A 112,570-nucleotide genomic window follows, 5' to 3' on the forward strand; every position below is an offset into this window, starting at 1 on the left:
CGGTGGTGGAAAACGGCAAGCTGGTAGGCCAGATCAGCCGTCGCGATGTCTTGCGGGCGATCAAGGATTTCACCTCCGCCGAGGAAATCCGCAGCCACCTCAGCCAGAAAAGAGAAGGCTGATCCCGCCGGGCGAGATGCACGATTTTTGCGGTTTTATGCTATTATGGGGCGCTTTGTGAAGGCGCCCTTTTTCGTGTCCGGGCCCGGTAACCGAGATCACCCAAAACAATCAGGAAACCATTCGATATGGCAGAACTTGGCCAGGAAATCCTGCCCGTCAATATTGAAGACGAGTTGAAGCAGTCGTACCTTGACTATGCCATGAGCGTCATTGTCGGGCGTGCCTTGCCCGATGTGCGTGATGGCCTCAAGCCGGTTCACCGGCGCGTGCTCTACGCCATGTACGAGCTCAAGAACGACTGGAACAAGCCATACAAGAAATCGGCACGTGTGGTCGGTGACGTCATCGGTAAATATCACCCCCATGGTGATTCGGCGGTGTACGATACCATCGTGCGCATGGCGCAGCCCTTCTCCTTGCGCTACCCGCTCATTGACGGCCAGGGCAACTTCGGCTCCATTGACGGTGACTCCGCCGCTGCCATGCGTTACACCGAAATCCGCATGGCGAAGATCGCCCACGAGCTGCTGGCAGATCTGGACAAGGAAACGGTCGATTTCGTTCCGAACTACGATGGCTCGGAGATGATTCCGGCCGTCCTGCCGACCCGCGTGCCCAATCTGCTCGTCAACGGCTCATCGGGGATTGCCGTCGGCATGGCCACCAACATTCCGCCTCACAACCTGCGTGAGGTGGTCAATGCAGCGCTGGCCATGCTCGACAATCCGGACATCACCATCGACGAGCTGATGGAGCACATTCCCGGCCCGGATTTTCCCACGGCAGGCATCATCAACGGCCGTGCCGGTATCGTGGAGGCCTACCGCACCGGACGGGGTCGCATCTACATCCGTGCCCGCTACCACATCGAAACCGACGCCAGGAATGGCAAGGACAGCATCATCCTGACGGAGATTCCGTATCAAGTGAACAAGGCCAAGCTGGTGGAAAAGATCGCCGAGCTGGTCAAGGAAAAGAAAATCGAGGGTATTACCGAACTGCGTGACGAGTCCAGCAAGGAAGGCCTGCGTGTGGTCATCGAGTTGCGCCGGGGCGAGAATGCGGAGGTCATCGTCAATAACCTCTTTACCCTGACGCCGATGGAAACCGTCTTCGGCATCAATATCGTCGCACTGGTGAACGGCGAACCCAAGGTGCTCAACCTGCGCGAAGTGCTGGATGCCTTCCTGCTGCACCGCCGGGAAGTGGTGACCCGTCGCAGCATCTATGAACTGCGCAAGGCCCGCGAGCGCGGACACATTCTGGAAGGCCTGGCGGTTGCCCTGTCCAACATCGACCCCATCATTGCGCTGATCAAAGCGTCACCCAGTGGTGCCGAGGCCAAGGAGCGGCTGATGGCGCAAGGCTGGGAGCCGGGCACGGTCATGGCCATGCTGGAGCGTGCCGGTGCCGACGCCTGCCGTCCGGAGGGGCTGGATCCCGCACTGGGTCTGCGTGACGGCAAATACTACCTGTCCGAGGCCCAGGCCCAGGCGATTCTGGATTTGCGTCTGCAGAAGCTGACGGCGCTGGAAAGCGAGAAAATCCTGGACGAGTATCGCCAGATTCTCGACACCATTGCCGACCTGCTCGACATTCTGCGCAATCCGGACCGGCTCATGCAGGTGATTCGCGAAGAACTGGAAGCCGTGCGCGATGAATACGGCGATGAGCGCCGTACGGAAATCGTGGCGTCCAAGCGGGACTTTTCGGTTGAAGACCTGATTGCGCCGGAGGACATGGTCGTAACCCTGTCCCACCGGGGCTATGCCAAGACCCAGCCGCTGGAAGACTACCAGGCCCAGCGACGGGGCGGGCGCGGCAAGTCCGCCACGGCTACAAAGGAAGAAGACTTCATCGAGCATCTGGTGGTGGCCAATACCCACGACACACTGCTGTGCTTCAGTGACCGGGGCAAGGTGTACTGGCTCAAGACCTGGGAAATTCCCCAGGCCAGCCGGGCCTCACGTGGCAAGCCCATCGTCAACCTGCTGCCGCTGGATGAAGGCGAGCGTATCACGACCCTGCTGGTGGTGAACGAGTACAAGGCCGATCACTATGTCTTCATGGCAACGCGGCTCGGCACGGTCAAGAAGACCTCCCTGGAGAGTTTTTCGCGTCCGCGCAGTTCCGGTTTGATTGCCGTGGACCTGGATGAGGGCGATGCCCTGATCGGTGCCGCCATCACCGATGGTCAGCGTGACATCATGCTTGTGGGCTCCCACGGCAAGGCCACGCGGTTCCGGGAAGAAGAAGTCCGGCCCATGGGACGGACGGCGCGCGGCGTACGGGGTATCCGGATGCCGGAAGGGGCGCGCGTGGTGGCGCTCATCATTCCGGAAGATGACAAGTACATTCTTACCGCATCGGAAAACGGTTATGGCAAACGGACACCGGCCAGTGAGTTCCCGATTCGCGGTCGCGGCGCGCAGGGCGTCATTGCCATGCAATGCTCCGAGCGCAACGGCCAGCTGATTGCGGCGGTGCAGGTCGCAGACGGAGAAGAGATCATGCTGATCTCCGATCGCGGCACCCTGGTTCGTACCCGGGTGGACGAAGTGTCGGTCGTCGGGCGCAACACTCAGGGTGTGCGGCTGATCCGCCTCGGCGAGGATGAAAAGCTGGTGGCCGTGGAAACCATTGCCGACAGCGATGATGACGGTAATGCAGAGGAACAGGATGATGACGCGTAAATACAACTTTTGCGCAGGCCCCGCCGCGCTGCCCACGGAAGTGCTGGAGCAGGCGCAGGCGGAAATGACGGACTGGCGCGGACGCGGCCTTTCCGTCATGGAGATGAGCCATCGCAGCGATGAATTTGTGGGCATCGCCAGTGAGGCGGAGCGGGATCTGAGAGATCTGCTGGGCGTGTCGGATGACTATGCTGTCCTGTTCATGCAGGGCGGGGGGCATGCACACTTCTCCGCCGTGCCGCTGAATCTGGCAGCACCGGAAGATACCGCCGACTACATCGTGACCGGAAGCTGGTCCAGGAAGGCGCTGTCCGAGGGCCGTCAGTTTGTTCAGGTGCGCACGGCCGCCACAACCGAGGACAGCCGCTTCACCACCGTACCCGGGCAGGCCGATCTGGTACTGAGCAATCAGGCAGCCTATGTGCATTACTGCCCCAATGAATCTATTCATGGCGTCGCCTTTCCCTATATTCCGGAAACCGAAGCGCCGCTGGTGGCCGATTACTCCAGCGCCATCCTTTCCGAGCCGCTGGATGTCTCGCGCTTTGGGGTGATCTATGCCGGTGCGCAGAAGAATATCGGGCCTGCGGGGCTGACCATTGCCATCGTGCGCCGGGATCTCCTGGAACGTGCCAGCCGGCCCGTTCCCAGCATCATGGATTACACGCTGATGGACAAGCATGACTCCATGTACAACACGCCGCCGACCTACAGCTGGTATCTGGCCGGGCTGGTGTTCAAGTGGCTGAAGCGGCAGGGCGGCCTGGAGGCCATCGGAGAGGTGAACCGGCGTAAGGCTGCCAAGCTCTACGCGACCATTGACGAGAGCGATTTCTACGCCAACCCGGTGGATCCGTCCTGCCGTTCGATCATGAACGTGCCGTTCACGCTGGCCGACAGCGCCCTGGACAAGGTATTCCTGGAAGAGTCGGAGGCGGCCGGCCTGCTGAATCTCAAGGGGCACCGGTCCGTGGGCGGCATGCGCGCATCCATCTACAACGCCGTACCCGAGGTGGCTGTGGATGCCCTGATCGACTTCATGAAAGACTTCGAGAAGCGGCACGGCTGATGGCAGATATGAACGAGCAGGCGGAACTGGGACGGCTGCGGGAACGCATCGACGCCATCGACCAGCAGCTGATCGAGCTGATCAGCGAAAGGGCCCGCTGTGCTCAGGCGGTGGCCGAGGTCAAGATGCGCGCGCAGGGAGAGGGCGCGGTCTTCTACCGGCCGGAGCGGGAAGCACAGGTGATCCGCCGGGTCATGGCCCGCAATCCCGGACCGCTCAGTGACGAAGAAATGGGACGCCTGTTCCGTGAGCTCATGTCAGCCTGCCTGGCACTGGAACGCCCGCTGCACATCGCCTATCTGGGTCCCGAAGGCACCTTTACCCATGCAGCCGCGCTCAAGCATTTTGGCTACTCGGTCGTGACCGTGCCCTTTGACAGCGACAGCGAGATCTTCCGCGAGGTGGAGGCCGGAGAAGCCCATTACGGAGTGGTGCCTGTGGAAACGTCCACCGAGGGCATCATTACCCATACGCTGGATCGCTTTGTCACCTCGCCGCTGAAGATCTGTGGTGAAGTGCAGATCCGGACTCACCTCTATCTGATGGTCGCGCCGGGTACGGAAAGTGGCCAGGTTCGCCGCATCTACTCCCATCCCCAGTCCTTCGTGCACTGCCGGCACTGGCTCGAACTGCATTATCCCAAGGCCAAGTTGGTGGCGGTGTCCAGTCACGGCGAAGCAGCGCTGAAGGCGGCCAGGGAGCCCAACAGTGCTGCCATTGCCGGAGAAATCTGTACCGAACTCTTCGGGCTGAAAGTCCTGCACCGCAATATCGAGGACAGCCCCAACCAGATCACACGGTTTCTGATTGTCGGACGGGAGAAGGTCGGTCCCAGCGGTGAGGACAAGACGGTCATCATGGTCTCCCGGCGCAACCAGCCCGGCGCCCTCTACGAATTGCTGGAGCCCTTCCACCGGCATCGTATCAGCCTGACGCGGATCGAATCGCGCCCGGCATCGGCCAATACCTGGACCTATCACTTCTTTCTGGAGTTTGAGGGCCACTGGGACGACGAGGCCGTTCAGGCGGCCATGCAGGAACTGGAACCCCGTGTCAGCGATCTGAAGCATCTCGGATCGTTTCCCGTGGGTGCGTTATGAGCCAACAGGAGCGCGTGTGCCATGACGAATGAAGGCACTTTTGAATCGGTCATCGAAGCGTTGACTCAGCCGGGCGTGGCGAGGCTGTCACCCTATCAGCCCGGCAAGCCGGAAGACGAAGTCCAGCGTGAGCTGGGGCTGGAGCGCGTGATCAAGCTCGCCAGCAACGAAAGCCCCATCGGTGCAAGCCCCGAAGCCATTGCTGCCGCCCAGCGGGCTGTTGCGGGGATGCACCGTTACCCGGATGGCTCGGGTTATCGGCTAAAGGCGGCTCTGTCCGCGAAATTGGGCGTCGAAGCCCGCCAGATCACTCTGGGCAACGGTTCCAATGACGTGCTGATGCTGGTCGCCCAGGCGTTTGCCGGGCCGGGGTGTGAAATTGTCTTTTCCCGGTATGCGTTTGCCGTCTATCCCATTGCCACGCTGGCCGTCAACGCCACACCCGTCATTGTGCCGGACCGGGACTACGGCCATGATCTGAAGGCCATGCGGGAAGCCATCACACCCCACACCCGTATCCTGTTCATCGCCAATCCCAACAACCCTACCGGTACCTGGCTGCGACATGCGGAACTGCTTGCGTTCCTCGAGCAGGTGCCCCGGAATGTGCTGGTGGTTCTGGACGAAGCCTACGCAGAATATGTGGAAGAACCCGATTACCCCAATGGCGTCGCCTGGGTCGCGGATTTTCCCAATCTGATTGTCACGCGCACCTTCTCCAAAGCGTACGGTCTTGCCGGGCTTCGGGTGGGCTACAGTGTGTCCCATCCTGCCGTGGCGGACCGGCTCAACCGGGTTCGGCAGCCCTTCAACGTCAACATGGCGGCTCTGGCCGCCGCTGAAGCGGCACTGGCGGATACGACGCATCTGGAGGAGGCCGTTGCCGTCAACCGGCGCGGCAAACGACGCCTGGAGCAGGCTTTCAAGGGCATGCGCATTCCGTACATTCCATCGGTGGGCAACTTCATCACCTTCGAGTGTCCGGGTGAGGCCGCACCGGTCAACGATGCGTTGCTGAAAAGAGGGGTTATCGTGCGCCCCCTGGCACCTTACCAGATGCCAAGGCACCTCAGGGTAACCATTGGCACGGAGGAAGAGGTCGGCTTCTTCCTCGATGCGCTCAAGGCGGTACTGAATGGGGAATAAGGCACCCATCCTGGCAGAAAGGCTCTGCGTGATCGGGCTGGGCCTCATTGGCGGATCCTTTGCACTTGCGGTCCGTCAGCGCGGTCTGGCCAGACAGGTTGTGGGCTATGATCTGCGGGAGTCCGAGCGCCGCACTGCGCTGGAACTGGGCCTGGTGGAAGCGGCCCCGGATACGATTGAGGCCGCGGTGGATGGAGCGGATGTGGTCATGCTGGCCGTGCCGGTCAAGGCCATGGAGGACGTGCTCCGGCAGCTGGCACCTCATCTGCCGCCTCAGGCGCTGCTGACCGATGCGGGCAGCGTGAAGGGGGAAGTGGTGGAGGCCGCCCGACGGGTGTTTGGCAGGATACCGTCACGGTTCGTGCCGGGGCACCCCATCGCAGGTTCGGAGAAGAGCGGTGCCGCAGCGGCGAACCCGGAACTTTACGCCCGCCACAAGACCATCCTGACACCTCTGCCGGAAACCGATCCCCTGGCCGTCGAGCGCATCCGCAGGCTGTGGGAGGGGATCGGCGCCGAAGTGATCGAGATGGATGTGGCACACCACGACGAAGTGCTGGCTGCGACCAGTCACGTGCCGCATCTGATTGCCTTTTCACTGGTGGACACACTGGCCGACGCGGAGGACAACCGGGAAATTTTCCGCTACGCAGCAGGCGGATTCCGGGACTTTACGCGCATCGCCTCCAGCGATCCGGTCATGTGGCGGGACATCTTTCTGACAAACCGGGACGCGGTACTGCACGTGCTGGACACCTTTTCCCAGGATCTGGGGCAGCTGCGTGGTGCCATTGAGCGACGTGACGGGGAAGCCTTGATCAGGGTATTCACCCGCGCCAAGGCGGCCCGGGACCATTTTACTCACTTATTGGAAGGCTCAGCCTATCTGGACACTATGACATCACAACAGGTTCATTTTCGCGCTAGACCTGCCGGCCCGGTGCGCGGCGATATCCGGGTACCCGGCGACAAGAGCATTTCACATCGTTCCATCATGTTGGGGGCGCTCGCAGAGGGGGTCACCGAGGTGGAAGGTTTTCTCGAAGGCGAGGACGCACTGGCCACCCTGCAGGCCTTCCGGGACATGGGCGTGGTGATCGAAGGCCCGGACAAGGGCCGGGTGCGTGTCAACGGCGTGGGCCTGCATGGCCTCGGCGCACCGAGGGATGCGCTGTACATGGGTAACTCCGGAACCACCATGCGCCTGATGACCGGCCTGCTCTCGGCGCAGAGTTTTGACAGCGTGCTCACGGGCGATTCCTCACTCTCCAGGCGGCCGATGGAGCGCGTTGCCGTGCCTCTGCGCCTGATGGGTGCGCAGGTCGAGACCGGTGAGGGCGGCCGGCCACCGGTGCGTATCTATGGCGGACACCGATTGACCGGTATTCACTACGACCTGCCGGTGGCCAGCGCACAGATCAAGTCGGCACTCCTGCTGGCCGGCCTTTATGCAGAGGGCGAAACCTCCGTTACCGAACCGGCACCCACACGGGATCACACGGAGCGCATGTTCCGGGGGTTTGGCGTGGAGGTCAGGAAGGACGGCAACCGGATTGCAGTGCGCAGTGGCCAGACACTGAAGGCAACACATATCGATGTCCCTTCGGACATTTCCTCGGCGGCCTTCTTCATCGTGGCGGCGACCATCACGCCCGGTTCGGATCTGGTGTTGCGGCATGTGGGCAGCAACCCCACACGGACGGGCATCATCTCAATTCTCCGCCTCATGGGCGCGGACATCGAAATCTTCAACGAGCGGGAGGCCGGTGGCGAGCCGGTCGCGGATCTGCGTGTCCGTCATGCCCCGCTCAAGGGGATCCGGATCCCGGAAGAACTGGTGCCGCTGGCCATCGACGAATTCCCGGTGATTTTCATTGCCGCCACTCAGGCGGAAGGTGAAACCGTACTCAGTGGTGCCGAGGAGCTGCGCGTCAAGGAGAGCGACCGCATTCAGGCCATGGCGGACGGGCTGCGCAATCTGGGTGTGGACACCGAAGTCCGGCCGGACGGCCTCATCCTGCACAAGGCCCGGATTCGGGGAGGTCGGGTGGAAACATTCGGGGACCACCGTATTGCCATGTCCTTCGCTGTAGCCTCACTGGTGGCGGACGGAGAAATCTTCATTGAGGACTGCGCCCATGTGGCCACCTCATTCCCCGGATTCCGTGAGCTGGCCAACAGCGTCGGGTTCGATATCGGAGTGGAACAATGAACGCGATACCGGTCATCACGCTGGACGGCCCCTCGGGCGCCGGGAAGGGTACCGTGGCGCGGGCGCTGGCCGACGCGCTGGGCTGGCATATCCTCGACAGCGGCGCTCTCTACCGTATCACGGCACTCAAGGCGCTGAACGAAGGGGTGGCTTTGGATGACGAAGCCGTACTGGCGCGGCTGGCCTCGGACCTGGACGTGACCTTCGTGGCCGGGGCACCGGGCGAGCCGGTCAAGGTGCTGCTGGACGGCCGTGATGTGACGCCGGATCTGCGGCTGGAAAGTACGGGGGATGCCGCATCCCGGATCGCCCCATTGCCGGCGGTGCGTCAGGCACTGCTGGACCGGCAGCGTCGCTTTCGCCAGCCTCCGGGATTGGTGGCGGATGGTCGGGACATGGGGACGGTGGTCTTTCCGGACGCGCCGCTGAAGATATTTCTGACCGCCAGTGCAGAAGAAAGAGCCCGGCGAAGATTTGAACAGTTGAAGGCGCAGGGCGTGAGTGTTAAAATCTCGGCCCTTTTAAAAGAGATTCAGGCGCGGGACGATCGAGACATGAACCGGTCCAACGCGCCGCTGAAGCCGGCGGACGATGCCGTGGTGATCGACACCACCTCCATGCCGGCTGACGCCGTTCTGGCGCGCGTACTGGAATTGTGGCAGCAAGTCGGCCAAACCACGCGATGACAGAGGGTGTCCGGTCTGGTCCTGATCCAGTATTGGCCAAACCGGGCGTGAAGCAACTGACCGTGACGGACTGGCGTCACGGAAAGCACATACAAACTTGATTGGGACACACAATGAGCGAAAGCTTTGCCGAACTTTTTGAAGAGAGCCTGAAAGAAATCGACATGCGTCCGGGTGCCATTGTCAAAGGCACGGTTGTGGACATTGACAATGACTGGGTAACCGTAAATGCCGGTCTGAAATCCGAAGGCGTGATTCCTGTCAGCCAGTTCCTGGACGAGAACGGCGAACTGACCATCAAGGTCGGTGACGAAGTCGATGTGGCCCTCGACGCGGTTGAAGACGGTTTCGGCGAAACCCGACTGTCACGCGAGAAAGCCAAGCGCGCTGAAGCCTGGAAAGAGCTGGAAAAGGCTTTCGAGAACGACGAAGTGGTCACGGGGCAGATCAGCGGCAAGGTCAAGGGCGGCTTCACGGTCGACCTCAAGGGCATCCGTGCGTTCCTGCCGGGCTCCCTGGTTGACGTGCGTCCGCTGCGCGATACGGCTCACCTGGAAGGCAAGGACCTGGAATTCAAGGTCATCAAGCTGGACCAGAAGCGCAACAATGTTGTGGTTTCACGTCGTGCCGTGCTCGAAGCCGAGAACAGTGCCGAGCGTGAAGCGCTGCTGGAGAACCTGGCCGAGGGCGTTGAAGTCAAGGGTATCGTCAAGAACCTCACCGACTACGGCGCGTTCGTCGATCTGGGTGGCGTGGACGGCCTGCTGCACATCACGGACATGGCCTGGAAGCGCATCCGTCATCCGAGCGAAATTGTCAACGTGGGTGACGAGATCATGGTCAAGGTGCTTAAGTTCGACCGCGAGCGCAATCGTGTGTCCTTGGGTCTCAAGCAGCTGGGTGAAGATCCCTGGTCTGCCATCAAGGACCGTTATCCCGAAGGCTCACGTGTCAAGGCACGTGTCACCAATCTGACCGACTACGGTTGCTTTGCCGAGCTGGAAGAGGGTGTGGAAGGTCTGGTTCACGTTTCCGAAATGGACTGGACCAACAAGAACATCCATCCGTCCAAGGTTGTGCAGGTGGGCGACGAGATCGAGGTCATGGTGCTGGATATCGACGAAGAGCGTCGTCGTATCTCCCTGGGTATCAAGCAGTGCCAGCCGAACCCGTGGGAAGAGTTCTCTGCCAAGTACAACAAGGGTGACCGGATCAGCGGCAAGATCAAGTCCATCACCGACTTCGGTATCTTCATCGGTCTCGAAGGCGGAATCGACGGTCTGGTGCACCTGTCCGACATCTCCTGGAACGAGTCTGGCGAAGAAGCTGTTCGTCAGTTCAAGAAGGGCGAAGAGGTCGAAACCGTTATCCTGTCCATTGATCCCGAGCGCGAGCGCATCTCTCTGGGCATCAAGCAGCTCGACAGCGATCCGTTCCAGGAGTACGTGGCAGCCAATGACAAGGGCGCCATCGTGACTGGCAAGGTCGTTGCCGTCGACGCCAAGGGCGCAACCATCGAGCTGGCTGAAGGCGTGGAAGGCGAACTGAAGGCTTCCGAAATCAGCCGTGACAAGGTGGAAGACGCGCGTAACGTGCTCAACGAAGGTGACGAGGTGGAAGCCAAGATCATCAGCGTTGATCGCAAGAACCGCAAGATCAGTCTCTCCATCAAGGCCAAGGATGTGGACGAGGAGAAGCAGGCGATCCGTGAAGTCCGTGAGCGTCAGGTTGAAGCTCAGGGACCGACCACGATCGGCGACCTGATCAAGGAGCAGCTGCAGCAGAAGCAGTGATCTCTGCCGCATGCCGCACAAAAAAACGGGCCTCGTGCCCGTTTTTTTGTATTTTTTTTAGCTATTTACTACACTTTGGTCGATGACGTTCAGAAGGATCACCCGATGACCAAATCAGAACTGGTTGAACTGATCGCGTCGCGGCAGCCGCAGCTCTCGGTAAAAGATGTGGAGCTGGCCGTCAAGACGATTCTCGACCACATGTCCGAAGCCCTGTCACAAGGGCAGCGTATTGAAATTCGCGGGTTTGGCAGTTTCTCGCTGCATTATCGTGCGCCGCGGACGGGCCGCAACCCGAAGACCGGCGAGACCGTGCAGCTGCCGGCCAAATACGTACCGCACTTCAAGCCCGGAAAGGACTTGCGTGAGCAGGTCAATGACAGTCTGAAAGCGGGCTACTGAGGCTGGGCGTTGTCCTGTCCTGTGGTATGATAGGGCCACGTGAGACAGGAATGATACGATGAAGAAACTGAAATCGGGGATTCTCGCGCTGCTGGTGCTGGTCATGTTGGTGGCCGGCATCGGCTTTACGCTGCTCAATCCGCAAGCCGTTGAACTGGATCTGTTCGTATTTCGTCTGCCGCCAATCAGCGTGGCCCTCCTGCTGATCGCTGCACTGGCGGGCGGGTTTGTATTGGGGGTTCTGGCTTCAGCCCTGAGCACGGCTGGCCGGAAACTCAGACCTGCACGGAGCCGGGCTGTTGAGGGCCAGCGTTAGCGCATGAGCATGCTGACCCAATGGCTGTTGGTGGCCACGGCCGTGGCGCTGGGCTGGGCGCTGGGCTACTGGCAGAATCGGCGGCCGGCCAGTTCATCCGGGAACGGCAGCAGCACAAGCGGGACGATCCGCTATCCCAAGGCGGTGCATTATCTGTTTGATGCCTATGATGCTCCGACGCTGGACTCCTTTGTCCATTCCCTTCCCGTCAACCGGGATACCATTCCCATTCATCTCTCATTGGCACATCACTATCGTCGTCGGGGAGAGGTCGAAAAAGCCACCATCCTGCATCAGAATCTGCTCGCCCATCCTGAGGTCAGGGTGCATTGTGGCGACCAGGTACAGTTCGAACTGGCCGAGGATTATCTGGCAGCCGGTCTGTATGACCGGGCAGAGAGCATTCTGCTGGAATTGCGCCAGTCCCCCGACTGGAAAGCCCGGGCAACACTCAAGCTGCTGGATATCTACGAACATGAGAAAGACTGGGAAATTGCCCGCGATCTGGCGCTGTCTCTCGACCACCGCAAGGACAGAACCCTGCAGATCCGGCTCGCGCACTACTGCTGCGAGATTGCCGAACGTGCCAACCGGCGGGGAGACTGGAACGAGGCCCGCGAGCAACTGCGGGCAGCGCTGAACTATGACCGTGGTGCGGTCAGGGCCAGTCTGGCGCTTGCCCGACTCTGTATCAGTCGCAAGCTGTACGCCGAGGCAGTCGGAGAGCTCAAGCGTATCGAACAGCAGGATGTGGGGTATCTGGGCGAAGCCATCGGCCTGCTGGATGAGGCGCTCAGCGGCATGGGGCAGCGGGAAAAGATGCAGCACTACTTCGAGCGATACTGGCAGCTTGCTCCCAGCACCGTCATGATGGTCTCCTGGGCGCAGTACAAGGCATCCGTGGAAGGGCGGCAGGCTGCCATTGATTTTCTGCTGGAGCAACTGGATGAGCATCCGAACCTGCGCGGTGTGTCCTCCCTGGTCATGCTCCTTTACCCGATGGCTGACGAAGATCACAAGCACTGGATCCGGATACTCAACGGCGTGGTGGAATCCATCATCGAGCGCACGCCGCATTATGTCTGTGAGCAATGCGGTTTCACCGGTCGCCAGCTCCACTGGCAATGCCCGAGTTGCAAGCACTGGTCAACCGTCAAACCCAAACCCTGGATATGAGTTGTATGCCTGACACGAAAAGCCCCGTCATTCTGGCACTGGATTTTGATACCCGGGAAGCCTGCCTGGCACTATTGGATCAGCTTGACCCGGACACTTGCCGGGTCAAGGTAGGCAAGGAGATGTTCACCCGCTTCGGTCCCGGATGGGTCGAGGCGCTTCAGGCCATGGGATTTGAGGTATTTCTGGATCTCAAGTTTCATGATATTCCCAACACGGTGGCCAAAGCGGTCGCCGCGGCAGCAGATCTCGGAGTCTGGATGGTGAATGTGCATGCCTCGGGTGGGCGACGCATGCTCACCGCTGCGGCGGAAGCCCTCGCACCCTATGCCGAGAGACCGCTGCTGACTGCGGTCACCATTCTGACCAGTCTGAGTGACGCCGAGCTGGCCGAAATCGGTTATCAGGGCAGTGCGGCGGACATGGTGCCGCGTCTCGCTCGGCTGGCGCAGGATTGTGGGCTGGACGGTGTGGTCTGCTCGGCTCAGGAAGCGCCGATTCTGCGTCAGCAGGGGCTGAATTTTGCGCTGGTGACGCCCGGCATCCGTCCGCAATGGGCAACTGCCGGTGATCAGACCCGCATTGTCACACCGGCCACTGCACTCAAGAACGGCAGCGATTATCTGGTTATCGGGCGACCCGTGACACAGGCAGAGCATCCCGCCGAGGCACTGGAGAAGGTGATTGCTGAAATCGGATGGAATCAAGCAGAATGAAAAAGGCCGCTCTGTGAGCGGCCTTCAGGAATTCTGGCTCCCCGAGCTGGACTCGAACCAGCGACCCAATGATTAACAGTCATTTGCTCTACCAACTGAGCTATCGGGGAATCACGTCATCGACGTGGCGCGTATATTACTGATCACCCGGATGGGCGTCAACCCCCTGAAATGCAAAATGTTGGGAGCAAATAAACTGTCCGGACTTGTAGCACGTGATTTGTCCGGTTTCATGATCACCAAGGAGGTGAGCCATGAGACGGACAGAACTGCTACAGGAGATCCGGAAAATGCGATTCGAAGAAGCCTATACGGGATGGACCGAGAAACGGCTGACCCAGGAAGAGGCGGCGCGGCTGCTGGGGGTCTGTGAGCGGACCTTCCGGCGCTATATCGACCGCTACGAGGAGGAGGGCCTCGACGGCCTGATCGACAAGCGCCTGAGTCAGGTTTCCCACCGCAAGGCCCCGGTGGATGAGGTTCTACGCCTCGAGGCGCTCTACAAGGAGCGCTACGACGGCTGGAACATCAAACACTTCTACAGCTTCTACCGCGACCGTCACGGCGGCACACGCAGCTATACCTGGGTACGGAACACCTTGCAGAAGGCAGGCCTGGTCAAGAAGGCACCGGCTCGGGGTAAGCATCGTCGACGCCGCGAGCGGGCGCCCATGGTCGGCATGATGCTCCACCAGGATGGCTCCACCCACGAATGGGTTCCCGGCCACCACTGGGATCTGATCATCACCTTCGATGACGCCACCTCTGAGCACTACTCCATGTTCTTCGTCGAGGAGGAAGGCACGGCTTCGAGCTTCCAGGCCATGCGAGAGGTCATCACCGATCACGGCCTTCCCTCGAGCCTCTATACCGACCGGGGCAGTCACTACTGGCACACCCCCAAGGCCGGCGGCAAGGTCGACAAGTCCAACCTCACCCAGTTCGGCAGGGCCATGGCCCAGCTCGGGGTCGAGATGATCCCCGCCTATTCCCCCGAGGCCCGGGGCCGCTGTGAGCGCCAGTTCGCCACCCATCAGGGACGCCTGCCCAAGGAACTTGCAGCCCAGGGCATTACCACCATGGCGGCGGCCAACCGCTACCTTCGGGAGCACTACCTGCCGGCCTTCAACCGGGAGTTCTGCGTCAAACCCGCCGTCGAGGGCAGCGCCTTCGTGCCTTTCATCGGCCCTGGACTGGACGACATCCTGTGTGAGCAGTACGAACGCACCGTGAACAAGGACAACTGCGTCTCGTTCGAGGGACTCAAGCTGCAGATCCCTGCCGACCGCTATCGGCGCCATTACGTCAAGGCCAAGGTTCGGGTACACCGTTATCCTGATCGCTCCCTGGCGATCTTCCACGGCCCCAGAAGACTGGCCAGTTACACCCCAGAAGGCCTGCCCTTCGACCCCCTCGAACCTATTGATCAGGCACCGGCCAACGTCCGCTGCCAAGTCTGATCATCAGTGGACCCAAAGCGGACAGTTTATGTGCTACAAAACCGGACAGTTCTATTTGTTGCTAACACCCCCTGAAATGCAAAAATGCAGCCGGGGTTGCCAGACCGGCGTGTCCGGCCGGAAAAGGGGGTATACTGTCGGCCCCGGCTACGCCGCGGAAATTCCGACAAGCCCTTGAGAAAGTCTGTTCAGGAGAACACAGCCGCATGACCCAGCGTTTCAAGTTGCATGCCGATTACACCCCTGCCGGTGATCAGCCGGAGGCCATCCGGAAACTCGTGGAAGGTCTGGAAGACGGCCTCATGCACCAGACGCTGCTGGGGGTTACCGGTTCCGGCAAGACGTTCACCATTGCCAACGTGATCGAGCAGGTCCAGCGGCCGACCCTGGTCATGGCTCACAACAAGACCCTGGCGGCCCAGTTGTATGGCGAGTTCAAGGCATTCTTCCCGGAAAACGCGGTGGAGTACTTTGTTTCCTACTACGACTACTACCAGCCGGAGGCCTATGTCCCTGCCTCAGACACCTACATCGAGAAAGACGCCTCCATCAATGAGCACATCGAGCAGATGCGACTCTCGGCCACCAAGGCGCTGCTGGAAAAGCGGGATGTCATCATCGTGGCGACCGTGTCATCCATCTATGGCCTGGGTGATCCGGAGTCCTATTTCCGCATGGTGCTGCACCTGGATCGCGGCGACCGTGTGGATCAGCGTCATATCCTGCGCCGCCTGGCGGAACTTCAGTACACACGCAATGAAGTGGAACTGCACCGGGCGACCTACCGCGTGCGGGGCGACGTCATTGATGTGTTTCCGGCCGAATCCGAAAAGGAAGCCATCCGGATCGAGCTCTTTGATGATGAAATCGAAAACCTGAGCTGGTTTGATCCGCTTACCGGAGAGGTCATTCGTCGTGTGCCGCGGGTCACCATCTATCCCAAGACACATTATGCCACGCCCAGGCAGGTCATCCTAGATGCCGTGGAGCAGATCAAGGTCGAACTGAAGGAGCGACTGGAATGGCTCCGGGCCAATAACAAGCTGGTTGAAGCCCAGCGTCTGGAAGAGCGGACGCGGTTTGATCTGGAAATGATGCTGGAGCTGGGCTACTGCAACGGCGTGGAAAACTACAGCCGCTACCTGAGTGGTCGCAATCCCGGTGAGCCACCGCCGACACTGTTTGACTATCTCCCTGACGATGCCCTGCTGGTGGTGGACGAGTCTCATGTGACCATTCCCCAGATCGGTGCCATGTACAAGGGTGACCGCTCGCGCAAGGAAACGCTGGTGGAATACGGGTTTCGCCTGCCCTCAGCCCTGGACAACCGGCCCATGCGATTCGAGGAATGGGAGCGCATTGCGCCACAGACCATCTTCGTGTCGGCCACGCCCGGCAATTATGAAGCCGAGCACTCCGGGCAGGTGGTGGAGCAGGTGGTCAGGCCCACGGGCCTGGTTGATCCGGTCATTGAAGTGCGACCGGCATCCAACCAGGTGGATGACCTGCTGCATCAGATCCGCGAAACTGTCGGCCGCGGTGAGCGTGTGCTGGTGACCACGCTCACCAAGCGCATGGCCGAGGACCTGACCGAGTTTCTCGCCGAACATCAGGTACGGGTGCGGTATCTCCATTCCGACATTGATACGGTGGAGCGGGTGGAAATCATCCGGGACCTGCGCCTGGGCGAGTTTGATGTGCTGGTGGGCATCAACCTGTTGCGGGAAGGTCTGGACATGCCGGAAGTGTCACTGGTGGCCATACTGGACGCGGACAAGGAAGGCTTCCTGCGTTCGGAGCGTTCGCTGATCCAGACGATGGGGCGGGCGGCGCGTCACCCCAATGGCCGTGCCATTCTGTATGCCGACCAGATCACCGGTTCCATGAAGCGGGCGATTGACGAAACCGAGCGTCGGCGCCAGAAGCAGATCGCTTATAACGAAAAACACGGGATTACGCCTACGGCGCTGAACAAGAAGGTGGCGGACATCATGGAAGGCGCCGTGCCCGGTCGCAGTCGCAGCAAGACGCGCCAGAAAGTGGCGGAGCCGGAGGGCAGCTACGACCTTGATGTGACGCAGCTGACCCCCGAGAATCTGGCGCGTACGCTGAAAGCACTGGAGGAGGCCATGTTTGAAGCTGCGCGCAATCTGGAGTTCGAGAAAGCGGCACAGCTGCGCGATCAGCTCAACACTCTGAAGCACAAGGGGCTGGAGTCCGGGCTCTGAGGCGGCTCGCCGCCTCTGGTGTCAGGTTGTCGCCGTGGGGGCCTGATGCCACACACGCACACTGCCGAACCAGCGGAAAGCGGCCAGATGCTGACGGATAGCCTCCACATCTTCAGGTGAAAGCGTCACACCGGCACGCACCTTCAGTTCCAGGTGAACCCGCTTTTCCAGATAGTGCAGGGTTGCGGAGATGGCCCCGTCAGGCAGTGCGAGTTCCTCATACAGTGCCTCAAGGATGGGCTCGATGTCATGGCGCAGCGGCAGTTCGGGGGCATCCGTCACGTTCAGATTCTGGTCATCCTCGGCATCCACGTGAAAGGTGACGTCGCTGATCTCGGGCATGGCTGCGCGCAGATGCCTGGCGACGGTGAGACCGATCTGATGCCCCTCGGAGACACTGATGCGCGGATCCACCAGCAAATGGATATCCAGCACGATCCGTGGACCCACGTGGCGTGCGCGCAGGTCGTGAATCCCGCGGACTTCCGGCAGGTCTGCCACGGCTGCCCGCAGGCGTGCCAGATCCTCTTCCGGCAGCGAGGTTTCCAGCAATTCCTGAATGCTGTCCCAGATCAGGGAGCCGCCAACCCAGGCCACCATCAGCGCCACCACGACCGCGCCGGCAGCATCCAGCCAGGTCCAGCCAAAGAGTGCACCGATCAGCGCAATCAGCACAATGACGGATGACAGGGCATCGCTGCGATGATGCCAGGCATTGGCAATCAGCATGTCGGAACGGATGGCACGTCCCACCTTGACGGTGTAATGATAGAGCCATTCCTTGCTGGCGATGGAAAGGATGGCCATGACAATGGCTGTACTGCCGGTGACCTCGTGCGGGGCATTGATCCACAGTGTCTGGAGGCTGTCCCAGGCCAGACCGCCGGCCACCGCAATGAGCAGCACTCCGAGAATGACCGTGCCCAGGGTTTCAAACTTGCCGTGACCATAGGGATGATCCTTGTCCGGCGCTTCATGGGCCACCCGGTTGACGGCCAGCACGAGCACATCGGAAGCCAGGTCGGAGAAGGAGTGCAGGCCATCTGCAACCAGTGCATGAGAGCCGCTGGCCAGCCCCACGCCGACCTTGCCCACACCCAGCCCCAGATCCGTCCACAGGCCGACCCAGGTCACACGATCGGCTGCAGACTTGTTGTGCTCAAGGGTGGACATGGCAAACTCCGGTATGCATTGAAGGTGACGCCATTATATCGGCAGGCAGACCTGAAACAACTCTGCTAGACTGAATAAAAAGTGATCACTGCAGAGGTGGAATATGGAAAGGCGTCATTATCAGCGTTGCCCGGGCCATCTGTATCTCCGGCTGGTCTGCCGCGACGGGGACTGTATTCAGGCGGTAGCGCGGGAAGTTTCGGAAGGCGGGCTGTTTGTCGAGGGGCCGGTGCCGCCAGAGCTCGAGCCGGGCACACCGGTACGGGTGCAGGTGCAGGGCATCCTGTCGGATCAGTCGCCTTGGGTGGAAATGAATGTCATACGGGTGACCGGACAGGGGTTGGCACTGGTTTTTCCGGAAGTTTCCGCCTGACGTCAAAATCCTGACCCAAAGCCCTGTCGATCATCCGGCGGCCACTTTGATCAAAGAAAAAACACTCCGTAACCTATTGAATAATAAGAAATAAAATAAAGCGATCAAAAAATGATCAAATCGCTGAGCCCCTGATCCCTCGCGGCGTTAGGCAACATACCCTAGGGATATCCCCAAAGTTATCCACAGATCTCGTGGATAAATGACCGAATTGTCACACGCCTGTGGAAAGCCCGGGACCGGACGCATGAATACTGTCATCCGGGGGTGAAATGGCTATAATGGCCGCCGACACGCCCACAGACTGAGCCCCGGAACCATGGATTACCGTCTCATTCAACCGCTGCTGTTTCGTCTCAACCCTGAAACCGCTCACGATCTGTCTCTGAATGTCCTCGCAACGCTGGCAAGGCTGGGGGTCGCGGAATGGTTCGGTCGGCGGCCTGAGCCCCGGCCGGTCACACTGATGGGGCTGACCTTTCCCAACCCGGTGGGCCTGGCGGCGGGTCTGGACAAGGACGGACGGTGTATTGACGGGCTGGCCGCCATGGGATTCGGTTTTCTCGAAGTGGGAACGGTGACGCCGCGGCCTCAGCCCGGCAATCCCCGCCCGAGATTGTTCCGCTTGCCGGACCAGCAGGCCATCATCAACCGTATGGGATTCAACAACGATGGTGTGGACGCGCTGATCCGTCGTCTGGACAAGACCCGCTATGACGGCATTCTCGGGATCAATGTCGGCAAGAACAAGGATACGCCCCAGGAAGAGGCCAGCAAGGATTACGTGACCTGCATTGAAAAGGTCTATCACCGTGCCAGTTACATCACGGTCAACCTGTCATCCCCGAACACCCCGGGTCTGCGTGCACTGCAATTCGGTGAGGCATTGCGCGAGCTGATCGGTGAGGTACGGGAGGCACAGGAACGTCTGGCGTCTCGCCATGGCCGGCGGGTGCCTGTTGTCGTCAAGATTGCACCGGACATGTCTGACGATGAAATCCGCATGACGGGTGAAACACTGGTACAGGCGGGTGTGGATGGCATCATTGCGACCAATACCACCCTGTCGCGGGAAGGTGTGGAGCGTGCGCCGCACGGCAAGGAAACCGGCGGACTGAGTGGTGCGCCCCTGACGACGCGGGCCACGGAGGTCGTGCGCGTACTGTGCGAGACCGTGGACGGGCGTGTGCCGGTCATTGCGTCCGGTGGCGTGATGGACGGGGAGTCCGCGCTGGCAAAGGTTGAGGCTGGTGCCGCTCTGGTGCAGATCTATACGGGCTTCATCTATCGGGGGCCGGAACTGATCAGGGAGATCGCACACCGGCTGTATCAGGCAGGATGGCCGGACTTGCCCCATATCAGGACGCTGGCCGCGAAATCTGCCGGGACTGAAGGGTAGAAAGCAAATAAAAGGCCCGCTGAGCGGGCCTGAGTACGGGGCTGTATCCCCGTGCGGTGAAGAAAGTTGAAACGTAAAATCAGATAACGGGTTCTTTGTGTAAACCGGATACGCCGACGTATCCGTCCCAGTGATCCGCCCGTCCGTCTCTCCAGCCGTTCATCCATTGCTGGCGCGCGAGGGCATTGTTGGTGGGGCATAAGTCTTTGGACCGGCCTGCGATCCCGGCCCGGTAACCCTTGAGGTAAGCTCTTTCCAAAGTGTTTCGCTTCTGTCTTCTCATTCTTGTTGAACCTCATGACCTTGGGTGATTGGTAAAGATGAAGTGAAAAGTGTCGGCAGGTCGTCTTTCTCCTTGTTGGGTGTGATGATGTTTGGGTTGAACATGCTTTAACCATAAACCACACTTTCGAGCAGAGTGAACGAATAATTTCATCTATGTGACGGTGTTTTTAGATGCGAAAGCTCTTTAAACACTGAAATGGCCGCTGAAACAAGGCTCTGGCCGGGCGGCACCGGAGTGTAACGAAATGTCTGAATTTGTAATCTGGGCAGCTTGCCCGTCTGGACTGGAATACCTGCTTGCGGATGAGCTGAGCGCACTGGGCGTGAAGGACGCCAGTGCCGGACGGTTGGGGGTCCGGGGGCTGGCGGACTGGTCGGTCACCTGCCGGGCACTGCTGGAAACAAGGCTCGCAAGCCGCGTATTCCGTGTTCTGGCAGAAGAGGTGGCGCGCGATGCGGACACCCTGTCCTCGCTGGCCGGTTCGGTGGACTGGCAGGCGTGGCTGGTGCCGGACATGCCTTTCTGGATACACGCCCAGGGTCACGCCGGAGACCTGCGTCATCCGCACTTTGCGGCGCAGGTGGTCAAGGATGTGATTGTGGATCAGTTTCGTGCCGCCGGCCTGACACCCCCCGGATTGATCGGGATCGGGCGAAGGTGCAGATCCAGCTTACCCTGGGCAAGCATGCCGTGCTGGGTCTGGATCTGGCCGGACGCAGTCTGCACAAGCGCGGCTACCGGATACGGGAGGCGGAAGCGCCGATCCGGGAGAATGTGGCCGCGGCGATCCTGATGCGGGCAGGCTGGCCGGGGGCCTGGCGCAACGAGGAGTGCATGACACTGGTGGATCCCATGTGTGGCAGCGGCACCTTTCTCGCGGAAGCCTGGATGATGGCGGCGGACATGGCACCGGGAGTGTTGCGCCAGGACTATGCCATCACAAGAGCACCCTGGCACCCCCGGCATGAGTGGGATGCCGCACTTGACGCCTGCCGTACCCGGTACGAATCAGGCCGGGAGTGGGCGTTGAAGCATGTGCGGCTGTGGGGCTCTGACGTGGATGCTGCGGCCATTCAGGCTGCACGGGCCAACCTGGCGGTCCTGGATGATGCGGTGCCGGCAACACTCATCAGAGCCGATGCCTGCAAGCTCAGCCCCGATGACCTGGCGCTGACATCGCCGGGGCTGATGGTGACCAATCCACCCTATGGCGAGCGACTCGGGGACGAGCAGCGCTTGCGGCCGGTCTATCGGGCCTGGGGCCAGCAGCTGAAGGCATGCTGGGGTGGGTGGACACTGATGATGATCACGTCCAGCCAGACACTGGCGCAGGCGATGCCCCTGGCGGCTGACAAAACCTGGAAAATGAAGAATGGCGGGCTTGATTGTATCCTGGCCCGTTATGGTATCCGTGCGGCGGAAACCACCGGACAGGCTGAGCCGGGTGGCCCTGCCCCGGCACCTTCTGCATTCGCCAACCGCCTGGCCAAGAACTGGAAGAAGCGGCAACGCTGGGCAAGGCGGGAAAATATCAAGGCATTCCGGGTATATGACGCCGATATGCCGGAGTATGCGGTGGCCGTTGACTGGTACGACGGCTGGGTGCATGTGCAGGAATATGCGCCGCCCCCCACGATCCGGGAGGACAAGGCGCGCAGGCGACTCTATCAGGTGCTTGACGATGTGGCGGCGGTGCTCGATGTCCCGCCGGAGCATGTGTTTCTCAAGCAGAGAAAGCCGCAGAAAGGCACCACGCAATATACGCGGCAGGCGGAGCTGCGCTATGAAAAGGTCGTGGAGGAGGGGGCTGCCCGGCTCTGGGTCAATCTCTCCGATTTTCTGGATACCGGACTGTTTCTGGATCACCGGCCTACGCGCTTGTGGATTGCGGATCATGCCCGGGGAAAGCGCTTTCTCAACCTGTTCTGCTATACCGGCGCGGCCACGGTGCATGCGGCACTCGGCGGCGCAGCCCGGACGGTCAGTGTGGATCTGTCCAACACTTATCTGGACTGGGCGCGCAGAAACCTGACGGAGAATGGTCTCGCGGGGGGCAAGCATGCACTGGTTCGGGCAGATGTGCTGAGCTGGCTGAAGTCATGCCGGGAGACCTTTGACCTGATCTTCATGGATCCGCCCACCTTCAGCAACTCGAAGAAGATGCGCGATGTGCTCGACATCCAGCGTGATCATGCGGTTCTGGTGCATGCCGCCATGTCGTGCCTGACAACGGAGGGTTTGCTGATCTTCTCGACCAATTACCGGCGCTTTAAGCTGGATCCGGCACTGGAGGCGGACTACCTGACGGAGGAGGTCTCGGACTGGTCCGTGCCGCCGGATTTCGAACGCAACCGGCGGATTCACCGGTGCTGGCATATTCGCCACCGCTGAATCCGCGCGGATTCGGGGATCAGTAGCGGTATTTGATCCCCAGGTTGAGCTGCATCATGCGGACCTTGGTCTGGCTGTCCTTGTGGATACGACCAAACTCGAATGTTCCCCACACATCCTTGTGGATCTGGATCTCCGTTCCGAGTATGTAGCTCACGCTGAAGGAGCTGCTGTAGAACTTTTCGGGAATATCGGGAAATGCAGTCGGATCGTCGCGCTGGGTTTCGCCCTTGACGAAACTGAACCCGAACAGGCCATAGACAGTCCAGTATTCGGTCGGCGCGTAGGTGGGGCCCATGTACCAGCTCGCCAGATAGTTGGTCTTGACCTTGAGTCCGTCCTGCGGGCTGTCTTCGGTCAGGCCCATGCCGAAGCGGCCTTCCACCTTCACGTAGTCGGTAATGTGGGTGCCCAGTATGAGTGTGGCACCGTCCAGCCGGGCGGATTTTTCTCCGCGAATGGAGCGGAAGTCCCAGTCGGAGTAGGTCAGCCCCACGTAGGACACGTCTTCAAGTTTCTGGGCGGTGTCTGCCACAGCGAGGGGAGCGGCAATCAGGGCCAGCAGGCCCACGGCAGGTAAGCGTCTCATGCGGCGCATTGTCCTTTACATTCTGCAACAAAAAAACAATGTATCCGAAATCCGCCCGCCGGGGGCGGATACGGGTCACAAAACCGGGTGCTGGTTGGCCGGGCAGCAGTCAGCTACCCGCTTTTTCGCACAGCCGAAGCATGACGTACACATTGTGTTCGGCCTGAAAGGCGGTCAGTCCTTCCTCGTCCAGCAGTTCCCGCTTGCGTTCGAACAGATCGGGAATGTCCGCCAGTTCGGGGAACTGGTTCATGGGGGCGATTTCAAACGGCAGTTCACTGCGGGCAGCCTCAAAAAGGCGTTCCAGCCAGAGTTCATCCGGATCCAGACCATCCACATAAACGGTTTCCTCTGCCAGATCCTCCGCCAGCAGACGGGCCACATCCTTGCACGACAGCCCCTGATCGATGAGGTGTTCGCGGGTGAGCCCCATGCCGGACTCGAAGCCGGTGTCCCATTCTGTCCAGTCGTCGTCCGGACAGACCAGCACGTTGCGGATCACGCCATCCCGGGTTGACCAGGCGATCACCACCGGATAGCCCTCCTCATCCGGAGAACTGGCTTCAATATCGAGAAACAGTCGGGGTGTTCTCATGTGCAGGCATTACCTGTTCCGTTGGGCTTGTGATAGATTGGCATTATCGGAGAATTCAAACAGGAAAAAAAGGAAACCCCCATGCATTTCGGCCAACGCCTTTTCAGGGTGCTGTTGCTGTGTCTTGTCATGATGACCCGGGCCGTCGCCGGGCCCCCGATTCCCGATGAACTTCAGCCCTGGACGGATTGGGTGCTGAGAGATGTCCCTGACCGGGGCTGCACGCTCAAGGATGATCAGGACGGGCGCATTTGCGTCTGGCCCGGCACCCTGGAGATGGTCTGGACCGGCGACGTGATCCAGTTCCAGTGGCGTGTGAACATGCTTTCGGAAGCCTGGTTGACATTGCCCGGTGAGGCAGGGCAGTGGCCTTTCGATGTGCGTGCCAACGGACGCGAGATTCCGGTGCTCCTTCGCCACGACAAGCCCGCCGTGCGGCTGGCCGCCGGCCAGTGGACACTGACCGGGCGCCTGCGGCCGGAGACTGAGCGGGGGCAGCTCGGTCTGCCTGTGGAAGCGGCCCGGGTGGTGCTGAAAAATCATCGCGATGTGGTGACCTTTGGTACGGATCAGCGGTTGCACTGGCATCAGTCCAGGGTGGCGGGCCCGTCTGTGACACGCGTCCGGGTTCACCGCTTGCTGACCCTGGGCAGGCCACCCGTACTGGAAACGCACATTCAGGTGGAAAGTGGCACGGATGGTGAGGTGGTGACGCTGGGACCACTTGTGCCTGAAGGCTATGCATTGATGAGCTTCGAGTCTCCGCTACCCGCCAGGCTGGAGCCGGATGGTCAGGTCACCGTCCAGTTGGCATCCGGAACCTGGCAGATCAAGGCGCGATTGAGGGCGCTGGGAGTGGTTCGCAAAGTGTCTCCGGTGCGGAAAGGACCGCTTTGGCCGGAAGAGGAAGTCTGGTCAGTGAATACCGGAGTGCAGACTGGCCGGGTCAGCATCACAGGTCAGGCGCTTGACCCGGCGCTGGCCGAAGTGCCTCAGGCATGGCAGCGATGGGGTGCCTGGAAGGTGACATGGAGCCAGGGACTGGAACTGAGCTACCGTGACGGGCCACTGACCCCTGCGTCCTCGAGCCTCAATGCATCAACCAACCTCTGGTGGGTACGGGATGCCGTGCGTCCGATCTGGATGACCCGTGTAACGGGGACGTCCGGCTTTGAAGGTGGCCTCCGGGTAGCATCGCCCTGGCATGTGTTACGGGCTGAAAGTGAAGGCCGGCCCGTGGGCATTCAGATACTTGAAGACGGGCGTTTTCAGATACCTTTTGAACGCGCCAGGGTTGATCTGCAGTTGACCGGTATGCTGAATGCGCCGGCAGACAACCAACGTCTGAGTCTGCCCATGGGAGAGCTGGCGCCTCCGTTCAAGTCTCAGCAACTGACCGTTCATGCGCCGGTAGGGCAAATGGTCGTGGCCATTTTCGGAGCGGATCATGTGCAGGGGAGCTGGTTGTCCCGCTGGACGCTCTGGGATCTCTTTTTCTCTGCACTGGTGATTCTGGCCATCGGCAGGACCTGGGGGCTGCTCATGGGCGGGATTGCGCTGCCGGTGATTATGCTCTCGTACCATGAGCCATGGGCTCCGGTCTGGATCTGGCTGCTCATGATTGTGGCCTGGGCCTTGCCAGACAACGGTCACCGACCGGGAAAATGGGTGCGCCGTTTTCGATGGCTGGTTTTTGCAGTGCTTGTCATGCAGTGTGTAACCTTCGCGGTGATCCAGGGGCAGCGCATCCTGTACCCGCAACTTGCGGGATTGCAGGATGCCATGCCTGGTGAACCTGTCGGGGCGGAGGTCATGTCGCTTCGGGACACCCCTCGCCAAAGCCTGTCTGTCATGAAGCAGGAACGGGTACGCTCTGGTGACCGTGCGCCTGTACCTGTTGCGCCTGACGTGTTACCGGTTGAGGTGGGGCCGGGATTGCCCGCTGGTCACTATGTCACCGCATCAGCGCGGATTGACGGGCCATTGGGGCAGGCCGGGATGGTGGATATCTGGCGTTTGGGGGATACCGGGTTGAGGCTGGTCAGAGCAGCTGTCCTCGCGGGGCTTGTCATGCTCTTGCTGGGCCTGACTGCCCGCCTGCGCAAGCTGTTGTTGATATGGGGGCTGGTTGCCTTCGGAATGGGTATGCCAGCCGAGCCCGTTCAGGCTCAGACATTTCCCCCGGATAAAATGCTGGAGTCACTACGCGAGGTGCTGCTCAAGCCGCCTGCCTGCATGCCGGACTGTGTGCGGGCCGGGCAGGGCGAACTGGTAGCGGATGCTTACAGCTTGTCCCTCGCACTTGTGGTTTCGGCGGATGTGGATGCTGCCTGGCGGTTGCCGGTACTGCAGTCCCCGGATATGCCCGTGCGCTGGTTCATGGATGGAACTCCTGTCCGCACGTTCATGAGAGACGGCTCCGGTCAAATCTGGATCCGGGTGCCTGCGGGGGTACATGAACTGGTGCTGAATCTGGGGCTTCGGGAATTCAACGCACTGACCCTCAGCTTTCCGGAGCCCCCTCTGGATCTGGCAAGTCAGGTCAGTGACTGGACGGTTGAAGGGCTCAGCGGACGCCAGCTGGCGGCTGATCGGCTGACACTGAAGCGGATTGCATTACCCGAACGGCAGTCTGAGCCGGGCGAAGCGTTTGCGCCACCACCCATTCCGGCTTTTGTTGGGGTGCATCGTCATATCGAACTGGGGCGGGACTGGCGGCTGACAACTCAGGTCACACGCAGGGCGCCTGCCAAGGGGGCACTCTCCGTGTCCATTCCCCTGCTTGCCGGTGAATCACCGCTGGGTGGCGTTCAGGTGGTTGACCGGCATGCCGTGGTCACGTTCAGGGATGGACAGCAACATCTGACCTGGACCTCGACGTTGCCCGCAGCAAGCCGTCTCACCCTGCAGGCGCCGGGCTGGTCAGAGCGCGCCGAGAGTTGGTCGCTTTATGCGGACAGCCGCTGGCGCATCACCTGGTCGGGGCTTCAGCCTGTGCGCTGGCAGGGGCCGGATGGCCGCTGGCAGCCTCAGTGGCAACCGGAGCCGGGGGATCAGGTGGTCATCAGTGTTGAGCCCGCGACGCTGCTGACCGGGCAGAGACTGAATGTGGACCGAGTTTCGCTGACACATGTCTGGCAACCCGAACGCCACCAGTTTGAGGGTGTCTGGCAGATCCGTGCTACGGCGCAGGACAATTTTTCCGTCGGCGGGCTTGCCGGGGTGGAGGCGCTGAAGGCCTGGCTGGATGGGCAGTCACTCCCGGTCACTGTGCGCGAGGGTGTTGCCAACTGGTCAGTCCCTGCCGGCATGCATGAACTCAGGCTGACTTGGGCGTACGATGCCGGAAACAGGCAAACACAAGCTGCTCCGCTCGAATTTGTGGGTACCTGGCAAAATCTGAGCTACACCCTGAGGTTGCCGGAGTCCCGCTGGCTGCTCTGGTTGACCGGTCCCACTGACGGTCCGGCCATTCTGCTGTGGGGAGGCTTGCTTGTGCTGGCCGTGGTCGCGATTGTGCTTGGCCGGCACAAGGGTAATCCGCTGACAGTTCGCGCCTGGCTTTTGCTGGCCGCTGGCGGGGCGCTGGGCTGGATGGGGGCACTTCCTGCAGTGGTGCTCTGGGTATATGCTGTGGCGCTGTCAGGGCCGGAGCTCCACAAGCTGAGCGGTTGGCCCCGCAGACTGGCACTCGCGGGCCTCGTGTTGCTCACTATCATGGTACTGGTCGCAGTATTGGCCAGCATACCGCGGGGGCTGACCGGTCTTCCGCCGGACTACGTGGTGGGAGCAGGTAGCCACGCTACCGAATTGCATTGGCAGGCCGATTGGGTCGAAGGGCGTTTACCGGATATCCGCGTCTGGACACTGCCGCTCTGGGTGTACCGGGCGCTCATGTGGGCCTGGTCCCTTTGGCTGGCATTCGCGATTACCGGATGGCTGAAGTGGGCCTGGCAGCGTATAGTTTCCGCTGCCGAATCAGGCCAGACGGCTGTCCCGTCCGTTGCGGTGCCGGAACACACGCCGGAGAAGGACAGTGCATCAACGACACTTGCTCTGAAACAGGAGAAGAACGACTCTCATGACGCTGAATCCTGAACACATCACGCAATATCTTGCCGCTTCCCCAACACCCTTTCATGCGGTCAAGCAGGCCTGTGAACGACTGGAAGCGGCCGGATTTGTGCGTCTGGATGAATCGGAAGCGTGGGATCTGGATCCCGCAGGACGTTATTTCGTGACCCGGAACGACAGTACGCTCATTGCCTTCTGTCAGCCGGGGCAGATGACAGAAGGCGCCCGGATGATGGGGGCGCATACGGACAGCCCCTGCCTGCGGCTGAAGCCGAATCCGGATCTGACCCGCAACGGCTATCAGCAGTGGGGAGTGCAGGTTTATGGCGGGGCGCTGCTCAGACCCTGGTTTGATCGCGGGCTGGGGCTGGCCGGACGGGTCACCTGGCGGGATGAGTCAGGACATTTGCGCCATACCCTCATCAATACCCGGAAGCCCGTGGCGGCCATTCCCAGTCTTGCCATTCACCTGAACCGGGAGGCCAATGACAGCGGAGGCGTCAATCCGCAGACCGATATGCCGGCCATTACGGCGCTGGCCGGAGAGACGCCCGCCGAGACCCGGCGCTGGCTGGCGCAACAGGTCGCGGAAACTGAAGACATGGCGGCTGATGCTGTCAATGTGCTGGGGTTTGAGCTCAGCCTCTATGACTGTCAGGCGCCGGAAACGGTGGGGCTCAACCAGGAGTTTCTGCTCAGTGCACGGCTGGATAACCTGCTCAGCTGCGCCTTGGGTATGGAAGCCTTGCTGGCTACGGCGATGGACCAGCCCGCACTGCTGGTATTCAACGATCATGAAGAGGTGGGCAGCCAGACTGCCGAAGGTGCGGACGGTCCCATGCTGCGTCAGGTGCTGATGCGCCTGGCGGGAGATTCCGAGACGGCGCTCCAGCGCATGCTGGCGCGGTCGGTGATGTTCTCGGTGGATAATGCCCATGCCATTCATCCCAATTTTGCGGCGAAACATGATGACGACCATGCACCACAGATGGGCAAGGGACCCGTGATCAAGATCAATGCGAATCAACGTTACGCGACCAACAGTGTGACGGAAGGCCTGTTTCGTATGCTTTGTGCGGATGCTGGCGTGCCCTGTCAGACCTTTGTTGTGCGTGCAGACATGGCCTGCGGCAGCACCATTGGACCGATCACGGCATCGGCGCTTGGCGTGCGGACACTGGATATTGGCGTGCCGCAACTGGCCATGCACTCCATTCGGGAAATGGCCGCCTGGGCGGACATTCACGCCATGTTTGAAGCGCTGCAGGCATGGTTCCGGCTTGATCATATTCCGGAATGAAGTCTGCCTGGCCGGGAAAGCCCTGTTTCGCCCGCTCCGAACGGGAGCGGGCTCGCGGCTCCGGCGGGCACTTGTACGGGCTGTGCATGGCATTATTCAGCGTAGTCGTCCAAATGCCCGATACGAAAGGCTCGCCTGTCTGCATGCGAAAGCGTCGAGCATGAATGCGGAGTTCAGCCGGAAGGCAGAGACGTTTACAGGCTGGGGGCGAGGTGATGATTTCTTTTTTTGTGGGGGAATCTGAATAAGAAATTGGTCGGGGTAGAGAGATTCGAACTCCCGACATCCTGCTCCCAAAGCAGGCGCGCTACCAGACTGCGCTATACCCCGAACCTGAAGATGGCTCCCCGAGCTGGACTCGAACCAGCGACCCAATGATTAACAGTCATTTGCTCTACCAACTGAGCTATCGGGGAACCTTGATCCCGAGGCCGTCTGGCCTACGGGGTGGGAATAATAGAAAGTTGCCCTTGGAAAGTCAAGCAGGTGAATGGGCTGTGTTAGCCCAAAGCTGTAATGTCCCCTTCTCGCAATTCTAAAATGTCCCCTTTTGGGATACAGGAGGGGGCAATGGCAGAGGAGACCATTGCAATGACGCAAAAAGCGATCGATCGGCTGGCAATCATTCAGCAGGTGACCGCAAAACAGCTTCGGCAACAGGAAGCTGCCCGGCAGCTTGGGCTGAGTGTCCGGCAAGTTAAGCGTCTGGTCGCCCGCTTTCGTCAGAAGGGGCCGTCAGGACTGGTTTCCGGCCATCTCGGTAAACGCCCGGGCAATGCAATTCCCGGGGCCGTGCGCAAGGAAGTACTCTCTCTGGTTCGCACACGCTACCCTGATTTCGGACCAACGCTTGCCTGTGAAAAACTCACCGCACTGCATGGATACAAGCTGTCAGCCGAGACCCTCCGACAGTGGATGATCGCTGACGGACTCTGGAAACCCGGAAAACGCAAGGCCGCCCGGATTCACCAGCGACGTCCCAGACGGCCCTGTCGCGGCGAGCTGATTCAGATTGACGGCTCACCACATGACTGGTTTGAAGGGCGCGGCCCGCGCTGCACCCTGATCGTGTTCATTGATGACGCCACCAGTGAACTGATGGCATTACGCTTCGCCCCGGCCGAGACCACCTGGGCTTACCTGCAGACACTGCAAGGCTATCTGGCCGAGCACGGCCGCCCCGCTGCTTTGTATTCCGACAAGCACAGCATCTTCCGGGTAAACCAACCCGAGCGCGAAGGTGAGCTGACCCAGTTCACCCGGGCTCTCAAAACGCTGGATATCGAGCCCATTCATGCCAATACCCCTCAGGCCAAGGGGCGTGTCGAGCGTGCCAACCAGACGCTTCAGGACCGCCTCGTCAAGGAGTTGCGTCTTGCGGGCATCTCGGACATTGAGACCGCCAATGCCTGGCTGCCGGGCTTTATGCGCGATTTCAACGCACGCTTTGCCAAACCCGCCCAGAACGCCACGGATGCTCACCGCCCCGTTCTGCACACACCAGAGGAGCTGGCGCTCATCCTGTGCCTGCACAACCACCGAAAGCTCTCAAAGAACCTGACCTTTCAGTTCAGGAACCGGGAATACCAGCTCACCGGCTATGGAAAGGGCTATCGGCTCCGGGGCGCCCGGATCACCATCTGTGAAGCACAGGATGGCCATGTGACGGTGCTCCACAAAGGGCATCAACTGGATTGGCAAATCCTGAGCGAAGGCGAGCCCCGGTCCCTTTGGATGACGAGAAAAGCCTCCACCAACGTGTCGACAAGGCGAGAGCCAGACAAAAGGCATCCTCAGGCAGAAAGCCCGCGCCGGACCATCCATGGCGACGTTCTCCGGTTGGTAAAGCGGCCTCCGGCAGGCAGTCGGTAACCTCCTGAAACAGGATACCCAAAGGGGACACTTTAGCTTTGGTAAAAAGGGGACATTTTAGAATTGGGTTGACAGCAGGTGAATGGGCTGCATGGTCATGAACCCGCACGACTTGACTCGACTACGACAAGCCCGCACCATGCTTGGCAGCGCCCTGAATCGGGCAGAACATGAAATCGGATTACGGACTGGGTACTCATGTCAGATCAGAAAACCATTCAGAAAGAGCAACTGCTCGTGATTTCTGCGCTGGGCTCCGACCAACCGGGGATAGTCAATGAATTGTCCAGGGTATGTACGGATTATGGCTGCAATATCGTTGACAGCCGGATGGCCGTGCTGGGTGGAGAATTTGCGGTCATCATGCTGGTCTCGGGCAGCTGGGATGTCATCGCGAAGCTGGAGGATGCCATTCCCGCCGCGGCAAGAAAGCTTAATCTCAATACGCTTGTGAAGCGCACCGAAAGGCCGGAGCAGGAACAGCGGATTCCCTACGAGGTCTCTGTTGTGGCGCTGGACCATCCGGGCATTGTTCATGAAATATCACGCTTCTTTGCAGAACGGCGGATCAATATCGAGTCATTGGAAACCAGCACCTACGCCGCACCGCACACCGGTACCACCATGTTCAGTCTGAACATGACCGTCAATATCCCGGCGGATACGTCCATCGGGCGATTGCGGGAAGAGTTTCTCATGTTCTGTGATGATCTGAATCTGGATGCGGTGCTGGAGCCGGCAAGGCCGTACTGAAACGGGTAAATGAAAAGGAGGGATCAATGGAAGTTGGTGACAAGGTACCTCATCTGACCGCGCAGGCCACTTCAGGCGTGACGTTTGACACGGACGCGCTGAAAGGTCGTCCGTGGATCATTTACTTCTATCCGAAGGACAATACGCCGGGGTGCACTCAGGAAGGCCAGGACTTCCGTGACCACTATGGCGAGTTTCAGTCGCTGGGCTATGACATATTCGGTGTGTCGAAGGACAGCCTGAGAACCCACGAGAACTTCAGGGCAAAACATCAGTTTCCGTTCGAGTTGATCAGCGATCCGGAAGAAGTGATCTGCCGGGCCTTCGACGTGATCCGTCTCAAGAAAAACTATGGCCGCGAATACATGGGGATTGAGCGATCCACATTCATCGTTGATGCGGAGGGTGTGGTGCGTCACATCTGGCGCAAGGTCCGGGTCAAGGGGCATGTGGCCGAGGTGCTGGAGGCGGCAAGGGCGCTGGCCCGGGGCGAAGACTGAGATCCGGGTCCGGCCCGAAACCTGCGACTGATCACATTCTCCGCAGTCTGCCGGGGGCTTCGTGATAGCGGTCACATCATGATCAGACCGGCCTCGTTTACAATCCGTAGTAGACCTTAACGGATAATAACAATGGCCTAACTGGTCAAAGGAAGCCCCCCATGAAGACCCGTCTCCTGCAACTCCTGTGCTTTGGTTTCTGCCTGCTTGCATTCAATGTCGGTGCCCGGGAGGTCAGCGATGTGGTGCTCAAGGAGCAGATCCGCATTGCTGACAATGGTCCTGTGCTGGTGCTGAACGGAGCCGGTTTGCGCCGGACCTTCATGATTGTCAAAACCTATGTCGGTGCCCTGTACCTGGAACAGCCGACCCAGGATGCCCGGGAGGCGCTCGACAGCCAGCAGCACAAGCGGATGCTGTTTCACGTGCTGCTCAACCGGGTCAGTGCGCGCAAGGTCGCGCGGGCACTTCGGGATGCGCTGGTGCTTAATGTCACGGAAGAGGCCTATCACTCCCTCAAAGGCAGTGTTGAGCAGTTCCTGAGCATGTTCAATGGCAACCTGCATGAAGGGGATGAGGTCTGGATTGATTATCTGCCCGGTGTGGGCACGCGTGTAACCATTGCCGGGGTGGACAAGGGCATTATTCCGGGTGAGGCGTTCTATCGTGCGATGCTGTCCATCTGGATCGGCGACAGACCCATCAGCCGCACGCTCAAGGCTGAAATCATGGGTGAAACGCCGGTTACCGCTTCAGCTTCCCGGCGCATGCGTGATAACTGATGCCTCGGGGGCCATCACTGATGGCCCTCTGAAGTCGGATTCAATGCTGCCCTTCGGGCGGAGTTCCCTTGACGGGCCAGGCCTTGATAATGGCCTTGATCAGCGTTGCCAGCGGAATGGCAAAGAAAACCCCCCATAGTCCCCAGAGCCCGCCAAACAGCAGAACGGCAATGATGATCACCACCGGATGCAGGTTCACGACCTCGGAAAACAGCAGAGGAACGAGCACGTTGCCATCCAGTCCCTGAATCAGCAGGTGCAGTGCCATCACCCAGAAGAAGTCATGGGTCCAGCCGAACTGGAACGCGCCGATCAATGCCACGGGGACGGTGACGACGGCCGCGCCGATGTAGGGGATGACGACTGAGAGCCCCACGAGAATGGACAACAGGGCGGCATAATTGAGACCCAGGAAGGCGAAGGCAATATAGGTGGCTCCGCCCACAATGAAGATCTCCAGTACCTTGCCGCGAATATAGTTGGCGAACTGCCGGTTGGCATCGGCCCAGACCTGTTTCATCAGGGTGCGTTGTTTGGGCAGCAGGGCAGACAGTGAGCGCACGATGGCCTCCCGGTCCTTCAGGAAGAAGAAGACCAGAATGGGCACCAGAATGGCATAGATGAGAAAACTGATCAGGGCCGGTATGCCGGAAATGATCTTGGCCAGAGAGAAGGACAGCAACTCCTGGGTGGTACTGGTCAGATCGGTGGTGATCTGCCGGATCAGTGCATCAACCAGTTCGGCGGAGACGAACTGCGGGTACGCCTCGGGCAGGGCGCGGATCCAGGTTTTCAGATTGGCCAGCATGGCCGGCAGCTCCTGGACAAGAGCACTGGTCTGTCTGGAAACCAGCGGCAGCAATCCCAGGGTAAAGGTCAGCGTCAGCCCGACAAACACAAGGAAAACCAGCGTGACGCTCACGAGATGCGGCACGTGGAGCCGCTCCAGCTTGGCCACCAGACCCTGAAGGATATAGGCGATCACCACCGCAGCGAAGACGGGCTTGAGGTAAGGCCCGAGCAGCAGTACACCGGCCAGACCGGCAACAAGAAGCAGAAACAGGATGATGGCTTCTTCATCCGAGAAGTACTTGTGTATCCAGGATCTGACAATGTTCAGCATGATTGCTGACGCCCCCCGCAAAGAATCACGAAATGATGCGTATCGCCTTCCGTTTCCTGTCTTTCGAGCAGGTGAGCACTGAGTTTGAGAAATGCAGGAAAGTCCCGCAGCGATCCGGGGTCCGTGGTTTCCACCCAGAGTCGCTCACCGGGTTGCATCCGGTTCAGGGCCTGCTTGGTCCGCAGCAATGGCATGGGGCATTGCAGCCCTTTCAGATCAAGGTGTTGGTGAGCCTCAATGTCCATCTCTATTACCCGTTCTTAATGGCCGGAGAAGTGTATCATGGTTTAGACTGGTGTTCATGGGGTGGCGGCATGCCGGGCGTCATGCGTCGCGTGTAGCGGAGGGGATGAATGGCAAGAATCTGGATCGGGCTCGCGCTGGTACTGGCCGTGCTGGCGGGAGGGGTGCGTGCGGATACCTTGCCGGAACTGAGCGCCACGCAATCCCGGACCTGGGTCACGCCGGAAGAGAAAGCGCTGGGTGCCGCCTGGCTACGCCGTCTGCGCGGGCAGGTCAGCACGGTGGACGATCCCTGGCTGACGGAATATCTGCTGGATCTGATCTATCGCCTCTATCCCCAGACCGGGATGGATGACGGCGAGATCAGTCTGGTGGTGGTGGACAGCCCGGAACTCAATGCCTTTGCCGTGCCCGGCGGGGTGGTGGGCGTCAATGGCGGGCTGCTGCTCCATACCCAGCGCGAAGATGAGCTGGCTGCCGTACTGGCGCATGAACTGGCTCACCTGTCGCAGCGACACTTTGCCCGGCGGCAGGATGAGGCCGGCAAGCAGACCGCCATCAGTCTTGCCGGGTTGCTCGCCAGTGTCGTGGTGGCCGCAGCAGCCGGCAGCGATGCCGGGTTTGCCGCGATGGCTACGACCCAGGCCTACACGCTGCAATCCCAGCTGGCCTATTCCCGTGAAAATGAAACCGAGGCGGACAACGTGGGCATGTCCATCCTCGCCCGTTCCGGTTTCAGCCCGCTGGCCATGACAGACATGTTTCAGCGCATGATCGAAGCCAGTCGCTATCAGGGGCGGGCCCCGGAATATCTGATGACGCACCCGCTGAGTGAAAGTCGCCTGGCTCAGGCACAGGCCCGTGCCCGTCAGGTGTCAGGCAGTTTTGCGCGCAGTTCGGGCATGGCGTTTTATCTTGTTCAGGCGCGGCTCAAGGTCCGTTATGCCAAGCGGCCGGAGGATGCACTGGCCAGCTTCGAGGCACAGCTGAAAGCACCGGAGCTGGGAAGCAAAGAGGCCGGAATGCAGCGACTGGCGGCTCTTTATGGGGCGGCGCTGGCGGCCATGACAGCGGGCCAGGATGAAAAGGCGGGAGAACGGATCCGTATGCTGGCGGACGAATTGGGGGCCGAGCCCATGGTGCAGGCCCTGCAGGCCAGCTGGCTGGCCAGGAACGGACAGCCGGATCAGGCGCTGCATCTGTTGCGTCGGGCGCTGGAACTGAGGCCCGGGCGCTATGCGCTGTTACGGATCTATGCGCGTATCGCCGCGGAAGCCGGTGAACTGTCTTCGGCCATTACCACGCTGCGGGAGCTTGCCCGGGATTACCCGGATGAGCCGGCCATCTGGTCGGAGCTGGCAGACTTGTATGGCAAGAGCGGGGCATTGGCGCAGGTGCACATGGCCCGCGCGGAAGCCCTTCAGCTGAAAGGGGACGTCCAGGGGGCGATCCGGGAATTGCGCGAGGCGCGCAAGAAGGCGGCAGGTGACTACATCGCCGCAACGCGCATCGTCGAACGGCTGAAAACCTTCGAGGCCTGGCAGCGCAACCCGGTGTTCTGAGTCTGCGCTGACCAAGCCGTCCAATCAGCGGGATTTCTGGAAGTTCACCATGCGGTTGAGCGGAATCAGCGCCTTTTTCGCAATCTCCGGATCCACCTGAACCTCCTGGCTGTGCGTTCTGAGAACGTCCAGCACATTCTCCAGGCCATTCATCGCCATCCAGGGGCAATGTGCGCAGCTGCGACAGGTTGCGCCGTTTCCGGCCGTGGGGGCCTTGATCAGCGTCTTGTCCGGCATGGCCTGCTGCATCTTGTAGAAGATGCCTGCGTCGGTCGCGACGATGAAGGTGTCATTGGGCAGGGTCTTGACTGCATTGAGCAGCTGCGACGTTGAGCCCACGACATCGGCCAGTTCCACAACCGGCGCCGGTGATTCGGGGTGCACCAGTACGGCGGCATCCGGATAGACCTTCTTCAGATCCTCCAGCGCCTTAGCCTTGAATTCCTCATGCACAATGCAGCTGCCATCCCAGAGGATCATGTCGGCACCGGTTTCCCGCTGGATGTAGCTGCCCAGATGCTTGTCCGGCGCCCAGATCAGCTTTTCGCCCTGCGCGTGCAGATGGCGCGCCACATCCAGTGCGATGCTCGAAGTGACCACCCAGTCGGCGCGTGCCTTGACTGCAGCGGAGGTGTTGGCATAGACCACGACCGTACGGTCCGGATGCTGATCGCAGAATTCGGCAAACGCGTCTGCCGGGCAGCCGATATCCAGTGAGCAGGTGGCTTCCAGTGTGGGCATCAGAACGGTTTTTTCCGGGCTCAGGATCTTGGCCGTCTCGCCCATGAAGCGCACACCGCATACCACAAGCGTGTTCGCCGGATGGCTGGCGCCGAAACGGGCCATTTCCAGCGAATCGCCCACAAAACCGCCGGTTGCCTCTGCCAGCTCCTGAAGCTCCGGGTGGGTATAGTAGTGCGCGACCATGACGGCATTCTGCCGGGCCAGCTCCTCCCGGATGGCAGCAGTCAGTGCCTCGGTCTTTGCCGGGTCGGGGTGTTCGGCCTGATGTTCCCGGGCCAGGTGTTCCTTGACGAGAATGCGATCTTCAAATGCCGTCATCTGTGCTACCCGTTTATTGAATCGGCTGCTTTCAGCCGCTCATTATATCATGACTGCCGGGGCGCTGGGCAGGGCTCCGGGCCCCGGTGCCTGCGGAAAAAGAAAAGGGACCGCTTGCGCGATCCCTTGTCATGATGGTGGGTCGTGTAGGATTCGAACCTACGACCAATTGGTTAAAAGCCAACTGCTCTACCGACTGAGCTAACGACCCTGAAACAGGGTGCATTCTGTTGCCAGAATGCGGGAATTCGGTGGTGGGTCGTGTAGGATTCGAACCTACGACCAATTGGTTAAAAGCCAACTGCTCTACCGACTGAGCTAACGACCCGTAACGAGGCGCATATGATAGGGGAAAATTTTGAAAAGGCAACCCCTTTGGGGCAAAAAATCTGTCCTGTCGGGGTGGAAGAAAGCCCGGGACGGCAGGTGTGCTGACGATGCGGGCTGTCAGTCACGGGCTCTCCGTGTGGGCCGGCAGGATGCGGCGGAATGTCAGGTTGATACGGGCAGCCGATACCCCGGGCTCCTTGAGCACGGCATGATACCAGTGATGTTGCAGCGAACCACGCATGACCAGCAGTGTATTGTGGTTCAGCGGCAGTTTGAGGCGTTGCCGGGTGCGCCGGTGCCGCAGATGAAAGGTGCGGGTGGCACCCAGAGACAGGCTGGCGATGACCGGATTGCGCCCGAGGCAGGTCTCATTGTCCGCGTGCCAGGACACGCTGTCCTGCCCGTCCCGGTAGAGGTTGCACAGCACGGAGTTGAAACGTGCGTCACTGAGCTGTTCCGCTCTGGTGCGGAGTGCGCTGAGGCTGTCAGTCCAGGGCAGGGGTGTCAGTTGCAGGCCGGAATAGGCATAGTGTGCCTCCGCATCACCATACCAGGCCTGCAATCTGGGTATGGGGCGTTCCGTGGCACCAAACCTTACCGTACCGCCCTGCCAGGCCAGTTCGTCCAGAAGCTGGTCGAAAATCCGGTCCGGGTCGTCCAGCACATCCTGCACGAGCCAGAGCTCACCGTCTTCAAGCGGCAGCACTTCTTTTTGCATCATGACAGACGCACGCCCATTCGCCGGGGGCCCCAGGTGCCGGGGCGGGCTTCAAAGCGGCCCGGAACAGGTGTGCCACAGTGGCTGCAGTGGCCGTTTTCGGTCAGGTGCCAGTCGGTGATGAGATAACCGTCCCGGCCAATGACCGGCTTGCCGCATCCGGAGCACCAGGTGGTCTGACCTTCCGGGTCGTGAACATTGCCGGTGTACACGTAGTGCAGTCCGGTATCCAGGGCAATCTGCCGGGCGCGCCTCAGGGTGGCCGGCGGGGTGGGCGGAACATCCTGCATCTTCCAGTCCGGGTGAAACGCGGTGAAGTGCAGGGGGACATCCGGTCCCAGTTCACGCAGAATCCATTCGCACTCGGCCTTGATTTCCGCATCCGAATCATTGTGTCCCGGAATCAGCAGAGTAGTCAGCTCCAGCCAGGTATCGGTTTCATGGCGGACATACACCAGTGTTTCCAGCACGTCCTTCAGGTGGGCGCCGCAAATCCGGTAATAGAAGTCTTCATTGAAGCCCTTGAGATCGATGTTGGCGGCATCCATGTGAGCAAAAAACTCCTCTCTGGGCGCCGGGCAGATATAGCCCGCGGTGACGGCGACACTTGCGATACCACGTGCTTTGCAGGCTCGGGCCGTATCCAGCGCGTACTCCATGAAAATGACCGGGTCGTTATAGGTATAGGCCACGCTCCTGCAGCCGGTCTGTGCCGCCGCCTCGGCAATCTGTTCGGGGCTGGCCTGATCCATGAGCCGGTCCATTTCACGGGATTTGCTCATGTCCCAGTTCTGGCAGAACTTGCACGCCAGGTTGCAACCTGCGGTCCCGAAGGAGAATACCGGCGTGCCGGGCAGAAAATGGTTCAGCGGCTTTTTCTCGATGGGATCGATGCAGAAGCCGGAGGAACGTCCCCAAGTGGTCAGGACAATTTCATGGTTCTCACAGGCGCGCACGAAACACAGCCCGCGCTGTCCTTCATGCAGCTTGCAGGCGCGCGGACAGAGGTCGCACTGGATGCGGCCGTCTTCAAGCGGATGCCAGTATCGGGTCGGGACGGTGGTCATGGCGTGTTCTCCCGTGGACGCTCGCGGCACAGGCAGCTACCATAGATATGAGCTGTCTGGACACGGGGTCATCAAGCTGGTGTATCGTTTTCTTATCATGGGGTTGCTGTTGCTGGCATTCAAGGCCGGCGCGGTCACGCTGGAACTGGACGGGCCGCTGACGCAGGGGGCGCTGATTCGCGGCAAGACCGATCCGGGGGCAGGGGTCTGGCTGGATGACAAGCCTGTCCGGGTGTCTCCCGAAGGGCACTTTGTGCTGGGCTTCGGGCGTGATGCCGAGCCGGAGCATGTGGTGCGCGTGGTCGGCACGGAGGGGGATGCGGTGGTCCGGCCACTGCGCCTGAAAAAGAGGCAATACGACATCCAGTATGTCAATGGCGTGGAAAAGAAATACGTCTCCCCGCCACCGGAAACGCTGGCTCGTATCCGCGAGGACAACCGCAAGGTGCGTGAAGCGCGCAACCAGTTCCATGCGCTGGATGGCTACCTCGAAACGTTCATGTCCCCGGCGAAGGGACCGATCAGCGGCGTTTACGGCAGTCAGCGCTATTTCAACGGTGAACCGCGGCGACCGCATTACGGGCTGGATGTGGCCGCGCCGGAGGGGGCCCCTGTCGTGGCTGTTGCCAGCGGGATCGTCACCCTGGCCGAGCCGGACATGTACTTTTCCGGCGGCACGGTCATCATTGATCATGGATATGGCGTGAATACGAGCTATCTTCATATGAGCAAGGTGCTGGTTCAGGTGGGGCAGCGGGTCCGGCAGGGTGACCTGATTGGCCGGGTCGGCAAGACCGGGCGCGTGACAGGCCCTCATCTGGATTGGCGTCTGAACTGGTTTCAGGAGCGACTGGATCCTGCCCTTGTGGTTCAGGTGGCGGAACAGTAGACTTCAGTTTTGGGTCGGAATCGGAGAGAACAGGTGGTTTCAGCAGAACAGGTTGTCTATATCGTCGAGGATGATGAGGCGGTCCGCGATTCACTGTCCATGTTGTTGGAGGCAGAAGGCTATGATGTGGAAGCCTTTGCCGACGCGCAGCAGTTTCTGGATCGCTATGATGAAAACATGGCCGGCTGCATTCTGCTGGATATCCGCATGCCGGGCATGACCGGCATGGAACTGCATCGCAAGCTGATCGACATGCAGTGTCCGTTGCCTGTGATCTTCGTGACTGGTCATGGTGATGTTCCCCTGGCTGTTGAGGCCATGAAGCAGGGCGCTGTCGATTTTGTCCAGAAGCCCTATCAGGAAAAGCAGCTCCTGGACAAGATCCGCACGGCCATGGCCCAGGATGCGGAGCAGCGCGACCTGCTCCAGGAAAAGAAGGAAATACTCAAGCGCCTGGAGACCCTGACGCCGCGTGAGCGCGAAATCATGGAGATGATGGTGGAGGGCAATGCCAACAAGGTGATTGCCATCGAGCTGGATATCTCGCAGCGCACCGTTGAGATCCACCGCTCCCGGGTCATGCAGAAGATGGGGACCCATTCTCTCGCGCAGCTGGTGCGTATGGTGCTGGCCGTGGGCGGCGCCAGAAAGGCTGCGTCCGGCGATTAAGTAGTATCACGTATTATATCGTCTCGGGGGGCTGTCTATAGTCGGGCAAGGATTCTGCCCGGAACGTCCATGTCACGCACTTCAGGAAAAAAAGCCAGTTCATCGCCTTCGCAGGAAGCGATTTTGCTGGTGGATGACAATCCCGCAAACCTCAAGATCCTCTACGAAACCCTGGACGGGCGCGGTTATCGCCTGCTGGTGGCAGACAACGGGGATCAGGCACTGCGTATTGCTGCGAAGGAAAGGCCCGACCTGATTCTGCTCGACATCATGATGCCGGGCATGGATGGCTTTGAAGTCTGTCGCCGCCTCAAGGCTGACCCGGAGACCCGGCAGGCGTCAGTCATCTTCCTGTCCGCACTGGATGATACGGATTCCAAGGTCAAGGGCTTTGATCTGGGTGGTGTGGACTATATTGCCAAGCCGTTCCAGATCCGTGAGGTGCTCTCGCGGGTGGAGACGCATCTCAAGATTCATCGCCTCGAGCGCCAGCTTGAAGCGCAGAACCGTCAGCTCACCATCGACAAGAGCCGGATTCTGGCATCGATGAACGAGGGCATCTACGGGCTGAACTCACGCGGCGAGATTCTGTTTGCCAACACGGCAGCCTGTCGCATGAACCGTTGCGAGGAAGGCCGGCTGCTGGGGCAGCACTTCATTTCGCTGCACTTTCAGCAGGCCGATATTCCGGCTGGCGGAAACAACTATGATCTGGACCGGATCACGGAGAGACTGACGCGCGCGCTCGCGCACAAGGAGCCGTTCAAGGTTTCCGAAGCCATTTTCGTGCGACCGGAGGGGTCGGTGTTTCCGGTGTCCTTCAGTGTGGCGCCGGTGGACAGTGACGCCAGTGAAACCTGGGCCGTGGTGGTGTTTCACGACATCTCGGACGAGCTGGCCCGTCGAGAGGAGCTGCGGGAGGCGCGTGAGAGCCTGGAGTCACAGCGTGAGCAACTGGCCACCATTTCCCGGCTCAGCACGATGGGGGAGATGGCTGCAGGCATTGCTCATGAAGTCAACCAGCCCCTGACGGCGGTTTCCAATTACGTGCGTGTTGCCCGGCGTTTGCTGGACAGCGAGCCTCCGAAGCCCGGGAAGCTCCGGGAGGCCTTGGAAAAGATCGAACAGCAGTGTCTGCGGGCCAGCGAGGTGATCCAGCACATCCGGCACTTCGTCAAGCGGCCACTGAACGAGTATTCGGTCGTGGCACCGGCAGATCTGGTGGAAGAGCTGCGCGCACTGGCGGAAATAGACGTCCGGCACCATAGCATGACGCTGGAAATCAAGGTGGAAGCCGGATTACCCCGCATTCGCGGAGACGTGATCCAGATTCAGCAGGTGATTCTCAACCTGATCCGCAACGCCGTGGAGGCTTCTGTCGAGGCCGGTGTTCATGCTGGGGTGACGCTGCATGTTTTCCACCGGGATGACCAGGTGCACTTTGAAGTCTGTGACCGGGGGCCGGGGCTGACGGAAGCCCAGGCCGCGAAACTCTTCACGCCTTTCTTTACCACCAAGGCTCAGGGGATGGGTATCGGGCTGACGCTGTGTCAGAGCATCATTCATTCCCATGGTGGCAAGATCGGCTACCGCCCCAATCCTGAAGGGGGCGCCATCTTCCATTTCTCCCTGCCGGTCTATTCCGGCTGAACAAGCAGGGCGGCCCGCTGTCCCGGCGGCACATCGGGATTGGGAAACACGATGTGCACGGGGGAGGGGGCGTGCCACCGGGTGCGGTGATCCTCCCAGACCAGTTCGCCTTCGGCGTAGCGGGTGAAGTTGGGGGTCTCCGGCGTGACGCAGAGCCGAAAACCTTCTCCGGTATTGAGTACTTCCTCCACCACCCTGAAGCGGGCGGGCAGCGCGCTGTCAGCCGGCGGAGAGACCTGCCCCGACAGGTGGTCGCGCAGCACCCGATCCAGGGCGTTCAGGCGTGACAGATCATTTTCACCGAATGGCCGCACCTTGCCCAGTTCCAGGGTGAAAGCGGGTATTCCCCACCGGCGGCGGCTGTGGGCGCTGAACGTCCGTGCAGGCGCGTGCTGACTGAGCAGTGCCTCAATGCCTGCGGCACCCAGCCACAGCATTTCCTGATCGGGGCAGGGTTCACCCTTGTGCCAGGGCCAGAGGGCGAACTTTTCGATAGCCGAAGGACGGATGGCGGTATGCAGATCATAGTGCACCGCAGGCCTGGTGTTGTGCAAAAAGGCATCCAGATGCTGGGCCAGCTCCGCTGCGCGCCCCGTTTCGTACTCGCTCTCAGGGCGGGTTTGCCAGCCATCCATGAACAAACGGTTGAGGTTGAAGTCGATAAACCGGGCTTGTTGTCTCATCGCCGGTGGATTGCCGAAAATGGCCAGCAGGGGCACATTCCAGTTCTGGCGTCCGCCCAGGATGTCGGAAATCAGGGCATCCAGCAGTTCAATCGGTGCGGTTTCATTGCCGTGGATGCCGGCCGAGAGCACCAGCGCCGGCGACCGGGCATCCCACTGTCGGGGCGCCAGTGACAGGATGCCTTCTCCCCGCCAGGTGGCCTGGCCGCCGGGCACCGGAAATGTTTCCGGTACCGTAAATGTGCCGTCAAGCGTGGCTTGCAGGAAGGACGCAAAGGGTGCTGGCATCAGGCCGGTGCCCTCAGGTGTGCCATGATCCGGTGTTCCACCTTGCGGAAGATCCAGAGAATGGAGAAGGTCAGGCACAGGTAAATCGCCGCGGCAAACAGGAACGCCTCAAACGGCGCGTAGAACTGGGAATAGACATCCCGCGCGGCACCGGTAATGTCCACGATGGTGACCACGCTGGCGATGGCGCTGCCATGCAGCATGAAAATGACTTCGTTGCTGTAGGCGGGCAGGGCACGCCGCAGGGCGCTGGGCAGTATGATCCGTCTCAGAGTCTGCCAGTAGGACATGCCATAAGCCTTGGCAGCTTCGATCTCCCCCTTGGGCGTTTGTTCCACCGCACCCCGGATGATTTCCGTTGTGTACGCGGCAGTATTCAGGGTAAAGGCCAGCAGGCAGGGGAAGAACGGATTCTTCACCAGGGGCCAGAAGATGGATTCCTGAATGCCGTCAATCAGCGTGACGCCGTAATAGATCATGTAGAGCTGAATCAGCAGCGGGGTGCCACGGAAGAAGTAGACGTAGGCCCAGATGGGCTTGTTGATCCAGGGGTTCCGCGAGGTGCGCAGTATGCCCAGAGGCAGGGCAATCATCAGTCCCAGCAGCAGGGAGAGGAACACCAGTTGGATGGTGGTCACTGTACCATCCCAGTACATGCCAAGCGTCCTGGGGGTGAAGATCTCGTTCTGGTTGAGCAGATCAATCAGCCACTGCATGAGTCAGCCCCTTGAAAATCCAGTGTTGTATCGGTTCTGAAGGCGGTTGATCAGCCATTCGGAGCCGGCGGTCAGGGCCAGGAAAATGCCTGCAACCGGAATGAAAAAGATGAAGGGTGCATGCTCGGCCTTGGCGGCCTGGCTGGCAATCAGCACCATATCGGAAAGCCCGATGATGGACACCAGCGCGGTAGTCTTGAGAATGACCATCCAGTTGTTGCCCAGTCCGGGCAGGGCATGACGCATCATCTGAGGGAACATGATGCGGGAGAAAATCTGAAACGGACGCATGCCGTAAGCCTTGCCGGCCTCGATCTGACCGCGCTCCACGGACATGAAGGCGCCGCGGAAGGTTTCGGCCATGTAGGCACCGTAAATGAACCCGATGCTGAAAACGCCGGCCATGAACGGGTCCACGTTGATGAACATGTCTATCGGCTCGGGTGTCTCCAGAATGCGCATGCCGAAGACTTCGAAGAGGTATCCTTTCTCGGTAGCGGTGTATAGCCAGTCCGTGATGGCATTCATGGCAAACTGGCCGCCAAAGAAAATCAGCATCATCAGAACCAGATCCGGCACACCACGAATGATCGTTGTATAAGCCGTACCCAGCGTACGGGCCAGAATGTTCTTGCTGAGCTTTGCCCAGGCGCCCACCAGACCCAATAGAAACGCGAGGGCCAGTGACAGAAAAGCGACTTCGATCGTCAGCCAGGCGCCACTCATGATTGAAGGCATGTATCGGGCGAGCAGGTCAAACATTGGAGTATGCTCCGGGATTGGCAAAGAGAACGGGGCAGCGAGGCTGCCCCGTGATCGACATTACATCTTGACGTCGTACTTGAAGTACTTCTTCATGATGGCGTCGTAGCGGCCATCCGCCTTGATCTTGCGCAGGGCAGCATTGAACTTGGCAGCCAGGTCCTTGTCGCGCTTGCGGAAGGCTGCGCCAACGCCGTTACCAAGCTTGACGGGCTCGCCCTTGGTCTCGAAATCGGCGTTGTTCAGAATGGTCTGCTCGCCCACCGGGTAATCCAGGAAGACCAGGTCAAGGCGGCCGCCCTGAAGATCCAGTACCAGGTCATCAGCAGTGGTATAGCGCTTGATTTCCACTACGTCTTCCAGGTTTTCGGTCACATAGTTGTCCTGCAGCGTGCCGCGCTGAACACCGACAATCTTGCCCTTGAGCTGGGCCTTGTCGTTCACGTCAATGTTCAGGCCCTTCTTGGCAAACCAGGCAGAAGGCGTGTTGTAGTACGGCTCGGAGAACAGAACCTTCTTGGCGCGGTCTTCAGTAATGGACATGGATGAGAAAATCACGTCGTACTTGCGTGCCAGCAGGCCCGGGATGATGCCGTCCCATGCCTGGACGACCCATTCGCACTTGGCCTTGATTTCCTTGCACACTTCGTTGCCGAGATCAATTTCAAACCCGGTCAGGGAACCGTCAGGTGCCTTGTATTCGAAGGGTTCGTAGGGCACGTCCACCGCCAGGCGGATTTCTTTCCACTCTTTGGCCATGGCAGTATTGACACCGATGGCGGCGACACAGCCCAGAGCAATGATCAGTTTTTTCATAGGGATTTCTCCGTCTTCTTCTGTTGTGGTTTTAATACTTGGGCGCAAGAAACTGTTTCATGCGCTCCGAGTCCGGGTTGTCAAAAACTTTCGCAGGCGGGCCTTCTTCTTCAATTTTGCCCTGATGGAGAAAGATGACCTTGGTGGACACATCGCGGGCAAAGGCCATTTCGTGTGTGACCACAACCATGGTCCGGCCTTCTTCTGCCAGGGCGCGCATGACCTTGAGTACTTCACCCACCAGTTCAGGGTCGAGCGCCGAGGTGGGTTCGTCAAACAGAATGACTTCGGGCTCCATGGCCAGCGCCCGCGCAATCGCGGCGCGCTGCTGCTGGCCGCCGGACATCTGCAGGGGGTAGTAGTTGCGCCGTTCCCAGATGCCCACCTTGTGCAGCAAGGCCTCCGCCTTTTCGATGGCCTCCTTTTTGGGGACGCCCAGCACATGAACCGGGGCTTCGATGATGTTTTCGAGCACCGTCATGTGTGACCAGAGGTTGAAGCTCTGAAATACCATGGACAGGCTGGCGCGGATACGCTCCACCTGACGCGGGTCGGCCGGTACGCGCTCCCCCCGCTTTTCCGTAAAACGGATCTGTTCGCCGTGAACAAAGATGTCGCCGGAGGTCGGGATTTCCAGTAGGTTGATGCAGCGCAGGAAGGTACTCTTTCCCGAGCCCGAGGAACCGATGATGGAGACAACGTCGCCTTTTTGTGTTTCAAGGGAAATGCCCTTGAGCACTTCAAGATCATTGAAGCGCTTGTGTATGTCTTTGACAACCAGGGGAGCTGCATCGCCCATGGTGAAACTCCTGTTGCTGATGTCTGTGTGGCACGGTACGGCCGACTACTGCAAGACTACCCTCTGCAACCTGAATGCGGAAGGAACGTGGAGTAGGAACGGGCTGGCTATTCGTCCAGCACTTCACTGAGGGACAGGCGGGTGTTGAGCTGGTCATCCAGATAAGCGAGCGCTTTGGCAAAGGACGGGCGTCCGCACAGCGGGAAACCCGGCCCGCTCTCGTCGTGCAAGTTGGCTGTCCCGGAATACAGTCTGACCGAAAGCATCGTGTACTTATTATTGTGTGTCATGGCTCACTATTCCACCCAAAGGGCCGCATCAAGTCAAGCGAGCAGCATACGGGGATTCACGTACATGATCAGGTTTTTTTGACCTCAATGACACGTGTGCCGGCGTAGCGGTCATGCCAGGTCAGACCGTCACGGTCCCACAGGCTCCAGAAAAAGCCCATCCCAAAGCAGAGGAGGGAAAACAGTGCGGCAAAAAAACGCAGCAGGCACTGTGTCCAGGTGAGTGGCCGGCCATCCTGACTGACTACCTTGATGCGCCAGACCTGCATGCCCAGGGTCTGGCCCAGACGCTTCCAGAAGTAGGCAAAGAAAAAGAAGATGACGAGAAACAGGGCGGTCTTGAGCGTCGGATCGCCCAGTGTGGCACCGGATTCCATCAGCGGCTGAAGGCGGTCGAAGCCGCCGACCCGGGCGGCCATGGCGCCCAGATAGATGAATGTGGTGATCATGCTCAGGGCGACGACCAGAAGGAAATCGTAGAACATGGCGGCAAAGCGCTTCCACAGAGGAGCCGGTCTGAGCGTCTCCGCTGCAGGTATGGCTTGCTGTCCGGATTTTTTGCGATGCTTGCGACGTCCCATGACGACTCCTGTATCAGGCGGGAAAGACAAACCAGAGGCTGTGAGCCAGCCCGAGCGCGAGTACACGCTTGCCCGTTGCCGGCGGCAGGGCCGGACCGGGTTGCTCGCTCAGACGCCACAGACCTGACGCCAGCAGTGCACAGAGCAGCCAGGCGGGTTTCCACCAGGGTCTGAGCAGCGCGAGCGCGGCATAGGCGGCCAGGGTGAGAATGAGCAGTCCCCGGTAGAGCCTGCGTGTGCGTTCCGGCCCCAGACGAACTGCCAGCGTCCGGTCGCCATTGGCCGTATCATAGCGGATGTCCCGGTACTCGTTGCTGATCAGGAGCAGGGCAATGGGCAGTCCAAAGAGCAGGCTGTGCAGCCAGGTGGACGTATCGGGCAGCGTGCCGGTGGCCGCCCAGGCGATGGCCGGCATCATGTAGGGCCCCATCATCATGAAAACCAGCAGAGCACCCAGTCCCCGGCGTTTGAGGGCAACCGGCTCCATGTTATAGGCCAGTGCCATGATCAATCCGCCCAGTGCCACCGGAACCACCATCAACCCGCGCAGACTGGCAATGTAGAGACCCAGTACAGCGGCTGCCACGAGGCAGAGCAGCCCCAGACGGTTGTTGATCCGGATGATGCGGATCTGCTCCGGACTCAGGCGTTCAGCCAGCGCGGGATTCTGCAGGTCGCTGAAGTCATTGAGAAAGTTGGCGGCGGCCTGAACCAGCAGGCTGCCCAGTGCGGCGGCCAGCCCGGCGGCCGGATGGAACTGCGGATGATCCAGTACGCTCAGTAGTGCGATGGTGCCGGCGAACAGGCCAACGGGCAGCGAAAACAGGCGGGCGGCGCCGAGAATGCTGTAAGACTTGGTTCGGGTCGTATCGGTCATCAAACGGTTCCTGAAAGTTGCGGCCATTCTAAAGGTTCTGCGGGTGAGTGCAAAACGGACTTAAAGGTTTGTGAAATCCGGTCGCTAAACTGTTCAACATTTAACCGGATGCACCGCGGGAGAATTGTCATGGAAATTCAGTCCACCGGTTTTGCAGTTTCACTTCGCTATGATTTCAGGGCCTCCGTGCAGGGGCGTGGCGCTCAGGAGCAGGAATCGGGACAGGTCGTGGATCTGCGTGAACGGGCCAGTGTCCGTTACAGTCTCACACGCTTGGCTTCAGAGGGTGACGGCATGCGTGTGGTCTCGGAGCGCGTGAGTGCACATCTGAGCTCAAGGCTGGAGAGAAGATTGCCCGAAAGTACGGGTGAGAGCACCTTTGACGGGCAAGCCATTCAAAGCAAAGTGCTGGGCTTCGTAGCCAACCGGATTGCCGACGAGCGTGAGGCGGGAGCGACGGACGAGAAGGTCAATGCGTTGCTGGACGCTGCCGCCGAGGGTGTCACCAAGGGATTTGAAGAGGCACGGGAAGTCTTGCAGGCCGTCGGTGCACTCAATGACTCGCTTGCGGAACAGGTGAATCAGACCGAAACGGGCATTCAGGAAGGGATCGCTGCCATGCGGCCGGAAGCGACCCCCGCCGTGCCGGCACCGGACAGCGCGCCTCCTCAGCCAGCCAGCACAACGGATAACCGGTCGCCGGTGACGCCTCCCGCATCGGACGATGAGACGGGGGACGTGGGCGTGACAGACTCCCGGTTCCGGTTCGGGCAGAAAAACACCGCTTCCATTACGCTCAAGACCCGTGAAGGGGATACGGTGAAACTGGATCTGGCCGCAGCCGTGAAGCTGATGGGTCGTTCGGTATCGTCCGGCGGTCAGGGTGGGAGCATGCAGGCTCTGGGTCTGGACTATCGCGAGGCGTCCTCACTGGTGGTCAAGGGTGATCTCAACGATGCGGAGATGCAGGCCATCACGGATCTGCTGGCTCAGGTCGCCGATCTTGCCGACACGTTTTTCAACGGGGATCTGGGTGAGGCGTTCGATCAGGCGCTCTCCCTGACCGGTGACATGACCCAACTGGCGAGCTACAGCATCGAGCTGAAACAGAGCACCCGCTTCCGTGCAGCCGAGCACTACCACCCCAGAGAGGGTATTCAGCGGCTTGCGGAAGTCCCCGACCGGGCAGCCGGCCTGCTTGACAAGGCCGGGATATTTGACGAGCCGATCAGAGCGGCCTCTTCACTGATCCGGTCGCTTTTGCCGGAGCTGGCGCCCGAGGCATCGCCGGACACCAGCAAGCGACCGGTTCTGTTTGCGGGTTATGTTCAGCAGGTCATGGAACAGCTTGCATAAAGATACCTCATAAGAGGTATTTTGCGGTCTATCAATGGGATAGTTAGACTGCTGAATTGATCTGAATCAGGGTTGCTCCGCCGGGAGAGACCTACGATACCTCCTGAACCATGAAAAAATATTCATGACAGGAGGTTCACTTGGCCCACTCCGTATCACGCAGGCAGCTTTTCACGCGCCGCAGGGAAGCCGTGGTGCGTCCGCCCTGGGCGGTGGACGAAAGTGCCTTCGTGACCGCCTGTACCCGCTGCAATGACTGTATTGAGGTCTGTGAGCCCGCAGTACTGATGCGCGGCGACGGGGGCTTTCCCGAGTTCTCGCCTGCCCGGGGGGAGTGCACATTCTGCGAGGCCTGCGTTGACGCCTGCAAAACCGGCGCCCTGTCTCTGTCTGTCAGCCCCGTCATGCCCTGGATCGCCCGACTGAGTGACAACTGCGTGGCGATGAAGGGGGTTGAGTGCCGGATCTGCGCCGAGCAGTGCGAACCGGCAGCCATCCGGATCCGCCCGAGGCCGGGTGGCATCTTTGTTCCTGAACTGAATGCTGAGGTCTGTAACGGTTGCGGTGCCTGCGTGCGCCCCTGTCCGGTACAGGCCATTTCGTTTGTGAGACAGTCCGAGGAGATGACACATGCCCGCTAGTGCACAGGAGATTCCTGTCGAAACAGAAAGCGAACCGCTGAACATCTGTGGGCTGGTGGTGCGCTGCAACCCGCGCCGGCTGGACCAGGTCGTTGCCGAACTGGAAGCGCTGCCCGGTGTGGAAATCCATGCCCGCGATGACGTCGGCAAGCTGGTGGTGACCGCCGAGCAGACTGCCGATGCGCCGCCACTGAAAGCCATAGATCTGATTGAACGCATCGAGGGGGTGCTGTCCACCTCCCTGGTGTACCACTTTTGTGATGCCTGACCACCCGGTTTATCAGGAGACATGCCATGAAACTGAACAGACGAGACTTCATCAAGGCCCAGGCCGCCACGGCTGCAGCCGCTGCTGCCGGCGTCAGCCTGCCAGCCGCTGCCACCAACCTGACGACTGCAGGCAAGGGCGGTGCCATCAAGTGGGACAAGGCGCCCTGCCGGTTCTGCGGCACCGGGTGCTCCATTCTGGTGGGGACACAGAACGGTCGCATGGTGGCCAACCAGGGCGACCCGGAAGCGCCTGTCAACAAGGGGCTGAGCTGCATCAAGGGGTATTTCCTCTCCAAGATCATGTACGGTGAGGATCGCCTGACCCAGCCGCTGCTGCGCAAGCGCAACGGTAAGTATGACAAGAACGGCGAATTCGAGCCCGTTTCCTGGGACGAAGCGTTTGATGTCATGGCCGAGCAGTTCAAGAAAGTGCTGAAGGAGAAGGGGCCGACCGCGGTGGGCATGTTCGGTTCAGGACAGTGGACGGTCTGGGAAGGGTATGCAGCCGCCAAGCTCATGAAAGCCGGCTTCCGTTCCAACAATATTGACCCGAACGCTCGTCACTGCATGGCCTCTGCCGTGGGGGGCTTCATGCGCACCTTCGGTATCGACGAGCCCATGGGCTGCTACGATGACCTGGAGCATGCCGACGCCTTTGTCCTCTGGGGCTCCAACATGGCGGAGATGCACCCGATTCTGTGGTCCCGTCTGACGGATCGTCGTCTGAGTGCGGATCACGTCCGCGTGCATGTCCTGTCCACGTTCCGGAACCGCTGTTTTGATCTGGCGGACAACGGCATTGTGTTTACGCCGCAGACTGACCTGGCCATCCTGAACTTCATCGCCAATTACATCATTGAAAATGGTGCGGTGAACAAGGAGTTCGTCAACAAGCACACCCATTTCCGCATGGGCGTAACGGATATCGGCTACGGTCTGCGTCCGGATCATCCGCTGGAGAAAAAAGCGAAGAACCCGGGCAAGGGCGGGTCCAGGGAAATTACTTTTGAAGAGTATGCTGCGTTTGTGAAGCAGTATGACGTCAAGAGCGTTTCCAAGCTGTCCGGCGTGCCTGAAGAACAGCTTATCGAGCTGGCCAAGGTCTACGCCGATCCCAGGACCAAGGTGGTTTCCTACTGGACCATGGGCTTCAATCAGCACACCCGTGGTGTCTGGGCCAACAACCTCGTGTACAACATCCACCTGCTGACCGGCAAGATCTCAGAGCCGGGTAACGGCCCGTTCTCGCTCACCGGACAGCCGTCCGCCTGTGGTACCGCTCGTGAAGTGGGCACTTTCGCGCACCGTCTGCCGGCCGATATGGTGGTGAAGAACCCGAAACACCGGGCACTGGCAGAAAAAATCTGGAAACTGCCCGAGGGCACCATCCCGCCCAAGCCCGGTTATCACGCCGTGTTGCAGAACCGCATGCTCAAGGACGGCAAGCTCAATGCCTACTGGGTCATGTGCAACAACAACATGCAGACCGCGGCCAACATGAATAATGAAACCTATCCGGGATACCGCAATCCGGAGAACTTCATTGTGGTCTCGGATCCGTACCCCACCGTCACGGCACAGGCGGCAGACCTCATTCTGCCCACCGCCATGTGGGTGGAAAAGGAAGGCGCCTATGGAAACGCCGAGCGCCGGACCCAGTTCTGGTATCAGCAGGTCAAGGCTCCGGGCGAGGCCAGGTCCGACCTCTGGCAACTGATGGAATTTGCCAAGCGCTTCAAGGTCGAGGAAGTGTGGCCGGAAGAGTTGCTGGCGAAGAAGCCGGAATACCGCGGCAAGACGTTGTACGACATCCTCTACCGCAACGGTCAGGTGGATCAGTTCGGTCTGGATGAAATTCCCGAAGATCGCCTGAATGATGAAGCACGCCACTTCGGCTTCTATGTTCAGAAAGGCCTGTTTGAAGAATATGCCAGCTTCGGACGTGGCAAGGGGCATGACCTTGCGCCGTTTGAAATGTATCACAAGGCCCGTGGTTTGCGCTGGCCCGTGGTGGACGGCAAGGAAACCCAATGGCGTTTCCGGGAAGGGTACGACCCCTATGTACTCAAGGGCGAGGGCATCCGCTTCTACGGCAAGCCTGACGGCAAGGCCTGGATCTTCGCGCTGCCTTATGAGCCGCCGGCGGAATCCCCGGATGAAGAATATGATCTGTGGCTCAGCACCGGCCGGGTGCTGGAACACTGGCATTCCGGCTCCATGACCCGCCGTGTGCCGGAACTGTACCGTGCTTTCCCGGATGCGGTGGTATTCATGCACCCGGACGATGCCCGCAAGCGCGGCCTGCGCCGGGGTGACGAGGTACGGGTGATCTCCCGCCGGGGCGAAATCCGCAGCCGCGTGGAAACACGTGGTCGTAACCGGCCGCCACAGGGACTGGTCTTCATTCCGTTCTTTGATGCGCGTCAGCTCGTCAACAAGCTGACGCTGGATGCGACCGATCCGCTGTCCAAGGAAACGGATTACAAGAAGTGCGCGGTCAAGGTGGTCAAGGCCTGATACGGGACGGAGTGTGAACCATGGGGCGCAACCAGACATCTTCGGCACCGGCCAATCCGGCACGTCGCAAGGCCATTGCTCAAGGGCTGCAGTATGGCTGCGCGGCGGGGCTGACTGCCCTGTTCATGGGGCTGACCAGCCAGAAGGGTGCTGCGCAGGGCGGCGTGTGGCTGCGGCCGCCCGGCGCCTTGCCGGAAGATGAGTTCCTCGCTGCGTGCGTTCGTTGCGGGCGCTGTGTCGAGGATTGCCCCTGGGACACGCTGGGGCTTGCAGATGTCCTGTCACCTCTGGCCACCGGCACGCCGGTTTTCAAGGCCCGAAAGGTGCCCTGTGAGATGTGTGAGGACATTCCCTGCGTCAAGGCCTGCCCGACGGGCGCGCTGGATCCGTCCCTGACGGATATCAACGATGCCCGAATGGGGGTGGCGGTGCTGACGGACCGGGAGAATGGTCTGAACATGCTCGGTCTGAGGTGTGACGTGTGTTATCGCGTTTGCCCTCTGATTGACGAGGCCATCACGCTCAAGCTGGTGCGAAATGTCCGCACAGGCAAGCATGCCATCTTCGAGCCCACCGTACATGCTGACGTGTGTACCGGCTGCGGCAAGTGTGAGCATGCCTGCGTACTGGAAACGGCTGCGATCCGCGTGTTGCCCCGGGATGAGGCCATGGGTGAGCTGGGCAGGCATTACCGGGTGAGCTGGAAGCGGGAAAGTGAAGGGGTGAAGCCATGAACCCGGGTGTCAGTCACGAAGCGGTTGTTCAGAAAGGCTGGTGGCGTGCTCAGCGCTGGCTGCTCATGCGCCGTATCATGCAGTTGAGTGTGCTGGCCGGGTTTGCGTCAGGCCCCTGGCTGGGCATCTGGATCCTCAAGGGGAACCTGAGCACCAGCCTGTTGCTGAATACCGTGCCGCTCAGTGATCCGCTCACACTCATTCAGTCCATGCTGGCCGGTCATGTGCCGGCCACCATGGCCCTGGTGGGTGGTGCAATCGTGCTGGGTGTATACCTGCTGCTGGGCGGGCGCCTGTTCTGCGGTTGGGTATGCCCCGTCAATCTGGTCACGGATGCGGCCGAGTGGACGCGCCACCGGTTCAACCTGCCGACCCGGCCCGGCAACCCCAAAGGGCGTTATGCCATTCTGGGCGGGGTGCTGGTGGGTGCGGCCGTGACCGGTACCCTGGTCTGGGAGTGGATCAACCCCATTACCCTGGCCATCCGTGTCATCACGCTGGGTGCGGTCGGTGGCCTCTGGGTACTGGCGGGCATTTTCCTTTACGACCTGTTCATCCGCCGGAACGGCTGGTGCGGCACCCTGTGTCCCGTTGGCAGCTTCTATGCGCTGGTCAACCGTTTCGGCTGGCTGAAGATCCGGCTGCCGGCGCGTGACAAGTGTGACGACTGCATGGCCTGCTTCAAGGCCTGTCCCGAACCTCAGGTGATCAAGATACCGCTCAAACAACTGGATGCCGAACCGGTCATCCGCGATCCGGCCTGCACACTGTGTGGTCGCTGCGTGGATGTCTGTCCGGAAAACGTATTTCAATTTGGAAGCCGAAAAGCCTCCGATCAGCTTCAAACTGTGGAGATCAAGCCATGAAAAAAATGCTGCCTGTTGTCTTGCTGACTGCCATGACCAGCCTTTGGAACGGTCCGGCACTGGGTGAATCCGGAGGGGTTGCGTCCCTGAGGGGTATTGATCCGCTGGATGCGCCACGCCCGGCAGACGAGATGAAAAAGTTTCCGAAGGACAGGGCGCCGCTGAAGCGGGACTATCTGCACCAGCCGCCGCTGATTCCGCATAGCATCAGAGGTTATGAAATCAGCCTCAATGCCAACAAGTGTCTGTCATGCCATAGCTGGAAGAACTACAAGCGTTACGGGGCCACCAAGATCAGCCTGACGCACTTTGAAACGCGGGATGGCCAGACCCTGTCGGATGTATCGCCAAGGCGGTATTTCTGCACGCAGTGCCATGTGCCGCAGGCTGACGCACAGCCGCTGGTGGAGAACGAGTTCAAGCCTGTAGACACCTTCAAGCCGGAGTAAGGGGGCCATCATGTCCGATCAATCCGTATTCAGGCGCTACTGGACCATGCTGAAATCCCCTTCCGGGGCAGCACTGGCGCTGATTCTGGTCATCGGCTTTTTCGGCGGGGTGATCTTCTGGGGTGGCTTCAACACCGCCCTGGAAGCCACCAATACGGAAAAGTTCTGCATCAGTTGCCATGAAATGGAAGACAACGTGTATCAGGAGTACAGGGAAACCATCCACTACGCCAACCGGTCCGGCGTCCGGGCAACCTGTCCTGACTGCCATGTGCCCAAGGACTGGACGCACAAGATCGTGCGCAAGATCCAGGCCAGCAAGGAGGTCTGGGGCAAGATTACCGGTTTCATTGATACCCGGGAGAAGTTTCTGGCGCATCGCAAGGAAATGGCCATGCGGGAGTGGCAGCGCATGAAGGAAAGCGATTCCCGTGAGTGCCGGAACTGCCATAACTTTGATTACATGGATTTCAGTGAGCAGGGGCGTCGCGCGGTGAAGCAGCACAGCACCGCACTGGCCTCGGGAGACAAGACCTGTATTGACTGCCACAAGGGCATCGCGCACAAGCTGCCTGACATGAGTGGCGTGGAAGGCTGGGAATAGGAGGCTGGCATGAGTGCACTGGAATCTTTGATCTGGACCATACTGGGCTACGCAGCGATGCCGGCTATATTTCTGTTCGGCTTTATCGCCACGGCAGTCGTGGCCTGCATCCTGCTTGATCTGATGGGGTACACCCCGGAGGAGCGGCGCAAGACCAGGCCGCAGAACCGATAGCACAAGGCGTTGTCCTGATCACGACCTTCTGACCCGGCCACGGCCGGGTTTTTGCGTTGCATCAGACGCCGGACGTCGGAGATTCAGGCCACCACAGGCAACAGCAGACGGGGTTCACAGTAGTTTGGTCACGGCCTGTTACGCCGGCTCGCACTTATGATAAAGTACGCTGTCCGGCAGGCGGGCTGTGTGTACGCGCCCGTGTCCCAGAATCCAGCCGTCCATTCGGCCACACATGACAACGGAAAAGGTATGAAGACAGCTGACATCCGAAGTGCGTTTTTGTCTTTTTTTGAGCGCAACGGCCATACCATTGTGCCCAGCAGCTCGCTGGTCCCGGCGAATGACCCCACCTTGCTGTTCACCAACGCGGGCATGAACCAGTTCAAGGACGTCTTTCTCGGGCGTGAAAAGCGGCCCTACACCCGCGCAACCAGTTCTCAGCGCTGCGTCCGTGCCGGCGGCAAGCATAACGATCTGGACAATGTCGGCTATACGGCCCGCCACCATACCTTTTTTGAAATGCTGGGCAATTTCAGCTTCGGTGATTACTTCAAGGAAGAGGCCATCCGTTTTGCCTGGACCTTCCTGACCGAGGAGCTGGGACTGCCGAAAGAAAAGCTCTGGGTGACAGTTCACCACTCGGACAAGGAAGCCGAAGACATCTGGCTCAACCAGATCGGTGTTGATCCGAACCGGTTCAGCCGGCTGGGAGACAAGGACAATTTCTGGCAGATGGGCGATACCGGCCCCTGTGGTCCCTGTACGGAAATTTTCTATGATCACGGCCCTGAAGTCTGGGGTGGCCCTCCCGGCAGCCCGGATGACGATGGTGACCGGTACATCGAAATCTGGAACCTGGTCTTCATGCAGTTCAACCAGCAGAAGGATGGCACCCGCGAGCCGCTGCCCAAGCCCTCCGTGGATACGGGGATGGGGCTCGAGCGCATTGCGGCCGTCATGCAGGGCGTGCACTCCAACTATGAAATCGACCTGTTTCAGACCATTCTTAGGGCTGCCTCCGATCTTTTGGGTGGGGTGCCCACCACCGAAGCCTCCCTGCGCGTGATTGCGGATCACATCCGCTCCAGTGCTTTCCTGATCACCGATGGCGTGATGCCCTCGAACGAGAGCCGGGGCTATACGCTGCGCCGCATCATTCGTCGCGCCATCCGGCATGGTCACAAGCTGGGTGCACGGGAGCCTTTCTTCCACAAACTGGTCCCGGCACTGTGTGATGCCATGGGGGATGCCTATCCGGAGCTGGTGAAAGCCCGGGACATGGTGGAACAGGTGTTGCTGCAGGAAGAAGAACAGTTTGCACGCACGCTCGACAAGGGCATGAAGCTGCTTGAGGATGAGATTTCCCGGCTTGAGGGAGATGTGATTCCCGGCAAGACCGTGTTCACACTCTATGACACCTACGGCTTCCCGGTTGACCTGACCAATGACATCGCCCGTGAGCGTAACCTGCGCCTGGACGAGGCCGGTTTTGAAGCCGCCATGGCGGAGCAGCGCGAGCGCGCCCGTGCCGCAAGCAAGTTTGACGTGGACTACAACAGCCTGCCGGCCATCGACGGCAAGACGGAGTTCACCGGCTATGAGGCGCTGGCCGGAGAGGGGCAGGTCATTGCCCTGGTGAACGCCGAAAACCGGAAGGTGGATGCGCTGGCCGAAGGCGAGCAGGGGCTGGTCATTCTGGACAAAACACCTTTTTATGGTGAGTCCGGTGGTCAGGTCGGTGATACCGGCCAGCTGAAGTCTGCCAATGCGGTGGTGGATGTGGTGGACACCCAGAAGAACGGGGATCTCATCGTCCATCATGTTCGGGTCGTACAAGGGCGTCTGGGCCAGGGTGATACCGTCACGGCTGAGGTGGATCGTCAGCAGCGCAAGGCCACGGCACTCAATCACTCGGCCACACACCTGCTGCATGCCGCGCTGCGCAAGGTGCTGGGCGAGCATGTCCAGCAGAAGGGTTCGCTGGTGAATGCGCAGCGTCTGCGTTTCGACTTTGCCCATTTCGAGCCGGTCACGCCGGAACAACTGGAGCAGATTCAGGCACTGGTCAATCAGCAGATTCGTGCCAATACCCCGGTCACCACCACGGTGACCGACATGGAAAGTGCCCGCAAGCTGGGAGCCATGGCACTGTTCGGTGAAAAGTACGGCGATACCGTGCGGGTGCTGAGCATGGGTGAGGACAACTTCTCCGTCGAGCTCTGTGGCGGTACCCACGTTTCCCGGACGGGGGATATCGGCATGTTCGTCATCGTGTCCGAATCCGGCATTTCTTCCGGTGTGCGGCGCATTGAAGCCCTCACGGGCGTGGAAGCCGAGAAGTGGGTGACCCGTTCGGAGCGGACCCTGCGGGACCTTGCCGGACTCGTCAAGGGCAGCCGGGAGAACCTGACAGACAAGATCCAGGGGCTGCTGGAGCGTCAGCGGGAACTGGAGAAGGAAATCGAACGTCTGAAGGGCAAACTGGCCAGTGCGGCCGGTGCAGATCTGGCCTCTCAGGCGGAAGAAGTCAACGGCGCCCGGGTGCTGGTAGCTGCTCTGGAAGGGGCAGACCGCAAGGCGCTGATGGACACAGCCGACCAACTCAAGAACAAATTACAACAAGCCGTCGTGCTGCTGGCTGCCACGGAAGACGACAAGGTCGTTCTGGTGGCGGGTGTGACCAAGGATTTGACCGACAGGATAAAGGCCGGCGATCTGATCCGCGAAGTGGCACCCAAGGTGGGAGGAAAGGGCGGTGGCCGTCCGGACATGGCACAGGGTGGCGGGACGGATGTCTCCGCGCTGCCTGCGGCACTGGATGCCGCCCGTGACTGGATCCGGTCACGTTTGTCTTAACAGCATCGAAACAACTGGGTAAAGACCGACTATGGCATTGATCGTACAGAAGTACGGGGGCACTTCGGTTGGCACGGTGGAACGGATTGAAGCAGTGGCCGACAGGGTCGCGCGCTTTCGTCAGGAAGGCCATGATGTGGTTGTGGTCGTTTCTGCCATGTCCGGCGAAACCAACCGTCTGATCGGATTGGCGCATGCAATTACCGATACGCCGTCCCCGAGAGAAATGGATGTGCTGGTCTCCACGGGAGAACAGGTGACCATCGCGCTGCTGGCCATGGCTCTGCACAAGCGGGGTCTGGACGCACGTTCCTACACCGGCGGCCAGGTGAAAATTCTCACCGACAGCGCGCATACCAAGGCCCGCATTCAGCACATTGACGACCACAACATGCGCGAAGATCTCAAGGCCGGCCGGGTTGTGATTGTGGCCGGCTTCCAGGGGGTGGACGAGCAGGGCAACATTACCACGCTGGGCCGTGGGGGTTCCGATACCACAGCCGTGGCCCTGGCTGCGGCCCTGAAGGCCGACGAGTGCCAGATCTATACGGACGTGGACGGGGTTTACACCACCGACCCGCGCGTGGTCGACAACGCACGCCGCCTGGACAAGATCACCTTCGAAGAAATGCTGGAAATGGCCAGTCTGGGCTCGAAGGTCCTGCAGATCCGCTCCGTTGAGTTTGCGGGCAAATACAATGTACCCCTGCGCGTACTTTCCAGCTTTGAGGAGGGTACGGGCACCCTGATTACCCTGGAGGATGATGAGACCATGGAACAGCCGCTTGTTTCAGGTATTGCCTTTAACCGTGACGAGGCCAAGCTGACGCTGGCCGGTGTGCCCGATGTGCCCGGTGTGGCCTCCCGCATCCTCAAGCCGGTGAGTGATGCCAACATTGAAGTGGACATGATCGTTCAGAACGTGGGCAAGGATAACCATACGGACTTCACCTTCACCGTCCACCGGAATGACTTCAAGCGCACGCTGGAGATTCTGGAGAAGGTGAAGGATGACCTGGGCGCCCGGGAAGTCATCGGCGATGACCGGATTGCGAAGGTTTCCATCGTCGGGGTCGGCATGCGCTCCCATGCGGGTGTGGCATCCAGGATGTTTGAAGCCCTGTCTGCCGAGGGCATCAACATCCAGATGATTTCCACATCCGAGATCAAGGTCTCCGTCGTGATTGCGGAAAAGTATCTGGAGCTGGCGGTGCGGACACTTCACAGCACCTTCGAACTGGAAAAGGAGCCGGCCGACCGCTCCTATTGAGCACGACTGGTCCATTTTTACAAGGCCCGGATTTTCCGGGCTTTTTTTGTGCCTGAACAGATTGGACACGGACAGCCTCTCTGGTTCATACTATTGCGCTCTGGTCATATGAAAAAGCTTTTGCATAACAACAAGAAATAAGACAAGGAGCATGGAGATGACGTCAGAAGCGGCCCTGCGGCGTCGGGGCGACACGCTGTCATGGCTTGAGGCTTCCGGATCCCCCGAGTGGTTTCAGGCCCTTCGGCCCGAAGGTATCCCGGATCAGGTGGATGTCATTCTGATTACCCACCCCCGGTTTCCGGAAGACCTGTCGTGCTTTTTCCCCTGGGCGGAGCAACTGACCACGGCGGAACAGGAACGCCTCCTGCGCTGTCTGCGGCCGCTGCTGCTGGAAACGGTGGTCATGCCCGGCCTGACTGCCGGCATGATGTTTCTGCCCGTGCATGCCGGTGATATCCTCAACCCCAGGCGCACCCCCATTGCCCGCCAGATCCTGCTGCAGGATGCCTTTCCCATGGCCGCCCGGTATGGTGCGAAGGTGGTGTGTCTGGGCGGTCTGAATGGTGCGTTGAGCCGTTACGGGCACCGTCTCACCCCACTGGCCCGCGGCCTGGGCATTGATGTCACCATCGGACATTCCATCACGGTGATCTGTGTCTGGGAAACACTGGTTTCCGCTCTTCGGCAGCTTGGGCGAACGCTGGCCGCCCAAACCGTCTCGCTGGTGGGGGTGGGAGGTATCGGCGAAGGGCTGCTCAACCTGATGGCACTTCGCCGGCAGTGGCCGGCACGGCTGATTCTGGTGGATCGCCCGCGCCAGCAGGGGCGCATCAGGCAGGCCCTGTCAGCCCTGAATGTACCGGCACATTGCCGGGTGGAGCTGGTGGATGCCCCGGCGGGACAGGCTTTGCCCGCTGAGCATCGGGCCTACGACGCAGACGCCATTCTGACCGCCACCAGTCAGGCTGACGTGATTGACATGGCCCACGTACGTCCGGGAACGGTGCTGGTTGACGATAGCCAGCCGCACTGCTGGTCCCGGGAGGCCGCCTGGCAGCGCGTTCAATCGCAACAGGATATTGTGCCCTGTGATACCGGGCTGGTGGACTGCACGTCACTTGAGTGGTTCAGCCGTTTCAACTTCGGCTTTGCCGGCGAGCGGGCCCGCAGTACCGCGTGGTCCTGTCTGGTGGAGGGGTTGCTGAAAGGACTGGATCCGACGCTGCCCTGTACGCTGGGTCATCCGGATACACAGACGCTGGCTGCCTGGGATGAGGCCTTCGGACGATTCGGGCTGGCACCGGCGCCCTTGCAGTGCGGCGGGCACGAACTGCCCATGGCGGATCTCAGGCGTCATTTCGCGGCTGCTGATTTCAGGTCCGGAAGCGCCTGACCTGATCGCCGATGGTATCCGCCAGCGTGTGTACCCGGCTGGCGGCCTGGGTTGTCCCATTGACCTGGGTCTGGCTGTGCTGCAGCAGATCATCCAGGGTGTGCATGCGCTCGGCGATATCCTGAGCAGTCAGTGCCTGCTGCTCTGCAGATTCGTGTACCTGGGCGATCAGGTTGGCCGCATCGGTGATGGCCTGATGGGTCTCCCGGAAGATCGCCTCAACCCGCCCAATGGCGTCCAGGGATGCCTGAGCCACCCGGTTGCTGGTGGTGACCTTGTCCTCGGTGGCCGTGGCACCCTGCTGGAGCAGATCCATGATGTTGCGGATCTCACCGGTCGAGTCCTGCGTGCGCATGGCAAGCTGGCGTACCTCGTCCGCCACCACGGCAAAGCCCCTGCCATGTTCGCCGGCCCGCGCCGCCTCGATGGCGGCATTGAGCGCCAGCAGGTTGGTCTGCTCGGCAATGGTGTTGATGACGGTCAGCACATCCGAGACCTTGTGACTGTCACTGGCCAGTTGGGTCATGCTCCGTGCAGCACTTTCCATGTGTTCGGCCATGGTCCTGAGCTGACGGATGGCGTTGTCCAGCTGGTCCTGCCCCTCGGTTGAACCTTCCTCCACCTGCCGCGCGTTGTCGTTGAGGCGGTCGGCGGTTTCCACCACCTGTGCAAAGCTGGCGGAAAGCTCCTCCGTGGCGGCGGTGACGGCCTCAAACTCCGAACGCTGGGCTTCGATGGACGCTTCGCCCGCACGGGCGCCTTCACGCAGCTCGCCTGCCGCCTGTTGCAGCTGAGCCGAAGCCTGATTGATCCTCACGCAGATGTCGCGGATGATATCCACGAAACGGTTGAAGGCACGGGCAAGTCTGCCAAGCTCATCCCGGCTCTGATGATCAAGCCGGCGTGTCAGGTCGCCGCCCCCCTGAGCGATATCCTCGAGTGTCTCCACCACCGTCTGCAGGGGATGGACGATGAGCCGGATCATCAGCAGGGTCAGCAGCACGGCTGCCAGGGCGCTGATGCTCAATGTCCAGGCTGTGGCATTCTGGCTGGCCGCCAGGGAGGCTTCCACCGCATGGCTGGTCTCGGGCAGCAGTTCGAAGACACGGGCCTGTTCCTGTTCCATATGTTTGAGCAGGCTGGCAATGAGAGGCTGGAGATGTCCGGTGACTTCCGCGCGGATAGTGTCCGTTGCCTGCAGCAAGGTGCTGACCTGGGTCTTGAAGGTCTTCATCAGCTTGCCCATTTCCATCATCCATTGCTGGTGGCGCGGCTTGCGCACGCGTCCGGTGAGATCAATCAGGGCATTTTCGGCACCGTAGAGATCCACCCGGAAGGCTTCCAGATCTTCCGGATCGCCGGAGCGGACATAGGCCATCAGGGCAAGCAGTGCGCCCTGCATGTGGTTGCTGGCCACGATGGTCAGGCCGGGCAGTTCACCGGCCGTTGCCGTGTCCAGCGTGGCGCGGATCTGATCCGCCAGTTCCAGGATGCGGGGCAGGGTGGTGCGCTGCAGGTTTCTCAGGATATCTGCACGTTCCCGCAACAAGGGGGCGACGGAATTGACGAAGAGCGCATCCAGCGCCCCGGAGTCTTGCCTGAGTTTCTCCGATTCGGTGAGCGAGGCCAATGCCGGATTGGCAAAATATTGCCGAGATTCGGCCGCCAGTGCTTCATAGGCGGCCAGTCCGGTATCGGTGGGGGTGCGCAGCTGCTGCTCGATCAGGTTGGCGCGTGACTGCAGGTTGCTCAGCAACTGCGCGGACAATCTGGCCACCGGTTCGGCTTCTTTCACCAGCACCTGAGTGGCCTTTCGGCTCTCGGACTGAAACACCCACCCAAGGAGGCCCTGGGCCGCCATGAGTACAACCAGCAATGCCGGCACCACGGCAAGCTTGATGGCCAATGGCCAATCCTTGAAGCGCAGACTCATAGATCCGTACTCCCTGTAAAACTGAGCAGCCGCTGGCGCAGCCGGACCAGCCGCTCGTTCAGATCGGTGAGCGCGGCGCTCGCAACGGGTTGGGGGAAGGCAGTGAGGCAAGGTTCAGCGACTGAAAAGTACGATGCAGATCCGCGGAGAGCATCCGGGCGACATCATAGAGATCCGACAGGGTGACCGGCCCCGTCTTGAGACTGCCCGGACGAATGGGTTCCACATCCAGCTGGCGCTGCAGCCGTCCCGTCAGATGGAGGATCTGGTAGCTGATCAGCAACAGGGTGCGTTCGGACGGCGTGTTGTCCGCCGCCGGGATGGTCCCGGACGCCTCATGGAGGGAGCGGGCCTTGGCCAGGGCATCCAGCGCCGCGGACACCCGGTCCAGCTCCCGTGCCACGTCCTTGGCGTTCGGGGGCGGCACCAGTGCGGCCATGCGCTGGGTGAGGCGCCAGAGCTGTGTGTAGTTGTCGTCCACGGTCTTGCCTAACGGCAGGTCAGGTTCCTCAGGGATCTGGCTGCCCGCGGCAACGAGCAGGTCGAAAACGCCCCGGCAGGCTTTCTCCAGCAGGGCATGGACATGGCGGGGCGCCACCGTCCCCTCCGGCAGGGATTCCGGCGGCAGCGGTGTGGCCCCGCGGGCGGTCTGCAACTGTCTGACCTGATCGTAAAAATCCAGTGTCCTGGCGTACAGGTGAATGGGCAGGGTGTTCTGGAATACCGGTGCGGGAGGGTCCGGCAGAGGCTTGTTGAGGATTCCGGCCATGGCTTCCAGCCCCGCATCACATTGCCGGGTCAGTGCAAACACATGGTTGTTGTTGCGTATGGCTGCAGTGGCTGAAAAGGCCTGCGCCAGCAACCACAGCAACAGCACCGCACCGCCTGATGTTTTCCGGGCCATGGCCTGCCTCCGTCTGCTCATGACCTCAGCATAGACCAGGTGTGCAGAAAATGCTCAGTTTCGGGAAAGGTGCTGCAGCGGTTTCTGAAGATGCTGCCAGACAAAATCCGCGATCAGCGGCTGGGCCTCGGCAACGGGATGCAGTCCGTCGGACTGGAAGAGATCCGGACGACCGGCCAGCGGTTCAAGCAGGAACGGAATCAGGGGCACTTGGTGACGTGCGGCGAGCCTGGGGTACATACCTTCGAAAAGATCAAGATAACGGCGACCATAGGTTTCCGGCAGCCGGATCTGCATGAGGATGGGTTGGGCTCCGGCCTGACGGATCAGTGTCAGCATCTGGTCCAGATTGCGTTCTGTCATGGCGGGTGGAAAACCGCGCAGGCCATCGTTAGCCCCCAGTTCGATCAGCACCAGATCGGGTTGGTGAGTTTCAAGCAGCGCGGGCAGGCGGCGAAGCCCGCCGCCGGTCGTTTCGCCGGAGATGCTGGCGTTGATGATCTCCATGGGTGGCGAATGTTTTTCTGAACGTTTTGTCACCTCCAGAACCCAGGATCGGGATTGCGGTATGCCATGCGCCGCACTTAGACTGTCACCCAGAATCAGTAACCGGGCTGCCATGACAGGTGCCGGAAACAGGCTGCAGACGAGCAGGATCAGGCTCGTTGCCAACCAACGAGGATGCCATCCGTTTTGACAATGTCCCATGAAGCTCCCGTATTGACGGCTGAACAGATCACTTACCACGTTACCACAGGTGAGGGCGATCTGCGTATTCTTGACGATGTTTCACTGTCCATCTACCCGCAGGAGCGCGTCGCCATCGTGGGCCGCTCGGGATCGGGCAAGAGCACGCTGCTCGGGGTGCTGGCCGGACTGGATCAGCCCTCATCAGGCCGGGTGACGCTGCTCGGGCATCCGCTGGATGGGCTGGATGAGGATGAACGGGCACGCCTGAGGCAGCGTCGGGTTGGTTTCGTGTTTCAGTCCTTTCAGTTGCTGGAGGACATGACGGCCCTGATGAATGTGGCCCTGCCGCTCAAGATGGCGGGACAGGACAAGGCGGAATCCCGTGCTGCCGAGTGGCTGGAGCGGGTAGGGCTGGGGGACCGGCTGCATCATTACCCTGCCCAGCTTTCGGGCGGCGAACAGCAACGGGTGGCCATTGCCCGGGCGTTCATCACGTCTCCCACGCTCATCTTCGCCGACGAGCCCACCGGCAATCTGGATGACACCACCGGTCAGCACGTGATTGATCTGCTGTTTGCCCTCAACCGGGATGAAGGGGTCACGCTGGTTCTCGTGACTCATGATCCGGTACTTGCAGACGCCTGCGACCGGCGGCTGACTCTCGAAAAGGGCCGGCTGGTTGAAGGCGGAGGCGCACATTGATGAGCCATCGACGCCTGCTTGAACTGGCGCTGGTCATCGCGGTGGCGTTGGTGACGGCAGTCAGCGTTGCCACGGATGTGATTGATCAGAAGTTCGGCACCCAGACCCGTGAAATGACGGGAGGGGACATGCAGATCCGCAGCAACCAGCCGCTGGATTCCCTGCTGAACACCCTGCCGTTGGCGGACATGGCCCATGCGGAATGGGTCACGCTCAACGTGATGGCCTCTGCCGGCGAACAATTTTCGCTGATCACGCTCAAGGCTGTTTCCGGGAACTACCCGCTGGCCGGCCGGGTCACGATTGAAACCGCGGACGGGAAAAGGGATCTCCGGCAGGGGCCGCCTTCCGGTGAGGTCTGGATACAGCCTGTACTCGGCGAGCGGCTGGGTGTCGGGTTGGGGGATACGCTGTGGCTCGGTGACGTTCAGGCCCGAGTGTCCGCCTGGTTGCTGCGTGAACCGGATGCGACTGGCGGTTGGCGCGCCCTGTTTCCCCGGGCGATGGTCAGCCGCAGCATGGTGGATCAGGGAGCGTTGGTGAGGCCGGGCAGCCGGGCCACCTGGTCACTGGCGCTGGCCGGTCCCGCCGAACGTCTGGATAGCATCGCACAGGCGATTACCGGACAGAACAACCCCGATATCCGGATTCTGCGGCCCGGTGAGGGCCGGGATTCGGTCAGTCGCGCGGTTCAGCGGGCACGCGGATGGCTCATGCTGGTGGTTGCCCTGGGGGTGCTGCTGGCTGCGGTGGCTGCCGGCATTGCACTGGCTGGCGATGTGGAGCGGCTGCGGCCTGCAGTGGCGCTGCACAAGGCGCTGGGGGCGGACCGGCAGCGTGTCCTGCGCCACCTTCTGCTGCCCGCCTGGGGACCGGTGCTGATGCGTGCGGGGCTGGGGGGTGTCGTGCTGGGACTGGCGGTGGCGGGGGTGGCCGTGCTGGCCATGGCCAGCCTTACCGGACAGGCGGAAACCGCCGGCTTCGGCTCGGTGTCGGTGCATCCGGGCTGGATGGTCATGCCTGCACTCACCCTGACGGTACTCATTGTCTGTCTTGTCGGTCCTTCCATGCATCAGGTGTTGCAGGTGCCGCCGCTGAGAGTCCTCAGAGCCATGCCGACGGACGAAGGCCAGCGAATGGCGCGGCGACGTGGTGCCCTCTGGGCCTGGACCGGGCTGACAGCGCTGGTCCTGATCTATACCGGCTCCCTGCGCATGACAGCCATTCTGGCCGCCGGGGTCGTGGTCTGGTGGGGCGTCTGGAATCTGGCCTGGATGCAGGCCCTGAAGGGTGTCCGCGGCCTGGTGCCACGAACCGGTCTGATGGCGAGGGCCCTGGAACGCATCGACCAGATGGGCTGGCGCGCACGCATGATGTCCGGCGCGCTCGGGCTGGTCTGGTGCCTGGTGGTCGTACTGATGCTGTTTCGCAATGAACTGCTGGGGAGCTGGGCGGAAGCGCTGCAGGAGCGGCTGCCCAATCAGTTCCTGATCAATGTGATGCCGGAGGAACGCACCCCGATAGAGACGTTTCTGCGCGAACGCGGCGTGGATCCGGGGCAATTCTATCCCGTATTCAGAGGCCGTCTGACCGCCATCAATGGCGAACCGGCCAGCGCGCGGCAAAAGCCTGACGAGCACGTCGAGGCGCTGCACCGGCCACTCAATCTGACGTGGACGGAAATGCTGCAGGAGGGCAACGAGATTACGGACGGACAATGGGCGGCTCCCGCATCCTCCGGTGTGCCGGCCATCTCCGTCGAAGCCGGGCTGGCCGCCCGTCTCGGACTCAGGCCCGGAGACCGGTTGCAGTTCGATGTGGGCGGGACCCTGCTGGAAGCGGAAATCACCAGCCTGCGGGAGGTGGACTGGGAAAGTTTCCGTCCCAATTTCTATGTGATCTTTCACGCACCGCCCCCGGTCATGAATGCGGTCACCTGGATGACCAGCTTTCACCTGCCGCCCGGGGATGACCGTCTGACCTCGGATCTGCTGTCACAATGGCCCGGTGTCACGGTGCTGGATGTGCGGGATATCCTCGGCCGGGTGCGCACGGTGGTCGGACAGGTGTCCTCCGCCATTGAAATCCTGCTCTGGCTCATGTGCGCCGGTGCGGCGATTGCCGTGGTGGCTCTGGCTCGGGAAGAGGCGCAGCTCCGGTATCGATGGGTGGCGGTCAGCCGTGCGCTGGGCGCGACCCGCGGGCGTCTGATGGGTCAGCTGGTCCGCGAATCCGCACTGGCCGGCATGCTCTCCGGTGCGCTGGCAGTTCTCCTCGGCTGGGCGCAATACGGCGCGCTTGCGCACTGGGTTTTCGAACTGCCGGTCATGGCGCCCGGGCCCGCATGGCTGGCCATCCCGCTGCTGGCCGGGGCGGTTCAGGTGATACTGACCTGGCGCCAGCACCGGTCGCTCATGGAGGTCTCGCCCATGAATCTGCTCCGGGCGTGATGTGAAACGCTTGACCTCTGTGCCGCGCGCCTTAGGATAGGCGGCCAGATTCCCCATAAGGATATTCTGATGGACTGGCAACGCTGGACATTCGAAGCCGAACCGGGCTTTGTGCTGCGCGGCTGGCATACCGCCCCGCGCGGACTGCCCGTCATTCACTTCGTGCATGGCAACGGCTACTGCGGGCGTGTCTACGAACCCTTCCTCAGCCAGCTCGCCGACCGTTTCGACCTGTTTCTGAGCGACGTGCAGGGCCATGGGGACAGTGACCTGGGCCCGCGGTTTTTGGGTTGGGCAGGTAATGCGGAAATCACCGGGCGCATCTGGGCCCATTTCCGGTCGCTGTATCCGGATGTACGCCGTATCGGGATGGGGCACAGCTTTGGCGGCGTGCTGACCCTGTTCATGTCCGCTGCCGAGCCCTCGTTGTTTGACCGGCTGGTTCTGCTGGACCCGGTTCTCTTCCCCCGGCATGCTCCGCGCCATGCGCTTTGCGGAAAGTGTCGGCGTCTATCAGCGCAACCAGATGGCCCAGCGGGCGCGCAAGCGCGGCCGGGAGTGGCAGGACCGGGGTGCGGCCTGGGCATACTTTCACCAGCGCGGGATCTTCAGGGGATGGGATGACCGGGCGCTGGCAGCCTACCTGGATCACGCCCTCAGAACGCACCCGGACGGTCGTCTGACCCTCAAGTGCCCGCCTGAACGTGAGGCCGAGATTTTCTCAAGTTCACCCAAGGGCCTGTGGAAGGCCGTTTCCCGGATCAGTGTCCCGACGGACATTTTCTACGGAGAAGGCACCTATCCTTTCGTGCCCCGGGGCGTGACGCACGCCCGGCGACGCAACCCGCACATTCACGGTCATTGCGTGCCGGGGCATCACTGTTTCATGCAGGAGTTCCCCGAGGCCACTGCCGAAACAGTCAGGGCGCTGCTGTCGGAGATGACCGGGCGCGGCTGAGATCGGCCAGCAGCTTGCGCGCCCGCTCGCCATCTGTCCCCTGAGCCTGGGCAGCCACCTGCAGGTGCGCCACGGCAGTCTGCCGGTCGCCCCCCTGCAATGCCAGTTCCCCCAGGGCCAGATGGGCTACTGAGGTGGGCAGCAGACGATTGGCCTCCTCATAGTCGCGTCGTGCCTCCGCGTTGCGCCCCATGGCCTTGAGCAGTTCGGCACGGCCCAGGTAGAGCGCAAAGTACTCCCGGTTGAGGTCAACGGCCCTGTTATAGGCGGCCAGTGCCTTGTCCGGCTGGTTCAGGCCCCGCAATGCTTCCGCTTCCAGCTGGTAGAACAGCGCTTCCTTCGGTTCGATGACCTGTGCGGCACGCGCCTTGTCCAGCGCTGGCTGCCAGGCCTTCTGGCGCAGCAGTTTCATGCCCGTGTCATAGCGCTCATAGGCCACCCGCGTTGCCTTCAGGCGCTTCATGGCACGTTCATACTCGGCCTTTCCGACAAAGCCGCCCGGATTGCCCAGCTTGTTGACCAGCGCCTGATTCTCCGCGACACGCTCCTCACTGGGCGGGTGGGAGGCGAAGAGGCCATCCAGCCAGCCGCTCTGGCGGGCGGAGGAAAGCCGGACGAAGATTTTCTGCAAGTCCACGGCCGCCTGCGGATCATAGCCCGCTCTGACCATGTAGAGGGTGCCGTAGTGGTCAGACTCCAGTTCGTGCTCACGGCTGTATTTGGCCAGCGCCAGGCTCGCACCCAACCCGGCCCCGCCGACCAGGATATCCCGCATGTCATTGTCCTGCAGGGCGATGCCGAGACCTGCCATGCTGAGGCTGATGAGCATGGATTGCTGCAGGCGCTTGGCGCTGTGGCGTGCCGCCGCATGGACGATTTCGTGCCCCAGTACGGCCGCCAGCTGGGCTTCATTTTCCAGCTCCACCAGCAATCCGCGGTTGACTGCAATCTTGCCCGAGGGCAGGGCCCAGGCGTTGGGCACCGAATTGTTCAGCACCACGAATTCATAGGGCAGGTCGGGGCGGTCGCTCACCCGCGCCAGCTTCATGCCGACCTTTCGCACATACGCCGCCACTCCCGGATCGGCCACATAGGGGCCGCCCTGCGCCTGCTGTGCGGGCACATACTGCTCGCGGCCAATGGCAAATTCCTGTGCTTCGCTGACCAGCAACAGCTCTTCCTTGCCCGTAACCGGATTGACACTGCAACCGGCGAGTGTGGTGACGATCACCAGAACGGTCAGTAATGTTTTCCACATGACGGATTCCCTGTTTCCTGTAGCCATGAATGTTGTCCGGCAGTGTACCCAAAGCATCGGTTCGTCTCCACTGCGCATGTCCTGCCATTTTTCACATGAGGATGAAGGGCAAGGGAGTTGAATGGCTGACTGCAAGCTGGCATGCTGCACGGCATCTCAACTGAAGAAGGAGAGACTCATGATCCGTCGCATGCATACCGCAATGCTGACCCCTTTGCTGGCCCTTTTCCTCCTCATGCTGGGCATGTCCGCTCAGGCGGCATCCAGAGTGGAAATTGATGCCAAGGTACGTGGCGCTGTCGATCTGTTCTACAAGAAGGTACCGGGCGGCAAGGAGCTTGCGCAACGTGCGGCAGGGATGCTGGTCTTCCCCGAGGTACTGAAGGGGGGCATGTTTATCGGTGCCGAGTACGGTGAAGGAGCCTTGCTGGTCAACAACCGGACCAAGGGCTACTACAGTCTGGCGTCTGCCTCTTTTGGCTTCCAGTTCGGCGTGGAAGAAAAAACCATCGTCCTCCTGTTCATGACCAGGGAGAGCCTGGACAAGTTTCTCAACAGCGAAGGCTGGCAGGTGGGCGTGGATGGCAGTGTCGCCATCGCCGAATTCGGTGCCGGCAAGTCGCTGGACAGCAATACCCTTCAGGAACCCATCATCGGCTTCGTGGTGGCCAACAAGGGGCTGATGGCCGGCATCTCTCTTGAAGGCTCCAAGATCACGCGCATCAACAAGTAAGGGCAGCCATGGATGAACTGGATATTTTGGCGGTCCTCTGGTTTCTGGGCAACTGGGCCGGTTATACCTTGTTGGGAGCAAATAAACTGTCCGGACTTGTAGCACGTGATTTGTCCGGTTTCATGATCACCAAGGAGGTGAGCCATGAGACGGACAGAACTGCTACAGGAGATCCGGAAAATGCGATTCGAAGAAGCCTATACGGGATGGACCGAGAAACGGCTGACCCAGGAAGAGGCGGCGCGGCTGCTGGGGGTCTGTGAGCGGACCTTCCGGCGCTATATCGACCGCTACGAGGAGGAGGGCCTCGACGGCCTGATCGACAAGCGCCTGAGTCAGGTTTCCCACCGCAAGGCCCCGGTGGATGAGGTTCTACGCCTCGAGGCGCTCTACAAGGAGCGCTACGACGGCTGGAACATCAAACACTTCTACAGCTTCTACCGCGACCGTCACGGCGGCACACGCAGCTATACCTGGGTACGGAACACCTTGCAGAAGGCAGGCCTGGTCAAGAAGGCACCGGCTCGGGGTAAGCATCGTCGACGCCGCGAGCGGGCGCCCATGGTCGGCATGATGCTCCACCAGGATGGCTCCACCCACGAATGGGTTCCCGGCCACCACTGGGATCTGATCATCACCTTCGATGACGCCACCTCTGAGCACTACTCCATGTTCTTCGTCGAGGAGGAAGGCACGGCTTCGAGCTTCCAGGCCATGCGAGAGGTCATCACCGATCACGGCCTTCCCTCGAGCCTCTATACCGACCGGGGCAGTCACTACTGGCACACCCCCAAGGCCGGCGGCAAGGTCGACAAGTCCAACCTCACCCAGTTCGGCAGGGCCATGGCCCAGCTCGGGGTCGAGATGATCCCCGCCTATTCCCCCGAGGCCCGGGGCCGCTGTGAGCGCCAGTTCGCCACCCATCAGGGACGCCTGCCCAAGGAACTTGCAGCCCAGGGCATTACCACCATGGCGGCGGCCAACCGCTACCTTCGGGAGCACTACCTGCCGGCCTTCAACCGGGAGTTCTGCGTCAAACCCGCCGTCGAGGGCAGCGCCTTCGTGCCTTTCATCGGCCCTGGACTGGACGACATCCTGTGTGAGCAGTACGAACGCACCGTGAACAAGGACAACTGCGTCTCGTTCGAGGGACTCAAGCTGCAGATCCCTGCCGACCGCTATCGGCGCCATTACGTCAAGGCCAAGGTTCGGGTACACCGTTATCCTGATCGCTCCCTGGCGATCTTCCACGGCCCCAGAAGACTGGCCAGTTACACCCCAGAAGGCCTGCCCTTCGACCCCCTCGAACCTATTGATCAGGCACCGGCCAACGTCCGCTGCCAAGTCTGATCATCAGTGGACCCAAAGCGGACAGTTTATGTGCTACAAAACCGGACAGTTCTATTTGTTGCTAACACTGGGCCGGTTATACCTGGTGGGCCGAATACATGGCCAGCCGGCGGCCCTGTCTGTCCAATGCCCTGGACTGGTACCGGGAAGGCTGGTCGCGCCGCATCCTGATCCGTGACGCGCGGATTCAGGATGCCTCCGTGTTCGGCAACCTGGAACGCAACGGAGCCTTCTTCGCCTCCAGTGCCCTGCTTATTCTTGCCGGTCTGCTCACGGCGCTCGGCTATGCGGACAAGGCCATGACTGTCTTTTCCGATCTGCCGTTCGTGCGCCCGGCCTCCAAGTTTGCCTGGGAAATGAAGCTGGCGCTGCTCTGTGCCGTCTTTGTGTTCGCATTCTTCAAGTTCACCTGGTCCATGCGGCAGTACAACTTCTGTGCCGTCATGGTGGGCAGCGCACCCATGACCTACGAACGGGATGTGACGGAGGAAGAGAAGGCAGCTTTTGTCAGGAGCATGACAGAAATTGCCAATCTGGCCGGAGACAGTTTCAATCTTGGACTGCGGTCCTATTATTACGGCCTCGCCGTTCTGACCTGGTTTGTGCACCCCGTGGTCTTCATGGTGGTCACTTCTCTGGTGGTGGGTGTTCTCTATCACCGGGAGTTCAGATCCAAGGCGCTGACGGCATTGCGGATGGGAAAACTGGAATGACAGAAAGCAAACTGATGACCGGATTCGAATCGGATCCCAGGCTGTTGGGGCAGGCCAGCCGGTTTGTGGGGCAGCTCAATCAGTGCCGGCAACTCGGGATCCGGGTGGAGGCCGCAGCCCATCGCAAGCTGGTTTTGTCCCTGCCCTACAGTGAAGCCATTGTCGGCGACATGGAAACCGGCATCATCCACGGTGGCGCCATCACCACGCTGATGGATACCGCGTCCGGTACCGTGGTGCTGTGCTCCCTGGAGGAACCCGAACTCTGTCCCACGCTGGACCTGCGGGTGGACTACATGCGCGCAGCGCGTCCCAATGAGCCGGTTTACGCTCTGGCGGAATGCTACCGCGTCGCGCATGATATCGTGTTCACGCGCTGTCAGGCCTGGCAGACCGAACCCGAACGCATTGTCGCCCACTGTGTCGCCACCTTCATGCGCATCGGACGCCGTGCCACACCGGACTGGTTCTGGAAGATCATCGAAGGGGAGGGGGAAGCATGATCCTGCAGAAACTGGTGGCCGAAGCTCACGACAGGGGCGAATACGGTGCGTTGCTGGATGCCATTCCCTATGCACGCCACATCGGGCTGGAGGTGCAGCGTTTCGGTAACGAAGTGCTGTTTGTGCTGCCTCCGAAGGAAGAAAACCTGGGCAATCCCGTTCTGCCTGCGCTTCATGGCGGGGTGATCGGTGGCTTTCTGGAGCTGTCCGCCGCCCTGCATCTGGTCCTCTTTCAGGGGGTGACACGCATGCCGAAGATTGTGGATTTTTCCCTGGATTATCTGCGTGCAGCCCGCCTCGTGCATACCTATGCGGAATGTCGCGTCACCCGGCAGGGGCGTCGCGTGGCCAACGTGATGGTATCAGCCTGGCAGAAGACCCGGACCGAGCCCGTCGCCACTGCCAGAGCCCACTTTCTCATCGAGGACTGATTCCTCCACCTTGCAGATCAGATGTCCGGTGGCCAGTCGTGCGCGCACGCGGCTGCCGGGCGTTGCATCGCCCGCATGGCGAATCACAGTGCCGGTGGCGGCATCAGTGACGATGGCATAGCCGCGGCTGAGCGTGTTGAGCGGGCTCGCCATCTGCAGGGCACCCACCACGTTACTGAAGCGTGTTTTCGCATCCCGGAGTCGCACCTGCATGGCCCGTTCCATCCGATGCGCCAGGTTCGCCACCTGATCGCGACCGGCCGCAATCCTCGGTTCGGGGTGGTGCCGCTGCAACCGGGCGGTCAGGGTCTCCAGCCGGTGGTGCGCCACCGAGATGCGCCGCGGCATGGCCTGTACAAGGCGGGTCTGCAGACTGGCGAGCCGTTCCTGTTGCTGCATCAGCCGCCGCCGGGGTGCCTGGGCTTCGAGCCGGCGCTCCAGCATGGCCACCACCGTTTGTTTCTGGGTCAGGTTGCGCCGCATGGCCTGAGCCAGACGCAGGGACAGATCATCCACCCGCAGATTCAGCTCCTGCAGACGGTCACCGGGCTGGCGCAGCCTTTCGCGCAACTGTTCCAGGGCCTGCCTGCGGCGCACCAGGTACCGGGTCATGGCGCTGTGCAGCCGCTGTTCCCATTGGACAAGCTGCCGTTCAAGCACCGCCCGGTCGGGCGTCACCCGTTCTGCCGCCGCGGTGGGTGTGGGCGCACGCTCATCGGCCACGAGGTCGGAAATGGTCACGTCCACCTCATGCCCCACGGCACTGATCACCGGAATCCGGCTGGCGGCAATGGCCCGTGCCACGCGCTCTTCGTTGAAGGGCCAGAGATCTTCCAGCGAACCGCCCCCGCGGCCGACGATCAGCACATCGCAATCGGTCCGGGCGTTGGCACAGCGAATGGCCGCCTCAATCCGGGCGGCGGCGTGCTCGCCCTGAACCGGCGCGGGAATGAGCGTCACCCTCAGTGCCGGCCAGCGTCGCCGGATCACCGTCAGGATGTCGTGAATGGCGGCGCCGGTATCCGAAGTGATCACGCCCACATGACGGATCTTCTGCGGAATGGGGCGCTTGCGCCGCGCATCGAACAAACCCTCTGCACCCAGCCGCGCCTTGAGTGCCTCGAAACGGGCCTGCAGCACTCCCTCGCCACCGATTTCCAGACGCTCGACCACCAATTGAAACTCGCCGCGGCCCTCGTAGAGGCTGACCTTGGCCAGCACGCTCACCTCATCACCATTGGCCGGGCGCTGGCGAACGTGAGCATTGGCCGAACGGAACATGGCGCAGCGCACCTGCGCCCGGTCGTCCTTCAGGGTAAAATACCAATGACCGGATGACGGCACGCTGAAATTGGAGATCTCGCCACAGACCCATACCCGGTCCAGACTGGTCTCGAGCAGTGTGCGTACCTGTCGGTTCAGTTGGGTAACGGTCAGGGCTTGCCTGTTGGGCTGGCTCATGCGGCGCTCCGGTAAAATCCGGGACTCATTTTGCCAGAACCGGCCCGCGGGTGTAAGTCTCGGAGAAAAAGCGCTTGTGTGCCGCCTTGCGGGCAGACTTTCCGGGATATTGCGGGGTATTCGCATTTACCATCTGGCCCCGAAACCCTATAATACGCCGATTCCTTCCTCCCATCCTGAATAAGGCGATTCATATGCTCCGAATTGCTCAAGAAGCCCTTACCTTTGATGACGTACTGCTGGTGCCGGGCTACTCCGAGGTCCTGCCCAAGGACGTCTGCCTCAAGACCCGCATCACCCGCGATATCGAAATCAACATTCCGCTGGTGTCCGCGGCCATGGATACCGTGACCGAAGCTCTCCTGGCCATTGCCCTGGCACAGAGCGGCGGCATCGGCATCATTCACAAGAACATGACGCCCGAGCGGCAGGCTGCCGAGGTGCGCGCCGTCAAGAAATACGAAAGCGGCGTCGTCAAGGATCCCATTACCGTTTCTCCCGAGACTACGGTGGGTGAAGTCAAGGCCATTACCCAGGCCAACCGGATTTCCGGTCTGCCCGTGGTACAGGGTGAGGACCTGGTCGGCATCATCACCGGCCGTGACATCCGTTTCGAGGATGACCTGAACAAGAAGGTCGCCGAGCTCATGACGCCCAAGGAGCGGCTGGTCACTGTCCGCGAAGGCGCGGGCATGGACGAGGTGCGGCAACTGCTGCACCGTCACCGGATCGAAAAGGTCCTGGTGGTGAACGACCGCTTCGAACTGCGCGGCCTGATTACGCTGAAGGACATCCAGAAGGCACAGGACTTCCCGACTGCCGCCAAGGACAGTCAGGGCCAGCTGCGTGTCGGCGCGGCCGTGGGCACCGGTGCCGGCACGGAAGAGCGTGTGGAAGCCCTGGTGGCAGCGGGTGTGGACGTCATCGTGGTGGATACGGCTCACGGACACTCCAAGGGCGTGCTGGACCGGGTGCGCTGGGTCAAGCAGCACTTCCCGGATGTGCAGGTCATCGGCGGCAACATCGCCACGGCCGAAGCTGCACTGGCACTCAAGGAGGCCGGAGCGGATGGTGTGAAGGTCGGTATCGGCCCCGGTTCCATCTGCACCACACGGATTGTCGCCGGTATCGGTGTACCTCAGATCAGCGCAGTGGCCAACGTGGCTGCAGCACTGGAAGGCACCGGCATTCCCCTGATTGCAGACGGTGGCATCCGTTTCTCCGGTGACATCGCCAAGGCCATTGCCGCCGGTGCCAATGCCGTCATGGTCGGCAGCCTGCTGGCCGGTACCGATGAAGCCCCCGGCGAAGTCGAACTGTATCAGGGACGCAGCTACAAGTCCTACCGTGGCATGGGCTCCCTCGGCGCCATGGCGCAGAGCCAGGGCTCCAGTGACCGCTACTTCCAGGAATCCAGCGCGGTGGAAAAACTGGTGCCGGAAGGGATCGAAGGCCGGGTGGCCTGCAAGGGCCCGCTGGCGAACGTGATTCACCAGCTCATGGGCGGCCTGCGTGCCTCCATGGGATATACGGGCTCCGCCACCATCGAAGAGATGCGGACGCGACCGCAATTTGTGCGGATCACCAATGCCGGCATGCGTGAAAGCCACGTGCACGACGTCACCATCACGAAAGAAGCTCCCAATTACCGGATCGGTTGAGGCAGGACACAGCGCATGGCACAAGACATTCATTCTCACCGCATCCTGGTTCTGGACTTCGGCTCCCAGTACACCCAGCTCATTGCGCGGCGTATCCGCGAGATCGGCGTGTACTGCGAAATCCGCCCCTTTGACATCACGGAAGCGGATATCCGCGAATTCGGGCCGAAGGGAGTCATTCTTGCCGGTGGCCCCGAATCGGTTACCGAGGCAGGGTCTCCCAGAGCGCCTGAATGCCTGTTCAACATGGACCTGCCCATTCTGGGCATCTGCTACGGCATGCAGACCATGGCCGAGCAGCTGGGTGGCAAGGTCATGGCCTCGGACAAGCGGGAATTCGGCTACGCTCAGGTGCGTATCCGCCAGCCCGGCCGGCTCTTTGAAGGCATCCGCGACCACGTTCTCGAAAATGGAGACGGCCTGCTTGACGTCTGGATGAGTCATGGTGACAAGGTCATCCGACTGCCGGAAGGCTTTGAGCTCACCGCTTCCACCGAAAGCGCCCCCATTGCGGCCATGAGTCATGTCAGCAAGCCTTGGTTTGGTGTCCAGTTCCACCCGGAAGTGACCCACACCCTCCAGGGCAAGCGCATACTTGAGCGGTTTGTGCTGGAAATCTGTGGCTGTGAAGCCCTCTGGACACCCGGCCGTATCATTGACGATGCGGTGGAGCGTATCCGCAAGCAGGTAGGTTCGGACAAGGTGCTGCTCGGCCTCTCCGGTGGCGTGGATTCCTCCGTGACCGCGGCCCTGCTGCACAAGGCCATCGGCGACCAGCTCACCTGCGTGTTTGTGGACAACGGCCTGCTGCGCCTGCATGAAGGCGACCAGGTCATGGACATGTTTGCCAAGAGCATGGGCGTCAAGGTCATCCGCGCCGACGCACAGGACCTGTTCCTCTCCCGCCTCAAGGGCGTTCAGGATCCGGAAGCAAAGCGCAAGATCATCGGTGCCACCTTCATCGAGGTGTTCGATCAGGAAGCCAGCAAGCTCAAGGACGTACGCTGGCTGGCACAGGGCACCATCTATCCGGACGTGATCGAGTCGGCCGCCTCCAAGACGGGCAAGGCCCACGTCATCAAGTCACACCACAACGTGGGTGGCCTGCCGGAGAACATGCAGTTCGAACTGGTGGAACCCCTGCGCGAACTGTTCAAGGACGAAGTGCGCAAGATCGGCCTGGAACTGGGCCTGCCGTACGACATGGTCTACCGGCATCCGTTCCCCGGCCCCGGACTGGGCGTGCGCATCCTGGGCGAAGTGAAAAAGGAATATGCGGACATCCTGCGTGAAGCGGATGCCATCTTCATCGAGGAACTGCACCGTGCAGACTACTACCACAAGACCTCCCAGGCCTTTGCCGTCTTCCTGCCGGTGAAGTCCGTGGGTGTGGTCGGCGATGCGCGCCGCTACGAGTACGTCATTGCCCTGCGTGCAGTGGAAACCATCGACTTCATGACCGCCCGCTGGGCACACCTGCCGTATGATCTGATCGAGCGGGTCTCCAACCGCATCATCAATGAGATCAGCGGCGTCTCCCGGGTCGTCTACGACGTCTCCTCCAAACCTCCCGCCACCATCGAGTGGGAGTGAGGCGAGCGGTCACCCCGGCCATGCCGGGGTGGTGCTCAAGCCTGATTGCAAAGGAATTGCGGAAGGTATGGCAGGATGCCCGCCTGTCGATCCCTATCTCAGAATTGACGCCTATCCGCCGGATGGGCGACGCTTTTTGACGCGCGTTGGGGTTGCATAAAATCGCTCATGGTGCGAAATTTGACACAGGAGAACGGACTGGCTCGTGGGAGATAGAGGGCAGTCTGTCGTTGAGTAAAATGTTAGCGGATAAGGACAATTCATGGCTAATCTATATCTTTTTCGCATAAAAGTTCAAAAATCGGGGCAAGGAGTTTTATTTGGCGAGGAGATGGAGCCAAGTAAATTCTTAATCAAGGTTATTTCTTCCAAGCCATCTGCTGAACTTAGAGAGGGGTATATATGGCATATTGGAAACGTTGTATTCATAGAAGATGAGGGGCTTTTATTTGCCGCTGGGAGAACGACAAAAAAGAGCAAAGAGCTTTATGATGAAAATGAAAAAAATTTCCTTGAGGTAGAAGATGAAGAATCGCCCTTTACCTACGTGTATTATGATCCGAAGTTTGGATTTCTTGCTATAGAGCCTAAGAGTAAGTTGTCGCCAACCGTGAAAGGTATTGCAAGGAATGTAGAAAAATTATTCAATAGACAAGATGTGGTGGTTAATAGTGGGTATCGGATAGAAATATCAGAAATATGGGACCCGAAAGATTTTTTGAAGCATATACATCAAGCCTATGCAGTTGTCAGCTTTACTGTCAATTTTGGGAAGCCCAATCCATTTGATGTGGAATCCGATTTTCACAAGCCGATGGAAAAATACTTGGAAGAAACAGGGGGAAGAAGAGGAAAAGCAACAGTACAAGGGATAGATCTAAATAGGGATAGAATAGAGGAGGTGGCAAGATCTGTAGCTTCAACAGGTAATAATGCATCAGCCAAGATGAGGATGGGTGAAGGTCAGCGTCCAGTAACCCGGCACCTCGAAGGTGATCCAGTTACCATCCCTATAGAGGAGGAGGATAGAGAAGATAAACTTTCTTTGCTGCAAAAGCTTAGGGAGGCATATAGTCGAGTCAGAAGGCGTCGCGAAGAATGACCACGTTCTGGAAGTGGCTGTTAAAGGGTACTGGAAATGGCCCGGGCCTAATCAAATACTGGGATCGGTGGATTTTACTCCATATCCTCATAGGGATAGTGATGGCTTTTATCTTGCCTGTTACACTAAAAGAAGCGTCAACATCTTTACTGCTACCTGTTGCCGGAATATTGATTGGGTTATCTTTTGCCTGGGGGGGAATGCTCAGGCATTGTTGCAAACTGAAGAAATAGAGGAAATCGCATCTTTCAAAAAAGGTGGTTTTGAGGATTATGTTTATACATTTCAATCTGCAATATTTCTTATATTGGTAACATTGTGTTTCTGGGCGCTGGCAGGTCTTGGGATTTTTGATTCGATATGGCCAACAAGGGATAGTAAGATATGGTATCGATCGGTGGTCGGTTTTATTTTTTTATTATCAAGTATGACGTTGCGAGAGTGTTGGCATGTAGTACTTGGGGCCCAGCAGTTGTTATTAATGCGATTTGAGGCAAGAAAAAATCGCAAATAAACGTAAGCGATCCATAACCCCCATCTAAAATCTGCCCGGCGAATCGGCTAAGGTACGCCTGTCTGTTGCACAGGAGTCCGTCATGTTACTTACCGAGAAGCAGTCCTTCTATCTTTCCCTGATCGAACAGGCCCGGACCGCAGGCAAGCCCCTCAAGCAGGTGGCAACCGAAAACGGCGTCAGCCCCGTCACCCTGTACAATGCCGCCCACCCCCTCAGGCGCAAGGGGTTTGCGGAGGGCAGCGGCCCCTCCCGGGCGGGCTTTGTCCGCCAGCCGCTTGCCGCTGCGGCTGATGAGCGCATCGAGGTGGAAACACGGCTTCCCAATGGTCAGCCTGTCTGGCTGCGGGTGCCGGCCTCACAGCTGTCCGCCGTGCTTGGGGTGCTCGCGTCATGAGAGTCCGGCGCTGGCCGGTTCGGGAGATTTACCTGTACCTGCACCCGGTCGACTTCCGCAAGAGTATTGACGGACTGGCCGCCATTGTCGAGGCCGAACTGGAACGCAACCCCTTTGCGCCCACCCTGTTTGCCTTCACCAACCGGCAACGGGACAAGGTCAAGCTGCTGTACTGGGAGCGCAACGGCTTTGTGCTCTGGTACAAGCGGCTGGAGAAGCAGCGCTCCTGCTGGCCTGCGCCGGGGACGCAACAGGTTCGCTCTCTTTCGCCGGAGCAGTTGTCCTGGTTGCTGGATGGCATTGATCTGGACCGTCTCACGCCTCACAAAACCCTGCATTTTTCTTCTGTTTCCGGCGCTTTTTAGCGCCGGATGTGGTATCATGGGCGCATGTCCGAAAGCGCTCAACCTATTGAAAGTATTGATAAAAGAGAACTGATTGCCCTGCTGGAAAATCAGCGGCGGGCGCTGGCTGAGCGCGAGCGGAAAAACACGTCACTTGAGCAGAAAAATCAGCGTCTGGCACAACGCATTCACTTTCTGGAAGAGCAGCTGCGTCTGGCCCTGTCTCATCGTTACGGGGAACGCAGCGAACGCCGGACAGAGGATCCGCAGGCTGACCTGTTCAATGAAGCGGAAGAACTGGTGGCTGCGGAGCCGGACGAGACGTCCGGCGCCACTGAAGTCAGGGGCCATGTCCGTCGCCCCACCTCCGGCCGGCAGGCGCTGCCCGAAGAGCTGCCCCGCGAAGTGATCGAACATGACCTGGACGAAGCCGACAAGGTCTGTGCCTGCGGATGTCAGCGCCAGCGTATCGGAGAAGAGGTCAGCGAAAATCTGGAATATCTCCCGGCCCGGCTGTACGTGCAGCGGCATGTCCGTTACAAGTACACCTGTCCGCAATGCGAGGACGGCGTCCGGACAGCCCGGAAGCCGGCAGCCCTGATCCCGGGCAGCAATGCCGGCACCCAGCTGCTCGCGTTCATTCTGGTGGCCAAGTATCAGGATGCGCTGCCCCTGTACCGGCTGAGCCGGATCTTCGAACGTCAGGGTATTGATCTGCCCCGCAACACGCTGGCCCGCTGGGTGATTCAGTGCAGCGAGGCGCTGATCCCCCTGCTCGGACGCATGGAAGCCGCAATGCGGGATGTGCCGGTCATCCTGATGGATGAAACCACCCTGCAGGTCAACCGCGAGCCCGGCCGACAGGCCGGCAGCACCTCATACATGTGGATCCGGCGCGGACTGTCTCCGCCGGATGAGTCACATCCCCGGGGTCGGGACGTGACCCTTTACCATTACAGTCCGACGCGTTCTGCAGAGGTGGCTGCCGGCCTGCTGTCGGGTTGCCGTGGCGCGCTGATGACGGACGGCTATGCCGGCTACCGTGCAGCCGTGACCCGCTACGGACTGGTGCATGCCACCTGGAATAGAAGTCGGTGCAGGTCACGCCGAAGAGCAGATTCGGAGAAGCCATCGGCTACACCCTGAAGTACTGGGACACCCTCACCACCTACCTTGAAAACGGCTGCCTGCCGATAGACAACAACGGCGCTGAAAACGGCATCCGGCCGTTCGTCATTGGCCGAAAGAACTGGCTGTTTGCCGATACGGTCAGGGGTGCAGAGGCCAGCGCCCGGATCTACTCGGTGATCGAGACCGCCAAGGCCAATGGTCATGAGCCGTACAGCTACCTGAGCCGTCTCTTTGCCAGGCTGCCGCAGGCAGACAGCGATGACGACCTGGACGCACTTCTGCCCTGGAACATGAAGCCCGCCAACTGAACAGGGTGTTATGGATCGCTTACGGTATAACCAGCCCTGTGGTCATTCGTATTGTTCGCTCGGGACCGGTTGTAGAGTCTGGCGAGGAAATAGTATGGTAGCGGTCGACTGTAGTAACGGGTGAAATTCAAAGGTGAATGAATGAACGAAAACGCAATCCTGTATCCGGCTTTTGCCATGTTCGCGCTGACGCTGTTTTGTGTCTTCAGGCTTGGGTTGATGAGATTCCTGGCTATCCGCCAGGGCAGGGTAAAGATCAGTTTTTACAGAACCTATAACGAAGGAAGTCAGCCTCAGGACCTCCACCTGATGTCCAGGCATGTCCAGAATCACTTTGAAATTCCACCTCTGTTTTACATCGGAGTCATCCTGACTCATATCACCGGAAATGTATCAGTCGCGGCGATCGTACTGGCCTGGCTTTTTGTCGCTGCCAGATTTGTACACACCTTCATACATTTGACCAGCAACAATGTGAGCCGTCGCTTCTTTACGTTTGGCTTCAGCCTGCTTTGCTTGTGCGGTCTGTGGGTGACGGTCTTGCTGGGCCTGCTATAATTCTCGGCATGCACCTTTCCCTGTGGCAGAGGTACAACACGTTTCTGGTATGGGGGCTTTATTCATCTGGATGACGGACAGGAAAGGCTCTGCCACTTTAGTCATGCCATTCTCCATGTGTATATTTCTTGCAAATCTACGCATATGTGCGACCATATTTGGTCCGGATTCAACCTGGCCCGAATCCGGGCCTTTTTTGTGTGACAGGCCCCAAGGTATCCCCGTTTGACGGCAAAAAGCCCTTCCGAAGAGATCAGCCCGGATGCACGCTGGATGCAGGAGGCCCTGCGTCTGGCGCGTCACGCGGCGTCGCAGGATGAAGTGCCGGTGGGGGCCGTGGTGGTCTGCCGGGGTGAGGTCATCGGCCGGGGCTGGAACCGCCCCATCAGCAGTGGCGATCCGACCGCACACGCGGAAATCGTCGCGCTGCGTGATGCCGCACGGTGGCTGAACAATTACCGCATGCCGGAAGCGGATCTCTATGTCACCATTGAGCCCTGTACCATGTGTTACGGTGCCCTGATCCATGCCCGGATTCGCCGGATTGTGTACGGGGCCCCCGAACCGAAGGCCGGTGTCATTCAGAGCCAGCTTCAATTGCCGCAGGCAAGCTGCTATAACTGGTCCCCGGAAATTGTCGGCGGGGTGGAGGCCGAAGCCTGCGCTGAACTCATATCAGGTTTTTTCAGACAAAAACGTCTGCGCAACAAGGAGTCAGGATGAAAGTTTTGGTTACCGGCGGCGCCGGTTACATCGGCAGCCATGTGGTTCGCCAGCTGGGCGATGCCGGGCACGACATCGTCGTATATGACAACCTCTCCACCGGCTACCCCTGGGCCGTGACCCATGGCCGCCTGGTGGTGGGTGATATCGGTCACGTGGAGCGTCTGGAGCAGCTCTTCCGGGACGAGGATTTCGAGGCGGTGCTGCACTTTGCCGCACACATCGTGGTGCCCGAGTCGGTGGCCAATCCGGGCAAGTATTACCGCAACAACACCCGCAACACACTGAATCTGCTCTCTATGATCGAGCGCTATCAGGTGCCCTATCTGGTCTTCTCTTCCACCGCTGCGGTTTACGGCATGCCCGACAACCCGCAGATTGACGAGAACGCCCCCACCGCACCGATCAACCCCTATGGCTGGTCAAAGCTCATGAGCGAACAGATGATCCGCGACCTCAGTGCGGCCACGGATATCAAGCACGTGATCCTGCGCTATTTCAATGTGGCCGGCGCGGATCCTGAAGGGCGCATTGGCCAGGCAACACCGGAAGCCACACACCTGATCAAGGTGGCCTGCGAGTGCGCCACCGGTGCCCGGTCCGGCATGAGCATATTCGGTACCGACTATCCCACGCCCGACGGCACCTGCATCCGGGACTACATCCATGTTGAAGACCTGGCGCGGGCTCATGTCATGGCGCTGGACTATCTGGTCGGGCAACAGACATCCAATCTGTTCAACTGCGGGTACGGGCGCGGATTCAGCGTGCGTGAAGTCATCGAAGCGGTGAAGCGCATTTCCGGCGTGGATTTCCCGGTAGAGGAAACCGGTCGCCGTGCCGGGGATCCCGCTGCGCTGGTGGCCGGGAACGCCCGAATCCGCGACGTGTTGGGGTGGACCCCACAGTATGCTGATCTGGACGTGATCGTGGACACCGCACTCAAATGGGAAAAAATCTGGCAGGAACGCAGGCAAAAGGACGCGTTCCCGCGATAAGTCAGGAGTAATCAATGAAAATCGCGATATTCGGAACAGGATATGTGGGACTGGTGACCGGGGCCTGTCTGGCCGATGCGGGCCATCACGTCATGTGTGTGGATGTGGACGAGGCCAAGATCGAGGGCCTGCGCAATGGCGTCATTCCCATTTACGAGCCCGGGCTGGAAAACATCGTCAAGGCCAATGCGGCCGCCGGGCGTCTGCAGTTCACCACCGATGCCCGTGAAGCCATCGAATTTGGCCTGGTCCAGTTCATAGCCGTGGGTACGCCGCCGGATGAGGATGGCTCTGCCGATCTGCGTTATGTACTGCAGGTGGCGAGCACCATTGGTCAGCACATGACCGACTATCGCGTGGTGGTAGACAAGTCTACGGTGCCTGTCGGCACCGGCGACCGGGTACGCCGCACCATTGCCGAGGCGCTGGCAGAGCGGGGCGAGGCCATTCCCTTCGACGTGGTTTCCAATCCGGAATTTCTCAAGGAAGGGGATGCCGTCAATGACTTCATGAAGCCCGACCGGATCGTGATCGGCGCTGAAAGCGAGCGCGCCGTGGAAGTGTTGCGTGAAGTGTATGAGCCCTTTAACCGCAACCGCGAACGCATCATTGTCATGGACGTGCGTTCCGCCGAGCTGACCAAGTACGCCGCCAACGCCATGCTGGCCACCAAGATCAGCTTCATGAACGAGATCGCCAATCTGGCCGAGCGTCTGGGCGCGGATGTGGAATCGGTGCGCAAGGGGATCGGCTCCGACCCGCGTATCGGCTATCACTTCATCTACCCCGGTTGTGGCTATGGCGGCTCCTGCTTTCCCAAGGATGTGAAGGCACTGGTCTCCACCGCACGGGAAGTGGGTCATCCGGCCCGGCTTCTGGAAGCCGTGGAAGATGTGAACGACCGGCAGAAGAATGTCCTTTTCGAGAAGATCTATGCCGAATTCGGTGAAGATCTGAAGGGCAAGACCTTTGCCGTCTGGGGCCTGGCCTTCAAGCCCAACACCGATGACATGCGTGAAGCCTCCAGCCGTCGCCTCATGGAGCAGCTCTGGGAGGCAGGCGCATCGGTTCAGGCATACGACCCGGAAGCCATGAAGGAAACCCAGCGCATCTATGGGGAGCGCGATGACCTGACCCTGTGCGGCACCAAGGAACAAGCCCTGCGCAATGCAGACGCGCTGGTCATCTGTACCGAATGGAAAGAATTCCGTTCGCCGGACTTCGAGCTCATTGCCCGGACACTGCGTCAGCCATTGATCTTCGATGGCCGCAACCTCTATGACCCCGCCCGCATGGAGCGCTACGGCCTGCGTTACTTCGGCATTGGCCGGGGTCTCAGCGTGAAGCCGGTCCTGTGAGCGCCTGGACACTGCACCCGCGGCTGGCGGCGGATTGCCTGACTCTGGGCGATCTGCCCCTGTGCCGCGTGCTCATCATGAATGACCGGCAGTATCCATGGCTGATTCTGGTGCCGCGCCGCCCGGATATTCGTGAGGCCCATGAGCTGGACGAGGAAGACTATAGCCAGCTCTGGCTCGAAAGCCGGATCACGGGGCAGGTGATGATGGCGGAACTTCAGGGCCACAAGCTCAATATCGCCGCCCTGGGCAATCTGGTGCCGCAGCTGCATCTTCACCATGTTGTACGCTTTGAGAACGACCCGGCCTGGCCCGGTCCCGTCTGGGGTGTGCGCCCGCCCGAACCCTATGCGGACCGGGGGCAGGCGCTGGGCATGCGGCTGTTCAGTCTGATTCAGGTGCGTCTGGGGTAACGGCGCGCCGCCGGCCTTCCTGCTGGGCTCCGCGCAACACGTAACGCAGTTGGCGGGCCAGGCGCTCGCGCACGGCCTGCCTTTCTGCCGGTGTACTGTCCAGCAGATCGGCACCCGCGTTGAACACCAGGGTCACCATGGCTTCCGCCACCAGTCGCGGATCTTCCAGTGGCTGGTTCAGTTCGTTGGCCTTGCGCTCCAGATCCCATGACAGCTCGGTGACGAAGTGATCAATCTCCGCCTTGATTGCCGCCCGGAACTGGCGTGACAGGCCGGATCGCTCGCGCAACAACAAGCGAAACAGGCTGGCATTGGCACTCAGATATTCCAGAAAGGTATCCAGTGAGGTCTGGATGGCGCTGCCCGAACTGGCAATGCGCTTGCGGGCCTGCCGCATCAGCTGTCGCAGGGTCACCCCGCCTTCGTCCACCAGAGCCAGCCCCAGTTCTTCCATGTCACTGAAGTGGCGATAGAAGGAAGTCGGGGCAATGCCTGCCTCGCGCGCTACTTCCCTGAGGCTGAGGCTTGAAAAGCTTTTCTCCGCATCCAGTTGACGGAGCGCCGCATCCAGCAGTGCACGGCGGGTGCGCTGTTTCTGTTCATTCCGGCCGGCCATAAAAAAGCGCCTCCTGTATCAAGGAGGCGCCAGTCTACATCAGGAGCAGGGATCAGGCCACTTCAGCGGCAGCTGATGCCTTTTCCCTGGCCTTGAGCGCGAGCGTGCGGACACGTTCGAAGTCTTCGTCCGTATAAACCCCGTTCACGCCGGAAATGGCAGCCAGCTTCATGCCATGCTTCAGCCCGAGCTTGTAGATCTCGCGGACTTTCTCCCACTCGATCTGACGACCCAGGGTGTAATTCTCGAACCGGCCTTCAAGTGCCAGCACGATGGTTTCCGCCAGACAGGCATAGGCCACCTTTGGCGGCAGACCAATGTCCTTCATGCGCACCTCTCCGGGCAGCTCGATCTCGCCGGACTCGATCACCAGCACATCGGGCCGTTTGGCCACATCCTCGGGCGGAATGTCCAGCGGTCTCGCCACATCCGTGATGACACAACCGGGCTTGACTTTCATGATGTCCAGGATGCGTTTGCCGGCGCCGGAGGTTGCAGTCACGATCATGTCCATTTCGCCCAGCGCGGCCTTGTCCGTGGTCGACGCGATCTCCAGACGGGCATCCGGCGTCTCTTTCAGAATGCTCTCCTTGAGTGCCAGCAGCTTGGCCGGTTCGGGAGCCACCAAATGGACTTCCTCAACGGCCTTGGCCAGCAGGCGGGCGCATACCGAGCCGATGGCACCCGTGGCGCCGACCACCATGGCCTTGCCCTTGATGCGTCCGCGTTCCGTGAACTCCACAAAGCCCAGACGCTTGACGGCTTCATAGGCCGCCCAGAGCGCGCCGGACGCGCTGTAGCTGTTGCCTGTGGTGATGGGCAGCGGCGCACGCTTGGCCACCGTGATGCCCGCATCCCCGACGACTTTGGTGAACGCACCGAGACCCATGATCTGTGCGCCCATCTTCTTGGCCATGTCCGCAGCAGCCAGCAGCCGCCGGTATGTGAATTCCGGATTGTGACGCATGATCTCCTTCGGCGTGCCACCGACGGTGATCAGCCAGCCTTCCGCTTCCGCACCGGTGGGGGAAACGATGCCTTCGACCTTCGAGTAGACAAAGGGCGGAGCCCAGGCCATGGCTTTTTCCACCTGATCCATGACCACCTGAGGTGCCACTCTGGAGAGAAGCGCCAGCGGCTTGGCCTTGTTCAGATACTTCTGGGACAGCGGGTGAATCACGAAGGCGAAGCGGTTCACCCGGCGATGACCGTTGGGGAACAGGACGCGTGGCTCAAGCTTCAGGTCATCAATGATTTCAAGGTAATCATCATGGATCACGTCTTCCGGCCGGCGCCCGGTGGCCGCACAGATCATGGCCTCCAGGGTGGCGATGCCCACGGGCTGCTCGAAGAGGCGTGGTGTGTAGTCAATGACGGTATAGACACCTTTTTCCTTCAGTTTTTCCAGGCGCTCCTCGGTGACGGTCGAGGTGATGAGGGTGCGCTTGGCCAGATATTCACCGTCCAGGTTTTCCAGCGCATCCAGGGGGCCCACCAGCACATGGGCCTTCTTGAGCACGCTTTCCAGTGCCCAGCGGTTGATCATGGCTTTCGGGTTGAGGCGCGGCTGGACAATGTGCGCCGGCGTGTATTTCATCAGCGGGTGTGTGGCCTGGGCATAAAGCTCCAGCTGCTTCAGCGAGGTCAGGCAGGCCGGAGCCGCGACCTGAAGGACCGGATCGGCAAAATACAGGTTGTCCGTGTACTCGTTCAGAACGCTGGCGGCTTTCCAGTCACTCAGGCCGTTGAAGAACAGCGTGACCGCATTGTTGAAAAAATTGCCCTCGGTAATCTGGGTGTGACGGATGGCCCAGTCCATGAGGATGTCACGCAGGGTGGAGCCCGCTGTCACCGGTGTCCCGTCCGCCTCTTCTTCCAGCATGGCCATGAAGGGTTCATGCAGGCATTGCGCCCCCACCCGGCAGTGATCCCGCATGCCGGCCAGTGCAATCATGTCGGCCTTGTCCTTCCACTGTTCCACCAGTGCCTGTGCCTGCTGGGGATTGTGGTCTGTTCCCACGCGAACCAGCCTGAAATCCGTATTCAGAAACCGGGTCTGAAAATCATAGTTGTCATCTGAGCTGCCCAGACTGATGGTCACGATTGTTTTCATGGATTCCCTCTTCGAGACGTCTGATTGTTTTGGTACTGACCAGTCTGACACGTATAAATGTGGGCGGACATTGCCCAGATCAAGATTTGCTCAGTTTCGTTCACATTTCTTTACGGGAACTTCGACCTAGGTGGAATGGTGGGATATGACGCGGCGCCGGTAACATGCGGTTTGCTCGAGAACAAATACAATAGCGAGAGAGAACGATATGATTTTGCGCGTTTTATGTCTGGTCTGTCTGTTTGTTGCGCCACTTGTCTCGGCCGGAACCATCACGCTGGGATTGAACTACCCGCAAACAGGCCGTTATGCGGAGCAGGGGCGGGAGCAGCATTGTGCCGCACAGATGGCAGTGGATGAAATCAACGCCAGCGGCGGTATTCTGGGCCAGACGGTCCGGCTGGCAACCCGGGACTCGCGTTCCAGGCCGGACATTGCCGTGGCCAATGTCCGTGAGTTGATCGTTAAGGAACAGGCCGTCATGCTTTTCGGAGGCGCCTCTTCGGCGGTAGCCATCGCTGCAGGGAAGGAAGCGGCGAGACATGACCGTTTGTATTTCGGCACGCTGACGTATTCAAACGCAACCACCGGTGCGGAAGGGCACCGGTACATGTTCCGCGAAACCTACAATGCCTGGATGGCCGCCCGGGTGCTTGCCAAGACGCTCAACAGCCAGTACGCCGGGCAGCGTTATTTCTATCTGACGGCCGACTATACCTGGGGATGGAGTACCGAGGCGTCCTTGCGCAGATTTACGGGAACGACCGACCTACAGTTGAACCCCGGCGTCAAAACTCCTTTTCCGGGTGCCCGTCTGACCCATTTCCGGGATGCGCTGAAGGCTGCCGAGGCATCGGGTGCTCAGGTGCTGGTTCTGGTGCTTTTCGGGGATGACATGGTCCGGGCGCTGACACTGGCCCACCAGATGGGACTGAAGAACAAGATGGCCGTCGTGGTACCGTGCCTGGAGCTCGGCATGGCTCAGAAGGCCGGAGCTGGCATCATGGAGGGCGTGATTGGCGCGGTTCCCTGGAGCTGGCAGGTGCCTTACCAGTATGACTACCCGGCGGGCCGGAAGTTTGTCGAAGCCTTTTCCGGGCGTTACAAGAAACGCCCCTCATCCTCCGCGGCTTCGGCTTATACCATTGTTTACGAATACAAGGATGCGGTGGAGCGGGCCGGCACCTTTGATACGGCCCGGGTCATTGCCGAACTGGAAGGTCATCGTTACCGCCGGCTCAAGGATGACCAGTACTGGCGCGCCTTTGATCATCAGAGCGTGCAGACCGTCTATGCGGTTTGCGGCAAGCCCTGGCAGCAGGTGTTGCAGGACCCTTACCGGGCAGACTATTTCGAGCTGATTGACAGTCTTGCCGGGGAAGAGGCCGCCGGGACGCAGGAAGAGAGGACAGAAGCCCGGAAAGCGGCAGGAAAACCGTCACGATTGTAACCACATCCCGCTTCCTTTCTCACAGGCATGCTTTTACCGGAAAAATCGGTTTATAATACGGCGCTTTGTTTAAGGTGGTTCGCTGTAGACGAGGTGGCGCATGCCGATTTACGAGTACGTTTGCAAGGCCTGTGGATTCGAGAAGGAATATCTTCAGAAAGTCAGTGACCCGGTACTGGTCACCTGTCCGGAATGCCGGCAGGACACCTTTCACAAGAAAATTTCAGCACCCGGCTTTCGCCTGAAGGGCGGTGGCTGGTACGAAACCGATTTCAAGACCGGCGCGAAGAAGAACCTGGCCACGGGTGACAGCTGCGCACCCACCGGGTGTGGCCAGTGTGCCGGCAGCGCTTCGGCCGACTAAGACAGCAGACATCAGGAATACACAACTATGCGGACACATTACTGCGGCGCTCTGAGCGAAGAACATATTGATCAAACCGTGACCCTGTATGGCTGGGCACACCGTCGCCGTGATCACGGTGGCGTGATCTTCATTGATCTGCGTGACCGTGAAGGACTGGTTCAGGTCGTATTCGACCCGGATGCGGAGGAAAGTTTCGCACTGGCTGATCGCGTGCGCAGCGAATACGTGCTCAAGGTCACCGGTCGCGTGCGCGCCCGGCAGGAAGGTGCCATCAACCCGAAGATGCGCACGGGGCGCATCGAAGTGCTGGGCAAGGAGCTGGAAATTCTCAGTCAGGCCGCCACACCGCCGTTTCCGCTGGATGAATATGTGGAAGTGGGCGAGGATGTCCGCCTGCGCTTCCGCTACATGGATCTGCGCCGTCCGGAAATGCAGGAACGCCTGATTTTCCGGGCAAAAGCCACGTCCTACATCCGCAATTACCTGGACAGCAACGGCTTCCTGGATCTGGAAACCCCCATCCTCACCCGGGCCACACCGGAAGGGGCGCGGGATTATCTGGTGCCGAGCCGGACTCACCCCGGTCGTTTCTTCGCGCTGCCGCAGTCCCCGCAGCTGTTCAAGCAGCTCCTCATGGTCTCCGGCTTTGACCGCTATTACCAGATCGCCAAGTGTTTCCGGGATGAGGATCTGCGTGCAGATCGTCAGCCTGAATTCACGCAGGTGGATATTGAAACGTCCTTCCTGAGTGAAGACGAGATCATGGGGCTGGCCGAAGGCATGATCCGCAACCTGTTCCGGGATCTGCTGAATGTGGAGTTGCCGCCGTTCCCGCGCATGACCTGGCATGAAGCCATGCAGCGCTACGGCAGTGACAAGCCGGATCTGAGGATTCCGCTGGAACTGGTGGACGTGGCGGATCTGCTCACGGATGTGGAATTCAAGGTCTTCAGCGGCCCGGCCAATGATCCCAAGAGCCGGGTTGTGGCCTTGCGGGTCCCTCAGGGCAGCCAGCTCAGTCGCAAGCAGATTGATGACTACACCAAATTCGTGGGTATTTATGGTGCCAAGGGGCTGGCCTATATCAAGGTCAACGATCGCAGCCAGGGCGTGGAAGGCCTGCAGAGCCCGATCGTCAAGTTCCTGCCGGAAGAAGCGGTGCTGGCCATTCTGGATCGCGTGCAGGCGGAAGACGGTGATGTGGTCTTCTTCGGGGCGGATAAGCGGACGACTGTCAACGAGGCCATGGGCGCGCTGCGTGTCCGCATTGGTCACGATCTCAATCTGGCAGAAAAGGAGTGGGCGCCGCTGTGGGTCGTGGACTTCCCCATGTTCGAGGAGGACGGCGAAGGCGGCCTGACTTCCCTGCATCACCCGTTCACGCTGCCGGCGTGTACGCCCGAAGAGCTCGCGGCGCATCCCGAAAGCGCGCTGTCACGCGCCTATGACATGGTGCTCAACGGCACCGAACTGGGTGGCGGATCACTGCGTATCTACGATCCGGAAATGCAGCAGGCCGTTTTCAGGGTGCTGGGGATTGGCGAAGAGGAGGCACGGGAGAAGTTCGGCTTCCTGCTTGATGCACTGAAGTATGGCGCACCGCCTCATGGCGGACTCGCCTTCGGCCTGGACCGCCTGATCATGCTCATGACCGGTGCGTCCTCCATTCGTGATGTCATTGCCTTCCCGAAAACACAGAGTGCCATGTGTCTGCTGACACAGGCACCCGGGGAAGTGGATCCCAAACAATTGCGCGAACTGCACATCCGTGTGCGGTCTGGCGTCGAAAAATCTGCAGAGTAAACGCACTGGAGTATTTCAATGGCAGGTCATAGCAAGTGGGCAAACATCAAACACCGCAAGGCGGCTCAGGACGCCAGGCGGGGCAAGATCTTTACCAAGCTGATCCGGGAAATCAGTGTCGCTGCCAAGGGCGGTGCGGATCCTGCCGATAACCCGCGCCTGCGTGCTGCCGTGGACAAGGCCCTGCAGCACAACATGAAGAAGGACACCATCGACAAGGCCATTGCACGTGGCGCCGGTCTTGACGGGCAGGACAACTATGAGGAACTGACCTACGAAGGTTACGGCGCCGGTGGCGTGGCGGTCTATGTCGAAGCCATGACCGACAACCGTAACCGGACTGTGGCGGAAGTCCGGCATGCGTTCTCCAAGCATGGTGGCAATCTCGGTACGGATGGCTCGGTGGCCTACCTGTTCAGCAAGAAGGGGATCATTTCCTTTGCGCCGGGTGCGGACGAAGATCGCATCATGGAAGTTGCACTGGAGGCGGGTGCCGAAGACGTCGTCACCAATGATGATGGTTCGGTGGAGGTCCGGACGCTGCCCGAGGATTTCGAGGCGGTACGCGAGGCACTCAAGGCCGCGGGACTGGCCTTCGAGGAAGCTGAGGTCACCATGGTGCCGTCCACAACGGTGGAGCTGGACGTGGAAACGGCCAGGACCGTTCTCAAGATGATCGACATGCTTGAGGATCTGGACGACGTACAGAACGTGTACACCAACGCGGACATTCCCGAAGAAGCCTACGAGGGCTGATGCCCGTGCCGGTCATTCTGGGAATAGATCCGGGTTCCATCCGCACGGGATACGGTGTGATCGAGTCCCGTCCGGGTGGGGCAGCGCGGTATCTGGCCAGTGGCTGCATCCGCGTGACCGGGGAAACCCTGGCTGACCGGCTTCAGGTCGTGTTCAACGGCGTTTGTCAGCTGGTGGACATGTATGCGCCGCAGGAAGCGGCCATTGAACAGGTGTTCCTGGCCCGCAATGCGGATTCCGCACTCAAGCTCGGGCAGGCGCGTGGCGCGGCGATTGTCGCGCTGGCCCACAAGGGGCTGCCGGTGGCAGAGTATGCGGCCAAGAAGGCCAAGCAGGCTGTGGTCGGGAATGGCAATGCCGACAAATCTCAGGTTCAGGCCATGGTGCAGGCGCTGTTCAGGCTCGAAAGCACCCCACAGCCCGATGCGGCGGACGCACTGGCCATCGCGCTCTGCCACGCACACACGCTTTCAAGCCTCATCCGCATGGGCAAGGTTTCCCGGGGGACCGCAGGCGGACGCTGGAAGCAGAGGTAACCATGCATGATCGGACGTATACAGGGCACCCTGATTGAAAGTCATCCGCCCACGGTACTGATCGACGTTCACGGCGTCGGTTATGAAGTGGAGGTGCCGCTCTCGCTGCTCGGCCAGATGCCACGGGCCGGGGAGACCATTGTCCTGCATACCCATTTTGTCGTGCGTGAGGATGCCCAGTTGCTCTATGGCTTCATGTCGCGCCAGGAGCGGGATCTCTTTCGCCAGCTGATCAAGGTCAACGGCGTGGGCCCCAAGCTTGCGCTGGCCATATTGTCTCACATGGATGCGGGAACCTTTGTGGCGACAGTCAGTGCCGGTGAAAGTACGCCGCTGACCCGGCTTCCCGGCATTGGCAAGAAAACCGCGGAGCGGCTGATCGTGGAAATGAAGGATCGTCTCCGGGACTGGGCCAGCCCGGCCGGTACGGTCACTCAGAACGATCCGGTTGCCGGCCCGCCCGCGCTCACTGCGCAGGAAGAAGCGGAAGAAGCGCTGGTGGCACTGGGCTACAAGCCCGCCGAGGCGGCGCGTGCCGTGCGCGCAGTCTATGTGCCTGATATGGACAGGGATTCGCTCATTAAATCGGCTTTAAGGAGTATGGTAAAAGCCTGACCAAGCCGCTAAGATGGTCGGTAATTTTTACAGACTCCCCAATCCATGATTGAAGCAGACCGACTGGTTTCCACCGCAGGTTCGCCCCTCGAAGACAGTATCGACCGAGCTGTACGCCCCCGTACGCTTGCCGAGTATATCGGCCAGCCGCAGGTGCGGGAGCAGATGGAAATCTTCATTCAGGCCGCGCGTCAGCGCAACGAAGCGCTGGATCATGCCCTGATTTTCGGGCCTCCGGGTCTCGGCAAGACGACGCTCGCCAACATCATCGCCGAAGAAATGGGGGTGGCCATCAAGTGCACCTCCGGTCCCGTGCTGGAAAAGGCCGGAGATCTGGCGGCGCTGCTGACCAATCTCGAGCCGCGTGACGTGCTGTTCATTGATGAAATTCATCGTCTCAGCCCTGCCGTGGAAGAAGTGCTGTATCCGGCGATGGAAGATTACCAGCTCGACATCATGATCGGGGAGGGGCCGGCTGCGCGTTCCATCAAGCTGGAACTGCCACCGTTCACGCTGGTCGGCGCAACCACCCGTGCCGGTCTGTTGACGTCGCCGTTGAGAGACCGGTTCGGCATCGTGCAGCGGCTGGAGTTCTACTCGGTAGAGGATCTCTGCACCATCGTCGAACGCTCGGCCCGCCTGATGGGCGTGCCGCTGGGTGAGGGCGGTGCACTGGAAATCGCCCGGCGGGCACGGGGCACGCCCCGTATTGCCAACCGCCTGCTGCGCCGCGTGCGGGACTTCGCCGAGGTCAAGGCCGACGGTGTGGTCACCGCCGAGATTGCCGGGCAGGCCCTCAACATGCTCAATGTGGACGATCAGGGCTTCGATCACATGGATCGCCGCCTGCTGCGCGCCGTCATCGAAAAGTTTGACGGTGGCCCCGTGGGCGTGGATTCCCTGTCCGCCGCCATAGGCGAGGAGCGCACCACCATCGAGGACGTGCTTGAGCCTTACCTCATTCAGCAGGGGTATCTCATGCGCACGCCCAGGGGGCGCGTGGCCACGCCGCTGGCCTACCGGCACTTCGGCTGGGAGCCGGACGGAGGCGAAAGGTCATGAGTGAAGCATGTGACTTTTTTCTGCCCGTCCGCGTCTACATAGAAGATACCGATGCAGGTGGCATCGTTTTCTACGCCAACTACCTGAAATTCATGGAGCGGGCGCGGACCGAGCGAATCCGCAGTCTGGGCTTTCCCCGTCTGGAAACCCTGAACCCCGATGTATTGTTTGTGGTACACAGCCTGTCTGTCCGCTATCACGGTCCGGCACGTCTTGACGACCTGCTGCATGTGACTGCCGATATGACAGGATTGGGTCGTACCTGGATGGACTTTGAACAAACCGTTTTACGCCCTGAAGACGGGGCGGTGCTCACCCGCGGTCAGGTGCGTGTCGCCTGTATCGACCGGGAACGGCAGCGGCCGGTCGCCATGCCGGCCACCCTGAGAGCCGCCCTGCAACCCATTATCAAGGAGCCTGTAGCGTGACTGAAGAACTGAGTTTCTGGAGCCTGATTGCCAATGCCAGCTTCATCGTTCAGCTGGTCATGCTGATTCTGCTGGCGGCATCCGTTGTTTCGTGGACCGTCATCTTTCAACGACTGCAGGTCTACCGGAAGGCGCGTCAGGCAATCCGCGACTTTGAAAACCGCTTCTGGTCCGGCATGGATCTTGGCCAACTGTTTCGTGAATGTGCTGGCCAACCGAACCCCGATAGCGGGGAGGAACAGATCTTCAAGGCCGGGTTCAAGGAATACACCCGCCTGCGCCAGAATGCGGGGGTGGATCCCGATGCGGTGATGGATGGGGTTCAGCGCGCCATGCGTGTCGCCTATTCCCGGGAAACGGAGCGCCTGGATCGTCACTTGCCGTTCCTTGCGACCGTCGGTTCCGCCAGCCCCTACATCGGCCTCTTTGGTACGGTCTGGGGCATCATGAACGCCTTCCGCGGTCTGGCGCACATGCAGCAGGCATCCATTGCCACCGTGGCGCCGGGCATTTCCGAAGCCCTGATTGCCACGGCGATGGGCCTCTTTGCCGCCATTCCGGCCGTAATTGCCTATAACCGGTTCGCGACCGTATCGGAACAGCTGGCCAACAGTTACCGGACCTTCGCGGAAGAATTCTCCAGCATTCTCCATCGCAGCGTCCATGCCAGCCATCAGGATGACCAGTAATGGATTGGTATACGCCCAAACGCAAACCCATGTCCGAGATCAACGTCGTACCCTATATCGACGTCATGCTCGTGCTTCTGGTCATTTTCATGGTCACGGCACCGCTGCTGATGCAGGGTGTGGACGTGGACCTGCCGCAGGTGGACTCGCAGCCCCTGCAGGTGGATGAACAGAATCCCCCCCTGATTGTTGCGGTCAGCGCGCTGGGGGGCTACTACACGGAGCTGGGCGACGATCAGTCCCGCCCCATGGAGCTGGCTCAGGTCAGGGAGCAGGTGAAGAAAATCACGACCCAGAAGCCGGGCGTCAAAGTATTGATCCGTGGCGATGAGAACGTGACTTACGGCAAGGTGGTCCAGTTGCTTGCCGTGCTGCAGGACGCCGGGATCGCCAATGTGGGCCTGATTACCGAGAAGCCCAGGTAGGGCCATGAAGCTGAGGTTGAGGGTCACACAGGAAAACCGTTTGCCCCTGATCCTGTCACTGGTGCTGCACCTGGTGATCGGCGGGCTCTTTGCCATGAGCTGGGCACCGAGCCAATCCGTACCCAAGGTGCCGCGTCATATTGGTGTGGTCGCGGTACAGGCTGATACACTACCACCTTCAGCTGAAGAACGCCGGAAACAGGCTCAGGCGGAGCAGGAGCGCAAAGCCAGGGAAGCCCTGCGAAAGAAACTGGAAGCGAAGCGCAAGGCTGAAGCCAAACGCAAGGCGGAAGAGGCCCGACGGCGCAAGGCTGAAGCTGCACGAAAGCAGGAGGAAGCCCGCAAGCAGGCGGAGGCCAAACGCAAAAAGCAGGCAGCGCTGGCGCTGAAGAAAAAGCAGGAAGAAGAAAAGCGACGTCAGGAAGAGGCCCGTCGCAGTCAGGCGGAGGCCGAGAAGGCACGTCGGCAGGCCGAGGCGGAGCGTCGCAAGGCAGAGGAAGCGGCACGGGCGGAAGCTGAGGCCAAACGCCAGGAAATGCTCCGGCGTGAGCGAGAGGCCGAGCTGGCCCGCGAAGCGGCCGAGATGCAGGAGCGTCTGAAACGCGAGGAAGCGGAACGCGCCCGGGCCCGCGAACAGCAAATGCTCGCCGAGCGGGACCGTTATATCGTGCTCATTCGTCAGGCGGTGGAACGGAGCTGGCGCAAGCCGGCGGACTGGAAGCCGGGGCTGGTGGTTGACCTGCGCATCGAGCTGTTGCCCACCGGAGAGCTGAAGTCCGTGAGCATCGAGCGCAGCAGCGGCAATGCCGCCTTCGACCGGTCGGCGCTCAGTGCTGCCAGTTCGGTCAGCCGGTATCCGGTACCGAAGGACAATAGACAACTGTTTGAGCGTGAGTTCCGATCATTGATACTGAGATTCAAACCCGAGGAGTGACCGTGCACAGAACAGGAATCCAGGCTCGTCAGCTGATATTCGGGCTGCTGATGCTGGTGCAGACCATGATGGCACGCGCGGATCTGGTGATCGAGATCACCCAGGGGGTGGACAGTGCATTGCCCATTGCCATCGTGCCATTTCGTGTGCTCAGCGAACAGTCACCCACCGAGGATCTGGCCGGGATCATTTCCGATGACCTGCTGCGCACTGGTGAGTTTGCACCCTTGCCAACCGAGCGGATGCTGAGTCTGCCGGCCGTCGGAAAGGATATCTATTTCAGAGAGTGGCGCCTGCTCGGCCAGCGTTATATTGTCGTGGGCCAGGTGCGCGTGTCACCGGCAGATCAGCAGGTTGAGCTGACCTATGAACTTTATGATGTCTCCAGCCAGCAGCGTGTGCTGGGAGAGCGGATTGCGGCCCCCCTGAACCAGCAGCGACGGCTGGCCCACCGTGTGGCCGATGCCGTCTATGAAGCCCTCACCGGCGTTCGGGGCGTGTTTTCCACCCGGATCGCCTATGTGCTTCTCCGGAACACGTCGAAGGGTGTCCGTTATGTGCTGGAGGTTGCCGATGCGGATGGTCGCAATGCGCGTGTGATTGCCGAGTCAGCACAGCCCATCATTTCACCCTCCTGGTCACCGGATGGTCGCCAGATCGCATATGTCTCCTTTGAGCGCAGACGACGACCGGCAATCTTCATTCAGGATGTCAGAACAGGGGCGCGCAGACAAATCCAGCAGTTTGAAGGCCTGAACAGTGCGCCTGCATGGTCGCCTGATGGCCGCAAGCTGGCTCTGACCCTGTCCAAGGACGGGAATGCGGAAATCTATATTCTGGATCTGACCACCAACCGGCTGCGCCGGCTGACCAATCACTGGGCCATCGACACCGAACCCAGCTGGTCTCCGGATGGTCGTTCACTGGTCTTTACGTCCGACAGGGGAGGTGGTCCGCAGATCTACCAGATCAGCGCGGAAGGCGGGGCACCGGTACGTTTGACCTTTGAAGGACGTTATAATGCACGTCCCCGGTTCAGTGATGACGGCCTCAAGGTGTATTATGTGCACCAACGCGACGGTGCTTTCCATGTCGCAGCGCTGGATCTCGGAACCCGTGAAACCACAGTGCTGTCAGATACGGGCATGGATGAATCACCGAGTGTGGCCCCGAACGGAAAGATGGTCATTTATGCCACCCAGCGCAAGGGCAAAGGAGTACTTGCGGTTGTCTCCGTGGTGACTGGCAGCCGCTACCTGTTGCCGTCGCAGGATGGTGATGTGAGGGAGCCCGCCTGGTCTCCCTGGCTGAAACCCTGAACAGAACAACCTGAAAACTGATGATCCACCAAAAAGGAAACTGAAAAATGATGACACTTAACTTCAAAAATCTTGCCGCACTGGCACTCACAGCATTCGTACTGGCGGGCTGCAGCAGCACTCCGACCCAGGATGAACAGGCCGGAAACACCGAAACCGTGGGTGTGGTGGATCAGCAGGGCGGTGATGCCACCACCTATGGTGCAGGCGATGAAGCCGGCATGACCAGCGAAGAACTGGCTGCCCAGCAGGCCGTACAGGAGAAGGAAGCACAGGATCGTGAAATGGCCGCTCTGCGTGAAGTGCGCACCTTCTACTTTGATTTCGACAAGTCCGTGCTGAAGCCTGAAGCCCACCTGCCTCTGAAGGCGCACGCTGCATTCCTGGCAGCCAACCCGGACAAGAAGGTGGTGCTGAACGGTTATACCGATGAGCGTGGCACCAAGGAATACAACCTGGCGCTGGGTGAGCGTCGCGCCAAGGCGGTGGCGCGCTTCCTGGTTGCCAATGGTGCATCGCCCGCGCAGATCGAAGTGGTGTCCTACGGTGAGGAATTCCCTGCTGTTGCCGGGCACAACGAAGCCGCCTGGGCCAAGAACCGCCGCGTGGTTCTGGAATACAAGTAAGCCTTGCAGAGGAGCCGGCACATGACAAGATCAGGCATACGACTTGTTTCATCGGTAGCCGGTCTCTGGCTGGGCAGTACGACTCTGCTGTGGGCGGCACCACCGCCCACGCAGGTCTTGCAGGTTGTGGAAGAAGCGCCGGCAGCCGGCCAGGCATCACCCTCAGGTACGGATGCCTTGCTGATGGTTCAGCAGCTGCAGGAAGAGGTGCGTACGCTGCGTGGGCAGGTGGAAGCACTGCAGTTCGAGATCCGGAAAATGAAGGATCAGGAACGTCAGCGCTATATCGATCTGGACCAGCGGATTCTCGATCTGTCCAGGCTGGTGGCGGAACGGCTATCCGGGCCCGCAGTGCAGACGCCACCGGTTTCTGCCAAAGATTCTGACGCCGCACAGACTCCACCCCCCGCCAGTACCCCGGGCAACTCTCCGTCTCCGGACAAGACTCAGCCCCCAAGTCCCGAACAGCAGCGCCAGTATCAGGCGGCTTTCGAACTGGTCCGGCAGCAGAAGTTCAAGGAGGCCATTGGTGCTTGGCTGGATTTCATATCGGCCTGGCCCGACAGCGACCTGACAGCCAATGCCTATTACTGGCTGGGAGAAGTCTATCTGGTGGAAGGTGAACTGGAGAAGGCTGAGCAAGCGTTTATAGTCGTGCTCGGTCGCTATCCGGATCATCGCAAGGCCCCGGATGCCCGATTCAAGCTGGGCGTGGTCTATCATCGCCAGGGCAAGGTGAATGAGGCGCGGGAGGCGCTGCGCACGGTGGTGGAGAACTACCCGGACAGCCATGCGGCGGATCTGGCAAAAACCTACCTGAGCAAGCTTGAATAGCCTGTGAAATCCGGCAAAACCTGACTGGCCGGCACTGGTGACAACCGGTGGTGCCGGGTATACTGTTGCCGAATGAGAGGAGGAAGCTGATGTCGGTAGAGCAGTTCGAGCAACTGAGCATGGTCTTGCTCATCGGAGGCCTGATCCTGTTCATGGGATTTATCGTCTGGGATCTGGCAAAGCGCTCCAATGCGGGTCGCTTTGGTACGGCGGTTCTCTTTTTGCCCTGGGCCTCGGGGTTGTCGGATTCCTGATCAAGACGGTTATTGTCGAAGTCATGCATATCTGACCGGAATGGGGCGCATCAGCCTCCTTCCGGAAGCGTGCAAAGCCTTGAGATTCGTGTGGAGCTCAGGGCTTTGTTTTTGAAGTCTCTGTTACCCAGTCTGAAAACCCCCCTTCATGATTGGCGGTATCCAGTAGCGCTTTGTAAAGCGCCCGCATATCGTGCTGCAGCGCGCGTGTTGCAGTGATGTCCGGTCGTTTCTCTGCCGTATGACCATAACAGCGCGCCGCAAGATCATTCAACGCTTGCCGGATACGCTGTGCCAGGTCCTCGTTTCCGCCATGCCGGCGTGCCATGGGCGTCACGCTTTCCAGCCATAATTCGGCCTCCCGAAGAAAACCCGAAACATCCCGCTCCACCTTGGGGGGAGGCGGCAAGGGCTGGCGAGTGAGGGTGTGTCGGGCCCCGGCGCTGGCGGCCTCTCGCCTGTGACGGTACCAGACAAGGCCGGCCGTGAAAGTCCAGCCCAGCGCCAACAAGCCGGCCAGTATTTTCCAGAACCATTGTGCCGGGTCGTCCCCCCGTATCCGTGTTGCCGGAGGTGGTTGCCGGGAGTGCCAGCTGATCTCCGGTCACGTTCAGTGTGCGCGGGGGCAGGGTGACCTGCCCGGCTTTATCCGCAACCGTGTTCCAGTAGCGGATTTCAATGGCCGGGAGTGTGTAGGTGCCCGGGCGGGTGGGAACAATCGCCCAGGCCACCCTGAGCCTTCCGGTCAGGCCATAGGCGGTTTCTCGGGTGTCTCGCTGGGCGGGTTGCGGATAGATGCGTATGCCTTCCAGCAGGGTCGGGACAACAATCTCCGGAAGATCAGCCGCATCCAGCCCCAGTGCTTCAAGGGTGATTTCCCGGGTGAGGCTGTCTCCCACTTTCAGATCGGTGGTGTCGGGTGTCCAGGTTTCGGTCATGGACAGGCGTCGCGCAGGCAGCCAGGGTGAAGATGCACTCTCCGGTACGGGTTTGACCGTCAGTGTCAGCTCCGGCGATGACGCGATGCGTTTGGTGAGCGTCTTGCGGATATCATGGATGAGCAGGCCTTCAAAGGTGACGGGCGGGATCGTCAGTTTTACGGGCTTGCGGGGGAACAGGGCATAGCGTCGGGCCAGTCCGTGATAGGCCTTGCCGTTGATCAGCCGGGTAAACTCGGTCTGCTTGCCCAATTGGCGGATGACCAGGTCCGGGTGGTCCGGGTGTGGCCACTGCCCGCGTGCCATGTCCTCACGGTAGAGCAGGCGCATGTTGAGAATGCGTTGTTCGCCCACATAGGCTTCATCATCATCCAGTTCGGCCTCGATGCGTACCGGGGCATCCGAGGTCGGGGCGGCAGGTGCCTCCCGCACCGTGAGAGAGAGTGCGGGGGTTTTTTCCTTCTGCCAGCGCAGGGGAGGGATCCTGATCTCGCCGGTGCGCTTGGGCACCAAGGTATATTCCCAGAAGATGCGGGTCTCGCTCACATTGTTGGTGAACTGCATGCTGTAGCGCTGATCCTGACCCAGAATTTCGAAATCCTGCTCCAGTACGGATGTGTCCGGTTGCGGCACCTTGAGGGTGTTCAGGTCAAACAGACTGAACGGCGTGTCCTCCAGCAGCGCTGTCACCGTGAGTGTAACCGTTTCGCCCTGCTGAACTTCGTTCCGGTCGATCGATGCGGTAAGCTCGGCCTGAGTGAGGGTGGCCAAGAGGAGCAGCAGGCTCCCGATAAGGTACCGGGCGTACCGGAAGTGCATGGTTACCATATGGGTTCTCCCTTGTCGGGACGTTCGTCCCGCTCCCTGTACTGTTGCATGAACTTGCGTTGAAGCAGTTGTCCGGGGGTATCCGGTATGCGGCGCAGCCAGCGCCTGAGCTCGTCATCGGAGAGGCCGGGCTGGCCGGCGGTTGTCGTGCCATCCGTCGCGGCATCCGTCTCCGGTTTGTCTGGCTTCGGCTGCCCGCTGGTCTCTCCGGCGGCCGATGGATCCCGGCTCTTCCCGGATTTCCGGTTTTCCAGGGCACCTGGTTGCCGCTCATCAGCCCCCGCATCAGCCGGATTGCCGCGCGTGCGCAGCTCGGGAGACGGACCGGATGTCTGATCCTCGTTCTGCTGTCCCGAAGTTGGTGTCCGGCTCGTCTGATCGCCGCTTCCGGATTGTCGGCCCTGCTGATCGCGGGTGCCGGACTGACCCGATCGATCGGAAGCGTTGCCCGGCCCGGTCTGGTCATTCTGGTGGCCCGGATTGCGCTGACCCTCCTGATTTTGCCGGTTGTCCTGTCCCTGCTGACCACCTGATCCGGACTCTCTTTTGAGCCGGTCAAGCAGCTCCAGATTCCGCCTGGCCTGCTCCAGATCGGGGTTCAGTGCCAGCGCCCTGAGCCACGCTTCCTTCGCGCCTTCCAGATCACCGGATTGGGCCAGGGCGTTGCCCCGGTTGTAATGTCCGGTTGCGGTCGGGTCCTTCCCGAAGGCACGGGCAGCTTCACGGTACTTGCCGGCCCGATACAGGGCGGCACCCTTCAGGGCGGGATCACGGGCAAGCCGGGCTGCGGTATCGGCATCCCCCTCCTGCAGGGCTTGCCAGGCGCGCTGATCCGGATTCAGCCAGAGATCCTGCCATTCCAGCGCTCTGGCCGGTGACGGTGCCGCACCCAGCACGAGAACGATGCAGGCGGGCAGTACAAGCCGCGGCATGAGCATCAGCCAGAGCACCAGCAGGGGAATCAGCAGCCAGTGGCCGACGTCCTGACGGCTGAGCCGGGTGCGCAGGGCGTCGGACTTCCGGAGCTGCCCTTCGGCGCTCAGCAGGGCGTTCAGATCCAGATCATCCGGCCGTGAGAATGCCCACTGCAAGAGATTCTCCCGTGCCAGTTGGTCCAGTGAATTAACCTCGGCACGGGCCATGACCAACTGCCCGTTTTCTTCCAGAAAGCCCTGTCCGGGAATGGGAATGGGCGCACCTTCGGGCGTGGCCGTCAGCAGCCAGCTCACCCGGCCGGGCCAGTCTTTCAGTCCTGCTCTGAAGTCGTCCAGATGATCCGGATTCAGTCCGTCGCCCAGTATCAGCATGTCGGCATCCTGACCCGGCTTGAGCATCTCCCGGGCCCGCATCATCAGGCGATCGGGCCGGCTTCCCGGGGCCGGCATGATGGCCGGAGACAGGTCGGGCAGCATGAGCCGGAGGGTGTCATGATCGCGTGTAAAGGGCACGACACGAAAGGCATCACCGGCCCAGGCCATGAGTGCAATGTCGCGGTCCGGCGCGCGCCTCAGCACGTCCTGTATCTCCTGGCGCGCTCTCTCCAGACGGGAGGGTGGCAGATCCTGGGCGAACATGGACAGCGACAGATCCAGCGCCAGCACCAGCGGGCGGGACTGAATGAATCCTTCCGGCACCTGTCTGGGCAGGGTCGGACCGGCGAGTGTGAGAATGGACAGTGCGGCAAACAGCCGAAGCAGGTGCTTTGCGGCGGGCCGCCCCCGGCTGGTGCGGTGCGCCGGAATCAGCAGGTGGCGCAGCAAACCCGGATGAATCACGCCGGCCAGCTTCCCTGGCGCGGCAAATCCGCCCAGCCAGTGTGGCAGCCAGGGGACCAGGAGCAGCGCCAGAAGGACCCAGGGGTGTGTCCACTGCAGGTCAGGCATGCGCGAACCTCCGGTACAACGAGCTGCCGAGCCAGATCAGCCAGGCTGCGAGCAGGGGCCAGTGATGGAGTGGCTGAAGCGGACGGACAATGGGGCCTTCCTCGGTGACAGGTTCCAGCATGTCCAGGGCGGCATAAGCCATTTCCAGTTCGGGTGCGCTGCGCGCATTGAAAAAGGTCCCCCCAGTCACTCGTGCAATCTGCTCGAGGGTATCCAGATCGGCGGCGTCATCGCGTACATCGGGCGTGCCGATGCCGACCGTGTGGATCACGATGCCGGCCTGTGCAGCCTGCCGGGCGGCTTCAAGCGGGTCGACGGTGCCCGCCGTATTGGCACCATCCGTCAGCAGTACCAGCACCCGGCGTTGTGCAGGCAGCGCACTCAGTTTCTTGATGGCCAGTCCGATGGCATCACCGATGGCCGTGCGATCGCCGGCCAGACCGATGCGTGTCTCGAGCAGGAGGGTGCGCAGGGTCTCCAGATCGAAAGTGAGGGGGACGTGGAGATAGGCCTGGCGACCGAACACGATCAGGCCCATGCGGTCTCTCTTCCGACGTTCGATGAACTGCTCGACGACCCGGTGGACGGCCTGCAGCCGGGAAACACGATAACCGTTCACGATCATGTCATCCTCACCCATGCTGGGAGACAGGTCTACTGCAAGCATCATGCTGCGGGCTTGCTGTTGCAGGGGAATCGGTTCGCCTTCCATGACCGGCCGTGCCGCGGCCACCACCAACAGGGTCCAGACGAGGGCAAGGGGCAAGGGCAGCGGCTTCCGCCTTGTCCGGTTTGCCGTCACGGTTTCCGGCTGTGCCAGTGTCAGTTGCGGGTAGTACAGCAATTGTGAGGCCGGCGGTGAAGCCTGAGCGGTCTGGCTGCGCCAGCGCAGTACCAGCCACGGCAGAGGCCAGGCCAGCAGGATCCACCACCACACGAATGTCATGCTTTCACCTTTCGGAGCCAGTGAATCACGGCGCGCTTCAGTTGTTCCGGATCGGGAATGCCATCCGGACGATAGGGGGCCTCGGCTAGCTGCTTCAGGACTTCACGGTCTTCGGGGGCCAGAGCAGGGCCTTGCTGCAGCATCCATTGTACCCAGGCGTCACCCTGAGCGGCCGGGGGAGCGGCCAGCCAGCGTACCGCATAGCCCTTGAGCAGACGATTGATCTCCGCCGCATTGTGCGCCCGGCGGATGGCCCCGAGGGCGCGCCTGCGGGCCCGCCAGCGCGGCCAGACCCGCCACAGGCGGCGAATGATCCGGAGCAGTGCAACCAGCAGAACGAGGGCAAGCAGCCACCAGCCGGGCGCCGGGGGCCAGAAACCGGGCTCCCCGGGCAGGATGATATCCTCGATCGGCAGCGGCATCATGGCCGGACACCCCCCGACAGATGAAGCAGTTGTTCCAGTACCGGCCGTTCCGTGCTCAGGCGCAGGTGGGGAATGCCCTGGTCGCGCAACGCATTGTGCACCGGCGTCATCCAGTCCTTTGGTTTCGGTTGCCAGAGGCCGGTGTGGAGGCCGTCCGTGACCGGGATGGGATCCGGTGGTCCGCTGAGGTCGAGGGGGTCCTGAATGAGGATCACCAGCGGACTGAGCCGGGGACGGAGGCTGGCCAGTGCCAGCAGGACCTCTGCGGTCACCTGGCTTGCGGTGGTGATCAGGGCCAGGCTGCCACGCGCGGCACGGTGTTGCCGGATGGCCTGAAGGGAACGGGCGAGCACTGCGCCGGGCTCACCGGCGGCCAAGCTCTGGCGGTCGGCGGCCGGATTCAGCAGCAGATGATGCCGGAGCAGTTGGTGCAGCCGGGGAAGAAGATGTCGCCGGTGACGAACCGCCCGGATCGGTGTGTTGCGTTCGCCGGGTATCGTCAGTGCAACCGGATCGTGGCAGCCGAACGCCTGCCATGCCAGCAATGCCGCCAGCTCGGCAGCGATGGCCGCGCGTGTCGTGTGTACACTGCCGAAAAACATGGCGGGACTCTGATCCACCAGGATCCAGCGCGGCTGTTCGTGTTCCGCATGCCAGGTCCGGACATGGGGCTTGCCCTGGCGTGCAGTGACTTTCCAGTCGAGATCCCGAAGCGGGTCGCCGTACTGATACAGCCGGTGCTCGGCAAAGGACATGCCCGAACCCGGCCGCCTGGCAACCTGAAAACCGCTCTGTTCACTCAGGGACTTCAGCCGGAGCAGGTCCGGCAGGCGCGTGGCCGGTTGTTCCAGTGCCATCAGTGCGGTCATGTCCGTCCAGGGCGAACCGGTGGTGGTCATGGCGCAGGAACCCGCTCCATCAGCAGCCGGATCACGTCATCGGTGGTGAGGCCTTCGGCCTCGGCGGTGTAGTGCAGGATAAGCCGATGCCGGAGAACATCCGGCAACACGGCCTGAATGTCCGCCGGAGTCACAAACGCCTTGCCCGTCAGCCAGGCATGTGCCCGGGCACAGCGGTCCAGGGCCAGGGTAGCCCGGGGCGACGCACCATAGGCAAGCTTCGAGGTAATGGGTTCCGGGCCGTGACCCGCACGGGTGGCGGTGATCAGTGCCACGATATAGCGCTCCACCTCGTCACTCATGTAAAGATCCAGCAGTGCGCGTCGTGCCTGGCGGATTTCATCCACAGTCAGCGGTGTGAAGGGGTAATCGGGGGCCGACCGGGCTTCTTCCCGGGTCAGACGAAGAATGTCCAGCTCATCCGCCGGAGAGGGGTAATCCACGATCAGGTGCAGCAGGAAGCGATCAAGCTGGGCTTCGGGCAGCGGATAGGTGCCTTCCTGTTCGATGGGGTTCTGGGTGGCCATGACCATGAACAGTTCCGGCAGCCGCAGTTCGCGGCCGTAGGCCGTCACCTGGCGCTCGGCCATGGCTTCCAGCAGGGCACTCTGAACCTTGGCCGGAGCCCGGTTGATTTCGTCGGCCAGAATCAGCGAGTGAAAGATGGGGCCTTCCACAAATTCGAACTCGGCTGTTTCCTGACGGAAGATTTCCGCACCGATGATGTCGGCGGGGAGCAGGTCGGGTGTGAACTGAATCCGTTTGAAGCTGGCCTCGATGGCCCGGGACAGCGCCTGAACCGCCCGGGTCTTGGCCAGTCCGGGAGGTCCTTCCACCAGCAGGTGACCATCTGCCAGCAGGGCAATCAGCAAACGCTGCACCAGCCGGTGCTGGCCAATGATCTGATGTTCGAGGTGGGTGGTCAAGTCGGCAAATCGGGCCTGAATTGTCATGGGTTTCCGCTACGCACAATCACTGAGGACAGGTTGAAAAGCTATTCTGCTATAAAGGGTTAAGTCTAACACTTAAAAATTCTTTATTTCTGCAGAAGTGCGCATTTTTTCGACATTGCACTACGCTTATGAGAAGCGTGGGCTCGACAACAAGACCAATTTGAACAGGGTGTGGTATGAAACTGACAGCACTTGAAGAACGCGACGAATTTTTTGAACTGCTGGACCGAGAGCTGGAGAGTCGGCTGAAGACCGGAGCCTCGGATGATATCAGGCAGTTTGCCCGTTATTTCTATGAGGTGTCGCCCTTGGAAGAGTTGCGTGAAAAGCGTCTCGGTGACGCCTATGGCGCGGTGCTGTCAAGCTGGAAGTTTCTTGAAACCTACAAGCCCGGGAAGGCCAAGGTGGAGGTCTCCAACCCGAATCTTGAGGAAAACGGCTGGCAGTCCACCCATACCGTGATCACGCTGGTGATGCCGAACATGCCGTTCATTGTTGATTCCGTCCGGATGGCATTGACCCGGCTTGAGCTCAATATTTACGCCATGCACAACGCGGTACTGAAAGTCCAGCGCACGGCCGGGGGCAAGCTCAAAAAGCTTCTGGGGCGACATGAAAAGGACAAGGCCACGGGCTGTGAGGCATTCATGTACGTGGAAGTGGATCGCCACAGCAGCGCCAGGGATCTGGAAAACATTCGCGCAGAGCTGGTCACTGTTCTGAACGAGGTGGAGACCGCTGTCGCCGATTACCCGCTGATGAAAGAGAAGGCCATTGAGCTGGCACAGGCTTTCAGCAAGAAAATCAAAGGGGTCGATGACGCAGAGCGTCGGGAAGCTCAGGCCTTTCTCGATTGGTTGTCCAAGGATCACTTCACTTTTCTCGGATATGACGAATATACCTATGAAAAGGCAGGGGATGACCTGGAAATTCGTCAGGTAGCCAAATCGGAACTGGGGATTCTGAAAAGTCATCAGGAGCGACCCCGCAAGTTCATGTTGTCTTCGCTGCCCCGGCAGGCCCGGGAGCGCATCGCCGGGCCCGAGATCTTTATCTTCTCCAAGTCTGCAGAACGTTCACGTGTCCATCGGCCCGCTTATCCGGACTATGTGTCGGTCAAGCGCTATAACGCGAAGGGTGAGGTCGTCGGTGAGGCACGCTTCCTGGGACTGTACACTTTCCGGGTCTATAATGATCTGACAGAGGAAATCCCGCTTGTCCGGCGGAAGATTGCCTACGTCAAGCAGGAGTCAGGATTCGACCCGAATGATTATGCGGGCAAGGAGCTGGATCAGATCCTGGCGGTCTATCCACGTGATGAACTGTTCCAGATCAGCAAGGAGCAGTTGCTCGAAGCTGCGCTGGGAATTCTCTATATTCAGGAACGTCGCAAGATCCGGTTGTTCATGCATGAAGACGTGTACGGTCAGTTCGTGACCGCTCTGGTCTTCGTCCCGCGTGACATTTACAGCACCCGGCTGCGCATGAAGATCGCGGAAATCCTGTCCGGTGAACTGGGTGCAGAGGATCTGGAATTCTTTACCTACTATTCCGAATCGGTGCTCGCCCGGACGCAGTTCATCCTGCGCGTGCCTCCGGCCGAGAACCGTGAACTGCCGGTGGAGGAATTGCAGGCCCGGATCGTTGCAGCCGCACAGTCCTGGCAGGACGGACTGGTCGAGGCCTTGAGCGAGGCCTGCGGTGAAGAGCGGGCGGCACGGCTGATTCAGGAGTTTCAGGATGCATTCCCCAGTGCCTACCAGGAGGATTTCTCACCGCGCAGGGCTGTGATCGATATTGATCACATGGAGAGTCTGTCGTCCGAAATGCCGCTGGCCATGAGCTTCTACAAGGCTCTGGAGGAGGATGACAAGATCCTCCATTTCAAGCTGTACCATGAAGGCACCAGTGTACCCCTTTCGGATGTCTTGCCTGTCTTCGAGAATCTGGGTCTGCGGGTGATTGGGGAGCACCCATACGAGGTGAGGGCGCGCAGCGGCAAGGTCGTCTGGATACATGACTTTGCCCTCCAGAGCCGCGATGAGGCGATCGTCGATATTGCCCGTATCCGCAAGATCTTTGAGGATCTGTTCCTGCGTGTCTGGCTGCGACAGGCAGAAAACGATACCTTCAACCGGTTGGTGCTGGCTGCCCATCTGGACTGGCGCCAGATTTCCATGCTGCGCAGCTACGCCCGCTACATGCGCCAGATCCGCTTCGGATACTCCCAGACCTTCATTGCCAACACGCTCGCCAATCACGTGGGTATCGCCCGCATGTTGCTGGAACTGTTCGAGGCGCGTTTCGACCCGGCACGTTTCAAGTCGGCCGAACAATGCGAGGCGGCTCAGCAGAATATTCTCAACGATATCAATACTGAACTGGATGAGGTGTCCAATCTGAGTGAGGACAAGGTGCTGCGCCGCTATGTGGAGCTGATCAGGGCCACGGTGCGGACAAACTATTACCAGACCGATGCACAGGGCCACCACAAGCCCTATATGTCCTTCAAGATGTTGCCGTCGAAGATACCCGGCGTCCCCAAGCCTGTCCCCATGTATGAAATTTTCGTCTATTCACCCCAGGTGGAAGGGGTGCACCTGCGTGGTGGCAAGGTGGCGCGGGGTGGCTTGCGCTGGTCGGATCGTTATGAAGATTACCGTACCGAGGTGCTTGGCCTGGTGAAGGCACAGCAGGTGAAGAACAGCGTCATCGTGCCGGTTGGAGCCAAGGGCGGCTTCGTGGCCAAGCAACTGCCCGAGGGCGATCGGGAAGCCTGGTTGCGGGAAGGGATTGCCTCCTACAAGACCTTTGTTCGGGGGCTGCTGGATGTGACCGACAACAACCGTGGCGGAGAGGTGATTCCACCGCCGAATGTGGTGCGACATGACGAGGATGACTACTACCTGGTCGTGGCCGCTGACAAGGGAACAGCCACCTTCAGCGATATTGCCAACAGCATCTCCGCAGAGTATGACTTCTGGCTGCGGGATGCGTTTGCGTCCGGTGGCAGCCAGGGCTACGACCACAAGAAAATGGGCATCACGGCCCGCGGGGCATGGGTTTCCGTTCAGCGCCATTTCCGCGAGATGGGGCTCAACACCGATACCGACGAGTTTACTGCTGTGGGCGTGGGTGACATGTCCGGTGATGTGTTCGGCAACGGTATGCTTCTCTCCGACAAGATGAAGTTGGTCGCGGCATTCAATCACATGCATATCTTTGTGGATCCCGATCCGGACCCGGCTGCGGCATTCAGAGAGCGCCAGCGCCTGTTCAATCTTCCCCGCTCCACCTGGGCAGATTATGACGCCAAACTCATTTCAAAGGGTGGCGGGGTATTTTCGCGCAGTGCGAAGTCCATTCCCATTTCCGAGGAAATGAAGGCCCGCTTCGGCATTACCCAGGACAAGCTGCCGCCCAACATGCTCATCAAGGCCATTCTGAAGGCCGAGGTGGATCTGCTCTGGTTCGGCGGCATCGGCACCTACGTGAAGGCGACCTCCGAGTCTCAGGCCGATGCCGGGGACAAGGCCAATGATACCATCCGTATCAATGGTGAGGACCTCCGTGCCAAGGTGGTGGGAGAGGGTGCCAACCTGGGCATGACACAACGTGGCCGTATCGAATATGCCATAAAGGGCGGCCGCCTGAATACGGATTTTGTGGACAACTCCGCGGGCGTGGACTGCTCGGACCATGAGGTCAACATCAAGATTTTGCTGAACGGAATTGTGGACGAGGGCGACATGACCATGAAGCAGCGCAACAAGCTGCTGGAGGACATGACCGATCAGGTCGCCTGGCTGGTGCTGAAGAACAACTACCGGCAGACTCAGGCCCTCAGTATTGCGCAGTTCGAATCGTTCGAGCGGGTCGAGGAGTATCGTCGCCTGATCAATACCCTGGAAGGTCTGGGCAAGCTCGACCGGGCTCTGGAGTATATTCCGGATGACGACACCATCACCGAGCGCAAGAGTCGTGGTGAGGGGCTGGCGCGACCCGAGCTGTGTGTGCTCAACTCCTACGTGCGTGGCTACCTCAAGGAGGTGCTGATCGACAGCGAGCTGGTGGAAGATCCGTACCTGATCCGGGAACTGCACAATGAATTCCCGTCAGTACTGGTGCGCAATTATGGCAACGCGATTGCCAGCCATCGTCTGCGCCGCGAGATCATCGCCACGCAACTCGCCAACGATCTGGTCAACCACATGGGC

Annotated in this window: 105 protein-coding genes, 5 tRNA genes and 3 pseudogenes (2 of these 113 only partly in view); 78 read left to right on the top strand and 35 right to left on the bottom strand. The window is 60.3% G+C overall.

What is annotated here, in order from left to right; translation table 11 throughout:
• From AAIA72_RS00815 to pyrF, 12 genes are all read left to right on the top strand, one after another.
• Positions 1-122 carry the final stretch of a CBS domain-containing protein gene (locus AAIA72_RS00815; RefSeq protein ID WP_369601566.1) on the top strand. 325 nt of this gene lie to the left of the window's left edge, so only the last 122 of its 447 coding nucleotides appear in the window; its start codon lies off the left edge, out of view; its stop codon occupies positions 120-122.
• Positions 123-248: 126 nt separating this feature from the next.
• The gene (gene gyrA, locus AAIA72_RS00820) at positions 249-2,816 is read left to right on the top strand and encodes a DNA gyrase subunit A (protein WP_369601567.1); all 2,568 of its coding nucleotides are present in this window, start codon (positions 249-251) and stop codon (positions 2,814-2,816) included.
• Positions 2,806-3,885, top strand: coding sequence for a 3-phosphoserine/phosphohydroxythreonine transaminase (serC, locus tag AAIA72_RS00825; RefSeq protein WP_369602954.1), 1,080 nt, complete (start codon positions 2,806-2,808; stop codon positions 3,883-3,885). The genes gyrA and serC overlap by 11 nt, the downstream gene beginning before the upstream one ends.
• A complete protein-coding gene (gene pheA, locus AAIA72_RS00830) occupies positions 3,885-4,985 on the top strand; it encodes a prephenate dehydratase (protein WP_369601568.1) in 1,101 nt (366 codons plus the stop codon). The genes serC and pheA overlap by 1 nt, the downstream gene beginning before the upstream one ends.
• Positions 4,986-5,006: 21 nt before the next feature.
• Positions 5,007-6,131, top strand: coding sequence for a histidinol-phosphate transaminase (hisC, locus tag AAIA72_RS00835; RefSeq protein ID WP_369601569.1), 1,125 nt, complete (start codon positions 5,007-5,009; stop codon positions 6,129-6,131).
• Entirely contained in the window at positions 6,121-8,343 is a 2,223-nt protein-coding gene (locus AAIA72_RS00840; protein WP_369601570.1) for a bifunctional prephenate dehydrogenase/3-phosphoshikimate 1-carboxyvinyltransferase, read from the top strand. Before hisC ends, AAIA72_RS00840 begins: the two co-directional genes overlap by 11 nt.
• Positions 8,340-9,029 (top strand): (d)CMP kinase, encoded by a 690-nt coding sequence (gene cmk, locus AAIA72_RS00845; RefSeq protein ID WP_369601571.1) that lies wholly within the window; start codon positions 8,340-8,342, stop codon positions 9,027-9,029. The genes AAIA72_RS00840 and cmk overlap by 4 nt, the downstream gene beginning before the upstream one ends.
• 113 nt (positions 9,030-9,142) lie before the next feature.
• The gene (gene rpsA, locus AAIA72_RS00850; RefSeq protein ID WP_369601572.1) at positions 9,143-10,822 is read left to right on the top strand and encodes a 30S ribosomal protein S1; all 1,680 of its coding nucleotides are present in this window, start codon (positions 9,143-9,145) and stop codon (positions 10,820-10,822) included.
• Between the two features lie 75 nt (positions 10,823-10,897).
• Positions 10,898-11,224: an integration host factor subunit beta gene (locus AAIA72_RS00855; RefSeq protein WP_369601573.1), complete on the top strand. Its 327-nt coding sequence runs from the start codon at positions 10,898-10,900 to the stop codon at positions 11,222-11,224.
• Positions 11,225-11,282: 58 nt separating this feature from the next.
• On the top strand, positions 11,283-11,540 hold the full coding sequence (locus AAIA72_RS00860; RefSeq protein WP_369601574.1) for a lipopolysaccharide assembly protein LapA domain-containing protein: 258 nt from the start codon (positions 11,283-11,285) through the stop codon (positions 11,538-11,540).
• Between the two features lie 3 nt (positions 11,541-11,543).
• Positions 11,544-12,716, top strand: a complete 1,173-nt coding sequence (gene lapB, locus AAIA72_RS00865) for a lipopolysaccharide assembly protein LapB (protein ID WP_369601575.1) — start codon at positions 11,544-11,546, stop codon at positions 12,714-12,716.
• Positions 12,717-12,721: 5 nt separating this feature from the next.
• The gene (pyrF, locus tag AAIA72_RS00870; protein WP_369601576.1) at positions 12,722-13,432 is read left to right on the top strand and encodes an orotidine-5'-phosphate decarboxylase; all 711 of its coding nucleotides are present in this window, start codon (positions 12,722-12,724) and stop codon (positions 13,430-13,432) included.
• 34 nt (positions 13,433-13,466) lie between these two features.
• On the opposite strand, the gene AAIA72_RS00875 is transcribed toward pyrF, so the two are convergent.
• A tRNA-Asn gene (locus AAIA72_RS00875) sits at positions 13,467-13,542 on the bottom strand.
• A 180-nt stretch (positions 13,543-13,722) separates the two neighbouring features.
• Between AAIA72_RS00875 and AAIA72_RS00880 the strand changes: the two genes are divergently transcribed.
• Positions 13,723-14,892, top strand: a complete 1,170-nt coding sequence (locus AAIA72_RS00880; protein ID WP_369600308.1) for an ISNCY family transposase — start codon at positions 13,723-13,725, stop codon at positions 14,890-14,892.
• Between the two features lie 206 nt (positions 14,893-15,098).
• Positions 15,099-17,120 (top strand): excinuclease ABC subunit UvrB, encoded by a 2,022-nt coding sequence (gene uvrB / locus AAIA72_RS00885; RefSeq protein ID WP_369601577.1) that lies wholly within the window; start codon positions 15,099-15,101, stop codon positions 17,118-17,120.
• A 21-nt stretch (positions 17,121-17,141) separates the two neighbouring features.
• Here uvrB and AAIA72_RS00890 read toward each other — a convergent pair whose 3' ends face one another.
• Positions 17,142-18,293 (bottom strand): cation diffusion facilitator family transporter, encoded by a 1,152-nt coding sequence (locus AAIA72_RS00890; protein ID WP_369601578.1) that lies wholly within the window; start codon positions 18,291-18,293, stop codon positions 17,142-17,144.
• A gap of 103 nt (positions 18,294-18,396) precedes the next feature.
• Here AAIA72_RS00890 and AAIA72_RS00895 point away from each other — a divergent pair, with 103 nt between their 5' ends.
• Positions 18,397-18,666, top strand: a complete 270-nt coding sequence (locus AAIA72_RS00895; RefSeq protein WP_369601579.1) for a PilZ domain-containing protein — start codon at positions 18,397-18,399, stop codon at positions 18,664-18,666.
• Between the two features lie 319 nt (positions 18,667-18,985).
• Entirely contained in the window at positions 18,986-20,065 is a 1,080-nt protein-coding gene (locus AAIA72_RS00900) for a quinone-dependent dihydroorotate dehydrogenase (RefSeq protein WP_369601580.1), read from the top strand.
• Positions 20,066-20,144: 79 nt separating this feature from the next.
• Here the strand turns inward: AAIA72_RS00900 and rmf are convergent, their stop codons facing one another.
• The gene (gene rmf, locus AAIA72_RS00905) at positions 20,145-20,348 is read right to left on the bottom strand and encodes a ribosome modulation factor (RefSeq protein WP_369601581.1); all 204 of its coding nucleotides are present in this window, start codon (positions 20,346-20,348) and stop codon (positions 20,145-20,147) included.
• 247 nt (positions 20,349-20,595) lie between these two features.
• Between rmf and AAIA72_RS00910 the strand changes: the two genes are divergently transcribed.
• Together AAIA72_RS00910 and rlmKL are read left to right on the top strand one after the other, a co-directional pair.
• Positions 20,596-21,144: a hypothetical protein gene (locus tag AAIA72_RS00910; RefSeq protein WP_369601582.1), complete on the top strand. Its 549-nt coding sequence runs from the start codon at positions 20,596-20,598 to the stop codon at positions 21,142-21,144.
• Positions 21,027-22,742, top strand: a complete 1,716-nt coding sequence (gene rlmKL / locus AAIA72_RS00915) for a bifunctional 23S rRNA (guanine(2069)-N(7))-methyltransferase RlmK/23S rRNA (guanine(2445)-N(2))-methyltransferase RlmL (protein ID WP_369602955.1) — start codon at positions 21,027-21,029, stop codon at positions 22,740-22,742. The genes AAIA72_RS00910 and rlmKL overlap by 118 nt, the downstream gene beginning before the upstream one ends.
• Before the next feature lie 19 nt (positions 22,743-22,761).
• On the opposite strand, the gene AAIA72_RS00920 is transcribed toward rlmKL, so the two are convergent.
• Together AAIA72_RS00920 and AAIA72_RS00925 are read right to left on the bottom strand one after the other, a co-directional pair.
• Positions 22,762-23,331 carry an outer membrane beta-barrel protein gene (locus AAIA72_RS00920; RefSeq protein WP_369601583.1) on the bottom strand — a complete coding sequence of 190 codons (570 nt, stop codon included), beginning with the start codon at positions 23,329-23,331 and terminating at the stop codon, positions 22,762-22,764.
• Between the two features lie 109 nt (positions 23,332-23,440).
• Positions 23,441-23,926, bottom strand: a complete 486-nt coding sequence (locus AAIA72_RS00925) for a hypothetical protein (RefSeq protein ID WP_369601584.1) — start codon at positions 23,924-23,926, stop codon at positions 23,441-23,443.
• Positions 23,927-24,007: 81 nt separating this feature from the next.
• Between AAIA72_RS00925 and AAIA72_RS00930 the strand changes: the two genes are divergently transcribed.
• On the top strand, positions 24,008-28,024 hold the full coding sequence (locus AAIA72_RS00930; RefSeq protein ID WP_369601585.1) for a hypothetical protein: 4,017 nt from the start codon (positions 24,008-24,010) through the stop codon (positions 28,022-28,024).
• The gene (locus tag AAIA72_RS00935) at positions 28,008-29,300 is read left to right on the top strand and encodes a M18 family aminopeptidase (RefSeq protein WP_369601586.1); all 1,293 of its coding nucleotides are present in this window, start codon (positions 28,008-28,010) and stop codon (positions 29,298-29,300) included. Before AAIA72_RS00930 ends, AAIA72_RS00935 begins: the two co-directional genes overlap by 17 nt.
• 253 nt (positions 29,301-29,553) lie before the next feature.
• Here the strand turns inward: AAIA72_RS00935 and AAIA72_RS00940 are convergent.
• Both AAIA72_RS00940 and AAIA72_RS00945 read right to left on the bottom strand, forming a co-directional pair.
• Positions 29,554-29,630 (bottom strand) — tRNA-Pro (locus AAIA72_RS00940).
• Between the two features lie 10 nt (positions 29,631-29,640).
• Positions 29,641-29,716: transfer RNA gene (locus AAIA72_RS00945), tRNA-Asn, on the bottom strand.
• Positions 29,717-29,870: 154 nt separating this feature from the next.
• On the opposite strand from AAIA72_RS00945, the pseudogene AAIA72_RS00950 reads away from it, so the two are divergent.
• The 4 genes and pseudogenes from AAIA72_RS00950 (at position 29,871) to AAIA72_RS00965 (ending at position 33,207) form a co-directional block, all read left to right on the top strand.
• Positions 29,871-31,180, top strand: a pseudogene (locus AAIA72_RS00950) (ISNCY family transposase).
• A 190-nt stretch (positions 31,181-31,370) separates the two neighbouring features.
• Positions 31,371-31,925, top strand: coding sequence for a glycine cleavage system protein R (locus AAIA72_RS00955; RefSeq protein WP_369601587.1), 555 nt, complete (start codon positions 31,371-31,373; stop codon positions 31,923-31,925).
• Positions 31,926-31,951: 26 nt separating this feature from the next.
• Positions 31,952-32,425 (top strand): peroxiredoxin, encoded by a 474-nt coding sequence (locus AAIA72_RS00960; RefSeq protein ID WP_369601588.1) that lies wholly within the window; start codon positions 31,952-31,954, stop codon positions 32,423-32,425.
• Positions 32,426-32,586: 161 nt separating this feature from the next.
• The gene (locus AAIA72_RS00965; RefSeq protein WP_369601589.1) at positions 32,587-33,207 is read left to right on the top strand and encodes a chalcone isomerase family protein; all 621 of its coding nucleotides are present in this window, start codon (positions 32,587-32,589) and stop codon (positions 33,205-33,207) included.
• A gap of 40 nt (positions 33,208-33,247) precedes the next feature.
• On the opposite strand, the gene AAIA72_RS00970 is transcribed toward AAIA72_RS00965, so the two are convergent.
• A complete protein-coding gene (locus AAIA72_RS00970) occupies positions 33,248-34,330 on the bottom strand; it encodes an AI-2E family transporter (RefSeq protein ID WP_369601590.1) in 1,083 nt (360 codons plus the stop codon).
• On the bottom strand, positions 34,324-34,575 hold the full coding sequence (locus AAIA72_RS00975; RefSeq protein WP_369601591.1) for a sulfurtransferase TusA family protein: 252 nt from the start codon (positions 34,573-34,575) through the stop codon (positions 34,324-34,326). Before AAIA72_RS00975 ends, AAIA72_RS00970 begins: the two co-directional genes overlap by 7 nt.
• Before the next feature lie 108 nt (positions 34,576-34,683).
• Between AAIA72_RS00975 and AAIA72_RS00980 the strand changes: the two genes are divergently transcribed.
• On the top strand, positions 34,684-36,135 hold the full coding sequence (locus AAIA72_RS00980; RefSeq protein WP_369601592.1) for a M48 family metalloprotease: 1,452 nt from the start codon (positions 34,684-34,686) through the stop codon (positions 36,133-36,135).
• A 24-nt stretch (positions 36,136-36,159) separates the two neighbouring features.
• On the opposite strand, the gene nadA is transcribed toward AAIA72_RS00980, so the two are convergent.
• The 5 genes from nadA to amrS all read right to left on the bottom strand — a co-directional run bounded on the left by nadA (position 36,160) and on the right by amrS (position 39,312).
• A complete protein-coding gene (nadA, locus tag AAIA72_RS00985; RefSeq protein ID WP_369601593.1) occupies positions 36,160-37,197 on the bottom strand; it encodes a quinolinate synthase NadA in 1,038 nt (345 codons plus the stop codon).
• 135 nt (positions 37,198-37,332) lie between these two features.
• Positions 37,333-37,408, bottom strand: a tRNA-Lys gene (locus AAIA72_RS00990).
• A 41-nt stretch (positions 37,409-37,449) separates the two neighbouring features.
• Positions 37,450-37,525: transfer RNA gene (locus tag AAIA72_RS00995), tRNA-Lys, on the bottom strand.
• Positions 37,526-37,648: 123 nt separating this feature from the next.
• Entirely contained in the window at positions 37,649-38,248 is a 600-nt protein-coding gene (locus AAIA72_RS01000; RefSeq protein ID WP_369601594.1) for an alpha-ketoglutarate-dependent dioxygenase AlkB, read from the bottom strand.
• Entirely contained in the window at positions 38,245-39,312 is a 1,068-nt protein-coding gene (gene amrS, locus AAIA72_RS01005; protein WP_369601595.1) for an AmmeMemoRadiSam system radical SAM enzyme, read from the bottom strand. Before amrS ends, AAIA72_RS01000 begins: the two co-directional genes overlap by 4 nt.
• On the opposite strand from amrS, the gene AAIA72_RS01010 reads away from it, so the two are divergent.
• From AAIA72_RS01010 to AAIA72_RS01020, 3 genes are all read left to right on the top strand, one after another.
• Positions 39,311-40,201 (top strand): M23 family metallopeptidase, encoded by an 891-nt coding sequence (locus AAIA72_RS01010; RefSeq protein ID WP_369601596.1) that lies wholly within the window; start codon positions 39,311-39,313, stop codon positions 40,199-40,201. The two genes, amrS and AAIA72_RS01010, sit on opposite strands and share 2 nt — an antisense overlap.
• Before the next feature lie 33 nt (positions 40,202-40,234).
• On the top strand, positions 40,235-40,870 hold the full coding sequence (gene fixJ / locus AAIA72_RS01015; protein ID WP_369601597.1) for a response regulator FixJ: 636 nt from the start codon (positions 40,235-40,237) through the stop codon (positions 40,868-40,870).
• A 69-nt stretch (positions 40,871-40,939) separates the two neighbouring features.
• Entirely contained in the window at positions 40,940-42,520 is a 1,581-nt protein-coding gene (locus AAIA72_RS01020) for a response regulator (protein ID WP_369601598.1), read from the top strand.
• On the opposite strand, the gene AAIA72_RS01025 is transcribed toward AAIA72_RS01020, so the two are convergent.
• The 8 genes from AAIA72_RS01025 to AAIA72_RS01060 form a co-directional block, all read right to left on the bottom strand.
• Positions 42,508-43,491, bottom strand: coding sequence for a succinylglutamate desuccinylase (locus AAIA72_RS01025; RefSeq protein ID WP_369601599.1), 984 nt, complete (start codon positions 43,489-43,491; stop codon positions 42,508-42,510). The genes AAIA72_RS01020 and AAIA72_RS01025 overlap by 13 nt on opposite strands.
• Positions 43,491-44,207: an ABC transporter permease gene (locus tag AAIA72_RS01030; RefSeq protein ID WP_369601600.1), complete on the bottom strand. Its 717-nt coding sequence runs from the start codon at positions 44,205-44,207 to the stop codon at positions 43,491-43,493. Before AAIA72_RS01030 ends, AAIA72_RS01025 begins: the two co-directional genes overlap by 1 nt.
• Positions 44,208-44,210: 3 nt before the next feature.
• The gene (locus AAIA72_RS01035) at positions 44,211-44,969 is read right to left on the bottom strand and encodes an ABC transporter permease (RefSeq protein ID WP_369601601.1); all 759 of its coding nucleotides are present in this window, start codon (positions 44,967-44,969) and stop codon (positions 44,211-44,213) included.
• A 60-nt stretch (positions 44,970-45,029) separates the two neighbouring features.
• On the bottom strand, positions 45,030-45,785 hold the full coding sequence (locus AAIA72_RS01040) for a transporter substrate-binding domain-containing protein (RefSeq protein ID WP_369601602.1): 756 nt from the start codon (positions 45,783-45,785) through the stop codon (positions 45,030-45,032).
• 31 nt (positions 45,786-45,816) lie between these two features.
• Complete coding sequence (locus AAIA72_RS01045) at positions 45,817-46,584, bottom strand: ABC transporter ATP-binding protein (protein WP_369601603.1); 768 nt, start codon at positions 46,582-46,584, stop codon at positions 45,817-45,819.
• 107 nt (positions 46,585-46,691) lie between these two features.
• Positions 46,692-46,874: a hypothetical protein gene (locus AAIA72_RS01050; RefSeq protein ID WP_369601604.1), complete on the bottom strand. Its 183-nt coding sequence runs from the start codon at positions 46,872-46,874 to the stop codon at positions 46,692-46,694.
• Positions 46,875-46,942: 68 nt separating this feature from the next.
• Complete coding sequence (locus tag AAIA72_RS01055; RefSeq protein ID WP_369601605.1) at positions 46,943-47,455, bottom strand: RDD family protein; 513 nt, start codon at positions 47,453-47,455, stop codon at positions 46,943-46,945.
• A 13-nt stretch (positions 47,456-47,468) separates the two neighbouring features.
• Complete coding sequence (locus tag AAIA72_RS01060; RefSeq protein WP_369601606.1) at positions 47,469-48,332, bottom strand: prenyltransferase; 864 nt, start codon at positions 48,330-48,332, stop codon at positions 47,469-47,471.
• A gap of 129 nt (positions 48,333-48,461) precedes the next feature.
• Between AAIA72_RS01060 and AAIA72_RS01065 the strand changes: the two genes are divergently transcribed.
• From AAIA72_RS01065 to AAIA72_RS01120, 12 genes are all read left to right on the top strand, one after another.
• Entirely contained in the window at positions 48,462-49,688 is a 1,227-nt protein-coding gene (locus AAIA72_RS01065) for a DUF5610 domain-containing protein (protein WP_369601607.1), read from the top strand.
• Positions 49,689-49,828: 140 nt separating this feature from the next.
• Positions 49,829-50,329, top strand: a complete 501-nt coding sequence (napF, locus tag AAIA72_RS01070; RefSeq protein WP_369601608.1) for a ferredoxin-type protein NapF — start codon at positions 49,829-49,831, stop codon at positions 50,327-50,329.
• Positions 50,319-50,597, top strand: a complete 279-nt coding sequence (locus AAIA72_RS01075) for a chaperone NapD (RefSeq protein WP_369601609.1) — start codon at positions 50,319-50,321, stop codon at positions 50,595-50,597. The genes napF and AAIA72_RS01075 overlap by 11 nt, the downstream gene beginning before the upstream one ends.
• A gap of 26 nt (positions 50,598-50,623) precedes the next feature.
• Positions 50,624-53,116: a nitrate reductase catalytic subunit NapA gene (gene napA / locus AAIA72_RS01080; protein ID WP_369601610.1), complete on the top strand. Its 2,493-nt coding sequence runs from the start codon at positions 50,624-50,626 to the stop codon at positions 53,114-53,116.
• 20 nt (positions 53,117-53,136) lie between these two features.
• On the top strand, positions 53,137-53,850 hold the full coding sequence (gene napG, locus AAIA72_RS01085; protein ID WP_369601611.1) for a ferredoxin-type protein NapG: 714 nt from the start codon (positions 53,137-53,139) through the stop codon (positions 53,848-53,850).
• The gene (napH, locus tag AAIA72_RS01090; RefSeq protein ID WP_369601612.1) at positions 53,847-54,716 is read left to right on the top strand and encodes a quinol dehydrogenase ferredoxin subunit NapH; all 870 of its coding nucleotides are present in this window, start codon (positions 53,847-53,849) and stop codon (positions 54,714-54,716) included. Before napG ends, napH begins: the two co-directional genes overlap by 4 nt.
• Positions 54,713-55,165, top strand: a complete 453-nt coding sequence (locus AAIA72_RS01095; protein ID WP_369601613.1) for a nitrate reductase cytochrome c-type subunit — start codon at positions 54,713-54,715, stop codon at positions 55,163-55,165. Before napH ends, AAIA72_RS01095 begins: the two co-directional genes overlap by 4 nt.
• Before the next feature lie 10 nt (positions 55,166-55,175).
• Entirely contained in the window at positions 55,176-55,769 is a 594-nt protein-coding gene (locus AAIA72_RS01100) for a cytochrome c3 family protein (protein ID WP_369601614.1), read from the top strand.
• Positions 55,770-55,778: 9 nt separating this feature from the next.
• Positions 55,779-55,943 (top strand): TIGR02808 family protein, encoded by a 165-nt coding sequence (locus AAIA72_RS01105; protein WP_369601615.1) that lies wholly within the window; start codon positions 55,779-55,781, stop codon positions 55,941-55,943.
• Positions 55,944-56,195: 252 nt separating this feature from the next.
• Positions 56,196-58,802 carry an alanine--tRNA ligase gene (alaS, locus tag AAIA72_RS01110; protein WP_369601616.1) on the top strand — a complete coding sequence of 869 codons (2,607 nt, stop codon included), beginning with the start codon at positions 56,196-56,198 and terminating at the stop codon, positions 58,800-58,802.
• A gap of 31 nt (positions 58,803-58,833) precedes the next feature.
• Complete coding sequence (locus AAIA72_RS01115; protein WP_369601617.1) at positions 58,834-60,072, top strand: aspartate kinase; 1,239 nt, start codon at positions 58,834-58,836, stop codon at positions 60,070-60,072.
• A gap of 157 nt (positions 60,073-60,229) precedes the next feature.
• Positions 60,230-61,468 carry a hypothetical protein gene (locus AAIA72_RS01120; protein ID WP_369601618.1) on the top strand — a complete coding sequence of 413 codons (1,239 nt, stop codon included), beginning with the start codon at positions 60,230-60,232 and terminating at the stop codon, positions 61,466-61,468.
• Here AAIA72_RS01120 and AAIA72_RS01125 read toward each other — a convergent pair.
• Genes AAIA72_RS01125 through AAIA72_RS01135 form a run of 3 tightly spaced genes read right to left on the bottom strand, consistent with a single transcriptional unit; the run spans position 61,449 to position 65,013 of the window.
• Complete coding sequence (locus tag AAIA72_RS01125; RefSeq protein WP_369601619.1) at positions 61,449-63,401, bottom strand: methyl-accepting chemotaxis protein; 1,953 nt, start codon at positions 63,399-63,401, stop codon at positions 61,449-61,451. The genes AAIA72_RS01120 and AAIA72_RS01125 overlap by 20 nt on opposite strands.
• Positions 63,402-63,459: 58 nt before the next feature.
• Positions 63,460-64,305: a hypothetical protein gene (locus AAIA72_RS01130; protein ID WP_369601620.1), complete on the bottom strand. Its 846-nt coding sequence runs from the start codon at positions 64,303-64,305 to the stop codon at positions 63,460-63,462.
• A gap of 54 nt (positions 64,306-64,359) precedes the next feature.
• Positions 64,360-65,013 (bottom strand): arylesterase, encoded by a 654-nt coding sequence (locus AAIA72_RS01135; protein WP_369601621.1) that lies wholly within the window; start codon positions 65,011-65,013, stop codon positions 64,360-64,362.
• A gap of 12 nt (positions 65,014-65,025) precedes the next feature.
• Between AAIA72_RS01135 and AAIA72_RS01140 the strand changes: the two genes are divergently transcribed.
• From AAIA72_RS01140 to AAIA72_RS01155, 4 genes and pseudogenes are all read left to right on the top strand, one after another.
• Positions 65,026-65,697 (top strand): ABC transporter ATP-binding protein, encoded by a 672-nt coding sequence (locus AAIA72_RS01140; RefSeq protein WP_369601622.1) that lies wholly within the window; start codon positions 65,026-65,028, stop codon positions 65,695-65,697.
• Positions 65,697-68,147: an ABC transporter permease gene (locus AAIA72_RS01145; protein WP_369601623.1), complete on the top strand. Its 2,451-nt coding sequence runs from the start codon at positions 65,697-65,699 to the stop codon at positions 68,145-68,147. Before AAIA72_RS01140 ends, AAIA72_RS01145 begins: the two co-directional genes overlap by 1 nt.
• 69 nt (positions 68,148-68,216) lie before the next feature.
• Positions 68,217-68,597, top strand: a pseudogene (locus tag AAIA72_RS01150) (alpha/beta hydrolase); the annotation flags it as partial.
• Between the two features lie 22 nt (positions 68,598-68,619).
• Positions 68,620-69,105 (top strand): alpha/beta fold hydrolase, encoded by a 486-nt coding sequence (locus AAIA72_RS01155; RefSeq protein WP_369603030.1) that lies wholly within the window; start codon positions 68,620-68,622, stop codon positions 69,103-69,105.
• On the opposite strand, the gene AAIA72_RS01160 is transcribed toward AAIA72_RS01155, so the two are convergent.
• A complete protein-coding gene (locus tag AAIA72_RS01160; RefSeq protein WP_369601624.1) occupies positions 69,068-70,363 on the bottom strand; it encodes a M48 family metalloprotease in 1,296 nt (431 codons plus the stop codon). The two genes, AAIA72_RS01155 and AAIA72_RS01160, sit on opposite strands and share 38 nt — an antisense overlap.
• Before the next feature lie 178 nt (positions 70,364-70,541).
• Here AAIA72_RS01160 and AAIA72_RS01165 point away from each other — a divergent pair, with 178 nt between their 5' ends.
• From AAIA72_RS01165 to AAIA72_RS01185, 5 genes and pseudogenes are all read left to right on the top strand, one after another.
• Positions 70,542-71,096, top strand: a complete 555-nt coding sequence (locus AAIA72_RS01165) for a YSC84-related protein (RefSeq protein WP_369601625.1) — start codon at positions 70,542-70,544, stop codon at positions 71,094-71,096.
• A gap of 180 nt (positions 71,097-71,276) precedes the next feature.
• On the top strand, positions 71,277-72,446 hold the full coding sequence (locus tag AAIA72_RS01170; protein WP_369600308.1) for an ISNCY family transposase: 1,170 nt from the start codon (positions 71,277-71,279) through the stop codon (positions 72,444-72,446).
• A gap of 80 nt (positions 72,447-72,526) precedes the next feature.
• Positions 72,527-73,159: pseudogene (locus tag AAIA72_RS01175) on the top strand (DUF599 domain-containing protein); the annotation flags it as partial.
• Positions 73,156-73,662, top strand: coding sequence for a PaaI family thioesterase (locus AAIA72_RS01180; protein WP_369601626.1), 507 nt, complete (start codon positions 73,156-73,158; stop codon positions 73,660-73,662). The pseudogene AAIA72_RS01175 and the gene AAIA72_RS01180, both read left to right, overlap by 4 nt.
• The gene (locus tag AAIA72_RS01185; protein WP_369601627.1) at positions 73,659-74,093 is read left to right on the top strand and encodes a PaaI family thioesterase; all 435 of its coding nucleotides are present in this window, start codon (positions 73,659-73,661) and stop codon (positions 74,091-74,093) included. The genes AAIA72_RS01180 and AAIA72_RS01185 overlap by 4 nt, the downstream gene beginning before the upstream one ends.
• Here AAIA72_RS01185 and xseA read toward each other — a convergent pair.
• Positions 74,025-75,554, bottom strand: coding sequence for an exodeoxyribonuclease VII large subunit (gene xseA, locus AAIA72_RS01190; protein WP_369601628.1), 1,530 nt, complete (start codon positions 75,552-75,554; stop codon positions 74,025-74,027). The genes AAIA72_RS01185 and xseA overlap by 69 nt on opposite strands.
• A 194-nt stretch (positions 75,555-75,748) precedes the next feature.
• On the opposite strand from xseA, the gene guaB reads away from it, so the two are divergent.
• The 13 genes from guaB (at position 75,749) to AAIA72_RS01255 (ending at position 86,654) form a co-directional block, all read left to right on the top strand.
• Positions 75,749-77,215: an IMP dehydrogenase gene (gene guaB / locus AAIA72_RS01195; RefSeq protein WP_369601629.1), complete on the top strand. Its 1,467-nt coding sequence runs from the start codon at positions 75,749-75,751 to the stop codon at positions 77,213-77,215.
• 15 nt (positions 77,216-77,230) lie between these two features.
• Positions 77,231-78,808, top strand: a complete 1,578-nt coding sequence (guaA, locus tag AAIA72_RS01200) for a glutamine-hydrolyzing GMP synthase (RefSeq protein WP_369601630.1) — start codon at positions 77,231-77,233, stop codon at positions 78,806-78,808.
• A 262-nt stretch (positions 78,809-79,070) separates the two neighbouring features.
• Positions 79,071-79,910: a hypothetical protein gene (locus AAIA72_RS01205; RefSeq protein WP_369601631.1), complete on the top strand. Its 840-nt coding sequence runs from the start codon at positions 79,071-79,073 to the stop codon at positions 79,908-79,910.
• A 13-nt stretch (positions 79,911-79,923) separates the two neighbouring features.
• A complete protein-coding gene (locus tag AAIA72_RS01210) occupies positions 79,924-80,424 on the top strand; it encodes a hypothetical protein (protein WP_369601632.1) in 501 nt (166 codons plus the stop codon).
• Positions 80,425-80,506: 82 nt separating this feature from the next.
• Positions 80,507-80,821 (top strand): hypothetical protein, encoded by a 315-nt coding sequence (locus AAIA72_RS01215; protein WP_369601633.1) that lies wholly within the window; start codon positions 80,507-80,509, stop codon positions 80,819-80,821.
• A complete protein-coding gene (tnpB, locus tag AAIA72_RS01220; protein WP_369601634.1) occupies positions 80,818-81,186 on the top strand; it encodes an IS66 family insertion sequence element accessory protein TnpB in 369 nt (122 codons plus the stop codon). Before AAIA72_RS01215 ends, tnpB begins: the two co-directional genes overlap by 4 nt.
• A gap of 24 nt (positions 81,187-81,210) precedes the next feature.
• A complete protein-coding gene (locus tag AAIA72_RS01225) occupies positions 81,211-82,311 on the top strand; it encodes an IS66 family transposase (protein ID WP_369601635.1) in 1,101 nt (366 codons plus the stop codon).
• Positions 82,260-82,604, top strand: a complete 345-nt coding sequence (locus tag AAIA72_RS01230; protein ID WP_369601636.1) for a transposase — start codon at positions 82,260-82,262, stop codon at positions 82,602-82,604. Before AAIA72_RS01225 ends, AAIA72_RS01230 begins: the two co-directional genes overlap by 52 nt.
• A 141-nt stretch (positions 82,605-82,745) precedes the next feature.
• Complete coding sequence (locus AAIA72_RS01235) at positions 82,746-83,162, top strand: MAPEG family protein (protein WP_369601637.1); 417 nt, start codon at positions 82,746-82,748, stop codon at positions 83,160-83,162.
• 225 nt (positions 83,163-83,387) lie between these two features.
• Positions 83,388-83,885 (top strand): tRNA adenosine(34) deaminase TadA, encoded by a 498-nt coding sequence (tadA, locus tag AAIA72_RS01240; RefSeq protein WP_369601638.1) that lies wholly within the window; start codon positions 83,388-83,390, stop codon positions 83,883-83,885.
• Positions 83,882-84,883: a UDP-glucose 4-epimerase GalE gene (galE, locus tag AAIA72_RS01245; RefSeq protein ID WP_369601639.1), complete on the top strand. Its 1,002-nt coding sequence runs from the start codon at positions 83,882-83,884 to the stop codon at positions 84,881-84,883. The genes tadA and galE overlap by 4 nt, the downstream gene beginning before the upstream one ends.
• 14 nt (positions 84,884-84,897) lie before the next feature.
• Positions 84,898-86,241, top strand: a complete 1,344-nt coding sequence (locus AAIA72_RS01250; RefSeq protein ID WP_369601640.1) for a UDP-glucose/GDP-mannose dehydrogenase family protein — start codon at positions 84,898-84,900, stop codon at positions 86,239-86,241.
• Positions 86,238-86,654: an HIT domain-containing protein gene (locus tag AAIA72_RS01255; protein WP_369601641.1), complete on the top strand. Its 417-nt coding sequence runs from the start codon at positions 86,238-86,240 to the stop codon at positions 86,652-86,654. The genes AAIA72_RS01250 and AAIA72_RS01255 overlap by 4 nt, the downstream gene beginning before the upstream one ends.
• Here AAIA72_RS01255 and fabR read toward each other — a convergent pair.
• A complete protein-coding gene (fabR, locus tag AAIA72_RS01260; RefSeq protein ID WP_369601642.1) occupies positions 86,626-87,270 on the bottom strand; it encodes an HTH-type transcriptional repressor FabR in 645 nt (214 codons plus the stop codon). The genes AAIA72_RS01255 and fabR overlap by 29 nt on opposite strands.
• Positions 87,271-87,322: 52 nt before the next feature.
• Entirely contained in the window at positions 87,323-89,383 is a 2,061-nt protein-coding gene (locus AAIA72_RS01265; RefSeq protein WP_369601643.1) for a dehydrogenase, read from the bottom strand.
• 208 nt (positions 89,384-89,591) lie between these two features.
• On the opposite strand from AAIA72_RS01265, the gene AAIA72_RS01270 reads away from it, so the two are divergent.
• The 15 genes from AAIA72_RS01270 (at position 89,592) to AAIA72_RS01340 (ending at position 101,481) form a co-directional block, all read left to right on the top strand.
• Entirely contained in the window at positions 89,592-90,833 is a 1,242-nt protein-coding gene (locus AAIA72_RS01270; RefSeq protein WP_369601644.1) for a substrate-binding protein, read from the top strand.
• Between the two features lie 100 nt (positions 90,834-90,933).
• The gene (locus AAIA72_RS01275; protein WP_369601645.1) at positions 90,934-91,197 is read left to right on the top strand and encodes an FmdB family zinc ribbon protein; all 264 of its coding nucleotides are present in this window, start codon (positions 90,934-90,936) and stop codon (positions 91,195-91,197) included.
• Between the two features lie 27 nt (positions 91,198-91,224).
• The gene (gene aspS / locus AAIA72_RS01280; protein ID WP_369601646.1) at positions 91,225-93,003 is read left to right on the top strand and encodes an aspartate--tRNA ligase; all 1,779 of its coding nucleotides are present in this window, start codon (positions 91,225-91,227) and stop codon (positions 93,001-93,003) included.
• 18 nt (positions 93,004-93,021) lie between these two features.
• Positions 93,022-93,759, top strand: coding sequence for a YebC/PmpR family DNA-binding transcriptional regulator (locus AAIA72_RS01285; protein WP_369601647.1), 738 nt, complete (start codon positions 93,022-93,024; stop codon positions 93,757-93,759).
• Positions 93,759-94,295 (top strand): crossover junction endodeoxyribonuclease RuvC, encoded by a 537-nt coding sequence (gene ruvC, locus AAIA72_RS01290; RefSeq protein ID WP_369601648.1) that lies wholly within the window; start codon positions 93,759-93,761, stop codon positions 94,293-94,295. The genes AAIA72_RS01285 and ruvC overlap by 1 nt, the downstream gene beginning before the upstream one ends.
• A 6-nt stretch (positions 94,296-94,301) precedes the next feature.
• Positions 94,302-94,910: a Holliday junction branch migration protein RuvA gene (ruvA, locus tag AAIA72_RS01295; protein ID WP_369601649.1), complete on the top strand. Its 609-nt coding sequence runs from the start codon at positions 94,302-94,304 to the stop codon at positions 94,908-94,910.
• Between the two features lie 45 nt (positions 94,911-94,955).
• Positions 94,956-95,972 (top strand): Holliday junction branch migration DNA helicase RuvB, encoded by a 1,017-nt coding sequence (gene ruvB, locus AAIA72_RS01300; protein ID WP_369601650.1) that lies wholly within the window; start codon positions 94,956-94,958, stop codon positions 95,970-95,972.
• Positions 95,969-96,400, top strand: coding sequence for a YbgC/FadM family acyl-CoA thioesterase (locus tag AAIA72_RS01305; RefSeq protein ID WP_369601651.1), 432 nt, complete (start codon positions 95,969-95,971; stop codon positions 96,398-96,400). The genes ruvB and AAIA72_RS01305 overlap by 4 nt, the downstream gene beginning before the upstream one ends.
• Positions 96,397-97,089, top strand: a complete 693-nt coding sequence (tolQ, locus tag AAIA72_RS01310) for a protein TolQ (RefSeq protein ID WP_369601652.1) — start codon at positions 96,397-96,399, stop codon at positions 97,087-97,089. Before AAIA72_RS01305 ends, tolQ begins: the two co-directional genes overlap by 4 nt.
• On the top strand, positions 97,089-97,514 hold the full coding sequence (gene tolR / locus AAIA72_RS01315) for a protein TolR (RefSeq protein WP_369601653.1): 426 nt from the start codon (positions 97,089-97,091) through the stop codon (positions 97,512-97,514). Before tolQ ends, tolR begins: the two co-directional genes overlap by 1 nt.
• A 4-nt stretch (positions 97,515-97,518) precedes the next feature.
• Positions 97,519-98,448: a cell envelope integrity protein TolA gene (gene tolA / locus AAIA72_RS01320; RefSeq protein ID WP_369601654.1), complete on the top strand. Its 930-nt coding sequence runs from the start codon at positions 97,519-97,521 to the stop codon at positions 98,446-98,448.
• Positions 98,449-98,450: 2 nt separating this feature from the next.
• Positions 98,451-99,767, top strand: coding sequence for a Tol-Pal system beta propeller repeat protein TolB (tolB, locus tag AAIA72_RS01325; protein ID WP_369601655.1), 1,317 nt, complete (start codon positions 98,451-98,453; stop codon positions 99,765-99,767).
• Positions 99,768-99,814: 47 nt separating this feature from the next.
• Positions 99,815-100,393, top strand: coding sequence for a peptidoglycan-associated lipoprotein Pal (gene pal / locus AAIA72_RS01330; protein ID WP_369601656.1), 579 nt, complete (start codon positions 99,815-99,817; stop codon positions 100,391-100,393).
• Positions 100,394-100,414: 21 nt separating this feature from the next.
• The gene (ybgF, locus tag AAIA72_RS01335) at positions 100,415-101,227 is read left to right on the top strand and encodes a tol-pal system protein YbgF (RefSeq protein WP_369601657.1); all 813 of its coding nucleotides are present in this window, start codon (positions 100,415-100,417) and stop codon (positions 101,225-101,227) included.
• 89 nt (positions 101,228-101,316) lie between these two features.
• Positions 101,317-101,481, top strand: coding sequence for a DUF2788 domain-containing protein (locus tag AAIA72_RS01340; protein WP_369601658.1), 165 nt, complete (start codon positions 101,317-101,319; stop codon positions 101,479-101,481).
• Between the two features lie 266 nt (positions 101,482-101,747).
• Here AAIA72_RS01340 and AAIA72_RS01345 read toward each other — a convergent pair whose 3' ends face one another.
• The 6 genes from AAIA72_RS01345 to AAIA72_RS01370 are packed head-to-tail and all read right to left on the bottom strand — an operon-like array spanning position 101,748 to position 108,353.
• A complete protein-coding gene (locus AAIA72_RS01345; protein ID WP_369601659.1) occupies positions 101,748-103,247 on the bottom strand; it encodes a BatD family protein in 1,500 nt (499 codons plus the stop codon).
• Positions 103,241-105,130: a VWA domain-containing protein gene (locus AAIA72_RS01350; RefSeq protein ID WP_369601660.1), complete on the bottom strand. Its 1,890-nt coding sequence runs from the start codon at positions 105,128-105,130 to the stop codon at positions 103,241-103,243. The genes AAIA72_RS01345 and AAIA72_RS01350 overlap by 7 nt, the downstream gene beginning before the upstream one ends.
• Entirely contained in the window at positions 105,123-106,076 is a 954-nt protein-coding gene (locus tag AAIA72_RS01355; protein WP_369601661.1) for a VWA domain-containing protein, read from the bottom strand. The genes AAIA72_RS01350 and AAIA72_RS01355 overlap by 8 nt, the downstream gene beginning before the upstream one ends.
• Positions 106,073-106,501: a DUF4381 domain-containing protein gene (locus AAIA72_RS01360; protein WP_369601662.1), complete on the bottom strand. Its 429-nt coding sequence runs from the start codon at positions 106,499-106,501 to the stop codon at positions 106,073-106,075. The genes AAIA72_RS01355 and AAIA72_RS01360 overlap by 4 nt, the downstream gene beginning before the upstream one ends.
• Positions 106,498-107,400, bottom strand: coding sequence for a DUF58 domain-containing protein (locus AAIA72_RS01365; protein WP_369601663.1), 903 nt, complete (start codon positions 107,398-107,400; stop codon positions 106,498-106,500). Before AAIA72_RS01365 ends, AAIA72_RS01360 begins: the two co-directional genes overlap by 4 nt.
• Positions 107,397-108,353 carry an AAA family ATPase gene (locus tag AAIA72_RS01370; RefSeq protein ID WP_369601664.1) on the bottom strand — a complete coding sequence of 319 codons (957 nt, stop codon included), beginning with the start codon at positions 108,351-108,353 and terminating at the stop codon, positions 107,397-107,399. Before AAIA72_RS01370 ends, AAIA72_RS01365 begins: the two co-directional genes overlap by 4 nt.
• 176 nt (positions 108,354-108,529) lie before the next feature.
• Between AAIA72_RS01370 and AAIA72_RS01375 the strand changes: the two genes are divergently transcribed.
• On the top strand, positions 108,530-112,570 hold the 5' portion of the coding sequence (locus tag AAIA72_RS01375) for an NAD-glutamate dehydrogenase (protein ID WP_369601665.1). It continues 822 nt past the right edge of the window; 4,041 of the gene's 4,863 nt are visible here — the first part of the coding sequence; the start codon lies at positions 108,530-108,532; its stop codon lies off the right edge, out of view.

Origin of the sequence: Thermohahella caldifontis (assembly GCF_041153465.1) — a bacterium.
Lineage (GTDB): Bacteria > Pseudomonadota > Gammaproteobacteria > Pseudomonadales > Oleiphilaceae > Thermohahella > Thermohahella caldifontis.

What these genes read in the sequence shown, in the direction of transcription:
- AAIA72_RS01270 (WP_369601644.1), top strand. Translation starts at nt 89,592, where the DNA reads ATGATTTTGCGCGTTTTATGTCTGGTCTGTCTGTTTGTTGCGCCACTT.
- AAIA72_RS01105 (WP_369601615.1), top strand. Translation starts at nt 55,779, where the DNA reads ATGAGTGCACTGGAATCTTTGATCTGGACCATACTGGGCTACGCAGCG.
- AAIA72_RS01155 (WP_369603030.1), top strand. Translation starts at nt 68,620, where the DNA reads ATGCTCCGCGCCATGCGCTTTGCGGAAAGTGTCGGCGTCTATCAGCGC.
- AAIA72_RS01055 (WP_369601605.1), bottom strand. Translation starts at nt 47,455, where the DNA reads ATGGGACGTCGCAAGCATCGCAAAAAATCCGGACAGCAAGCCATACCT.
- pal (WP_369601656.1), top strand. Translation starts at nt 99,815, where the DNA reads ATGATGACACTTAACTTCAAAAATCTTGCCGCACTGGCACTCACAGCA.
- rmf (WP_369601581.1), bottom strand. Translation starts at nt 20,348, where the DNA reads ATGAGAAGACAGAAGCGAAACACTTTGGAAAGAGCTTACCTCAAGGGT.
- AAIA72_RS00860 (WP_369601574.1), top strand. Translation starts at nt 11,283, where the DNA reads ATGAAGAAACTGAAATCGGGGATTCTCGCGCTGCTGGTGCTGGTCATG.
- AAIA72_RS01305 (WP_369601651.1), top strand. Translation starts at nt 95,969, where the DNA reads ATGAGTGAAGCATGTGACTTTTTTCTGCCCGTCCGCGTCTACATAGAA.
- ybgF (WP_369601657.1), top strand. Translation starts at nt 100,415, where the DNA reads ATGACAAGATCAGGCATACGACTTGTTTCATCGGTAGCCGGTCTCTGG.
- AAIA72_RS01350 (WP_369601660.1), bottom strand. Translation starts at nt 105,130, where the DNA reads ATGCCTGACCTGCAGTGGACACACCCCTGGGTCCTTCTGGCGCTGCTC.
- xseA (WP_369601628.1), bottom strand. Translation starts at nt 75,554, where the DNA reads ATGAGCCAGCCCAACAGGCAAGCCCTGACCGTTACCCAACTGAACCGA.
- AAIA72_RS01360 (WP_369601662.1), bottom strand. Translation starts at nt 106,501, where the DNA reads ATGATGCCGCTGCCGATCGAGGATATCATCCTGCCCGGGGAGCCCGGT.
- AAIA72_RS00970 (WP_369601590.1), bottom strand. Translation starts at nt 34,330, where the DNA reads ATGCTGAACATTGTCAGATCCTGGATACACAAGTACTTCTCGGATGAA.
- AAIA72_RS01265 (WP_369601643.1), bottom strand. Translation starts at nt 89,383, where the DNA reads ATGAAAACAATCGTGACCATCAGTCTGGGCAGCTCAGATGACAACTAT.
- AAIA72_RS01050 (WP_369601604.1), bottom strand. Translation starts at nt 46,874, where the DNA reads ATGACACACAATAATAAGTACACGATGCTTTCGGTCAGACTGTATTCC.
- AAIA72_RS01010 (WP_369601596.1), top strand. Translation starts at nt 39,311, where the DNA reads ATGGCGTGTTCTCCCGTGGACGCTCGCGGCACAGGCAGCTACCATAGA.
- napH (WP_369601612.1), top strand. Translation starts at nt 53,847, where the DNA reads ATGAACCCGGGTGTCAGTCACGAAGCGGTTGTTCAGAAAGGCTGGTGG.
- AAIA72_RS00935 (WP_369601586.1), top strand. Translation starts at nt 28,008, where the DNA reads ATGACGCTGAATCCTGAACACATCACGCAATATCTTGCCGCTTCCCCA.
- gyrA (WP_369601567.1), top strand. Translation starts at nt 249, where the DNA reads ATGGCAGAACTTGGCCAGGAAATCCTGCCCGTCAATATTGAAGACGAG.
- serC (WP_369602954.1), top strand. Translation starts at nt 2,806, where the DNA reads ATGACGCGTAAATACAACTTTTGCGCAGGCCCCGCCGCGCTGCCCACG.
- ruvC (WP_369601648.1), top strand. Translation starts at nt 93,759, where the DNA reads ATGCCCGTGCCGGTCATTCTGGGAATAGATCCGGGTTCCATCCGCACG.
- napG (WP_369601611.1), top strand. Translation starts at nt 53,137, where the DNA reads ATGGGGCGCAACCAGACATCTTCGGCACCGGCCAATCCGGCACGTCGC.
- AAIA72_RS01345 (WP_369601659.1), bottom strand. Translation starts at nt 103,247, where the DNA reads ATGGTAACCATGCACTTCCGGTACGCCCGGTACCTTATCGGGAGCCTG.
- AAIA72_RS01115 (WP_369601617.1), top strand. Translation starts at nt 58,834, where the DNA reads ATGGCATTGATCGTACAGAAGTACGGGGGCACTTCGGTTGGCACGGTG.
- AAIA72_RS01095 (WP_369601613.1), top strand. Translation starts at nt 54,713, where the DNA reads ATGAAAAAAATGCTGCCTGTTGTCTTGCTGACTGCCATGACCAGCCTT.
- AAIA72_RS01250 (WP_369601640.1), top strand. Translation starts at nt 84,898, where the DNA reads ATGAAAATCGCGATATTCGGAACAGGATATGTGGGACTGGTGACCGGG.
- aspS (WP_369601646.1), top strand. Translation starts at nt 91,225, where the DNA reads ATGCGGACACATTACTGCGGCGCTCTGAGCGAAGAACATATTGATCAA.
- AAIA72_RS01120 (WP_369601618.1), top strand. Translation starts at nt 60,230, where the DNA reads ATGACGTCAGAAGCGGCCCTGCGGCGTCGGGGCGACACGCTGTCATGG.
- AAIA72_RS01135 (WP_369601621.1), bottom strand. Translation starts at nt 65,013, where the DNA reads ATGGGACATTGTCAAAACGGATGGCATCCTCGTTGGTTGGCAACGAGC.
- tolA (WP_369601654.1), top strand. Translation starts at nt 97,519, where the DNA reads ATGAAGCTGAGGTTGAGGGTCACACAGGAAAACCGTTTGCCCCTGATC.
- galE (WP_369601639.1), top strand. Translation starts at nt 83,882, where the DNA reads ATGAAAGTTTTGGTTACCGGCGGCGCCGGTTACATCGGCAGCCATGTG.
- AAIA72_RS01370 (WP_369601664.1), bottom strand. Translation starts at nt 108,353, where the DNA reads ATGACAATTCAGGCCCGATTTGCCGACTTGACCACCCACCTCGAACAT.
- uvrB (WP_369601577.1), top strand. Translation starts at nt 15,099, where the DNA reads ATGACCCAGCGTTTCAAGTTGCATGCCGATTACACCCCTGCCGGTGAT.
- AAIA72_RS01065 (WP_369601607.1), top strand. Translation starts at nt 48,462, where the DNA reads ATGGAAATTCAGTCCACCGGTTTTGCAGTTTCACTTCGCTATGATTTC.
- guaA (WP_369601630.1), top strand. Translation starts at nt 77,231, where the DNA reads ATGGCACAAGACATTCATTCTCACCGCATCCTGGTTCTGGACTTCGGC.
- AAIA72_RS00955 (WP_369601587.1), top strand. Translation starts at nt 31,371, where the DNA reads ATGTCAGATCAGAAAACCATTCAGAAAGAGCAACTGCTCGTGATTTCT.
- AAIA72_RS01235 (WP_369601637.1), top strand. Translation starts at nt 82,746, where the DNA reads ATGAACGAAAACGCAATCCTGTATCCGGCTTTTGCCATGTTCGCGCTG.
- AAIA72_RS01205 (WP_369601631.1), top strand. Translation starts at nt 79,071, where the DNA reads ATGGCTAATCTATATCTTTTTCGCATAAAAGTTCAAAAATCGGGGCAA.
- nadA (WP_369601593.1), bottom strand. Translation starts at nt 37,197, where the DNA reads ATGACGGCATTTGAAGATCGCATTCTCGTCAAGGAACACCTGGCCCGG.
- AAIA72_RS01025 (WP_369601599.1), bottom strand. Translation starts at nt 43,491, where the DNA reads ATGCCAGCACCCTTTGCGTCCTTCCTGCAAGCCACGCTTGACGGCACA.
- AAIA72_RS01145 (WP_369601623.1), top strand. Translation starts at nt 65,697, where the DNA reads ATGAGCCATCGACGCCTGCTTGAACTGGCGCTGGTCATCGCGGTGGCG.
- AAIA72_RS00840 (WP_369601570.1), top strand. Translation starts at nt 6,121, where the DNA reads ATGGGGAATAAGGCACCCATCCTGGCAGAAAGGCTCTGCGTGATCGGG.
- AAIA72_RS01160 (WP_369601624.1), bottom strand. Translation starts at nt 70,363, where the DNA reads ATGTGGAAAACATTACTGACCGTTCTGGTGATCGTCACCACACTCGCC.
- napA (WP_369601610.1), top strand. Translation starts at nt 50,624, where the DNA reads ATGAAACTGAACAGACGAGACTTCATCAAGGCCCAGGCCGCCACGGCT.
- AAIA72_RS01100 (WP_369601614.1), top strand. Translation starts at nt 55,176, where the DNA reads ATGTCCGATCAATCCGTATTCAGGCGCTACTGGACCATGCTGAAATCC.
- AAIA72_RS01020 (WP_369601598.1), top strand. Translation starts at nt 40,940, where the DNA reads ATGTCACGCACTTCAGGAAAAAAAGCCAGTTCATCGCCTTCGCAGGAA.
- AAIA72_RS01225 (WP_369601635.1), top strand. Translation starts at nt 81,211, where the DNA reads ATGTCCGAAAGCGCTCAACCTATTGAAAGTATTGATAAAAGAGAACTG.
- amrS (WP_369601595.1), bottom strand. Translation starts at nt 39,312, where the DNA reads ATGACCACCGTCCCGACCCGATACTGGCATCCGCTTGAAGACGGCCGC.
- pyrF (WP_369601576.1), top strand. Translation starts at nt 12,722, where the DNA reads ATGCCTGACACGAAAAGCCCCGTCATTCTGGCACTGGATTTTGATACC.
- AAIA72_RS00920 (WP_369601583.1), bottom strand. Translation starts at nt 23,331, where the DNA reads ATGAGACGCTTACCTGCCGTGGGCCTGCTGGCCCTGATTGCCGCTCCC.
- AAIA72_RS01340 (WP_369601658.1), top strand. Translation starts at nt 101,317, where the DNA reads ATGTCGGTAGAGCAGTTCGAGCAACTGAGCATGGTCTTGCTCATCGGA.
- AAIA72_RS01185 (WP_369601627.1), top strand. Translation starts at nt 73,659, where the DNA reads ATGATCCTGCAGAAACTGGTGGCCGAAGCTCACGACAGGGGCGAATAC.
- AAIA72_RS01180 (WP_369601626.1), top strand. Translation starts at nt 73,156, where the DNA reads ATGACAGAAAGCAAACTGATGACCGGATTCGAATCGGATCCCAGGCTG.
- tolR (WP_369601653.1), top strand. Translation starts at nt 97,089, where the DNA reads ATGGATTGGTATACGCCCAAACGCAAACCCATGTCCGAGATCAACGTC.
- AAIA72_RS01365 (WP_369601663.1), bottom strand. Translation starts at nt 107,400, where the DNA reads ATGACCACCACCGGTTCGCCCTGGACGGACATGACCGCACTGATGGCA.
- AAIA72_RS01000 (WP_369601594.1), bottom strand. Translation starts at nt 38,248, where the DNA reads ATGATGCAAAAAGAAGTGCTGCCGCTTGAAGACGGTGAGCTCTGGCTC.
- pheA (WP_369601568.1), top strand. Translation starts at nt 3,885, where the DNA reads ATGGCAGATATGAACGAGCAGGCGGAACTGGGACGGCTGCGGGAACGC.
- AAIA72_RS01355 (WP_369601661.1), bottom strand. Translation starts at nt 106,076, where the DNA reads ATGACATTCGTGTGGTGGTGGATCCTGCTGGCCTGGCCTCTGCCGTGG.
- AAIA72_RS01035 (WP_369601601.1), bottom strand. Translation starts at nt 44,969, where the DNA reads ATGTTTGACCTGCTCGCCCGATACATGCCTTCAATCATGAGTGGCGCC.
- AAIA72_RS00890 (WP_369601578.1), bottom strand. Translation starts at nt 18,293, where the DNA reads ATGTCCACCCTTGAGCACAACAAGTCTGCAGCCGATCGTGTGACCTGG.
- AAIA72_RS00960 (WP_369601588.1), top strand. Translation starts at nt 31,952, where the DNA reads ATGGAAGTTGGTGACAAGGTACCTCATCTGACCGCGCAGGCCACTTCA.
- AAIA72_RS01215 (WP_369601633.1), top strand. Translation starts at nt 80,507, where the DNA reads ATGTTACTTACCGAGAAGCAGTCCTTCTATCTTTCCCTGATCGAACAG.
- AAIA72_RS00965 (WP_369601589.1), top strand. Translation starts at nt 32,587, where the DNA reads ATGAAGACCCGTCTCCTGCAACTCCTGTGCTTTGGTTTCTGCCTGCTT.
- AAIA72_RS00895 (WP_369601579.1), top strand. Translation starts at nt 18,397, where the DNA reads ATGGAAAGGCGTCATTATCAGCGTTGCCCGGGCCATCTGTATCTCCGG.
- cmk (WP_369601571.1), top strand. Translation starts at nt 8,340, where the DNA reads ATGAACGCGATACCGGTCATCACGCTGGACGGCCCCTCGGGCGCCGGG.
- AAIA72_RS01130 (WP_369601620.1), bottom strand. Translation starts at nt 64,305, where the DNA reads ATGGCCCGGAAAACATCAGGCGGTGCGGTGCTGTTGCTGTGGTTGCTG.
- AAIA72_RS00930 (WP_369601585.1), top strand. Translation starts at nt 24,008, where the DNA reads ATGCATTTCGGCCAACGCCTTTTCAGGGTGCTGTTGCTGTGTCTTGTC.
- AAIA72_RS01125 (WP_369601619.1), bottom strand. Translation starts at nt 63,401, where the DNA reads ATGAGTCTGCGCTTCAAGGATTGGCCATTGGCCATCAAGCTTGCCGTG.
- guaB (WP_369601629.1), top strand. Translation starts at nt 75,749, where the DNA reads ATGCTCCGAATTGCTCAAGAAGCCCTTACCTTTGATGACGTACTGCTG.
- hisC (WP_369601569.1), top strand. Translation starts at nt 5,007, where the DNA reads ATGACGAATGAAGGCACTTTTGAATCGGTCATCGAAGCGTTGACTCAG.
- AAIA72_RS00900 (WP_369601580.1), top strand. Translation starts at nt 18,986, where the DNA reads ATGGATTACCGTCTCATTCAACCGCTGCTGTTTCGTCTCAACCCTGAA.
- fabR (WP_369601642.1), bottom strand. Translation starts at nt 87,270, where the DNA reads ATGGCCGGCCGGAATGAACAGAAACAGCGCACCCGCCGTGCACTGCTG.
- AAIA72_RS00910 (WP_369601582.1), top strand. Translation starts at nt 20,596, where the DNA reads ATGTCTGAATTTGTAATCTGGGCAGCTTGCCCGTCTGGACTGGAATAC.
- AAIA72_RS01165 (WP_369601625.1), top strand. Translation starts at nt 70,542, where the DNA reads ATGATCCGTCGCATGCATACCGCAATGCTGACCCCTTTGCTGGCCCTT.
- AAIA72_RS00925 (WP_369601584.1), bottom strand. Translation starts at nt 23,926, where the DNA reads ATGAGAACACCCCGACTGTTTCTCGATATTGAAGCCAGTTCTCCGGAT.
- AAIA72_RS00880 (WP_369600308.1), top strand. Translation starts at nt 13,723, where the DNA reads ATGCGATTCGAAGAAGCCTATACGGGATGGACCGAGAAACGGCTGACC.
- AAIA72_RS01170 (WP_369600308.1), top strand. Translation starts at nt 71,277, where the DNA reads ATGCGATTCGAAGAAGCCTATACGGGATGGACCGAGAAACGGCTGACC.
- lapB (WP_369601575.1), top strand. Translation starts at nt 11,544, where the DNA reads ATGAGCATGCTGACCCAATGGCTGTTGGTGGCCACGGCCGTGGCGCTG.
- AAIA72_RS01285 (WP_369601647.1), top strand. Translation starts at nt 93,022, where the DNA reads ATGGCAGGTCATAGCAAGTGGGCAAACATCAAACACCGCAAGGCGGCT.
- AAIA72_RS01060 (WP_369601606.1), bottom strand. Translation starts at nt 48,332, where the DNA reads ATGACCGATACGACCCGAACCAAGTCTTACAGCATTCTCGGCGCCGCC.
- tnpB (WP_369601634.1), top strand. Translation starts at nt 80,818, where the DNA reads ATGAGAGTCCGGCGCTGGCCGGTTCGGGAGATTTACCTGTACCTGCAC.
- AAIA72_RS01045 (WP_369601603.1), bottom strand. Translation starts at nt 46,584, where the DNA reads ATGGGCGATGCAGCTCCCCTGGTTGTCAAAGACATACACAAGCGCTTC.
- AAIA72_RS01040 (WP_369601602.1), bottom strand. Translation starts at nt 45,785, where the DNA reads ATGAAAAAACTGATCATTGCTCTGGGCTGTGTCGCCGCCATCGGTGTC.
- AAIA72_RS00975 (WP_369601591.1), bottom strand. Translation starts at nt 34,575, where the DNA reads ATGGACATTGAGGCTCACCAACACCTTGATCTGAAAGGGCTGCAATGC.
- AAIA72_RS01030 (WP_369601600.1), bottom strand. Translation starts at nt 44,207, where the DNA reads ATGCAGTGGCTGATTGATCTGCTCAACCAGAACGAGATCTTCACCCCC.
- AAIA72_RS00980 (WP_369601592.1), top strand. Translation starts at nt 34,684, where the DNA reads ATGGCAAGAATCTGGATCGGGCTCGCGCTGGTACTGGCCGTGCTGGCG.
- AAIA72_RS01075 (WP_369601609.1), top strand. Translation starts at nt 50,319, where the DNA reads ATGCCCGCTAGTGCACAGGAGATTCCTGTCGAAACAGAAAGCGAACCG.
- ruvA (WP_369601649.1), top strand. Translation starts at nt 94,302, where the DNA reads ATGATCGGACGTATACAGGGCACCCTGATTGAAAGTCATCCGCCCACG.
- alaS (WP_369601616.1), top strand. Translation starts at nt 56,196, where the DNA reads ATGAAGACAGCTGACATCCGAAGTGCGTTTTTGTCTTTTTTTGAGCGC.
- ruvB (WP_369601650.1), top strand. Translation starts at nt 94,956, where the DNA reads ATGATTGAAGCAGACCGACTGGTTTCCACCGCAGGTTCGCCCCTCGAA.
- AAIA72_RS01275 (WP_369601645.1), top strand. Translation starts at nt 90,934, where the DNA reads ATGCCGATTTACGAGTACGTTTGCAAGGCCTGTGGATTCGAGAAGGAA.
- rpsA (WP_369601572.1), top strand. Translation starts at nt 9,143, where the DNA reads ATGAGCGAAAGCTTTGCCGAACTTTTTGAAGAGAGCCTGAAAGAAATC.